Source organism: Ligilactobacillus sp. ESL1201, assembly GCF_058503265.1.
Genome location: NZ_CP196362.1, coordinates 1,671,253 through 1,786,595, shown reverse-complemented (window position 1 = coordinate 1,786,595; position 115,343 = coordinate 1,671,253). Strand labels below are relative to the sequence as shown.

The following is a 115,343-nucleotide window of genomic DNA, read 5'->3' as shown; positions in this document are numbered from 1 at the left end:
TCACTGATTAAGCTTTCCATGTTGTGCTCCTTTGGTTAATAAATTCATGCTTGCAATGTTACTGGGATAAATTATAATATAAATGTAAAAGTAAGTCACTATTTTAGTTATTTTGATGATTGTTTTTTTCATAAAAGAAAGGAGATGAGGTAGTAGTGCAATGTGTGCTCGGCATAGACATCGGTACTACTAGCACTAAAGCCGTGTTGTACGAACAACGAGGACGGATCATTGCCCAAACGAGTCAGGGTTACCCGATGGAACGAGACGCTAGTGGCAAGGCTCAGGAAGATCAGGAACTGATTTTGACGGCCGTAGTCGCGGTGTTAAAAGAAATGATGACTAAAGTTGCTCCCAGTGAGTTACAGTGTGTTTCTTTTTCCAGCGCTAATCAGAGTTTGATAGCGCTGGACCGAAATTATCATCCACTGACTAAGGTGTTGACCTGGGCCGATACGCGGGCTGTAGATGTTGCCGCCGCTTTAAAACGGACAGCAAGAGGCCATGAAATTTACGCTAAAACGGGGACTCCGTTGCACCCGATGTCGTTACTGTGTAAGATCTTATGGCTCAAAAAGAAACGTCCGGCGATCTACCGGCAGGCTGCTTATTATTGCGGCATCAAAGAGTATGTTTGTTACCGCTTATTTGGCAAGTGGCAGATGGATGTTTCGGTTGCCAGTGGAACCGGGTTATACAATATCTTCGATTTACGGTGGGACCCGGAATTATTGCAATTAGCGGGAATTAGCGCCGAACAGTTACCCCCAGTTGTCGATGCATACACGCAGTTTAGCGGGTTAAAAGAGCAGTACGTGCGAGAAACAGGCTGTCCAGCGACGATGACATTTGTTCAGGGGGCCTTTGATGGTGCACTGGCCAATGTCGGTGTGGCGGCGCTGGAAAAAACGACGGTTGCAGTCACGATCGGAACTTCGGGTGCCGTGCGGGTAATGACGACTCAGCCGGTGATCGATCCGGCGGAACGCATCTTTTGTTATGCGCTTGATTACCACCATTTTGTGGTCGGAGCTCCGGTCAATAACGGCGGCGTGGTGCTAAAGTGGGCGCGCGATAATTTATTGGAATCCGAGAAAAGTACCGCTAAATTACTGCAAGTCGATCCTTACGAATTATTGACTCGGATCGCGGCAACCGTGCCGGCTGGTGCCGCCGGATTGATATTTCATCCCTACTTGGGTGGTGAAAGGGCGCCACTATGGGATGCAAACGCGCGTGGTTCGTTTTTTGGACTGACGCAGTTGCATACTAGAGCACACATGGTGCGCGCGGTTCTCGAAGGGATCGTTTATAATTTAGCGGCGGTCTTAACGGCACTAGAACAGGTAGTTGGTACTCCGGAAAAAATTATGGCGGCCGGCGGTTTTGCGCGTTCGCAATTTTGGTGCCAGCTGTTGGCAGATATTTTCGCTAAGCCCGTCATGATCCCCCAGGCTTTTGAAGCCTCTTGTTTGGGTGCGGCAGTTGTGGGGATGAAGGCCGTGGAAATGAGTGCGGATTTGAACGTTGCGTGCGAATTACTGGGCCCGACGCAAAATTATCAACCACACCCCCAAAGCGTGGCAGTTTACCAAGAATTACTGCCCCTATACAATAGTTTGACACAACAATTAGCACCGGAATACGAAAAAATCGCGCGTTTTCAGCACGAACACGCGCAGTTAACTCAGAAAGGTGAATGATAAAAATGCAATTAGGCTTAATTGGTTTAGGTAAAATGGGAATTAATTTATTGCAAAATATGTTAGATCACAACGTTGAAGTGACGGCATTTGACGTTAATGAAGAAGCACGCAAAAAGGCCGCAGCTGTCGGTGCTAAAACCGCTGCAGACCTGGCACAGTTAGTAGCTGCTTTGCCACAGCCGCGTTTGTTGTGGGTGATGGTACCAGCAGGAGACCCAACCGATTCGACGATCACTGCGTTGGCCGATTTGCTGGCAGCAGATGACATCGTGATCGACGGCGGCAATTCTTACTACCGTGATTCGTTACGGCACTCCGCTAAATTAACGGCTAAAAAAATCAATTTCTTAGATTCCGGCACATCGGGTGGCATGTCTGGTGCTCGTAACGGCGGTAATTTTATGATCGGCGGCCCTAAAGAAGTATTTGCTAAAGTCGAACCGCTATTTCAAAAGATTGCGGCGCCGGACGGCTATTTGTATACCGGAGAAGTTGGCTCGGGTCACTTTTTGAAAATGGTACATAACGGGATCGAATACGGCATGATGCAAGCAATTGGCGAGGGCTTTGAAGTTTTGCAAAAAAGCCAGTTTGATTACAATAACGAAGCGGTCGCTAAGGTGTGGAATCACGGCTCGGTAGTGCGGGGCTGGTTGATGGAATTAGCACAGGCTGCTTTTAGTAAGGACGCCAATTTGGACGAGGTCAAGGGTGTGATGCATTCTTCCGGCGAGGGTGCTTGGACGGTAGAAGAAGCAATCAAATTGCACGTGCCGACGCCGGTGATCAGCAGTGCATTGATGATGCGTTACCGTTCGGAAGAAGACGACACGATGACGGGTAAGGTAGTATCCGAATTACGTAACGGTTTTGGCGGCCACGCGATGGACCCGAAAAAATAAAGATGCGAAAAACAAACTGCGGAACAGACCGGTTAGTAGGTGAGCACTAACCTAGCTGCAAATAAAACCTGAACTTGGTTTTACTTTGAAGCGTAGTTAGGCACAACCTGCTGCTTGGTGGAGCGCAATTATGAAAGCTGTGGAAGCTGGTGATTAGTCGCTGAGGATTAACCTAGCAAGACGGCCGAGTTGAACTGGACTTGGTTGGATTGCGTAGTTAAACGTAAGCGGCTGCGTAACCAAGCTTGACGAACGCGATTAAATCTATTATTTACGGAAAATAAAAAAAGGACTGGAACAATTTTTGTTCCAGTCCTTTTGCTATTCTCTGATGGGTGGCCAGGGGTTCGAACCCTGGACCCACGGATTAAGAGTCCGTTGCTCTGCCAGCTGAGCTAGCCACCCGTAACACTAACGATAAATATCATAGCAGTAATTAACTCAAAGTGCAAGTTTTTTTTAAAGAAAAATTTGTTATTCGGTTTGTATCGATCTGTCTGGTTATTTTTTGCAAAATTATGTATAAAAATTCGATTTATCTGTTGATTAATGCAATAAAATGCATTATGATAAGTTCATTAAAAATATTAGAGAGAAGGCTAATGATGATCAAAACGAAAAAATTATTAGCGTGGCTGGCTACGACGGGAACGCTGATCGTGCCGGGACAAACGTTTGGCGTGGAGCATGCGTTTAGGATGGGCCATGCTTTTGAAGAACAAAGGTTGCACCAAGATCTTGAATTATTGGCACAGTTCGCTCAGCAACTGAGTTAGTTATTAATGAAAGGAAGTCTTACAATGCTTAAAAATAAAAAATCACTGTTTGGAATAGCGTTAGTCGCACTGTTGATGTTAGTCATGACGGGTTGTGCTCATAAGGATACTGACAATAGTGTTACCAAGATTCAAGATAAAAAAACGTTGGTACTGGGAACTTCCGCCGATTATCCCCCGTTTGAATTTCCGATCGTTCAAAACGGTAAAAAGCAGATCGTAGGTTTCGATATTTTACTGGCACATAAAATTGCGGATAAGTTAGGGGTGAAGTTAAAGGTAGTCAACATCGAATTCCCGTCACTAATTTCAGAACTGAAAAATAATAAAGTCGATATGGTAATGGCAGGAATGGTTTCGACCACACAAAGAAAAAAAGTGGTACGTTTTTCCGCGCCATACTATGAAAATAAAAGTCAACTATTAGTGAATAAGGTTAACGAAAATAAGTACACTACCAAAGAAGCACTAAAAGGGCAAACCGTCGGTGCGCAGCAGTCTACCAGTCAAGAGACGGTCGCTAAAGCGCAACTGCCAGGGACTCATTTAGTCAGTGAGTCCGTGGAGACGGGACTAACGACGGAATTAAAGGAAGGCAAGATCGCTGGCGTCGTGATGGATAAAGAGGTAGCTCGTAATTACGTCCATAAGCAGCCACAAAATTACGCAATCTCACCGATCAAATTGCAGACACCTAAGAGTGAAGGGGACGTTAACGTTGCGTTTCGGCCCGCCGATAAAAAATTGGCAGCTAAAGTCGATCAGGTGATCAAACAACTGCAAAAGAGTGGCGAAATGGATAAATTGTTACAACAAGCACGGCAGTTGCAAGATCAAAGCAACTAACTGTAAGGAGGCAACGGAATGTTTGGTTTTATGAAGCACTATTACGGCTTGTTTTTACAGGGGACCGGACTAACGATCATCATCTCTATTGTCGGTATTTTATTAGGGGTAATTTTAGGACTGGTGATCGTGTTGCTGGAACGTTCCAAAGTGCGGGTCTTGCATTATTTGGGAAAAATCTACGTGTCGGTGGTGAGAGGCACACCGTCGATGATCCAAGTCATGCTGATCTACTACGCTTTATCTAAGGGACTGCAGCTTCCCCAGATCCAGGTTTTAGGCTCTGGGTTAGACCGGATCATTCCCGGGTCGCTTGCTTTAGGACTCAATTCCGCGGCCTACACGTCGGAAATTTTTCGGGCGGGAATCGATTCGGTCGCTGTGGGACAAACAGAAGCAGGACTATCGTTAGGATTGAGTAGTCATCAGACCTTGTTTTTGATCGTCTTACCCCAGGCGGTGCGCAATATTTTGCCGGCACTCGGAAACGAATTTGTAACGCTGATCAAGGAGTCGTCGGTGCTATTTTACATCGGAGTCCAAGAAGTGACGGCACAAGCACTAGGAGTCGGCGGCACGCTGTATAACTTTATTCCACCGCTGCTGGTGGCCGCGGTGATCTACTGGGTGTTAACGACGATCATTGCCAATCTGTTACATTTGGTGGAGTTAAATTTCAATAAGGCAGGGCAGCGTAGTTAGGATGGAGGAAAAGATCAATGTTAGCTAAAAAATGGCAGCACCCAGCGCGTAACTTGATGGCAGAAATTGGGCGGAGTGCGGCGCTGATGAATAATATAGTCGATTTGTCGTTGGGGGACCCGGACGTGGCGACCCCGCAACCGGTGATCGACGCGGCAATCGCTGCGTTACAGGCGCACAAAACGCATTACACGGCCTCTGACGGCCAACCAGAATTTTTGCAGGCGGTCGTTGACTTACACGAATCCGTTTTTCACCAACACTACCAGCTGGCAAACGTGCGTGCGACAGTCGGGGCCAGTCACGCGCTGTATTTAGCGCTAGGAGTTTTGCTGGATCCAGGAGACGAGGTCATAGTGTTAGCACCGTATTTTTCGCCGTATCCCGACCAAGTGGAAGCGCTGGGCGGTAAACCAGTGATAGTTGCTTGCCGTGCAGAACATGATTTTCAACCGCAAAAAGAAGACCTAATAAAAGCAATCACTCCTAAAACCAAGGCGATCATCGTCAATAGTCCCAATAACCCAACGGGCGCGGTCTATGATCTCAGCGTGTTACGGGAGCTCGTGGAATTGGCGCGGGAAAACGACTTGTATCTACTGGCGGATGAAGTTTACTGGCCGTATGTGTTTGGCGCTCACGATTTTATTTCGCTGGCGAGTTTGGCACCGGAACGAACGCTAGTCGTCGGTTCGTTATCTAAAATTTTAGCGATGACCGGAGCGCGGTGTGGTTATTTGTTAGGACCAAAAGAAGTCATCGCGGCGGCGGGATTATTTAACGAAAGTGTCTGTTACACGGCACCGACGATCGCGCAGTGGGCGGGAGTTTACGGGCTAAAACATTTAAACGAGCTGACCCCTGCCTTACAGCAAACCTTTGCGGCGCGGCTGGATTATTTAGCTAGTGAGCTAGGAAAGATCTCGTGGCTTAAAATGATGCCCGTTTATGGTAGTTTTTATCTCTTTGCCGACATTACTCAGACCGGCATGGATGATGTGGCATTTAGCGAATACTTATTACAACAAAAACGGATCTTGGTGATCCCCGGCCAGGCGTTTGGTACGGCAGGCAAGGGTTTTATCCGCATCGCGGCTACTCAACCATTGGCACAATTAAAGTTAGCAGTTCAAGGTTTGCAGACATTACAGATAGGAGTAAACAATGACTAAATTATTACTATATAATATTATGGACGACGAGCAACCAGTCGTTACGGCATGGCAAAAAAGTCATTCCGACGTGCAGTTAACAACCAATCAAGAAGAGTTAACGCCGACTAGCGTCCAACAAGCGGCGGGCTACGATGGCATTTTATTACAACAAGATGATCCGCTCGCGCCAGCAGTCTATCCGCGTTTGCACGAACTAGGGATCAAGCAGATCTCTTTACGGACGACGGGCTATGATATTATTGATTTTGACTTAGCTCGTAAAAACGAGTTGACGATTACCAACGTGCCCGCTTACTCGCCGCGTTCGGTCGCAGAATTAGTTTTAGCCCACACGATGTGGCTGTTGCGTCATTTAAACAAGACGGCGATTCGGGAAAAACGAGGAGATTTTAGCTGGACGGGGCTGCAAGCCCGCGAAATTCACCAGTTGACGGTGGGAATCATTGGAGCCGGCAAAATTGGCAGCGAAGTGGCTCGGGTCTTTCACGCGTTAGGTGCGCGGATAATTGCTGCCGATCTCGTGTATCGTCCGGAGCTAAATAGTGTTTTAACTTACGCTGACCACCAGACGGTTTACCAACAAGCAGACATTATTACGGTGCACACACCATTATTGGAAACGACTAGACATTTGATAAACGCCGCGGCTTTTGCTCAAATGAAAAGCAGTGCGATTTTTATCAACGCTGCTCGCGGGGCGGTCGTCGATACGCCGGCCTTACTGACTGCGTTGCGGACTCACCAGATCGCTGCTGCAGGGATCGATACGGTAGAAGGCGAGGCGGGCATTTTTAGTAAAAATTATACTGGCAAGAAGCAGCCTAATAAATATATTGAACAGCTATTGGCATTAGATAATGTGACTTTAAGTCCTCATATTGGTTTTGATACCGACGTGGCCGTGAAAAATATGGTTGAGATCGCACTGACCGACGCGTTAAAGGTGATTGCTGGTCAAAGGAGCGGTCACGAGGTTGAGAAGTTGGGTTAGTTTTCCCAACTTCTTTTTTAATGAAGAAATTAATTTAAAAATTCGCTTACATTAGCCGATAGTATAAATGGAAGGGAGGTGATTAACATGCTTAACGGAATTTCAAATTACAGTAGTGTGCCACCAGTAACGCCTAGTACTAAAACTATTGCTGCGCAAAAGGAAGTAAAGCAAGTCGCTGCGGCTAAGCCAGACCAACAGGTAGAAACGACGAACACGCCGGACTTTGACAAAATTTTTGCGAATTTTCATCATCCAGACACAGTGAAAGTTTTAGAAAAACAGGCGTTAAGTATAGCTGATAAGTATGGTTTTAAGTTTAAAAAAAATGCTGACTCATTGACACCTGAAATGGTAACAATGAATGAAACGGAAGGCCATGGTCATGGTGCTTTTCTTTCGATATATGAAGTCGATCAAATTTTTCAATTCGACCAAAACACACAAGATCCGCTATTAACAATGTTAAAAAATGGAGAATTAAATGATTTTAATTTTGCAGATATGGGGACTATGAGGAACTTTTTAGCTGATAAGTATGGAATTAAATACGACACCAATCAAGAATTAGCAGCTTTGAAAAATATTTATGATGATGCTGTGTCTGGCGATAATACTGATAAAAAGTTAGAGGTTTATGATTTTGCGGCTTCCACGGCTGATGATATATTATCGCATGATAATATATTTTCTGAAGACAGTGATCAATTAGGAATTGAGACTGCGCAAAAATTTACATCGGTAGGTACGATTTTCAATGAAGGGTTAAAGCAAAACGGATTTTTTAAGGATATGGGTCAGGATTTAGCCCAGCAGTTACAGGATTCAATTCAAAAAATAGCCGATAGTGTGGACGAAGCTCGGAATAATTTGGTGACGATCGAGTTTAACCATCAGTCACACGACGCGCTTCAAACCGAATATGATTCAAGCGTGGCGGCATTGCAGTATTTACGCGATAATTTGGTGCCCAAAGATAAGCAAAAGTCTTTTGATGACGTGTTTGACCAGTACCAACAAATGTTGGGTCAGCGGGTGTACTATTATCGCAACTACGAAGAAGGCGCAGGTCAGTTACTGTATCAGATCAACAAGTCTGGGGCTAATTTTCACCCGTATGATCCGACAGAGTCTAAGTTTTTGGATCACATGGATAATATTAACAAGCTGGATACTTTGCCACACACGACTGAACAAACGAAGTCCTATCGTGACGTAGTCAAAGACATTTTCAGTAGGTTACAAAAAACTGACACAAGTGTGTTGCAGTTGTTTGATGAGCTCAATAAGGAGCAAGAGAAGTACTATACCAATAACAGCAAAGATAAATCATTTCTTGACCTGTACGAACAGACCAAGGTCGGTAATTTTAAGCAGATGGAAAGCTACTGGACGAATTTGAAGACTGTGGTGGAACAAGTAAATGATAAAACAGAAAAGGCTGAATAATTTACCGTCTAGCTTACCAAGAACGTCAGTATACAGGCTGGTAAAACCGGTTCAAAATAGTTACACAAAAAAAGGCTGGGACAAAATTCATTTTGCCTCAGGCCTTTTTGGTATTTCCGTAAGTCATAGTATTAATCGCATTCGTCTAAACAGCAGTTTGTGCTTAGCTACTAATTGTTACTTTGCCACAAAAACTGCCCGATCGCCCGGTCGACTTGCTTATTTTCGTGCAACTGACTGTGCTGTCCTTTTTTGCCGTTGATCTGGAGTTCCTGATAGCTACGGTAACGGCCGTGCAGTAAAAAGCGCAGTGAACGTGCCGAAACGGTGGTGACATCTCCGTCGGAATTCGTCCCGTTATGCAAGTTGCCGTAAATATTAAGGACCGCAACACCTGCGGGATAGTTATTTTTGTGGGCCAGTAGGTAACGGTAGTCGCTGTCTTGATATTTCGGTTGGCCGGAAGCTAGCAGGTAATTATGATTTGGGCGGTCGTCGATGCCCACGATTCCGTCAAAGTGCCCGGCGATATTGACTTGTTTGTTTAGTTGGGGCAGTTTTTGGTTGGAACCGTATTTAACTTGATAATACATAGTAGTTAAATTACCCATTGAATGGGAAACGGTGTTATAACGTTTGATATGGTAACGCTGTTGTAGCAGGACGATCAGGTTGTAATACCAGTGGCTAGTCGTTTGAAAGTTGTTGTTTTTATTGGCGCTAAATAAGACTTGGATCAGCGGGTGTTGTGCGCCCTTAGGCCAGTGTCCGTGTAAGGTGACTTGGCCTTTAGGTGATACCCGGGCTATCAAAACCTTGGTAGCGTGCTGGTGCTTGACGGCGTAAGCAATCATGCCGTCGGCGGAGCGGTACCCGGCGCCATAACCGTGTAAGTATAGGGTAGGAATACTGGCGGAACGATCGGCATGTTGGGGAAGCCGGCGAATGGCTAGGAGCCCTGCTAGTAAGACGACGATTACTACAATTATTGGCCAAAATTTAAAATGGTGTGAAGATTTGATTTGTTCCATCTGATTTTCCTTCTTTACTATGCGCCAACGGTTAAAATGTTTCATAGTCATGCTACCACTTAAAGTGAGGTCGAAGTCAAATTACTTTAAGCGCGCCCTTTAATAAAAGCAATTTCTACCGATATATTAATCAAAGACTAAATTGTGAGGTGGTAACATGAATCCAATCAGAGAAACGCGGGGCTTTTATTTGAACCAAGTCATGCAAAAAACGTTGACGGCAAGTACGGATGCAGCCGTTAAGAAGCAACGAACAGCCAGCAATTGGCGCGCTGATCGTCGTGCGGCGGAAAAAAGAAAAGAAGTCCAGACGCAAAATGCGGGTATGGGCGTAATGCTTGATCCTAAAATGAATCACAACTACCACTATAATAGTGAGCAAGTTCCGGTCAATGCGATCGAAGAGGCCGGTAAAAAGGTAGAAAATCAAGCCGAGTACCAAAAACAATTACGGGCCCAACAAGAACAGCAACAACTGCTGTTGGGGCAGGTACCGACGGATTATTACGCGTAGGGTTAATTTAAGTGAATAAGTAAGAGGGAGCCAGTGCAAAATTACTTTTGTTCCGCTCTCTTTTTTTGATTTAGTGTTGTCCAATTTTGGGGATTGAGGTCGTCTTTATCATTGGCTTGCAGCTCTTCTTCGTAAAGTTTTTTCTTGCTAGCTAAATAATCAACGCGTGTTTGTGCTTGTTGCAATTGTTGGACGGCCTTTTTTTGTTGCTTCAATATTAATTGGTAGCGTTGAGGTAAGGTACTTTTTCCTGCTAAACATAGATTGACGTATTTTTTGACATCTTTGATACTCATTCCCGTTAAGCGTAGGTAGTGGCAGCCTAAAAGCCAGTTTAAGGCACTCTTGTCAAAACGACGGTGGTTGTTGTGGTCACGTTTAACGGTGGGGACTAACCCTTGATCGGCGTAATAGCGCACGGTGTGTTCTGAAAGATTGAGTTTTTGTGCAGTTTGCTTGACGGTCAGCATTTAAAATTCCTCCCAAATTAGCTTGACTTCGTGTTACTCGCAGGTCTTAAACTAAGTATATGCTAACTATTTGAGGAGGTAAAGATGATGATCGCTAATGTTACGTTGAACAATGGAGTTGAAATGCCTCAAGAGGGCTTCGGAGTTTATCAAATTGATGATTTGGCTACCTGCAAGCAGGCTGTCATGGATGCGCTGGAAGTTGGGTATCGTTCGTTAGATACGGCACAGGCTTATCATAACGAGGAAGCTGTAGGTCAAGCAATTGCAGAAAGTCCGGTCAAGCGGGAAGATATTTTTTTAACGACCAAAGTTTGGCTGACCAACTATGGTTACCAAAAAACGAAGGACTCGGTTATCGAGTCGCTGCGTAAATTGCAAACGGACTACTTGGATTTAGTTTTATTACATCAACCATTTAATGATTATTACGGTGCTTACCGGGCATTGGAAGATTTATATGATGAAGGTAAAGTGCGGGCAATCGGTGTGTCCAATTTTTATCCTGACCGCTACGTTGACTTGGTGAAATTTAACCGGATCGTGCCGGCAGTTAATCAAATGGAGACCCATGTGTTTAACCAGCGCCAAGAAGACCGCCAGTACCTGGCAAAATATGGCACCCAACTAGAATCGTGGGGGCCGTTTGCTGAAGGACGCAATGATTTTTTCACGAATCCCACGTTAAAGCAGATCGGTGTTGCTCACAATAAAACGACTGCGCAGGTGGCGTTACGTTACCTGGTTCAACAAGGAGTGGTGATCATTCCTAAATCAACGCATAAAGAACGGATGGCTGAAAACATTGCTATTTGGGATTTTGTACTTACAGAAGATGAATGTGCAGCAATCAAAAAATTAGACCAAAAGCAGAGTTTATTTTTTGATCATCGTGATCCAGCAGCAGTGGAATCCATTATTGGACTTGAATAATAATGAAGAAAATTTTTCTACCGAAATGGGAATTTCCAATAGTGTAGACACAAAAAACCGTGACGCTTGCCGCCACGGCTTTTTGTTATTTGTTGATGGGTGGCCAGGGGTTCGAACCCTGGACCCACGGATTAAGAGTCCGTTGCTCTGCCAGCTGAGCTAGCCACCCAAAAAACTAACAGTAATATTATGCCAGAAAATGCAGCCAAAAACAAGACTAAAAAAATAACACCTTGAAACCGAATTCTAAAAGTGCTATTTTAAAGCTAAATGAAAACCATTCTCAATTGAATTTAAGTTAATTCTTAACTGGAAGTGATGGAGCAATGTTTTTAATACAGGCAAAACGGCAGCAAAAATACGTGATCAAGCAAGTACATAGTGCCCACGAGACTACACTACACTTAGCAGAAATGGGTGTTAGTAAAGGAAAGCTCGTGACGATCGTGAGCGCTCAAGATAGTGGGGTAGTAGTTTATTTGCAGGGACAACGCCTGGCGATCAACGCGCAATTAGCCGCCCAAATCGAGGTATTGCCGTTGACAGGGACCGCACAGCAGGTGGCTTTGTCGCAGTTAGCACTCAAGAAAACTGGCATCGTGGTTAAAATCACGGGGCGCCCAGAGGTAAGACACAGGCTGATGGAAATGGGCCTGACGCGTAATACGGTAGTGCAGTTGTACCAGATGGCGCCGTTGGGCGATCCGCTAGAATTGCAGTTGCGCGGTTATAAGTTGAGCCTGAGAAAGGCGGATGCTGCGCAGGTTATGGTCCAAAAGGTGGAGTTATGAGTGTTGTAGCGCTGGCGGGAAATGCTAATAGTGGTAAAACAACACTTTTTAACGAACTGACGGGTGCAAAGCAGACCGTTGGTAACTGGCCGGGAGTGACAGTCGAACGTAAATCAGGGCGGTTGAAAAACAGTCAGGAGATCACTATTTTAGATTTACCCGGTATTTATTCCCTGTCTCCTTACACCCTAGAAGAGCGGGTCTCGCGCAAGTATTTGGTTGAACAGCGGCCGGATCTGGTCATTAACGTCTTAGACAGCACTAATTTAGAACGTAATTTATATTTGACGTTGCAATTGCTGGAGACGGGATTACCGCTGATCGTGGTGTTAAACATGCAAGACTTGTTATTAAAACAGGGGCGCAAAGTCAATTTGGCTAAGTTGTCGTATCTTTTAGGCGTGCCCGTGCTGGCCATTAGTGCCACGCAAAAGCAAACCGTTAAACAATTAGTCAAACAACTCCACAAAAGTGTGCAAGAACCACCAACTTACGCACCGCTCAAATACGACCCGCGCTTGGAAACGAGTTTGGAAATGATCGGCGATCAACTGGAAGGACAAGTTCAAGCGGCGCAGTTGCGTTTTTATGCCATCAAGTTGTTTGAAAAAGATCCGGAGATTCAAGAGCAGTTACAGCTGACGGCGGCCCAAGAAAAAGAAATTGCGGCGACCATTGCGACTAGCGAAAAAGTTTTTGCAGATCAAAGCGACAGCGTGGTGATCAACGCGCGTTACGAACAAATCGCCCGGATAATGGCGATGTGTGTGACTGACCGGGCCGATTTTCAGGCGAGCGTAAGTGATCGCATCGACCGGGTCGTGACTAATAAATGGCTGGCATTGCCTATTTTTGTCGTGGTGATGTGGGCGATCTATTACTTATCGATCCAAACGATTGGAACGCTCGGGACAGATTGGATCAACGACGTTTTGTTTGGTAAGTATTTACCCGCTGCGGCTAGTATGATCTTGAATTCTTGGCATGTCCTGCCATGGATGCAAGGACTGATCATCGACGGTATTATCGGTGGCGTAGGTTCGGTGCTGGGATTTTTGCCACAGATCATGATGCTTTTTTTATGCCTGGGGATCGTCGAAGATTGCGGCTACATGGCGCGGATCGCGTTTGTGATGGACCGGATCTTTCATAAGTTTAACCTCTCTGGTAAATCGTTTATCCCACTGCTGATCTCAACTGGTTGTGGGGTGCCGGGGATCATGGCGACGCGCACGATCGAGTCGCAAAAGGATCGTAAAATGACGATCATGCTAACGACTTTCATGCCCTGTTCCGCTAAATTAACGGTGATTGCGCTGATTTCGGGAACGTTTTTCCCTCACCACAGTTGGGTGGCCCCTTCTGCGTATTTTGTCGGGATGTTAGCGGTCGTAGGCTCGGGGATCTTTTTGAAAAAAACGAAGGTCTTTGCCGGCCCGCCACAGCCATTTGTAATGGAACTGCCAGCTTATCATTTTCCCCAAGCAAAAAATATCGTTCGTTACGTGTGGTCGCGGTGTCGCAGTTTTGTAAACAAGGCGGGGACGATTATTTTCGTTTCGTGCGTAGGCGTTTGGTTTTTGGCCAGTTTTAATTTACGCTTACAGCCGGTCACGCAAAATCACAGTATCTTAAAAATACTAGGAAGTCTGGTAGCGCCGGTATTTGCTCCGTTGGGATTTGGTGATTGGCGGGCATGTGTCGCTGTTTTGACGGGCTTGATCGCCAAGGAAAATTGCGTCAGCACACTTAAAATTGCTTTCGGCAATCCCAGTGCTCATGAATTTGTGCGGGTGTTAAACGCTGCTTACACTCCGATGGCGGGTTACGCTTTTTTAGTTTTCAACCTGTTGTGCGCGCCGTGTTTTGCCGCGATCGGAACGATGTATAAGGAATATGGTGACAAGAAGTGGACGTTACGTGCGTTAGGTTACCAGACGACTTTGGCGTACCTGGCGGCTTTGACCATTTACCAGTGTGCGTTACTGGTGAGCGGCACGTTTACGTTAGCGAATGTGCTAGCGGCGCTATTAGGGATAGCGCTGATGTTGTATGGTGTTTTGTTCAAACAAGATTACGCTAAACGTCACGTTTTGACGTAAGGAGGAGTTCAAATGATTGCGACTGTTATTTTAGGGATCATTATCTTTGGCTTTTTTGCGTGGGTAATTTACCGGCGTTTTATCAAGGGACACGGCGCGGCGGGTTGCCATTCGTGCGACGATGTGGGCTGTCCGTTAAAAAAGAAGCTGTGAAACAAGTAAGTTGCGGAACAAAGTGCTTAACAGTCGAGGACTAGCCTAGACCAACAATAAGTCGGGCTTGGACTTGTTGTTGGTCGTAGCTAGACACAGACTGTTGCTTTGTGGAGCACGATTATGCAAGTTGTGAAGTAAGGCGCTTAGCTATCCTGAGCTAACCTAGGCCAACAATAAGTCGGTTTAAGACTTTTGCTGGACGTAGTTAGATCAAGATAGCTGCCTTACGGAGCACGATTAATCACCTGTAAGTTAGACTGCTGACTTGTTGAGCGTAATTAAGAAAAAGCTACGGTTGAGGTCGTAAATTAAACATAATCTTAAGCAACCAAAAAGGAGAGCGCGATATTTGCCGCGTTCTCCTTTTTGGTTTTTTCCATATTAATAGTTTTAAAAATTAAGTTTAGTTTGTGCCGGCGTCGTTTCAACTAATACCTTACCGTGACGAATGTTGTAGAGCACGGGACGGTGTTCGTTTAGTATCTGGTAAAAATCAGTGCCGTCTAACAAGATGCAGTTAGCGGGTTTACCGACTTCGATGCCGTATTGCTCGCTTAGATGAAGTGTTTTAGCGCCGTTATAAGTGACGAAGTTAAACGAATCTTGTAGTTGCTGGTAGCCCATCAGCTGACCTGCGTAAACGCCCATCGTCAGTGGGTCAAGCATGTTGCCACAGCCTAGCGGATTCCACGGATCGGCGACGTCGTCTTCGCCAAAGGAAACGTTGATGCCCGCTTCGGTCAGTTCTTTGATCCGGGTCAGTCCGCGGCGTTTAGGATAGGTATCAAACCGCCCACCGAGGTGCATGTTGACCAACGGATTGGAAACGAAATTCAACTGGGAAAGTTGTAACAACCTCATTAATTTGTAGGCATAGGCGTCGTTATAAGAGCCCATCGCCGTGGTGTGACTGGCAGTCACGCGGTCGTTTAAGCCCGTCTCGTAGGCTTGAGTAGCCAACACTTCGAGATTGCGCGAATTAGGGTCGTCGATCTCATCGCAATGGACGTCTACTAATTTATCATACTTAACGGCGAGGTCGACTAAAAATTTGACCGACTCGGCACCGTATTCTTGGTTAAATTCGTAATGGGGCACGCCCCCGACGGCGTCCGCCCCTTCTTTAACGGCTTGTTCTAATAGCTCTTTGCCGTGGGGAAAAGAGAGGATCCCTTCTTGGGGGAAAGCGACCAGCTGTAAGTCAACGACATCGCGCAGCTCTTCTTTTAGCTCTAGTAAGGCCTGTAAAGCGATCAGGTGCGGGTCGGTGGTGTCGACGTGACTACGCACGAACTGGATGCCGTTTGCGACTTGCTTTAAGATCGTTTTTTGGGCGCGTTCCTTAACGTCTTTGATACTCAACGATTTCTTGCGTTCGGACCAGATCCGAATTCCGTCAAACAGAGTCCCACTTTCGTTCCATTCGGGTTGTCCCGCCGTCAGAGTAGTGTCTAGGTGAATGTGGGAATCGACAAATGGTGGTAACAAAACTTTGCCAGCGCCAGCGATGACTTTTTCACCGGGCTCGGGTGTCAGTTGGTCGGCGATGGCCGCAAACTTATGGTCCGTGATCCGGACATCTTGGGTTTGCTGGTCATTATTGATACGGACATTTTGCAGTAACATGAAAGTAGCCTCCTTTTTATTCGTATCTATTCTACACTAATTTTGCCAAAAGGAAATGATTAATTAAAATAAAGTAAAAAGACAATATTTCAAAATCAAAGTTCGTTATTTTATTTATTTAAATCTTAAAACAGGAAAAATATTCGGATTTTACCTTGAAGAAGAGCCGTGGGTTTGCTACAATAGGTGCGGCCGTTAGGGTTTAATAGCGGTAATCTAATAGTTGAGGTGAATCAAATGGCAGCGATAGTTGTTGTTGGTAGTCAATGGGGCGACGAAGGAAAAGGAAAGATCACTGACTTTTTAAGTCAAAAAGCAGATGTCATTGCGCGGTCACAAGGCGGAGATAATGCTGGACATACGATCGTATTTGAAGGACAAACGTACAAGTTACGCTTGATCCCTTCCGGCATTTTTTACAGCGATAAGTTGAATTTGATCGGCAATGGGGTAGTTGTTAACCCGAAGTCGTTGACCCAAGAGATCCAGGGATTAAAAGACCGCGGTATCTCAGTTACTAACCTGCGTATTTCTAATCGCGCACATTTGATTTTACCTTATCATATTATCCTAGACGGCTTACAAGAAAAAGCGAAAAAAGACGATAAGATCGGTACTACTAATCATGGGATCGGTCCGTGTTACATGGATAAAGCAGCGCGGGTCGGCATTCGGATGGCCGATTTGTTAGAAAAAGACACGTTCGCCACGAAATTACGCGAAAATTTGGACCAGAAAAATAAGATGTTTACCAAACTATATGACTATGATGGACCGGAATTGAATTTTGATGAGATCTTTAACGAATATTACCAGTACGGTCAAGAACTAAAACAGTACGTGGCAGATACTTCGGTGATTATTAATGATGCGTTAGACCAGGGCAAACACGTTTTATTTGAGGGCGCTCAGGGAGTAATGCTGGATATCGATCAGGGAACTTATCCGTTTGTGACCTCATCTAACCCGGCTGGCGGAGTGAGCGTCGGCAGTGGTGTGGGCCCGACTAAGATCAACAAGGTAGTTGGAATTTGTAAAGCCTACACTTCAAGGGTCGGCGATGGTCCGTTCCCAACCGAATTGTTTGATGAAATCGGCGATCGGATCAGGGAAACGGGCCATGAATACGGCACGGTCACAAAACGGCCACGGCGGATCGGGTGGTTTGATAGCGTGGTAATGCGTCATGCTAAACGAGTAGCAGGGTTGACCGACCTGTGCTTGAACTGTTTAGACGTTTTGACGGGGCTAAAGGAAGTTAAGATCTGTACTGCTTACGAATTAAACGGTGAGCGTATCGACCAGTACCCGGCAAGCTTGCAAGAATTAGCAGCATGCAAACCGATTTACGAAACCCTTCCGGGATGGCAAGAAGACATTACCGGTTGTACCACGTTGGCTGAATTACCCGAAAATGCGCGAAACTATCTCCTGCGGATCCAAGAATTAGTAGGCGTTAAGTTAGCGACCTTTGCGGTAGGTCCAGATCGACAACAGACACACGTGTTAAATCAGATCTGGTAATTAGAGATATACAAAAGGTGCTGGGACAAAACAATGAGTTTTGTCCCAGGCCTTTTTAGTTTCCATAAGTAATAGACTTAGTCGCTTTGCTGCACAACGTTTCTCCTTCAATTAATGAAAATAATTCACAATATATATTTTTTACCGTTGCTAAATTAATTAAAAATATTAATATTTCAACTTTTTTGTGTTAATATATATTTGTGATTTAAAATACAATATTTGAGAGGAGAGTTGTTTGTCATGCGTTATGATTTTGATGACAAAGTCGTTATTGTTACCGGTGGTGCTCAGGGAATTGGTAAGGAAGTTGTAAAGGGAGTTGTACAAGGCGGCGGCCGTGTCGCTTTACTAGATATCAACGATCAAACTGGCAATCAGACCGCAACGGAATTGGGAGATAAAGTTAAGTATTATCACGTAGATCAATCCGACCGGCAGGAAGTCGACCGGGTTTTTCAGCAAATTATTCGAGAATATCAGCGTGTCGACGTACTGATCAACGTCGCTGGTGTCATTAGTGCTAAGTCGTTTGACGAACTGAGTCCCGCAGAGTGGGACCGGACGATCAAAATTAATCTGACCGGGCCGTTTAATACCGTTAAGGCGATCTGGTCGCATTTTAAGAAAAATGGTGGCGGCCGGATCGTTAATGTTTCATCGGTTGCCGGTAAAATTGGTGGCGGGTTATTAGGGACCGCGGCGTATGCTTCATCTAAAGCGGGACTAAACGGCTTTACTAAAGCAATTGCTAAGGAAGGCGGACCGTTTGGAATTTACGCTAATGCAGTTGCACCTTCCTTTACCCATACACCGATGACCACGGCTTTATCTGAAGATCCGGTTAAAAATAAAAAAGTGATCGGGATCATTCCCTTAGGCCGGCGCGCCGAACCCGTAGAGATCGCCCAAATGATCTTATTTTTCGCTTCGGATGCTGCCAGCTTTATTACGGGTGAGATCGGAGACGTTGACGGTGGAGTAGTCATGGATGGTTAGGAGATCATACTATGTCAGCCAGTAAAAAACATTTTTCACTTCCCGGTGGGAATATTATTATCCCGATGTTTATCGGAGCAACCATTAACAGTTTTTGGCCCAGCTTATTAAAAATCGGTGGTTTTACGACCCCTTTGGCTACTGGATCTGGTGCTTTAGTCGGTGCGTTTTTATTTATCATCGGCGGGACGATCTCGTTTAAATCGACGCCTGCAGCCGTTAAACGTGGCGGCACGATTATTATTACTAAGGTAGCCGTAGCCGTTATCTTGGGACTGATTGTCGGTAAATTATTTAACGATGACTTTTTGGGATTAAGCGCGCTTTCCATTATTGGCGCCATGTCGGGAGCTAATAATGCGATGTATGCGGGGATCGTGCATGATTTTGGCGATGAGATCGATGAAGGCGCCGTGGGGATCACGATCTTAAGTGTCGGGCCTTACGTCACTATGATTGCTTTGGCCTCATCGGGCTTGGCTTCGTTTTCAATAGTAACGTTGATTGCGACGATCTTGCCGTTACTTGTAGGTATGATTTTGGCTAATATTTTTCCGGCAGTCCGTAAGACGTTAAAAGAGGGTGTGAATGCGTCGATCGTAGTCGTTGGTTTTGCTTTAGGCTGTTCCATGAACTTCAAGCAAATTTTTGTCGGCGGAGCTTCAGGGATTTTGTTAGGCGTTGTTGTCAGCTTGGTCGGCGGAGTGATCACGATGTGGACCGACCGCCTAACGGGAGGCTCTGGCGTTGCCGGTGCTGCTATTTCTAGTACGGCTGGTGCCGCAATGGCTACTCCTGCTGCTTTAGCTGCTGTCGATTCCTCTTACAAAGCAATCGCAGCGACGGCCACCGCGCAAATTACCGCGGCGGTTGTAGTCACTGCCATTTTAACCCCGTTATTTACGGCGTGGGTTGCTAAAAGAAATCAGAAAAGAAATGCTAAGAAAACTTCTTAGGCTGGTTAGTATTGCTGAAAAGATACAAACACCTAGATCAAATTGGTCTGGGTGTTTTTTTATGGTCAAATTTTGTTTGCAAAAATAAAATCTTTAAATTTAAATCAGTAAATATTATTAGGTATAACTAATAATATTAATTAGGCATATTGAACAATTTTGTGATTAATGTTATTGTTACCGTGTAAATAGGCTGGACAAGCTTTGTGCTGAAATGAAATAAGGTTCTCGGGTATTGAGACGCAACTGAACTTATTGGCTAAAAATTAACGAATTACCAAATGATACAGGTTTGTTTAGTTATTATTTTGGGAGGAAAAATATGGTGAGCGGTAATGCAATTAGACGAGGTGACCTGTAATGAAAAAAAAGTTAAGGCAAAGATGGGGAATAATTATTACGGTCTGTGCGGCGTGCGGGTTATTGGCTGCGGGAAGCATTTCAGGACAAGCGGACGCTAATCAGGGGAGTAGTCTGGCTGCAGGTCAGAATAGTAGTAAAACGCAAAAGTCAAATACGGATTTGGTTCAAACATTACTGGCCCCGCCACCGACTAAGGCACAGAATAATCCTCAGGTTGATACTCCTGCTCCTGAACAATTAGTGCGTGCTGGAAATGATTATGCTTTTCCGTTGGTTGAAAATGGTGGAGTAGCACGCTTTTCTGATGAAGACATTCCTGCCGCCAATACGGTGCACGTCAGCACATCAAAAGAATTTATTAACGCTGTCTATCAGTGTGATCAAGCTGTAGATGCGTACAATCAAGCACATCCTGCTGATCAGAAAACGAATGCGACATTAGATATTGGGGCTGAACCTGATTATAATCAAATTATTACTAGAACGGGAGGTATTTGGGGCGGACTTGGTGGTAGAATTGGCAAGCGTGATCAGACTTCGAAAATAGAAAAAATTGTACTAGATAAGGATATTAAAGTTGATGTAACTTATCTTTTTCCTAATGAGCATACTGGTAACGGTCATGGTGATGCTAGCCCTACTAAAGTATATGATAGTTATTATGATGTTGGGATGTTGGTACGTCACCTCAATAATAATTTAGTTATTGATGGTGGCTATCAAGATAGTAATGGTAAGCTGCAAAGACATACTTTAAATATGGGCGGGATGGCCATTGATGCTTTGGACAATAATAATGGTGCTACATGGCTGTTTAAAAACCTTAGAGTTTTAGGAACTAACTGGGTTGGTTCTCCGTTATGTGTAACTACTTGGATGCAAAATCAAGATGGGAAAGTAAACGGTCCTTCTAGTGGTGCTGGTGTAAATGTCAATGCAATTTACCAAGATGTCGATTTTTGGGGTTCTCAGATGTGCTATTCGTACGCCGATAGTAATATGCATGTTTTGATGGCTGGTAACAATCATATTCACGGTGTGCCTTATACGATTTATCCTGATAAAACTCTTGATGGAAAATCTTTTGATATGCACCCTACTCAAGGAACTAGTCGTGTCGATACGGCTTTTCTCAATCAAAATGGTGGTGGTTCTTGGGGCCAAGAATTAATGGAAGTTAATGACGTTCACTTTTTCAAGGGTACTAAAACGGCAATGGAAAACTGGAACGGTATTTGTATGAATATATTTTCCAATGACAATCTTGCTGGTGTTCAAGGAAACGAAGGATTACAAGTTGATGATGATGCACATATTTTATTAAGACCTCACGGTGATCAATCCGAAAACTCTAATGGCGGTGCTCCTAATAATGTTTCATCTGGAATCAGTATGTCTTTTAAAGGAGTATCAACTCATTTAGGTAATAATGCGCACATAACGATTTTATGTGATACCGATCCAGTTACGTTGAATGCTCCAATCGATCCTAATACAGCTGATGCTAATCCGTATTCTGGGGTTCCAAGTTCGTGGGATCAACACGTACCTACTGATTCGTCTGGTAAGTTGCAGTTTAGTTTTATGCCTGAAGCCAATAATGCTCCTAGCGATCCTAATCAATACACGGTTAATGATCCGACTAAAAAGAATAATGGTGTCACTTATTTGACTGATAAGTTTTCAATCACACCCACCTTTCATGGTAATAAAAAGGGTGCTAGCAACTATAAAGACTGGACTAAAGTGGAGCCGTGTATCGGTTTTCGCTCTGCCGACGATGCGATTTTAGATGTTAAAGATATTGATAGAAATATTAACGGGCACATAGTCAAAGTTCCTACGCATGGTTCGACTTTTAAGATTGAGAGTAAGGGTGGGCCTATCGTTTTAAATAAGCCATTAGTTGATCTTTCTGGTGCTAAGGCTTACCTGGGCGATAATAATTTTGAAGTTCACAGCCAGGACTTGGGCGATTATAGCGGCAACTTGATGGATCTAGGTTCGTCGGGGCTGATCGAAGTCGGTAAGGACATGAATAGTACCAAAGATGGGATGGCCGATTACGAAAGTGATGGAGAGGCTATCGACAAAAAGAAAAATAACCGCGAAGGGGTCTTTCGTATCTCTGGCGATGGCACTAATCAGAGTAAAAATCTGCTGCACATCGCTGGAAACTACAAGATCAATTTCGGTGGTGATGGTGATAAAGCGCAGCCGACTAATTCAGACAGTTTACCTAATATTATTTTGAATGACCCAAAATTGGTTGAATTGAATTTGACTAAGAAGGCAGATATTGCCCACTATAATACGGCGGATGATTTTGTTGCTGACCCCACCCAGGCGCAAAATAACGGAGTATTGGATCCTACGTCAACTCCAAAAGATGCAATCAATGATGCGAATACCCCGGATAAAGATTCTGTTGGTGACTCTGATCCTTATGCTGCAGGGCATATTGTTGCCGGCGATAACGGCGGCGTGCGGGTCATTGAGACGGGGATCAATGCCGAAGGTTGGGGTGCTAATCCGATCACTAATTGGAACCAAGATGCTGCTGTCTATGATCGTAGTAATCCGATCGTAGTCGGTAAGTTTGGAGAAGAACGTCACCCGGACGTAGTTAAGTTAGGCGATATCGGTTTTACCAAGTACGGCACGATTTATACGACCCATACGAACCTGCATACTTCACGCGAAGGAATTCAAGAAATTGTCGGTCAGATCGTTAAAATGGTGCCTAACCCGACCGCTAATATTACGAATCCTAACGTTGATAGTTCGTTACGTAACGCGGAAGAATTTAAGCACATGGTCTTTGAGGGTAATCATCCGGGACAATTACAGTTGGCCGAGGATAATAAAGAAGATATTACGCCGCTTAATCCGACGCTTAAAGGACAAATCTATGATGATGACGAAAGTGATGGTGTTTCTGATCACAGTAGCGTGATCGACTTGTCATCTAGCACGGGTGATGAAGCTATTAAAAACGCGTTGAATACTAGAAATGCGATCGATCCTCAGGAAAACAGGGTGCCTACTAATGGTGTAACTGGTGGTTTTCCGGTGATGTACGCGTTAGTCAACGCCGATAAGTCGTTACATTTTACGATGATCAATAATACGGTGGATTCCGCTGAAAAGGGTACTCCTTTAATGTATGTAGGCTTTCAACAAGACAATCGTACTAATCCCGGTGGTGGGTTAGTTTATGACTTTGTTCCTTTTAAGCCGGGAAATATTTATTCTAAGGTCGGCTCCGGCGATTTACCGGGAATGCCTGATTTGAGTAAATATCACGATGATGCCGGACATAATGTTAATGTTACCACTACCAGTTATTTTTACCCTGAAGATATTCCGGGTCATAGTAATTACTACGACCGGGTAAATGATAATAATAAGACCGACGGTAGTTTTGATAAGACGCTGACGGCTAAAGAAATGAACTATTTTGCCGACCCGAATGGTGGGGTCAATCAGATCCAAGTGACCGGCTACCATGACTATTTGGATACCAACACCCAATCGGTCAATGTGCGCCCGTTTGGCTTACAGTGGCACCCAACTGCTAGTGACAGTAATAAATACGAGCGCGATGCCGGCTTTGCGGACAGGGAAAAAGACTTTAAGTTACCACGACTAGATTTCCAAGATGTTGCTACGGGTTCTGCCGGGGCCAAGGCTACTTTATACGCTAAAAGAAACGGCGGTAGTCCGGTCGCACTGACCAAATTTACTATTGGTACCTCAGGCAAAGCAGATTACCTCGGGGGCGATCATGCCGCAGTGAATTTAACGGACGATCTGGTTAAACACGGTGGCAAGCAAGATTATGAAATTTACGCTAAAGACGCGCAGGGAAATGTTTCTAACTCGATTATTTTACACTTGGAACTAAACTACGTCGGGGGCTATAACCAAGAATTTAAACTTACCACTTCTCAAACGGACCTGTTACATGCTGGTAACAATCGAGTAGCTGAATGGCAACGCGATTCGGTTTATCCGGGAAGCTATTATGTGACTGAAAGATTTATCAATTCAGCCGCTAATACGACGGATATCGGCTACCTTTATACCCCGGGTAAAATCGGCAAGACAAACGGATCCGGTACGATAGTGGCGGATGATGATTTAATTAGCGACGATGTACAAGGAGTCCGTCTTTTTGATAAAGATGGAAACTGTATTAGTAATAAAGTAGTGACGGGACATTCAACGACGACTCCTTACAGTCCTACTGATTTTGGTATGGCTGATTTTAGCCAGGTCAAGGAATTTGATTTTATTCGCAAAGTCAAACTCTATAACGGCACGGGAAGAGATAGTGCGGGAAACTTATTGACCAATAAAATTACCATCGGAAAAGGAAACTTTAAGGTGATCAGCAGCGATAATCACCAATCCGCCGCGGTTGAAGGTGCTGATCTGACGCTTAACCGGCGTTTGATCACTAATCCGGATACTTCTACTACTAATAATAACGCTGAGATGCCGTTTATCCCGGCCGCCGCCGCTAATTTGTTGGGCGGAAACGGGGTGGACACAAATGGAAATGAGAATCCAAATCAAATTGGTACCAACGGACAGATGCAATTTGACTATGCTTCACCGTTTAATTTCACTCAAAAGCTAAACGATAGTTATGCGCCAATTGGTAGCTCTGCTAATACGCCTACCTTAGGTGTTTTGGCACAGACTTTCTCTTCACCGATGGAAGCGGGAAAGACGATTTTGCCCGACGGGTCGTTGTCGGCTACTAATGGCAGTACTCAGGGTAATAAAGACGTGAAGGCGCCTAACTTCGTCCAGTTTTCCGACGATAGTGACGTTACCAAAGAATGGACTTTGGCGGTAGAACAGGGTGGACAATTTAGCGAACAAGGTGGTACGCACCGGCTATTAGGAGCCCGGATGAGTCTGCACGATGAAGGTGCTAATTCTTCTGGCGGAAAGTTCAGGTTGGCAGATGATAATGACGAATTGCTCCTTGTTCCCTACGCACAGACTAATCTGGGAAGCGTGGTTTCCAGTGGTTCCGGTACCTGGCAGGTTTATTTTGGTAAATTAGGCAAGACGACCGGGCAGGCTGTGCGGCTGTATATTCCGGGTGGCGTTGGTGTCAAAAATAGGCTCTTTACAACGACGTTGACGTGGACGCTGGCTAATACGGTGGCAAATGACTAAGCTGCAAAACAAGCTGCGGAACAAGGCGTTCAGTACCTGAAAAATAGCATAGAATAGCAATCAGATAAGGCTGGGACAAGTCATTTTGTTCCGGCCTTTTTGTGCGCTTAATATTTAGTAAATCATTACATTAAATAAACATTAGAATAAATTTTATGTAAAAATAATCATTAGCTAACAATAAATAATTGCGTATTTAAAGTACTAATGCTATTATGTCAAAGTAATATCTAAATCATATTATATTTAATTTCATTGTAGTTAAATATCATTTTGTAAAAATTTTATATTAATGTTTAATAATACTGATAGTTATTAATTTTTTATTAAGAATTAATGGTAACAGCGCAAACTTGTGGTCAAGTTGGCGCTGGTTTTTAGCTTTTGGAGGAATAACAAGCAATGAAAAAGATACTGCCGAATAGTAAATTTAAGCGTAATGTGGGGATCATGATTTGTGCTGTAGGAATTTTACTAGCCGTTAGCGGCGTGCTTGTCCAAGCGGACCAACAGCTAAATTTAAGTCCGCCCACTCCTCCGACTAGTAAAGCAACGGGTGAAGATTTGACTAAGGTGTTGTTGGCGCCACCACCTATTGCAGACACACAAAATCCCCGGATTCAAACGAGTTCGACTTCTGCTTTGTTACGGGACGGAGATGATTCTTTTCCACTGGTGGAAACCAACGGCGTGCAACGTTATTCAGACGAAGATATTCCGGCCGCCAACACGGTTTATGTCAGCAATTCGGATGAATTTGTCAACGCGATTTACCAGTGCGATCAGGCTGTAGATGCGTATAATGCGGCTCATCCCGGTGCTAACAAAACGAATACGACTTTAGATATCGGGGCACAGTCGAACTATAATTCCCCGGTGTATGGTAGCGGTGGTTCGATCGGTCAAAGAGGACAGACTTCTAAGGTGGAAAAAATCGTTTTGACTAAGGACATTACCGTTGATAATCATTTTTTAGCAGCTAATAATCTAACGGGCAATGGCCACGGTGATGCTAGTCCGTCACCAGTCGTCGACACTTATTTTGATATCGGAGCCTACGTCAGACATGCAGGTGATCACCTGGTCATCGACGGTGGCTATACCGATGCTAACGGGCAAAAGCAACGACATACTTTGAACATGAGCGGTTATACCATGATCGACTTAAACGATGATGATACTTGGTTGTTTGAAAACTTGCGGGTATTAGGTACTAACTGGGTCGGGGTCCCGCTGGGAGCGACGAACTATGCCCAAAGTGCAGAACCTGGTAAAAATACTACGGCGATTTACCAAGATCTGGATTTTTGGGGCTCACAGATGTCTTATTCGTATTCTAATAGTAATTTTCACGTGGTCATGGCTGGCGATGATCACATTCATGGAGTCCCATATACAATTTATCCCGATCATAAATACGATGCTAGTAAACCTAATAATCAAGGCGATAGTTATGATATGCATCCGACCCAAGGGACTAGCCGAGTTGATACCGCGTTAACTGACCAGAATGGCGCGAAATTTTGGGGTCAGGAGTTAATGGAGGTCAACGACGTTCATTTTCTGAAGGGAACGCGTTCGGAAATGGAAAATTGGAGTGGTATTTGTATCAACTTGTTCACCAGTGGCGAAGGTTTGCGCTTTGATGATGATGCACACGTGTTATTACGCCCGCACGGCGATCAGTCCGAAAATTCCAATAATGGTGCGCCTAATGACTATGTTGCTTCTGGGATCAGTATGTCTTATTCGGGAGCCTCAACTTATCTGGGTAACAACGCTCACGTGACGATTTTGTGTGACACCGACCCGGTTACTTTAAACGCACCGATCGATCCCAGCGTTGACGCCAACCCGTATTCGGGGTATCCGAGTTCTTGGAGCCAGCACGTGACAACTAACAAAACGACTGGCAAGTTAGACTTTAGTTTTATGCCGCAAGCAAGTAGTGATCCGACTGACCCTAATCAGTATACGGTCAGTCAAGCGGGGCTGCCCAATACGGGTACTGCGTATTTAACCGATAAGTTTGCGATCACGCCGATCTACTATAACAACAAAAACGGGACCAATTCTTATTACGATTGGACTAAGGTGCAACCCTGTGTAGCCTTGCGTTCCGCTACCGGTGCGGTTTTAAACGTCAAAAACGATATCAATGGAAAAGCGACGCACGGGTCGACCTTTAAATTTGAAAGTAAGGGCGGACCGATCGTAGAAGACCGCCCGTTAGTCGATTTAGGTGGCGCGCAGGCTTATTTAGGTGATAATGATTTTGAGGTCCATTCGCAGGACCTGGGTAATTACGGGGGCAACCTGATGGACTTAGGCAGCGGTGGCTTGATCGAAGTGGGTAAGGATATGAACGCCACCCAAGACGATATGGCAGACGGAATCGATAAAAAGCAAAATAACCGGGAAGGGGTTTTCAGGATTTCTGGTGACGGAACTAACCCTAATAAAAACTTGCTGCATATCGCGGGCAATTACACCACCGATTTCACGGATGCAGCTCATCCGGCTAAAACAACGGTCAACCCGAATATCATTTTGAACGATTCTAAATTAGTCGAATTGAATCTGACGAATCACGCTGATATTAATCATTTTAATACGGCGGCGGATTTTGCCGATGATGCCGGTCAAGCGCAAAATTATAGCGCGACGCCGGACGCTGCTGTTGATGACGCGACTAAAGAAAAAAATGAGATCGATGACGCTAATACCCCGGACAGTGTGACGGCGGGGGCTGATCCTTACGCTAAAGGACACATCGTTTCCGGAACTTCTGGCGGCGTGCGGGCGATTGAAGTCGGGATCAACGCCGAAGGTTGGGGAGCTAAGCCGATCACTTCTTGGTCCCAGGACGCCGATGATCCGACTAAACCGATCGTCGTTGGTAAGTTTGGCAGCGATAAGTATCCGGACGTCGTTAAGTTAGCCGATATTGGTTTTACCGGTAACGGAACGATTTATACCACGCATACTAACCTGCATACTTCACGGGAAGGAATCGAAGAGATCGTCGGTCAGATCATTAAAATGGTGCCTAATCCTACGGCTGATACGGGTGGTTCCGGTAGTGAAAGCTCGCTGCGTAACGCGGTCGAATTTAAGCATTTAGTGTTTGAGGGTAATCATCCCGGTAAGGTGAAACTAGACCAAGATCCGACCGCAGAAATTACGCCCCTTAACCCGACGATCAAGGGGAAAGTTTACGACGACGATGAACCCGACGGCGTTTCCGATCATAGTACGGTAGTCGTGTTGTCGTCTAGTACGGGCGATGTAGCCGTTAAGGATGCGTTGAATAGTAAAGCGGCTAAGGATCCTAATGAAAGTAGTGTCCCGGTAGCTGGTCAAACCGGTGGTTTTCCTGAAATGTATGCCTTAGTCAATCGTAGTAAGGGAATGCTGATCAACAATAGCGTAGATCCAGGAATGAACGGGACGCCGATCATGTATAATGGCTTTCAACAGGATAATCCGACACCGGGCGGAGGCTTGGTCTATGATTTTGTACCCTTTAAACCTGGTGATATCTATGGTGTTTGGAACGGAATTGATCCGGGCACGCTTCCCGGCAAGGCCGATTTAAGCAAATATAAGGCGCCCGACGGAACGGGTGTCGATACTTCGACTGCCAGTTACTTTTACCCCGAAGACATTCCGGGACACGAAAAGTATTTTGACCGGGTCAATGATAGTGGCAATACCGGTGGAACCTTTAAGGAAACGCTCACGCCCGCAGAGTTGGACTTATTTACCGATACTAACGGTGGAGTCAACCAAATCCAAGTGACGGGGTATCATGATTACTTGGACACCGATACTAAAAGTGTTAACGTGCGTCCGTTTGGCTTACAGTGGAACACCGATGGTAAAAATAAGGGGCAAGACAGTCGCAGCCGAGAAGGGGAAACTAACAGGGAGATCCCGTTTGAATTACCTGAAATGGACGTGCAAGACGTGGCTAAACAGGATGCGGCGCACACCCAAGCGACGCTTTATGTCAAAAGAAACGGTGGCACGCCAGTCAGTTTAGGAAAATTCAGTGTGGGAACGACCGGCGGTAAGTATCATATTAATTCCGGGACGGCACACATGTTAAACGACGTGGCTTTAAGCGGAGCGCTAGTCAATCATGGTGGTAGCGATAATGACTTCGAGCTGTACGCTAAAGATTATCAGGGCAACGTTTCGAATTCGATCAAATTGCACTTAGATATTAAGTATACGGGAGGCTATAATGGCGACTTGCACCTCTTTACTGACGGGGGCAGTGAGTGGACCAGTGATTCGGTTTATCCGGGAGATTATCACGTGACGGAAAAATTTGTCGATGCCAGCACGAACGGCAACACGGATAAAAGCTTTACCTATCAGCGCGGGCAGCTAGGCAAGCTGAGTGCCGGTGTAATCACCGCCGATACTGACTTAGCACAATATACGGGAGATGCTACGTTATCTTTGCGTGATGCAAACGGTAATCAGGTCGGTCAGCCGTACGTGGCACCGCCCGGACAGCACCGTTACGTTCCTAGCGATTTTAGTTTGAGTACCCCAGATTTTAGTGGCGTGAAAGAAATCGATGCTGATAGTCCGGTTACCCTGTACAGTGGTAAGGACAGTGCTACTGAGTTGAACGCCGCGGATATCACCGTCGGCAAGGGCGACTTGAAGATCACGGATAGTGGCGATAAAGAATTTGCGGCTAAAGCTGAAAATAAAACGCTCAAACGCCGGTTATTGCTGAATCCTGATTCTTCACCGACCAACCATAATGGCGGAATGCCATTTATCCCGGATGATGCTAATTCTCAGTTAGGTGGAAATGGCAGCGGACAGTCGAGCACTGCTGGAGTAATGCAGTTTGACTACGTTTCTCCGTTTAATTTCACCCAGAAACTGAATAGTAAAAACCAACCGGTTGGCGGCAACAAGGTTTCTTACCCGAGTGTGGGACAGTTAGCGCAGAATTTTTCCGTACCGATGGAGCTGGGTAAGACGCTTGTCGACGGTAAATTATCGGCAACTAACGGCTACGATAATAGTAAGAATAAAAAAGCCAATGTTACCGTGAAGACGCCGAACTTTTTGCAGTTTTCCGATGATAGTGGTAAGAGTGGCGAATGGACTTTGACGGTCACTCAAGGACAGCAATTCACCGAGGTCGGAGGGACGCACCAACTGGACGGCGCGCAACTCAGTTTGCACGATGAAGGAGTCAATTCGGCGGGGAATAATCAATTCATTCCTAACGATGAAAGTGACATGAACATTTTACCGGAAAATCAGGGAACAACGACTGCGACTAAGTTAGGAAGTGTTGCTTCTGACGGCTACGGTACGTGGCAGATCTATTTTGGCAAACTGGGTAAGACAACGGGACAGGCTGTCCGGTTGTATATTCCGGGTGGTGTCGGCGTGAAAAACGCGACGTTTAAAACCGAGCTGACGTGGACGCTGTCAAATACGGTGGCAAATGATTAAGCTGTGAGACAAGCTGCGAAGTCAGCCGCTCAGCAACTGAGGACTAGCCTAGACCAGCAAAAAAGCCTGAACTTGGATTTTTTTGTTGGGCGTAGCTAGACACAAGTTGTTGGTTGACGGAGCGCAATTAAGCTAAGCTGCGGAAGCTGGCGGTTAGCAGGTAAAAATATAGGGGTAACGATGAAAGAGACTGGGACAAAACTTTGTTTTGTCCCAGCCTCTTTTTGCAGCTGCGTAAAATTGTTTAGTGGTGCAACTGTTATTTTGAGATGCTGCTTCCTTTTGTAAACGCTTATTAATATTTTTTGAAATATATTTTAATGGTAAATTATAAATACATGATAAATAAATTAAAGATAAAGCTTTGCTATATCAAACAAAATTTATGTTAATTAATCAGATTGGGTAATTTAACTAACTATTTATTAGTTTTATTTTCCTTGAAATATCAGCAAAAGACAACTTATTTAATTTAATATAGCCGATAATTAGTTTATTTTAATTAAAATAATAATGTTTGACGATAGGTATTTACTGGATATAGAATATAAACATATAAATAAAGTATCAATAGTTACATTAAAATATCTAATTACTAGCAAGCAACTTTGACGGTAATTTATTTCAATTATGCGAGGAGAAAATTAGATGAGTAAAAATAATGGAGACGCGAAGTTACATTACAAAATGTATAAATCAGGCAAGCACTGGGTCTTTGCTTCGTTGGCTGTGATGTCATTTGGCATCAGCACGTGGTTTAGCGAAAATGTGCACGCTGATACGACTAATACCGCTGAAGATACCGATCTTGAAACTCAGGACCAAAATAGTGCACAAGTTCAGCAGGGACAGTCCGGGTTGAAATTCACGACTGCAGATGAAGTTAACAATGCGCAACCGGCTGACACTACAAGTGCTGGGCAAGTTACTACGAAAGATACTGCGACTCAACCGGCTACTACTAGTCAGGATCAAGCTGGTAGCACACAGCCAGAAGCACCTGCAGCTACAACTGCTTTGCAGTCGACTGCGGCTTCAACGACACCGGAAAACGAAAATGACCAAACGCCAGCGCAGCCGGAAGCACCGGCTCAACTGACTACCGAGCAGACCACTGCGCCGGCACAGTTACCAAAGCAAGTAACGACTAGTCCGGCGGCTGATCCGGCAACCAAGCAGCAGGATGCGCCTAAGAATGCAGCACCAAGTAACGCTGCTGTCTTAGATGATTTGACAGAACACGATGCTACTTGGCTCAGTCAGACGACTAACGATACAGTTGCCGTTTATAATTGGGCGGAATACGTAGCGGCTCTGAAAAATTCACACATTCAAACGATCAATATCGCAAGTGATATTGCAAGCGATGGTGGCGAGATGGGCTTTTATATCGCAGATCGGGGGGCCAACACTAGGTTGACGATTCAGTCGAGTGCGGGAAAACGTCATAGCCTGAATTACAGCAATAGTGACGCCGCAATCAATTGGCCACAGGGAAGTAATGATTTTTATTTAACCTTTAAAGACCTAGATCTGTACAGTGTGTCGTGGTACGGAATGTTGAAAACCGATGGTGGTAATGACGCCTTAGTTAGAGATGTTACTTTTGAAAATGTGAACTACACCGGCTCACAAATGTTATACGCCGGGACTAACACTAAAGTGCATTTTAAGGGTAACAACACCGCTAATATTAAATTGACTTACAGCGTTAACGGTGAAACCTATACGACTCAAGATAACGGACGCCAGCAGATCTTTCAGTTTACGTCACCTAATTGTCAGTTGATTTTTGAGAGTGGTTCAACATTTACTGGAGCTTCTTATACCGGACACGTGATTGAAATGCAAGGTGATAATAACCAAGTGGTCGTTAAAAACGGCGCGACGGTTAATTTGAATCCGGGAGGCAACGCTGCTAGTAATTCAAGCGCCAATAATACCGAAGATTACGGTAAACCGGTGGGAATTTACGTTAGTGGTTCCGGCAGTGTGGAAGTCGACGGGGGCACGTTAAACATCAACGTGGGCCAAAATAGCACCACGCCCGACGGCGCCCAGGCGATGGCCGTGGCGTTGAGTGGCAGCAATTCAAGTATTTTAGTCCACAATGGTGGCCAGTTTAGGATCGTCACCAGCGGTGATATTAGTACGGCTGGTGGTAACGATGGTTATGCTAATACTTTAGTCTACGATGGTGGTTCGCTGACGATCGATGAAGGTTCCCAATTTACCGTTACTGGTGACCAGATGGGCGCTTATAGCGGCACTTTGGTAGTCATCAAAGGTAATGCTTCCATAACGGGTGGAACGTTTAAGATTCAATTAACGGGTGATGCTGGCAATGGCAACTCAACTTTACTGGACGTGGCCAGCAGCTCTAACGTGGAGATCGATAACCCGACGGACTTTTTATTGGATGTTGGTGCCAACAGTAACGCTAAAATCGTTTCTAATAATAACTTTACGATCAACCAGGTGCGGCTCAAACACCCAGACGGCTCGGAATCGGGCGCTTACCAAGAAATGCAATTTCACGGTAATAATGACGGGACGCTGACTTTGACTAACGTGGTTGCTGCCGCCCAACAAGATGAAACCGACGCTAAAGACCGCATCGACGGGCAACAAGTCGGACGTTTAGAGTTTTTGGCTGCTAATGCGGGGGGCTTTTTAAACATTGACCCGGCCGATTTACACGTCACGACTAACGCGGATGGCTCCAAAACGGTTACCGGCTATACTGACCAAGCCGATGCGTATATCGATGCCATTATCAATGGTCAAAATTACAACGACCAAGTTGTTGGTGGCGGCATTGACAGCCCGTATTGGCGTGACCGCGATGCTGGTAAGAAATACGCCGCTAAAGCTAGTCACACCGCATCTGCTAACGGGAAATACCAGTTTAGCTTTACGCTGCCAAGCGATTTGCTTATTCAAAATAATTGGGGACAAGGCACTCAAGTCGGTGTGACTCCGAATAAAAACTTCGTTGGACCCAAAGATCCTGCAGATTATCCGGTCAAAACGACTTTGATCGAAGACTTGCAACAAGCTCGTCAGCGTATCGAACAAGAAATCAATGCGGCCGCCCAAACTGCACTGGATCAATTAACGGATAGCAAAGTTTCCAATTATCAGGACTACTACGATGCGATCAACGCTGCAAAAGAACAGGCTTTGAGCGCTCTTGGTACGGCAACTACTCCTGATGATGCGGCACAAATCGAAACGAATGCCGTTAGTTCATTTAACGATGACGTGGCTAAATATAATGCCAGCGCAGCGATCGATCAGTTAGCTCAAAAAGCCCGGGATAACGGTGGGAGTGCCGCGATCGCTCAGGCTCAACAACAAGCGCTGGATGCAATCAAAAATGCTAGCGGTCAAGATGCGATCGCTACGGCTCAACAAAATGGTGCAGCTGCGATTTTGGCACAGTTTAAACAAGACGCTAAAACTAATGTTAATAATACCGCCGCTAGTGCTGACCAGACGATTGCTCAAAGTGCCATGAACGCGACGCAACAACAAGCTTACAAGCAACGAATTGACCAACAACGTAACGCCGCAACTGGCGCTCAAGGCACGCTTGACCAAGCAACAACGGTCGCCGAGGTGGTGTCTGCCATGCAAAATGCCAACCAGCAGTTAGCCGATACTAATGCGCGGGTTCAAGCAGCGGCGCAATTACAACAGTACCAAGATCAGGTCAGCGATCCGACCCACCCATTTCCGGGAATGGAAGATGTAAGTCAAACTTACCAAGATCAGCTCATGGATTCCAACACGCCGGTGAGTGATTTAGCGGGAATCGTAACTGCGGGCAAACAAGCACTCCAAAATAAGGTCGCCGAGTATAAAAAGCAGGCTAAAAAGCAAATCACGACGCAACTGGACCAGTTAAATACCCAGTTGGCTCAGTTGGGCTTGACTGAGCAACAATTGGCACAGTTAGGGGTGCCGAGTGCACAGCAACTCGAAAATGCAATCGACGCTACCAATAGTAAAAACACAGTTGACCAACAAGTGCAACAGTTTAAAAACCAGCTGACTGATTTGAACGCTCAGGTCAGTGCGGTTCAAAAATTACAGCAAGAAGCAGCAGATCAGAAAACCAAGTATCCGGATCAAGCTGCGGCTATCGACCAAGCGTTGGATACAGCAGTGAGCGCTGTTGTGCAGCAAACGAGTGCCACTGCAACGACTGACGCGCAAAGTGCAGGTTTGGTTGCGATCGACAAACCGGGCGCTAAACAAGAGCTCGCCCAAAAAGCGCAAGACGTTAAAAATCAGCTGGATAATTACCGGGCGCAAGGATTAAGTGCCCAACAGATCAGTGACTTGCAAAATGCGGCGGACCAATTATTGACGACAGCGACTACGGGTTACGATGACCAGATAGACGCTGCGACAACTGCAGGTGCGCTCACGAGTTTGGTGACTGACGGGAAAGCCGATTTACAAAAATTATTGGACCAAGCAGCACTACTGGCGGCTAAAAATACTGCTACTAATGACTTGCAACAAAGTGCGGCTAATGCGTTACAACAGATTGCTGCTCAGTTGGGCACGGGCTCTGCTGACGAGCAAAACTTGGCTGCGCAGTTGAGTCAACAGATCAATAGCGCGGTGCAACAGGCCGACCAAGATATTAATGATGCAACTGATCAAGCCGGGATAACTGCGGCAGCTGCTACGGCCCAAAAAGCAATTGCTGCGGCGCTACAACAGTCGCAAACGGGAGCTGACACTGCCGCATTACAACAGCAAAAAGACCAGGTCAACCAGGAAATTGCTGCAGGCGCACAGGCTGCAATTGCGCACATTAACGACTTACCGGCTGCGCAGTTGAGTGCGGCGGATAAACAAAAATACGTGCAACAGATCAACCAGCAAAAACAAAGTGCGTTAAATGATGTTGCTAATACTACGGGTGTTGCGGGTAGCTCAGAACTGACGGATGCGTTGGCCGGAATTGTAACGCAGGCTAAACAAGATTTTAACCAAACACAGGTGCAGGCTGACTTAGCGGCGGCTAAAGCGCAGGCGGTAGCTGATTTGAACCAAGAATACCAGTTAGATCAGCAAAAAATCGCCGCGTTAGATCCGCAACCGGATAACGCCGCAGATTTAAACGACCAGCTAGCTAGTTTGTATCAAACGAGCGTTGATAAGATCAATGCCGCTACTGACCTGACTGCTGCCAATAATGCGGAGCAAACGGGGAGCGCAGCGCTGGACCAAGTGGTAAATGAGGCTCAAAACGCAAGTGCTAACGTAGCGTTGACGCAGGCTAAAGACAGCGCACGAACTGATTTGACGGACCAAGCTAGTCGCATCAAAGAAAGTATCGCTAACGATAAAAACCTGTCACCGAGTCAAAAAGAAAAGTATCAAAATCAGGTAGATCAGGAATTGGAGCAGGCTGACTTAGCGATCGCAGGGGCTAAAGACGTCGATAAAGTAACGGCTGCTAACAACGCGGGCCGTGATCAACTCAACGCTATTCAAGGCGCTGCCGATTTACAAGATAGTAAAGAAGAAGCGCTCAAGGAATTGCAGGATGCAGCGGATCAGGCTGATCAGACGATCGACAATTTACCGGATACCAGTTTTAGCACGAACGATAAAGCTAGGTTGCGCAACCGGATCAAGCAAGAATACAATCAGGCTAAAGAGCAGGTCAACGCGGCTCAAACTAGCGACCAGATCGGCCAGCAACGCGATACGGGAATTACCAATATCCAAGCCGTGACGGCGTTTAGTGACCGGTTTAATTCGGCCAAACAAACGGCTAAAGATGAATTGGACCAAACGGCTCAGCAAACTAAAGACCGAATCGATCAGTCATCTTTGACTGCGGAACAAAAAGACGCCGCGAAAGCAAAAGTCGACACGGCGCTGGCTGCGGCTAAGGCAAACGTTGATAATGCCCAATTGCCAACCGATCAGACTGGAATTAATGATGCATTAAATAATATCAACACGATTAAAAAACAGGGCCAACAAGAGATCGCTAATGCCGGAGATCAGCATATTTTGGCGGATGAAAAAGCTAACGCGTTAGCTGAATTACAACAAACGGCCGCTGCGATTAACAAACAGCTCGCCGATTCTGATTTGACGGACGCTCAAAAACAGGCGGCTCAAAGTAAGGTTGATACTGAATTAAGTAATGCCAGCCAAAAAATTAACGCTGCCACAGACGAAGATGGGATCACCACCGCGCAAAAAGCCGGAGTTGATCAGATCAATAAAGTCGTGACAGACGCTAATTTACAACACGCTAAGGACACGGCTAAACAAGAACTACAAGAAGCGGCAACGGCTGCTGGTGAACAACTCAGCGCTGCGGGAGTGGACCCGAATAGTGCGGAATACCAACAGGCACTGGCTGCGATCACCAATTCGCTAGTCCCAGTGGCCAATGACCAGATAGATAGTGCTACAAACACGCAAGACGTTACTGCGCTAAAAGATCAAGCGCGCACGGATATTGCTAATGCCATTAAAAACGCACAGAGCACGGCGTTAAATAATGCTAAAAGTGCTGCAATCGACAGTTTAGATGAAGAATTAACTAGTGTGCTACAAACGATTGCTAAAACACCGGGACTGACGACCCAACAAGTAACGGATGCTCAGCAACAAGCACAAAAGCAACACGATAATGCAGTCGCCCAAATCAACGGGGCAACTGCGGTGACGGCTATTTCGCCGCTAGAATTAGCGGGTAAAACGGCGATAGCTGATGCTTTAAGCGCCGCTAATTTGCAGGCTGCTAAAAATGTTGCGCAACAACAACTGACGGATGCAGCGGCTAAAGCCAAAGACGCGGTCCAAAAATTGTTAGCTGACGGAAAAATTGCTAAGCAAACCGCCGATTATGTCTTAGCAGAAATCACTAGTGCCGCTGCAGATGCGCAAACGGCAGTTGCTGCTGCTACCACGACTGCGGCTGTGACTCAGGCTAAAAATGACGGCTTAAATGCGCTCGCTAATTTACAAAATACGGCGACAAGCGCTGCCGTGACGCACCAGCAACAACAGGCAAAAGAAAAATTGGCCGCTGCGGGGCAGAAACTGAAAGACCAAATCGCGCAAGACGTTAAGGACGGTCAGTTGGATACCACCGTTCAAGATCAGCTTGACGCACAAATTGATCAGTTAGTGGCTGCGGCTCAAAATAAAATCGACCAGGTTAAATTACCGCAAGATCCGACACAGCTGGATAGCGTGCTGGAACAAATCGACCAGTTGGAACAAAACGGTGAGGCAACGCTGGGGACAGTTGACAGTTCGCGGGAACTGGAAATAACGCGTAACCGTGATTTGCAAGAGTTACAAGACGCAGCTGATGAAGCTAAAACTGCCATTGATCAGTTAGACGAGATCGCGCCCGCACAAAAAGAACAAATGAAAGACCAAATCGAATCTCAGCGCAGTCAGGCGGCTCAAAAAATCACCGGTGCCGCTAATGCGACAACGATGAACCAGGCTAAAGACGCTGGTAAAGATGCCATCTCTCATTTAGGGGCACAGTTTGCGGCTAAACAACAGGCAATTTCACAGTTAAAAGGTGTAGCACAAACGGCCAAGGAAGGTTTACAAGACTTAGACTTAGCTGGTAATCAATTACAAGCAGGCAATAGCGCCATTGATGCTGCGCTTCAAACTGCTATTAACCAGGTTTACGCAACCACCGACCAGGCAGGACTCGACCTGATCGTGCACAGCGACCAGCAACTAAGCGGCACGGGAGTGGATGCAATCAACAATGCGGCGTTAGCTAGCCAGCTGCAAGCCCAGCAAAATCAACAGGTTAAAGCGCTCAATGCGACAGCCGCTGACGCGATAACGGCAATCGACAGTAATGATTTGTTATCCGCTGCGGAAAAACAAGAACTCAAAGACCAGGTTGAATCGCAACGCCAACAGGCGATCAAAAACATCAACGGCGTTACTTTGCCGGCAAATGCGACGCCAGCACAACTAGCGAGTGCTACTACCCAGGTAAGTCAGGCAAACCAGGCTGGTACAACAGCAATCAACCAGATTTTAAGTGCGGCTAAAGACCAAGCCTTAGCTAAATATAAAATCGCTGCAGTCGGTGCGTTAAATACGTTATCTCAGACCGTCAAAGATGAGTTAGGGAAGTTTGCGGGGTTGAATGGTCAACAACAAGCAGCTTACCAACAACAAATCGACCAGTTGGTAACTAGCTGGACCACGCAGATCATGAATGCCGCTTCTGCAAGCGACGTTGACCAGGATTTGAGTACGGCTAATGCTCAGTTCAATGATTTACTGGGCGATAGCGAACTGACGGGGCAAAAAGGCCAGGCGTTGGATCGATTACTGGACAAATACAACAAAGTCGTTGCAGTGCTCAACGACTCGTATCTACCAAATGATGTTAAACAACAAGCCTTGGCGGCGGCACAGAATACGTATGATGCAGGTCAACAGGCGATCGAAAATGCGACCGAAGATCCTGCTAGAATTGCCGCAGCTGCTGGTGATTTGATCGACCGGGTAATACAAGATCAGACCGAACCTGCGACTGGCAAAGACTTCTTTACCGCCGAGCAGACGCAGTTAGCCGAATTGCTGAATCAGGCTCAGCAGCAAGCTCAAAATGAGTTAAATGAAGCAACTGACCTGACGGAACAGCAAAAAGAAGAATTTGCCACACAGTTAAGTGATGCGCAACAAAAACTCGCAAGTAAGTTGGCTGACGGTACTATTACTGATATTTCTGCTTTAGATGCGGCTTACCGTGAGGCTTTAAGTGCAATTACTAAGACGGGTTCTCAAGTAACCGTGCAAAATCAGGCCAATCGGGTCAAACAGCAGATCGCAGCCTTGCCTAATGTGGCTGACGCGGCTAAACAGCAAGCTCAACAACAAATTGACCAGCAAGTCCAAGAGACTAACGGACAACTGGAATGGAACGTGTTGCCAGCAGCTGACACTACTGGTGAAACATTCCAGCAAATCGCCAACGACGGCATCGCTAAGATCAACCAGCAACTGGCACAGCTGCAACAGGAAGCCCAAAATGCGGTAACGCAGGCTAAACAACAGGCGCAAGACCAGTTGGCAGACTTTTACCAAACGGCTAAACAGCAGTTGCAAGGGCAGTTTGGTGCAACGCAAACCGCACAGTTGGATGCGGCTTATCAAAAGGCACAGCAACAAATTGAGCAGTTAACTGATACTGCCAGCGTGACGGACGTGGCAGCTGAGCAATTAGCCGGGTTGAAACAACTCGCACAAGCAACGGTGCAGGATGCTACCAGTGCGGTAAATACGCAGATCGACCAGGCCGTTGCGGCTGGTAAGTATGAACCAGCAGTCGGGGATGTTTTACACGACTTAGTTACACAGTTGAGCACTGCTGCACTATCAACTGACGGGGCATTAGCTCATAGCCAAGATGGTGCTGGTGTAACGACGGCTAAAGACGCAGCACTGGAACAGTTGATGAGCGTGATCGCACCGGATAATGTCGCTAACGTGCAACAACAATTAAAAGGCCAGCAAGCACAAAAAGATTTGCAGGTTGCTAAGGACCAAGCACTAAAAGATTTGGAAAGTAAGCACCAGCTAGCATTAGCTTCCTATTCTGCTTTGAATATGAGTGGCATGGATCCGGAGACGTTGGCCGAGTTGCTAAGAGACATTAACGACAAATATGATGCTGCTAAACAGCAGATCAATTCGGCCACCACGCAAAACGATGTTGCCAGCGCTAAAAATCAGGGCGAAAAAGATTTAACTACCCTAACTACTAAGGGCAACTCACTGACTGCGCTGCAAGATTCTTATAACGAAACGGTCACGGGGATCAACGGGGCTGACCTGAGCGCTGAGCAAAAAGAAGTGCTGAAAAATAAAGCCCAAGACCTGTTAAATAGCGGTAAGAAACAGCTCGCAGGAATTGATGCGCAGGATCCTCAAGCAGATACTGCGTTAACTGCCGCCGCAGATCTAGGCAGCAGTCGGCTAGCTGCACTGCAAGAATTGCAGGATAAAGCGCAAGAAGTGCGTGGCAAAATTAACGCCAACACTGATTTGACACCGCAGCAACGCCAGGATTTTGACGGACAGTTGCAACGAGTCTTGACTGATGCGTTAGGACAGGTCGCAGCCGCAACGACCACGCAACAAGTTACGACTGCTAAGGAACAAGGCAAACAAAAACTAGCTGCGCTCTTGCAACAAAGTATCGCGACTGGTAACGCTAATCACAATACGACTAGTGAAACCCCGGTCACCCCAGCAACTGGTGGTGACACGACTGGCGAGCAAGTACCGCAGTTGCCGGCAGACACGCAACCTAGTGTCGTTGATCCGGATGACGGTACTGAAAAAGTAGATCCGCAGCCACCAGTTTTGTCAGTTCCGACTCCTAACCAAGCTGATAACACGCAAGTAACACCAGCTGTTTCGCCTAATGCGCAAGGCGATCCAGACGATGCACAAGCGGCTAAATTACCGGTTACGAGTGCGAGTGTCTTGCCGCAAACTGGTGAACGGCAAACGCCATTTAGTGTGTTACTCGGTTTATTACTGACGATCTTTTCTCTTGGATTATTACGTAAGAAAAAAGAAATAACTGAAAAACGCGATTAAGTCCATTGCTTACGGAAATTAAAAAGCGGGACCGGGACAAATTTTGTCTCGGTCCCGTTTTTTAGTTATTGTCATCAGGCTACTAAAAAATACCATTGGTAGTATAATGAAAGCAAAAATTAGGAGGATAGGTATGACGACTAAAGCAAACGAAAAACGAATTCAAATTAAAGTAGATGCCAATTTGAAAGCTGATGTTGATCAAATACTAGACTCTTTAGGACTGAATCAGACGACATTGATCACTGCTTTATATAAACGAGTTGCAGCTTCAGGTGGGATTCCCTTTGATTTACAGTTAACTAAACGCGAGCGGGCAACTAATCGCTTGTTAGCAGCTACTAGTCAATTGCCAGTGCTTGATTTAACCACTGACGATGAAGCGTTAGAACGGTGGCTGAATGAAGAATGACTCAGTTAAAGCCTAATGATATTATCCTTGCGTTCGTAACATTTGTTGAGGGAACGGGAGGAAAAACTCGTCCGGTACTGATTCAAACTACTACTAAAACGATGTAACAACTTAAAACTCTTGCATTCAAAACGACCCGCACTTCCGTCTAAGAAGTGCGGGTTGTTTTTTACTCTGCGAGTGATACGATTTCGTAACTGAAACATGGATATTAAAAAAACGACTATAATTGCATAATTTGACACTAAGTCAGCCACGTTATAGAATTAGAATTGATTGTGGATTTAAAAATACCACGATGACAGTGATTAACATTTGTTGGTATATTAATGAAAATTATTGTAGTTAATGATTTTAATTTGGAGATAATTCGAGGAGGATATACATGAAACGTAATGATGGGGACGCAAAATTACATTATAAAATGTATAAAGCAGGCAAACGCTGGGTATTTGCTTCCATTGCGCTAGTTTCTTTTGGTATTAGTGGGTGGTTCAGCCAAACGGTTCACGCCGACACGACAACCGATGGTGACGAGACTGATGCTAATAATGATAACGAGACGAGTGCGCAAATTACACAAGCGCAGTCTGGCCTTCGCTTCGAACAAGCAGGAACTCAACAAGAAGAGCAAGTAAACACGCCGGCAGCCGACACGACTGCGCAGGACCAACAGGTGACAACACGTGAGGCGCCGGTGGCTGCAGCTGACCAGACAGCGCAAGGACAGCAAGACGCTGCACCAGCTGCCACGACTGACGAGAAACAAGATGAAACTGCACAGCAACCGACTGACTCTGTCACCAACACGAGCCAGCAATCAAATAACGGTCAGCAAAATCATAGCTATATAACTAACGCTAATGAGACGGTCCCAAGCCAGCATGATAACGGCGAACTGCCGGTAAACAATAACGACCAGCAGTTAGCTAATGAGCAGGTCAGCCGCCCGCAACTGGCTAATTTTGGCAATCAGTTCGTCAATTCGGAGCAACAAGAAGATGAACAGGTCGCAGAACCGAATAATGATCAGGAACAAAATAATGTGATTGGACCGCAAATAGAACACGATGTTAATTGGATCAATGCGACAACTGATACGACAGTTGATGTTTATACGTGGGATGAATACGTAGCGGCCTTAAAGAATGGTAACATTACGACAATTAATATTGCTGCAGATATCGATAGCGGTACGAATGGCCAGATGAGATTTAAAATTGCTGATCGCGGGGGGACTGCGATGTTGACCATTCAAACTAAGCCGGGAGATGTGCGGCATATTTTAGCTTATTCTGTTAGTGACGCATATATTTACTGGCCCCAAACGAACAATGATTTTCACTTAACTTACAGCAATTTAAATTTGTACGGATCATCCTTTTATGGAATGATCAGTACCGATGGTGGCTGGAATACCAATCCTACTAAAGATATTACCTTTGATAATGTGGACTATGTAGGTTCTCAGATGGTATATGCCGGTGCTAATACTATTGTGCACATCAAGGGTAATGTGACGGCTAATACCAAGTTAACTTATACTTTGAACGGCCATTCTTATACTACTCAGGACAATGGTAAACAACAGATTTTTCAGTTTACTCAAGCGGGCTGTCAGTTAATCTTTGAAACGGGTGCGAATTTTACTGGTTCGTCATACACCGGGCACGTGGTTGAAATGACTGGTGGTAATAATAAGTTTACGGTTCAAACTGGTGCAACGGTTAATTTAAATCCAGCCGGGAATGCTGCCGCTAATGCAAGTGCTAATAATACAGAAAATTATGGTAAACCCGTTGGTATTTACGTTAATGGTTCTGGTGAAGTTGATGTGTCTGGCATCCTGAATATTAATGTTGGTCAAAATAGAACCAGTCCGGATGGTGCACAGGCGATGGCAATCAGCTTAGGCAATGCTAATTCTACCATTAACATTCATAAAAATGGTCAATTAAATATTAAAACTAGCGGTAATATTAGTACAGCAAGCGCTAGTGGGGTGGCTAATGAGTTAGTTTACGATGGTGGTTCTTTAAATATTGACGATGGTGGTAAATTCGACGTTACTGGGACCAACATGGGTACCTATAGCGGTACTTTAGTAATTATCAAAGGCAAGGCTAGTGTTGAAGGCGGTACTTTTAAGATTCAACTAACTGGAGATAACACTGCAAGTGGTGCTGGTACTGGTGCAATGACATTACTTGATGTACAAAATCAGGCTGCTGGGGCAGTTGATATTGAAAATCCGCGTGAATTTTTACTGGATGTTGGCAATAACGCCACTGCTCAAATTGTGTCTAATAATAAATTTACGCTACATGGTGTCAAAATTAGACATAATGGTACTGAAACGGATCCTTACCGTGATTTGACTTTTCACAGTAATGCTGATGGTTCATTAAAACTCGATACAGTCTATGGGATGACCGAAGCTGCTGAAACTTATGTTACTGCTACATTTGTTAATGGTAATAAAATTTCTAAGCTAGATTTTATTTCTGCTAACCCAGACGGATTTGTAGAGATTGATAGTGATTTAACTGTTACTCATAGTTCTAACGGCTATACAATAACAGGCTACACTAATCAAGCTGATGAATATATTAGTGCTGTAATTAATGGTCATGACTATAATGATAAAGTTACCGGTGGGGGAGTTAACAGCCCATATTGGCGTGAACTTCGTGATGGGAAAAAATATGCAGCTAAATCAGCTAGTTCACCAAGCGCTAACGGGAAGTACCAATTTACGTTTACGATCCCTAATAATGCATTTATAGCTGGCGATGACGCGCCAGGGACACAAATTGGTCTAACTCCTAATAAAAATTTTGTTGGTCCTAAAGATCCCAGTGAGTATCCTAAAGAATTTCAGTTAATCAAAAGTTTAAGCGAAGCTAAGACGGATGCTAAGAATGCAATTGATGCTTTAGCACAAAAAGCACTGCTTAACAATCCATATGTAAGCGGTGATCCCAATTATCAACCTTATATAAATGCGATTAATAATGCTGCGTCTAACGCAAAAAGTGTAATTGACGCTGCAAATGATCAAGCTGGTATTGATACTGCTCAACAAACAGGTGAAAGCAATATTCTAGCCGAATTTAAACAAGCGGTGAAAACTAAAATTCAGAGTGATGTTACTTCTGAAAAGGGCGCAATTAATGGAATGCACCTTTCTAGTGATAGTGAGGGGAATGATAATTTTCCTGATGGAGAACAACAGTACTATAGGAATCAGTTAGATACTGTTTCCGGTGCTGTAACTGGTAATAATAGTGATTTGATGATGGCTGGCGATTTAGACAGTGCAATTGCTGCTGCAACTACTGGCAAAAATAAGGTACAAAGAGTCGTAGACCAAGCCCAGAAGACTGCTGATTTAAGAGGTTATAAAAATACTCAGAGAGGAACTGCTAAATTTCCTAATTTGGATAGTGAAATTACTACGGCTTCTGCTGAGTGGGAAAATCAAATTAAAATTGCAGGAAGTGACATTGATCTTAATACGCTCGAAAATTCAGGCAAGACAGCAATTGATAATGTGATTAAGAATTATAAAGACGATGTAAAAACACCACTAACAAGTGCGATAAGTGATGCTCAAAACAAGTTAAGTACGGTAACTGGATTAACTGATAATCAGAAAAATACTTTACAAACTATTTTGAATCAGGCGACAACGAATGTTAATGCTATTACTAGCGCTAACAGTAATAGTGATGTTACAAGTAAGAAGGATGCTGCTCAACAAAAAATTGACTTGGTCAATGCACAGATTGCTGCCATTAAAGCAGTGCAAAAAGAAGCTGCTGATCAAAAATCATCGCTACCTAGCAGCGTCACGGATACTTCTACGATTGACACGGCTTTGAATACGGCGATTACTAATATTACTGCTACTACTACTACGAGTGTAACTGATGTTACTACGCAAGAAACTGATGGCTTGGTAGCAATTGACAAGGCTGCCGCTAAACTTTCGTTAACGCAAAAGGCTAAGGATATCAAAGACCAGCTGGAAGATTATTTAAATGAAAATAATCCCGATGGTACTTTGACGGCACCGCAGATCGAGGAGCTAAAAGGTGAAGCTGACCAAATTTTAAATGGTGATGGTACTAATCCAGGATTTTTAGATAATATCGATACTGCTACGACTCAAGAAGGAGTTTCACAGCTCGCTACTACTGGGCGCCAGCAACTGCAAGATTTGCTGGATCAGGCAGCTTTGCAGGCGGCTAAAAACAAGGCTATCAGTGATTTGCAAGGTGATGCTAATACTGCAATTGGTAAGATTGATGATCAATTAAATCATGGTTTGTCTCAAGATGACCATGATCACTTAGTGCAGCAGATCAATGATGCTGTCAATCAGGCTAACCAAGATATTCAGGATGCTAATGACCAAGATGATATTGATACCGCCAAGCAAAAGGCAGAAAACGTGATCAATGCTGCGGTTACTACAGCTACGGACAATGCTACAGCTGCTACTGCTTTGCAAAATGCGAAGAATACTGCGATTGATATTTTAAAGCAAAAAGAACAAGCTGCCATTACTCATATTAGTAATATTCCAGACTCGCAGCTCAGTGTGGCTGAAAAAGAGCAGTATAAAAATCAACTCAAGCAACAAGAACAAGACGCTGAGACGGCAATCAATGCTGTAACGGGTACTATTGGTGGAACTCCTAATGATCCGGTTCAACAAGCTATTGATGCTGCCGTAACGGCTGGTGAAAATAATTTTGACCAAACTAAAGCACAGGCCGATTTAGCTGCGGCCAAAGCGGATGCACTGCAGAAATTGCAGACTGCGCGAGATAATGATAAAGGTGCAATTGATAACATTCCATCGGGATTAACTGCTGCTGAAAAGCAGGCATACAAAGATCGCATCGACAGTCTTTACAACACTGCTGCGGGTAATATCAGTGATGCTACTACGATCTCCGGTGCTAATAGTGCTTCTCAAACCGGTGTCACTGCTATGGATGGGGTCGTTACAGAAGCAACACAAACTGCTAGTGGTCACGTAGATAATGTAAACCGAGCTAAAACTGCTGCACAAACAGCTTTGAATAACCAGGCTGCTAAGATTAAAGAAAATATCGCCAACGACCCGAACTTAACGCCGGGAGAAAAAGAAGATTATCGTAATCAGGTCGATCAGACGTTGGCACAAGCAACGGCTGCAATCAATGCTGCTGTTAATACTGATGCAGTAGATGATGCTCAAAATTCCGGGCGCGATGATTTGAACGCGATTCAGTCAGCTGCTGATTTACAATCCGCTAAGGATGCTGCTATCAAGCAGTTGACTACCGCGGAAACGACGGCTAATAATGCGATCGATAATTTACCAGCTACTAATTTCAGTGCTGCTGATAAGGAAGCCTTAAAAGCTCGGGTACGTCAGCATTACAATGATGCTAAAAATAAGATCACTAATGATACCGATGCGACGACAATCAACGCAGACCGCGACGCTGGTATCAAAGAAATCGAAAAAGTGGTGACTGCAGCCGGTGACTGGAGCGCTGCTAAAGACACGGCGAAGGCTGGCTTGGAACAGACGGCTGAGGAAACTAGGAATCGGATCAATCAGTCTACTACTATGGGCGATAGTGATAAAGCTAATGCGCTAGCTGCGGTGGATACTGCTTTGAATACTGCTTTGGCTAATGTTGATGATCCTAGTATTGAACCAGCTAATTCGAGCGATGTTGACGCCGCCATCGATCGTTTAAATAGTGTCGAGACGACTGGCAAGAAAAATATTGCTGAAGCTGGAAACCAAGGCATTCTGACAGGAGCAATCAATAACGCAACTACGGCTTTAGACAATTATGCGACTGCTGCTAAAGGTAAGTTGGATGGTAGTATGTCTACTGCTGATCGGAATGCTGCAGAAGCGAAAATCGATCAGGCACGCGATGCCGCTAAAGCTGCTGTTGCCAATGCCAGTTCTTTAAGTGAAGTTGATCAGATCGTGACTGCCACCGGTGGGTTAACCGGTAGTACGTCTGCTGATCAGATGCATGGCACGGGAATTGCAGCGATGGACGATGTCGTTAATGCAGCTAATTTGCAAAACGCTAAGGATAAAGCTAAACAGGCAATTGATAATGCAGTTAGTGGAATCAATTGGACAGGAGTTAATTCTGGCGATAAGAATGCAGCTGAACAGTTGATCACTAGCATTGTTGAAACTTATAAAGACCAGATTGATCATGATACTAATCGGGGAAGTGTTAATTCCGATAGGGATGAAGCGATCACCGAAATCAATAATGTGGTTACTAATGCTGCTAACAACACGTTAAATGCCAATAAAAACTCTGCTATCACTGAGTTAGGCGCTGAAAAGACTCGTCTTGATAACGCGATTGATGCTTTGAATACTCCAGATGGCAAAGGACTTACTCAAGAGCAAGTTGCTGCTTACAAACAACAAGTTCAAAATGCGTATAACGACGCAGTTGCAAACGTCAATAGTGCTAGCGGCCAAGAGGAGATAAATTCTGCCAAAAATAGCGGTATCATTGACATGGATAACGTGTTGACAGCTGCTCAGCTACAAGCAGACAAAAATAAGGCTGATAAAGAGTTAGATGAATATGCCGCTGACGCTGTTGATGATGTTCAGGGCATGGTTGGCACAGGGGCTAATAAGATTTCTCAGCATGATGCCGATAATATCATCACGATGATTAATGATGCCCGCGACACGGCCAAGAATCGAGTTAATAGTGCTAATTCACCAGCTAAAGTAACAACTGCTGAGACTAATGGTAAAGCTGCTATTGATGCCGCTAAGCAGGTGGCAACGGACACTGCAGCTAACCATACGTTGCAAGTGGGGTTAAGCCAGGCTAAACAACAGGCTAATGGTAAGTTGGATACTGCTGCGCAGAAACTAAAGGATCAGATGGATCAAGACGTTGCTGCGGGCAATATGAGTCAGGCTAAACAAGAAGAATTAAGTGACCAGATCGATCAGTTAGTTGCTACTGCTAAAGAAAAAATCAACGGGGTAACTTTACCAACTCCACCTGCTACACCTGGGCCAGATGATTTGACTGCGGCGGTTAATAAAATCAACGGTTACGAGCAGGCCGGCGAGAACGCCTTAGGCCAAGTGCAAAACGACCGCGATTTGGAAGTTAACCGCAACAAAGACTTAGCGGTACTCCAAGCTGCGGCGGATGCGGCTAATAATACAATTGATCATTTAAACTCAGCAACAGATGAACAAAGACAGGCAAGAAAAAATCAGGTAGAAGCAGAGCGTAAAAAAGCTGCTGATAAGATTAATGGCGCAAGCGATGCAGCGACGATGAATCAGGCTAAAAATGATGGGATTAGTGCAATCGATGCAATTGCCACTGCTTCTCAGACCTTGTCTGATGCTAAGGACACTGCAATTTTAGCGTTGAAGCAAAAAGCAGATGCCGCTAAGCAGGAATTAAGTAATTTGCCTAATTTAGGACCAGATGAAATAGGAGCAGGTAATGCCGCGGTTGATACTGCGCTGGCAGATGCGATTTCCAAGGTCAATGCTGCTAATAATACGGGCGATGTAACTAATTTAGAAACTGCTGGTGAAACGGCAATTGAAAATTCGATTTTACCAAGCAAATTGCAGTCGATTAAGAATGAACAGGTCAAAGAAATTAATGATTATGCTAGTCAGCAGAGCCACTTAATTGATACTGATACGTCTTTTGGTAGTTTGTCGAGTGATCAAAAGAAAGCTTTGAAAGAGCAAATCGAGCAAAAACGGCAAAATACTGTTAATAAAATCAATAATGACGATGACACCAAATTGCCAGCTAATGCGACTGCTAGTGATTTAGCTAATGTAGAAGATGCAGTTAAAAATAAGGTTAAAGATACGACTGTTAATCCTAATACCGGTGGTGAACCTGAGATTGATGCAATTGTTAATGCAGGTAGGGATCAAGCTTTGTTGCTTAATAAGCAGCAAGGAATTGAAAGATTAAAACAGCAGGCACAGGCTGCTAAGGATCAGATTACAGCTATTCCTGGGTTATCTGGTACGGATAAGGAAGCTTATAACAAACAAATTGATGATGCTGTTGATAGTTTTACGGATCAGATTATGGGCGCAGCTAATGTCACTGACGTCGATACTTTATTAGGTACCGGTAATACTGGCAGTCAAACGAAATTTAATAATATTGTTGCTAGTGCAACGGCTGAGGGAAATAGGACAGCTGCTTTAAATGATTTGATGAGCACATACAATACGGCTAACGATATGATCAATGCTTCTCAAATGTCGGGCACTGACAAGCAAGGGGCGTTGACTGTGGTGCAGACAGCTTATGATGACGGTAAAACAGATATCAACGATCCTACGAATGCAAATAATCTTTCTGGCGTAACTCAAGCTGCCCAAGCTAACATTATGAATGTGGTAACCAAGGGGCAAACTGGCACTTACTTTGGAATTGAGAGTACAGCAATTACTAACTTGTTAGATACTGCTAAGACTGATGCTGATAATGCTATTGATGGTTTAACTAGTTTAGACGCCACTCAAAAGGCTGGCTATAAGAATGATATTCTGGCTGCTTACAGTAGTGTTCAATCGTCAATTAGTAATCTTGGTGCTAATGCAACCATCAAGGATTTAGATGCAATTTACAGCGACGTCAAAGATAAGATCAGCAAACTTAAGGCTCAGGCCAAGTTGCAAAATGCGGCTGAAGCGGCTAATTATACTATCGATCATTCAAATGAATTATCTGATGAAATCAAACAAGCAGCTAAGAAGAAGATCAAAGATCAATTTGACTTAACTAGCACCGCGATCGATAATTTGATCGAGCCGGAAAACGACGTGGCGGCTAAAGACGAACTGATCGATAGTACTGAAGATCAGGGAGCTGTCGCATTTAACAACATCGTGGAACAAGCTAAGAGGGATTCTGCTACTGAGTTACAAAATAAGAAGACTGCCGCTAAGCAAGAGATTGACGCCGCTTATAACTCCGCTAAGCATAAGTTAGAGGAGCAATTTAACCATGGCGACCCACTTGCGGCTAATCAGCTGACGGAGCTGGACAATGCTAAAACTGCTGCTGAAAATGCCATTGATAGTGCTATTAATACCGATAATTTGAAGACGGCGCAGTTGCAAGCCGAAAAAACTCTTGCTAAGGGTGCCGTCGACAACGCCGCTACGTTAGCCAAAGACCAGATCGATGCCGGAAATTACTCGGCTGCACAAAAGACAAATCTGAAAAATCAGATCGACGCTGCGGCAGCGGTCGCTAATACGACTACTACCGGCACGATCGACTCGGCTACTAACGAAACGGGTGTTACTAACGCGCGGGATACGGCTATTGCTAATATCGGTAAGGTCGTAACCGACGCTGCGGCAGCGGCACATAATAGTGCGACAGAGCTAGATAATCACCGCCACAGCGCACAACAGGATGCCATCAATGAAGCTAATAAGATCAAGGGTGAGATCGATGCCGCGGTTCAAGCCGGCAAGTACGACCAGGCTGTCGGTGATATTTTGAAAGGACAGGTTGATAGCGCGCTGCAGACCGGTACTAATAACAATAATAGTGGAAGTATTGACCGCGCCGGGACTGATGGAGCAATCGATCAGGCCAAAAACGAAACGATTGCTGCGATCGATAACGTGATCAGCCCAGCTAACGTCGATCAGGTGCTGAACCGAGGCTCGCTGCAGGCGGCTAAGGATGCTGCTTTGCAGGAATTGGAGAATAAGCATAACGCGGCAGTGGCTGCTTATCACCGCCTAGGATTTAGCGGGATGGATGCTAACTTTATCGCCGGGTTGTTAGGTCAGATGAATAGTTCTTACGAGGACGCTAAAGCAAAGATCACTGCTGCTACCAGCGTCGGTCAGGTCAACACCGCTAAGGACGCGGGCGTCGCGCAGCAAAATACGCTGGCCAATAAGAGTGACGCGCTGACGACTTTGCAAAATTCGTATAACGCAACGATTGCTGGCATTGACAGTGCAAATTTGACGCCGGAACAAAAGACCGAGTTGAAAAATAAGGCCAAAGAATCGCTAGAAAATGGCAAGAAAAAGATCATGGATATTCCGCTGGGAAGTCCGGATGCGGCGGCAGCTACCGACGCAACGATCAGCGCTGCCGGTGATTTGAGCACGGCTTGGCAAGCTGCCTTACAGGCTTTACAGGCTAAGGCCCAAGAAGTGCGCAACAGAGTCGATCAGGATCCTAACTTGACTCCGGCACAAAAAGCAGTCTTCGATCAGCGCATCCAGGCGATTTTAGGCGACGCCACCGGTAAGATCATCGGTGGGCAAAGTCTGACTGACGTTAGCCGAGAAGAACAAGTGGGCGAACAAGATCTGGAAGATTTACTCCGGGCAGTCGGAGCGGTCGATGAAGTTCATAACGATCCTAAGTTACCTGCCAATCAAAAAGATGAATTGACTAATGACATCGTGAATAACTTAGATAATCCCGCTATGTTGCACGCGGTGGCTAGCATGTACGCTGATTATACAGACGCGCTGAACAAGATCAAGGGCGCTGTAAACGAGCCGCAGTTACAACAAATGTTAAGCGACGCGTTCAATCAGGCGCTGGCTGCACTCTTCGCCAATGGCGATCCGGCTGCTATCCGGGCTCAGGTTGACGCGCAGTTCGACAGTATTGTGGCTCAAGCGATCTGGCCTGTTGGCAGTGGCGCTGCCGGTGCTGCAGGTACCGGAAACAACGGTGCTGGGTCGTTTGAGCCGAATGCAGCGGGCCGTCAAGGAGTTGACCGGGCAGGCATGGGTAGTTTACCGCAGACTGGTGAAAAGCAAACACCGGCTGCTGGCGTACTCGGTTTGTTGCTGACGCTGTTTTCGTTTGGAATGTTAGGCAAAAAGAAACGTGACTACGAAGACACCACTAAATAAAATTTAAATAAAAGCAGTCGTTCCGTCATCACGGGGCGACTGCTTTTGGTGTGGGGAGTTATTGAATAGTAAAAGAGAACCGGCAACAAAATTGCGCCGGTCCTCTTTTTAAATGAAAATATTGTTGTTAACGGTTAATTGAAGTTGAGATCCTCAATAAAAAATCGCTTTATGCGGAGGAGGCACAAGGCGATTAAAATGAAATCAAAGTGTTCTGAATAACACTCTGTTGAGCAACAATTAAGTTGCCGCTTTCATTGAAGATAATTTCTTAACTTCGATTTTATTTTACTGCTATTTTTTTTGTTAGTCAATAAAAAAACTGCCAAAAAAATTTAAAGGATATATTAAGGCGACGATGAGTTGGTGCTTGAAATGGTTAAATGTAAGGCAACTTACGGCTAAGTAATAATTGTAATTATTAGTCGTTATTAATTGTCCAGCTAGTGTTATTTTAAATCAAACCAGTGTATAATGAACGTTGATGATAATATAAAAGGAGGTTACTATTAATGAATATCGTCAACTTAGCACGTTTTCAGTTTGGAATGACGACCATTTTCCATTTCTTCTTTGTGCCGTTTACCATCGGAACCGGGTTAGCAGTTGCAATTATGGAAACTATGTATGTGCGCACTAAAGATAAAATGTACTTAAAGATGACTAAATTCTGGGGCAATATCTTTTTGCTCAGTTTTGCCGTCGGGGTCGTGACCGGGATCATTCAGGAATTCCAGTTTGGGATGAACTGGTCTGATTACTCTCGCTTTATGGGAGATATTTTTGGTGCACCACTGGCTATCGAAGCCTTACTGGCATTCTTCATGGAATCGACGTTCATTGGTTTATGGATGTTTACTTGGAGGATGGTCAAGCCGGCGTTACACGCAACCTTTATCTGGCTGACGACGCTGGCATCGATGCTGTCTGCTTTTTGGATCTTGACTGCCAATAGTTTTATGCAGCATCCTACCGGTTACGTGATCCGTCACGGCCGCGCCGAGATGGTTAGTTTTGCCCAACTGATTTCTAACCCACAGGTGTGGTATGAATTTACCCACGTGATCGCGGGTGCCATTACCATGGGTGGCTTTTTGATCGCCGGGATGGCTGGCTTTAAGTTACTTAATAAGAAGTTAGTAGAGAAGGATTTCTTTAAGAAGTCCGTCAAATTAGGCTTAACGATCGGACTGATCGGTTCGGTTGCAGTCTTTTTGGCCGGCGACTTGCAGATGGAGGCTTTGATCAAAGAGCAGCCGATGAAGTTTGCCGCTACCGAAGGTGAAAAGGTCAATACGCCGAGTCCGGCACCGTGGAAACTAGTTTCTGTGATGGATACTAAGACTCACGAGGACAAGTTTAGTATTAAAATTCCGTACGCTTTGAGTATTTTAGCTTACCATAAGCCATCGGGTTCGATCGAAGGCATGGACGAAGCTAATAAGAAACTCGAAGCTAAATACGGCGACCAAAATAATTATTACCCACCGGTTAACTCCGTCTTTTGGTCCTTCCATTTGATGGCTTTATTTGGAGTGGCAATGTTTGGTGTTGCCGTACTAGGACTGTTCTTTGCCCGCAAGAGCAAGGGGACGTTATTTAAACATAAGTGGATGTTATGGATCCTCGGGCTCTTTACTTTCGTGCCGTTTATCACCAATACGACTGGTTGGTTGGTAACTGAGCTAGGGCGTTATCCGTGGACCGTTTATGGGTTATTTACCATCAAACAAAGTGTTTCGCCTAACGTTTCGGTCGGTTCGCTACTGACGTCTAACATCATTTATTTCTTGTTATTTACTACGTTGGCAGCCGTGATGGTCGGCTTGACCGTTAAAGAGCTGAAAAAAGGCCCTGGCGATGTCTTAGCTGAAATCGAAAATACGCCAGAACACTTTACTGATCCATTCAATAAGGAGGCGTTTGAATAATGTCCATACTTCAATTTTTATGGTTCGCTGTCATTGGGATTTTATTCGCCGGTTTCTTCTTCTTAGAAGGCTTTGATTATGGGGTCGGCATGTCGGTCAAAACGTTGGCGCGTAACGCGGACGAACGCGACCAGTTAGTCGACACGATCGGGCCGATTTGGGATGGTAACGAGGTTTGGCTGATCACGGCTGGCGGGGCGATGTTCGCTTCGTTTCCGTACTGGTATTCGGCTTTATTTTCCGGCTACTACCTCGTATTGTTCATCATTTTGTTCGGACTGATCATCCGGGGCGTTTCCTTCGAATTTCGCGCTAAAACAGACTTGGCTAAAAAAGGAATCTGGGATTGGACTTTAGCTATCGGTAGTTTCCTCGTGCCATTTATGTTCGGGATGCTGTTCATCAGTATGATCCAAGGAATGCCGATCGACGCGCACGGTAACGTTTGGGGTCACTTTACTTCGTACGTTAACCTATTCTCACTAGTTGGTGGAGTAGCATTGGTCTTACTGACTTACTTGCACGGCTTAAACTACATCGGCTTAAAGACCAATGGGGCGTTAAGACAACGGGCTAAGCAGTACGGCCAGATCTTATACCCGGTTTTGTACGTTGGTTTAGTACTCTTTGCCGTCTTGATGTTTTTCGAAACGGACTTCTTCCGAGTACATCTCATCGGCACGTTGTCCTTGTTGGTAGTGATCGTTTTACTAACGGTGATCGCCCACATCGGCGTGCTCAAGAGCAAGGAAGGCTTGTCGTTTTTCATGAGCGGTTTTTCGCTAGTTGCCTTAGTTGCCTTGTTATTCCAAGGCTTATTCCCACGCTTGATGATCAGTACTCGGGGAGCTAAGTACGACTTGTTGATCACGAACTCTTCATCATCACCGTACACGTTAAAGGTAATGACGATCGTGACCTGCATCTTTTTGCCGATCGCATTACTCTACATTGCATGGACCTATTACATCTTTAGAAGAAGAGTAACTTCTGCACGTAAGGGTAATTAATTTAAAATTAAACTAAATGGAGTTGGGACAAATACTATTTTGTCTCAACTCTTTTTTTGGTGATGAAGACAACTGGTTTGAAAAAGTCTTACTATTTTGGTAACATTTATTTTGAAGACAGGGGGTGAAGGGCATCGAAATTAGGTATAAGAATAAGCAAATTAAAAAGCAGTGTACGGATTTAAAAAAAGCACAGAAAAAGTATGGCAAACAAACTGCTGAAAATTTGTTTGCTTTACGTAATTTGCTTGAAAGTGCCCTTTGTCTTCAAGATGTTAATGCATTGCTGATCTATAATTTGCATAAATTAATTGGAGATAAAAATGGGCTGTATGCATTGGACATCGACGGCAGAAAGAATAGTTACCGGTTAATTATTTCACCGTTATCTGAAGATGGCGAAACTGTAACTAATTCCACTGTGGATCTCATTTTGTTTTACCGTAGTATTACTATTGTCAGGATCGAGGAGGTATCTAAGCATTATGAATAAATTAAGTAATGAGATGACGGTAGCTTTTCATCCAGGATATTATGTCAAGAAATATTTAAATCATCAGGGAATGAAGCAAAGCGAACTAGCTGAAAGACTTAATACCACCGAAAAAAATGTTAGCAATTTGGTCAATGGCAAATTGCAGTTAACGGATAGTTTGATAGACGGATTATCTTTGGTGTTGGGAACTTCTAAAAAGTTATGGGAAAATTTAAATGATCATTATTTGAAGAGTAAGCGACAAATTGAAAAAGAAAATGAGCTTAGTAGGGAAAAAGACATTTTAGCGCAGATGGATTATTCATTTTGGAGTAAAAATGGTTTTGTTACGGAGAAAAAAAACAGCGCAGATAGAATTGATCAGTTAAAAAATTTTTTGCGAATATCTTCGTTAGAGGTACTGAAAAAGAGGGATTTTTTAGTACAGTATAAAACGGCTGTTACTACTGTGCAGGAAAAAAATATTATTAATTCAAACGCTTGGGTGCAAACGGCTTTAAATGTGGCTAATCAGCAAAGTGTGGGCAGAATAGATCTAAAATTACTAAGGAAAAAACTGCCTCAAGTTAAGCAAATGACAGTTTTGTCTCCGTCGGAATTTTTACCTCAATTGAAAGCCATTTTAGCAGAATCTGGAGTGGCACTGGTAATAATCCCCAATTTAAAAAATTGTGGAGTCAATGGTGCCGTTAAATGGCTAGGCGAGCAAAAAGTGATGTTAGCTATCAATGACCGTAGAAAATATTCTGATGTTTTTTGGTTTGCTTTTTTTCACGAAATTGAGCATATCTTTCAAAAAAAAAGGGGACATATTATTGTTTCTACTAAAAATGATGCTGCTTTGACTAGCCCATTAAATATTTCTGCTTTAGAAGCTGATGCAGATCGCTTTTCGCGAGACTATTTAATTGCTCCTAAGGACTATCAAAAATTTGTTGCTGGCAATAATTTTAGTTATCAAACCGTGGTTTCTTTTGCCCAACAACTAGGAATTCAACCCGGAATTATAGTTGGAAGATTGCAAAAAGAGCACTTAATTAATTTTAATCAATTAAATAACCTTAAGCAAAGGTATGAAATTGCGTAAATACCAAAAAAAGGAACTAGAACAAAACGAATTTTGTCCCAGTTCCTTTTTTGGTTTTGCCTACTTCGCCGTTTCTAGCTCTTTTTGAAATTTGGCTTTGTACTGTGCCGGCGTGCTGCCCGTGACTTTTTTGAAAGTCTGGGATAAATGGCTGGTACTGTTGAAGCCGAGAAAAGAAGTAATGTATTTTAAAGTATAATTAGTGGTAGTTAATAATTGCTGAGCAGCCTTGATTTTTTGTTGCAAGATATACTGCTTAAGTGTGATGTTGTAACGTTCCTTGAACAGCTTGCCTAAGTAACGCTCCGAACATTCGAAGTAATCGGCTAATGCCTGCAAACTCATCTTGTCGCAGATGTGCTCGTTAACGTAATGCATGCACCGCTCCTCTAAGGGCAGTGAGTGCAGCTGCAAGTAGTCGGTCATTTCGGTGTAATAAAAATTGGTGACCGTAGTCAGCCACGTTTGGAACGGTACGACTGTCTGCTGGACTTCGATCTTGCCGATGATCTGGTCTAAGGTATAATAGGCACGATCGGGAGCGAAGCCGGTGGCGATCGCCACTTGATTTAAGCAAGCGACGTAGGCGATCAGCACGTTTTTTTCACCCCGCAGCTGGTTTTTTTGCTCGAAACGCATGCCGACTAACTTGAAGTGCATTTCTTTGTTGAGCTGCTCTTTGAGTTTTTTGGTGTCCTGATTTTTGAAGGCTTCGAACAAGTCCCTCATATTCCCATAAAAAGCTTCAGAGGCGACTTCGAGGTCCATTATTTCTTTGATGTTACTCGGATCTTCCTCGTCGTAAAAAATGGAGTTAAAATCCGTCTTTTCCGCTTCACGGTGAGTATAAAGTTGGTAAGTTAGCTGACAAATATTCTTGGCTTGTCCCAAAAAACTGATGAATGCTAAACTGTGCTCTTTAGAATGGGACGGTGGCACGGCGGGCTCCAAAACTAAAAATTCGTCTTTACCTAGTGTGATCACCAGATAAAAGCCGCTACTGTAATTAACGATGTTAAAAGCATGTCCGGCACACCGTTTCAGAATTTGCGTGTTTTTAAGTCCCTTGCTGGGATATAAATTAACGATTTTTTCGTGTGAGTTTTTTTCGTAGTGCTCAATATTCATTTCTAAAGATTCGGCTAATAGTTTGAGATTATCCACATTCTGACCTCCCCAATGCCAAATTTTGATGCAATTATGATTTTTTAGTTATTAAAATTTCTACCTATATATGATATTATAAATTTTTATGGCATTTTCGTCAACGTCGGTGCCAGTAGCTTAGGCCTTTGAAGTGTTAACTTGTTGCTGTGGAGCCCGACTGTGATTACGTTTGTACTGAATAGTCGTAGTGCCACTGATTTTCTTAAAGGTCTGTGCTAAGTGACTGGCGCTGGTAAAGCCGAGCTGTTTGGTGATCTCATCTAAGTTATAGTTGGTAGTGTCCAGCAAAAACTTAGCGGCGTCGATCTTCTTTTGTAAAATATACTGTTTGATCGTAATGTTATAGCGGCGTTTAAATAAGCGTCCGAGGTAGCGTTCCGAGCAGTTAAAGGTTTCGCCTAAATGAGCTAGGCTTAGTTTTTGTTCGTACAGGCGGTTATCGATGTAGAGTTTACACTGCTCTTCTAACGGGATCTTGTGTGAATTAAAGTACAACATAAATTCGTTATAGTAGTATTCGGTGGCCATCTTGACCCAAGAGTTAAAGGGACCGACGGCTTCGACGGTTTCGATGCGGTCGACGATGGCTTCGAATGCCTTATGAGCTTTGGCGTACGGGAAACCTCCCTGACAAGCAGAGAAGTTGAGGATCGCAGCGTAAGCGATCAGCGCGTCTTGTTCGCCGCGCAAGAATTTGCGTTTTTCCAACGCCTGACCGATGCTTTGTAATTTTTCTAATTCACGTAAAGCCGTTTTTAAGCTGTCTGCATCTCGTTTGCCAAAAGCGTCGATGACGGGCTTGATTATGTTGGTAAAACGGTTGGCGTTGAGCACGCTTCTTTTTTCCGCGGCAGCATCGATGGTTTGCCGGTCAAAAAAGATCAAGTTTAAGTCTAAGTCGGGGCTCGGATTTTTGGTAAACAACTGGAACGTTAGCCGACAAAGGGCCTTAGCCGGCGCCAATAATTTGGTAAATCCTAAATTATGACTGCGTAAGTCGCGCTGAGCTAACGAAGGTTCGAAGACTAGGTATTCGTCTTGTTGAAAACCAATTACTACACAGTAACCTAGGTTATAGCGAATTAAGTTATAGGAATGAGCGGGACATTTTTTTAAAATCTCCATCATTTGTTGGGTATTGTGCGTGTGAAATGATTTTTCGATATTTTTGTGTTCCTGTCCGTCGTAATAATCTAGGTTTAATCCTAATGAACGGGCTAATAGTTGTAAGTTTATCATTAAAATCTCCCCCATTATCTAATAAGATAAAAGTAAACTAATAGATCAAATATAATTCGGAAACATTTATATAATAAAGTTTACTTTTTTGATTATCTGGTACTAGTATAACACGAAATGTTAACCGGTTTAAGGCTTTTGCTTAAATAAATGTTACTTTTTTGATATGTAATCGTTTACTCAATAACTAATATTATTTGAAATGTAATAATAGCGCTTGCTTTTTAGTAAAGAGAAGTTTACTATAATAATGAAATTGAATAGCGATTTCTTCGGGGCAGGGTGTAATTCCCGACCGACGGTGACAAATGCGAGTTTGAAGTCCGTGAGCTGCATGGCAGTTGACTCAGTGTGATTCTGGGACCGACAGTGAAAGTCTGGATGGGAGAAGAAGATAAGAATATTAAACTCGCGTCCAGTGACTCAAACAATGAGCTAGCTTGCGAGAAATCTTATTTAATTAATCTACTAACGACCTCGTTGAATAAACGGGGTCGTTTTTTTTAGGGAGTGATCAAGTGACAGCTTACATGCAAATGGCGGTAGCCGAGGCCCAAAAAGCGCAGGGAATGACGTGGACTAACCCGTTAGTTGGTGCGGTAATCGTTAAGGATGGCCAGGTCTTAGCGACGGGTTATCACCACCAGTACGGCCACGAACACGCCGAGATCAACGCGTTATCTCATTTACGAGACATTAAGCTTGCTCAGGGTGCGACGTTATACGTGACGCTGGAGCCGTGTAGTCATTACGGCAAACAGCCGCCGTGTTGTCAACGAGTAGCAGCGGTCGGCATCAAAAAAGTTGTGATCGGTCAGGTCGATCCGCACAAAGTTGTCGGTGGCAAGGGTGTCGAGTATTTAAAAGAGCACGGCGTGGCAGTTGAAGTCAGCGGTGGCGTGGAGCAGTTGTATGACGCGTATAATTTTTATTACCGCCATGAGCGCCCACAGGTCACGGTTAAATACGCGATGTCTTTGGATGGTAAGATCAACGCGGCTGGTAGCGAGCGGACTTATTTGACCGGGCAAGAGGCGCAACAAGACGCACAGGAATTAAGGTGCGCTAACCAAGCGATACTGGTAGGGGCGCAAACGGTGCGGATCGATGACCCACAATTGACGGTCCGGATCAAAAGTTTACCGCGGCCACCGATCAGGATCGTGTTGACCAGCGACGTGAACAAGCTGGCACCTAACCTGCGTTTATTTGACAGTCCGGGGAAAATTTGGCTGCTTAGCCAGACCGAAGCTCACCGCCAACTACCGGCAAACGTAGCAGTTTTTACCGCGGAAAAGTGGACCCCGGCCAAAATTGCGCAGTTATTAGGAGAACACGAGATCCAGTCGTTGTTAGTAGAAGGCGGCAGTAACGTACAGGCTCAGTTTGTCGCGGCGGGACTGGCCGATAAAGTAGTTGTTTACGTGGCACCGCAAGTGTTGGGAGGCACGGCCTTACCGGCAGTGAGCGGCGTGGCGTTAAACGAACAGGCGACTTATCAGCTGGTTGCAACGCGCTTGTTGGGTGCGGATGTCAGGATAGAAGCGAGGAGGAAATAGATGTTTACGGGAATCATTCAGGGGACCGGCAAGTTGCGGCGTAAAGAAGTTACCGGCAATCACGCGTTGTTGACGTTAGAGCCACAGGGGCTGACGGAAAAAGACCTGCCGCTAGGAGCTAGTATTGCGGTCAACGGGATCTGTTTGACGGTGACGAAATGGCAGGCTGGTCAGTTTACGGTCGACGTGATGCCGGAAACGATGAAGCGCACTAATTTGGCGGACTTACAGCAGGATAGCGTGGTGAATTTGGAGCCTGCTTTGGAATTGGGCGGCAAGTTGGACGGTCATTTGGTGGCGGGACACGTGGATACGACGGCTAAGCTGGTAGCACGCACACCGGTGGAAAATGCGCTGGTCCTGAAATTTGCGGTGCCGCATAAGTATGCACCTTATATAGTAGAAAAGGGCTCGATCGCGATCGATGGCATCAGTTTGACGGTCACGCTGGCGCAAGACGACGAGTTTGGGGTCAGTTTGATCCCGTACACGTTGGAAAACACGACGCTGGGCCACTACCGGCTAGGAGAGCGGGTCAACATCGAGACGGATATGATAGGAAAATACGTGGTGAAACAATATAACAGAGCGCAGTGTGGCGATTAGAGGCGCGCAGTAGCGAAAGGTCAAGCCGAGTTGCGGGCTTGAAGCAACTGGGATTGACATGAGCTAGGGCACAGCCTCTGCCACACGGAGCTCGACTAAGAAAAAGGATGCGCAGTGAGACGGTTAGGAGTTGAGCACTAGCCTAGGCAGTGGTAAATTGCAGGGTTGGCAATTGCCAGTGACGTAGCTAGGCACAGACTCCTGTCTCACGTAGCTCGACTAAATCAGGCATATTATAAGAAAGAAGTGGCAAAAATGGACGAAGAATTAAACGCAAAAATGGAGCGGATCATTAAACACATGCAAAATGGCGGGTTAGTGATCGTGGCCGATTCGCCGCAACGTGAGGCCGAAGGAGATATGATCGGCCTAGCGGAAAGGGTGACCCCGCAGATGGTCAACACGATGGTCACGCACGCTCGCGGGTTGTTATGCGTACCGATGAGTAAGGAATACGCAGATAGGGTAAAATTAAGCCCAATCATTACGGATTCTAATGATAGTTTCGGCACGGCCTTCACCTTGAGTGTCGATGCGACGACGACTACCACGGGGATCTCGGCATTTGACCGTGCTAAAACAATCAAGAAGCTAGCCGACCCTAACAGCCAGTGGGACGATTTTTATCATCCGGGGCACGTTTTCCCGTTGGTTGGTAAAGCGGGCGGCGTGTTGGAACGAACGGGCCACACGGAAGCTGCCCTTGATTTGGCTAAATTAGCTGGTGTGGCACCAGTCGCATTTATCTGCGAAGTGTTGAAAAAAGACGGCACGATGGCGCGGCGTGATGACCTTAAAACGCTGGCTGAACAACTGGAACTTCCACTGTTGACGATCGAAGAGTTGATTGCTTATCGCAAACAGCAGGAAAAAAAAACTCCTAAAATAGAATCGTTTGCCAAGGTGGACTTTCCGACCAAGTACGGGCATTTCACGCTAGAAGCCTGGCAAGAGCAGCAAAATACGACCGACGAGCCCACGTTATTGGTGTCTCAAGGTGAGATCGATCCTGCGAAACCGTTGTTGTTGCGGCTACATAGTGAGTGCTTGACCGGCGATGTCTTCGGCTCTAAACGTTGTGATTGCGGTGCGCAGTTAGCGAGTGCACTGCAAAAGATCGCTGCGAATGGTGCCGGCGCAGTGTTGTATTTGCGTCAAGAGGGTCGCGGGATCGGATTAGCTAACAAATTACGTGCCTATCATCTGCAAGATCAGGGTTTGGACACGGTCGCGGCTAACCAACACCTAGGATTGCCGATCGACGCGCGCAATTATGCGCTGGCAGCGGCGATCCTACACGAAAAAGGAGTTACCAAGGTGCGTTTGATGACCAATAACCCGGATAAGATCAAACAGTTAGAAGACTACGGCATTGAAGTAGTAGAGCGGATCCCGTTGGAGGTCGGCTTGTCGGCAGAAAATAAGAAGTATTTAACGACGAAGAAACATCAGATGCAACATATCTTAAATGAGGTGGATTAAACTATGAAGGAAATTACGGGAATGTTAACGGGACAGGATAAGAAAATCGGGATCGTAGTGGCACAATTCAACGACGTGGTTACCGAAAAGCTATTAAACGGCGCGCTCTCGCAGCTAAAAAAGTCCGGCGTACCGACCGACAATATCACTGTTGTGCGCGTGCCGGGGGCATTTGAGATCGCCCGGACGGCTAATGTGATGGCTAAAAGCGGCAAGTTTGACGGGCTGATCGGACTAGGAGCAGTGGTTAAGGGAGAAACCGCGCACTTTGATTACGTCTGCCAGGGAACGACGGCGCAGTTAGCGGCAGTCTCTGTCAACGGGGACGTGCCTGTGATGTTTGGCGTGTTGATGACGGATACGATGGCGCAAGCAACGGATCGTGCCGGTGGTAAATCCGGTAATAAGGGTGCAGAATGTGCCACGGATATCCTAGAAGTGTTGAGTATCGAAGAGCAATTGAAGTAATTATTGACATAGCAAGTTAAAGGAGGCTGTGACAAAAGCCGGTTAGCAGTTGAGAACTAGCCTAGGCGGTGTCAAATTGCGCTCTTGGCAATTTAACAGCGACGTAGCTAGCCGCAGACTGCTGGCTTTTTGGAGCGCGACTAATCTATGCTTGCAAGGAAATAAAACACTAAAAATAGAGGGATTGGGACTGGGACAAAACTTCGTTTTGTTCCAGTCCCCTTTTTTGGTTTCGTAAGCAATAGACTTAATCGCGTTCGTCAAGCCAGCAGTCTAGGTCCTAAGGACACTGACAAACAAATCCAAGTACAGGATTTGTTTGTCAATGCCACTTAGTCTACGACCGCTAACCGGCTTGACTCACAACTTGTTTGATCGTGTTCCAAAAAGCAGCAGTTTGTGCCTAGCTACGTTTCAAAATAAAACCAAAGTGCGGGTTTTACTTTGAAACTAGGCTAGTGCTCGACTGCTAAACGCTTTTTTCCGCAACTCCTTTTTTGCTGGGCAAAAAGGGCTAAATGCGGTCTATGTGAAAGCCCGGTAGCAATCATAGAGATGTTTTGTACATATTTTTATGGAAAAGTATCCACTTAAATTCAAATAAATACATTTTTTGAAAAAAAGTAAACTTTTTTACTATGACAACCCGGTCACATATAAACGTTGATATATCAACCACTGAGATGATTAATTTGAAAAATTCAATATGCAAAACCGCTGAAAATGAATCGATACAACTGAATATTTTTCCACAAATATACATTTTTTATTCTGATTCTTGATGTAACAAAATGACAAAAACGCTTGTGAAAAAAACGTTCGGAATTTTGGTTGCCAACGACTTTATTTTTTGTGGATGTGTTAAGTAAACGATAAAACGCTGGTTTTACCCTGATTTTTTTGCAAAATTTTAAATCGTTTCAAAAATATCAAAAAACACGTAAATAAAGGGATTTAAATGTTATTTTTGTACACGAGGCTTGATATATCAACGTTTTTGCGGGGTGTAAAGTTGCTTTTTGAGGTTCCTTTTCCTATAATAATGTCCGAAAGTTAAAAAGTGAAATTAAGAGCAAAAAGGGTCTGTTACGCGTTGTCAGAAGTGAAAAAAGCACTAACAAAAAATAAGTAAATCAAAAATCCACCAACTTGATGCTTTAAGTTGCGCGCGACATTGTGCAAAAAGAGGGTAAAAAAATCTAAAAAAATACAAATTTTCAAGAATAAGTACTTTTTTGATGTGTTATTTAGATATGAAAGATGTATTATAGACATGTAAAGAGATGAGGGATTTCAAGAGAGGTTCTTCATCAAAGTTCCATAGTAGATAACAAGGTCAAATGAATTGGAGGAATTCATATTATGAAGAAGTTTAGTAAAGCAATCGTCGCAACATTGGCAGCTGCAGGCTTGTTCGCAGCAGGGGTTACAAATGCAAGTGCAGCATCAGCAGATTATGATACAAATGCTACTGTTAATTTTACTGGCATTACAGATCCTAGTGATACGAATGTTACTCACCCAAACGATCCTAAAAAGCCTAAGGTCCCTGATGATCCTAATCATCTTCCTGGTAATAACAGTCCATCCTCAACAGATAGTACAGGAAATTTGAGAATTCAATTTGTTTCTGATTTTGATTTTGGTTCTGTTGGTAATTCTAGCAGTGTTCTTAAGCCTTTGGCTCATGGTCAATGGTTTGAGGACAAAAATGGTCAGTATGGTACTTCAGCTCCTTTTGCACAGATAGTTGATAATCGTGGTACTAATGCAGGTTGGACATTTACCGTAAAACAAGATAATAAATTTGCTCAATCTGGTACTTCTAATGTGCTAAATTCAACGAAGATTCATATTCCTGGTGGAACTACAGGTGTTACATTTACTTCTGGTGGTACAGTTGCTCCTAGTGGTACTGGCGCTACAGCTTCTCCTGCAATTGATGTCCAACCTGATGGTACTGTTCAGAATGTTATGACTGCTGTAGCTAATACGGGTGCAGGAGTTACAACTGAACAATGGGGTTCCTCTGATAATTATAATGTTGGTGATGCTAGTGGCCTAGCTGATGCTAAGACTAAAACCGAACCGTTGTCCCGCTTAATGGATGATGCTCCAGCTGGAAGCGATGCTGTGTACTTAGAACTTCCTGCAGCTAATGGTGCTGGCGCTGTAGCAGGTGATTATTCAACAACGTTGACTTGGACTTTAAGTGATGTTGTTGGTAACTAATAAATACTGAATCTAAGGAATGAAGAAATGTTCAAAAAAATAAAGCAGCTAGTTGTACTGGCCTTTGTTACCACATTAGCAGTTGTTTTATTTCCGAGTTTAGCTCAGGCTTCTGAGCTAAACTTTTCTGTTAATCCGCAGATGCCGAGTAACCAAACTGACCCCAAGTTAGGTTATTATGACTTGTTGGTACAACCAGGACAGCAAGAAGATATCATTGCTCAGGTTAGCAATTCGACTAACCGCACCGTTAAGGTACGCGTAAAGATCAACCCCGCTTTTACTAATACCAATGGTGTCGTGCAGTATGATACTTTTATTAAGAAACTAGATCCAACCTTGAAGTACAATATCAGACATTACGTGCAATACCCCCACGTTGTTACTTTGACACCTAATAGTAAACAAGACTTACACATTCACGTTAAGTCTCCGGCACGTAAATTCAAGGGTTTGATTGCTGGTGGGATTTCCTTCAAGGAAATCAACGCACCGCAAAAGAATAAGGCTAGTAAAGGGGTTTCTATCAAGAACGAATTTTCTTACGTAGTAGCGTTGGTGATGCAACAAACACCCGATGCTGGGCATAAGACGAAACCTGATTTGAAGCTCCACAAGGTTTATCCCGATTTAGTCAATTACCGCAACACGATCAAAGTAAACTTGCAAAACCCCAAGCCGGTTTACTTAAACAACTTGCTGGTAAAGGCTAAGATTACCGCTAAACGTGGTTCTACTAGTTATACTGCTAAGAAAGTTAACATGCAGATGGCTCCTAATAGTAACTTTGATTTTCCGTTCGACCTTTCCGGGCAGCGGTTATCATCGGGTAGGTATCACTTACACCTAGTTGCTTACGGGCAGAAAACTCCGCAAGGTAAGTACGTGATTGGCGAACAAGAACGTTACTCCCGCAAGTGGGTTTTCGATAAGGACTTCCGGATCACGATGAAACAAGCGCGCTACGGTAACCAAAACGACATGCTTATTAAGTCGCAGAAGAGATCGATTTGGTTCTACGTTGCTTTGATCCTACTGTTACTCTTGTTATTGTTGATCATTATTGCGGTTATCATTTGGTTGTATAAACGCAATCAGAAGAAAAAAGCAGCAGCACAAGGTGAAAGTACGAACAGCCACGTTAAGAAATAACTAAATTAGCTGATTTATTGTTGAAACGTTTAAAAAATCTTAAAAATTACTCACTGTGAACCCGTTATCAGTGAGTAATTTTTGTGTCTAAATTAAAAATAGTACGATTTTAAGCAAAAAAATACTTTTTTGTTATTTTAATTGGGCGCAATTTAAATTAAGTTAAAAATGTCAAAAGGAAAACAACAACAATAAATCAACTAAATAAATTAGTTAATTTACAACTCAAATTAAGTGGGGGTGCTTATGATGAGAAAGTATAGTAAAGCAATTTTAACGATGGTAGCAGCAACTGGACTATTTGTTAGTGGGACCGTTACGATTAATGCGGAGGGGGCCGGTTCCTATAACACGACTGCTAGTGCTGAATTCACTGGCAAACCAGTTGATAGTAAAATTTTAGATCCTGGCGTTGACAACCCGGGACAAGACAACATGTTTCCGAATGATCCTAGTTATTTACCAGAGGGTAGCGAGCCTACAACGGCTGCTAACTCTAACGGCAACTTAACTATTGATTATATTTCTGACTTTTCCTTTAAGGGGATCGGTACTAGCAATAAGACTCAACGTTATAATGCCATGGCACAAAATTACAGCAAGAATGGCGACATGAATGCTAAGCTGCAAAAAGGTGCTAACTTTGCCCAAGTGACTGATTTGCGGGGACAAACCGGTCAGGGCTGGAGTTTAAGCGTTAAGCAACTGACTCCTTTTACGTCAGCTACTGGTAAACAGTTGAAGGGTTTAACTATCTTAGTTCCGAACGGGACAATTGCCGCTACTGCTGCTAAGAATCAGGTTGCTCAGGGCTCGCAAGTCCGGTTAATGCCGGTTTCCGAAGGCGGAACTGACTCTGTAGTGATGAGCGCTACTGGTGACGATGGTCAAGGTGCTACGATGGTAAAATGGGGTAAGTATTCTGCTAATAAAGGTGAACCTGTTAAGGGTAGTTCATCATTTATCCAGTTAGAAGTTCCTGGTGGCATGTCCGCTCAAGCTGGTTCTTATAGCTCAGAGTTACAATGGACTTTGCAAGAAACTCCTGGTAATCAGGTAGCTTAAGTTAGATAAACAAAGTCTTTATTAAGAAATTAATTAGCAACTTGCTCGTCAAGTTAATTAAATAAGTTAAGTTCTTTATCAACGTGGGGGTTGATGAAGGGCTTTTTTGTGCTTTAATTCCGATTTGTTACTTTTATCGCGAAAAAAGTACCTTTTTGTATAGATAATAATGGGTAGATGAGTTAAAGTAGACATGTATGATAGATGATTAGAACAGACAAAAGTTAATAATTAATTAAGTTTTAACCCGCAGGGAGGAAAAAGTTAATATGGTAAAACCAACAAGATTACTCATAACAACTTTAGCTGCGGCTGGAATATTGATGGGCACTGGTAGTAACGTCGGTGCCGTGGTAGTAGACCAAAATGGTGAGGTAATCCGAACTGCTACTGACGACCGGGATTCTTATTCAACGGAGGCAAGAATAGAATTTACCGGTAGTCGGACAGATTCTCCGGTTTTTGTCGTTGATCCTAACCGACCGGAGGCGGGTCCCGTAATTCCTAACAACGTAAACAATATTTCCGGTGGTGGTCGTGTACCAGATTCATCTCCTAATAATAGTGGCTCGGCTACTAGTGTTAATCGAGATGGAGACCTTAGTATTGATTATATTTCCCCGTTTATCTTTAAACAGATCAATAATTCCCCGGTCAGTCAGAACATCGTGGCTCAGGGATTAGGTTATAACGCGGCTGGAGAATATCCAACTACTAATTTGCCGTACCATCATTATGGCGCTAATATTGCTCAAGTCAGTGATTTGCGTGGGAGTGCGGATGGTTGGCACTTAAACGTCAAGATGAGTCAAGCCTTTACTCAAAGTGATGCCGCTGGTAATGTTTTGAAAAATCCGAAGGTGTTAAGGGGAGTCGGGATCAATATTCCGCGGACCCTAGTAACTTCTTATACTAATAATTTGTTAGCCGTTTCCGATAATGGCGGCATGGTTGACGGCGATCACCACGAGGTTTCCGTGATGTCGGCCGCCCAAGGTCAAGGCAGTGGGCTGACGGTTGCTAGTTGGGGAGTCGTTAACGCCCGTGGTGATGGCATGATGATCGCTAACGATAATAATTTGCTTTACAATCAACGAACCGGTGCGCCCGCCGCTAACCGCCCGAATGATTTGGGTGATGGCAATATTACTGATGCGCACACTAAGTCTGGCGCCGCGTTGGACGCTACGGGACAACAGGTGACCCTGCACGTTCCCGGTGGTAACGCTAACGGAATCACTGGGTTGGAACACTACGTCGCTACTTTGACGTGGACTTTGATCACCGGCCCGAATAATAGTTGATTAAGATAGTTATTTTTGGTCTAGTAAATGCTAATGGCACTTACTGGGCTATTTTTAATAGCTGACATTTTAATTTATATCTCATTTTTGGCGATTTTTTGATTTATTTTTTATTTGCTTAATTATTAATGTAAAAAATGCTGTTTTTTAGCTTTATATATAGTAAAATGGATTAAAAATTAAAAATGAGGTTAAATTATGGATAACTATAGAAGTTTAAGAATTTATTCCTATGAACATCCAGGAGAAAAAATTGACGATGAACTGGATAAAAGACTTCATGGCTATGGTACTATTAATTTTCCGCTAGTGATCAATCCAATAGATAAAAAAGAGCAAATTAGACTGTCTGCTAAATACTGGCTTTTTTTAGTACCTATACCTACTTATAACTCTTTGCTAAGTGCAGTTAGGGATAATTCTGCTAAAATTCAAAAAATAATTGCTGAATTACCGGGAATTGCTAGTGGGCAATTTTTTGCTCAATTGTTGAATAAGGAAATCAAGGGAACAAATGATATTGAAAATGTTTATTCAACGACTGAAGAAATCAATAATGCCATCGACAATGCTAATAATGTCAAAAAAAGTGTCAGATTTCAATCTTTTGCTAAAATGTATCTTTCGATTGGACAGCGAAAAGTTAATAAGATAGAATCTTTAGCAAATATTCGCGAGCTTTATGATTTTTTATTGCAAGGTGAAATATCCGAGAAAAAATTGCCTGACGGAAAATTCTTTAGAAATAGTTTGGTGAGAATAGGTAACAAAACAAAAACCGTTCATCTTCCTAAAGAAAGCGAAGAAGAAATTAGCGAACAGTTGGAGGCTTGGCTATCGTTTATTAATTGTCATGAATTCGATGCCATTTTAAAAGCCTGTGTTGCTCATTATTATTTTGAATATATTCATCCATTTTATGATGGTAATGGTAGGCTAGGTCGGTATATTTTTTGCAGTTATATTGCCAAAAAGGTTGATCCTTATACGGCAATTAGTTTGTCTTATCAAATCAACTTGAAAAAAAGCAGGTATTATAAAGAATTTGCAGAAGTTGAAAATCCTAAAAACTATGGCGAAATCACTTTTTTTGTAATTTCTTTACTAAAATACTTAGTTGCTGGGCAAAAGTATGTTTTAGAAAGGTTGCATTTATCTCAAAAAAGGTTTAATTTTTTGGAGAAACAATTGCAAAAATTAATACCAGAACGGACGGAACAGCAAATTTTATCCGTTTATTCTCAAGCATATTTATTTAATGATATAGACGGAAGCATTGCTGATGAATCACTGAAAAAATTGTTTAAAAAAAGGGATAATATTTCTGCCAATAGTGTTCGTAGTAATTTAGACCGGTTGGAAGAACGTGGTTGGATAAAAACAATTAAAAAAAGACCGCTAAAAAGAATTTTGACGGCTGAATTTTTGCAATTCATTGGAATAGAGCAATAAAATGTCTTGAGACTCCGGTTATTTCTTTGAATGATAATATGTAGTCTTTTCTAGGACGAAGATAGAGTTGCCAATTACTAAAAAAATACTTTTTTTAATAAAAAAGTACTTTTACACATGAAATTATCCAACGATTTAAGTTAAAATAAAGATGTTGAATAGTCATGATGGCGTAATAGGTAAAAATCTCATAATATAACTGGGGGGAGGTTTATAATGAGTAAATCATACAAAATAATTACGACTGCTGTAGCCGCAATTGGGTTATTTGCTAGTGGCGTCATGAACGCGACGGCTGATGATACGGCTACTTATACAACCAAACCCGGTGTTACTTTTAGTAATAATATCCAGCCTAATCAGATTATTAATCCCTGGTACCCGGACGAAGCGCACGTTATCCCTAATGATGCGGATCACCTAGAGGGTGCCACGGGAACGCCCGCGAGTGCGAATACGGATAAAACATTGACGCTTGATTTCGCTTCGAATTTTAACTTTGGCGACGTTGATAATAGTAGTTTGTCACAAAAGATTCCGGCGATGGGACAACTGATCAGAAGCAATGCAGTTACTGCTCCAGCAGGTGAGCCGCAGTGGTTTGGACTTCCTGCAGGTCAGCAGGACATGACTTTTGGTATGTATAGTTCGCCTTTTGTGCAGGTAACTGATCTCCGGGGCGGTAACCCGACGGGTTGGACGCTATCGGTCGAAGAAACCAAGGATTTTACTAAATTAGACGCCGCGGGTAATCTTACTAATAAGACTTTGGATGGACTGGTAATCGTGATTCCTCAAGGAGAAATTAGTTCATTTACGTCTACGGGAGTACAATCCCAGGAAAATGAAGCTAGCCTAGCTGAACCAGTTGAACAGGCTGACGGCACGGTTCAAACCTCTGCTACGGAGATTATGAGTGCGCCTGCTGCTGTTAATGCTTCTACCAATGGAATAGGTTCTACGATTATTTCGTGGGGGAATTCGTATTATAGTCAGCCTGCTGGTGAAAAAGATCCCCGTAAAGCTGCGGATTTTGACGTTGACCAGGTAGTCCACTTAAATGTTCCTGCTGGTAACTCCGTAGGAGCACAAAAGGGGCAATACCAAGCAACTTTGAATTGGATTCTTGCTAATACTCCTTAATTTTAATGAGGGTTAATAAAAATAAAGGAGTTGGGACAAAAAGCGCTTAGCAGTCGAGCACTAGCCTAGTTTCAAAGTAAAACCTGCACTTTGGTTTTATTTTGAAACGTAGCTAGGCGCAAACTGCTGCTTTTTGGAGCACGATCAGTCTATTACTTACGGAAAACAAAAAAGGGCTGGGACAAAACTTGGTTTTGTCCCAGCCCTTTTTGATATTTACGTTGTAATGACGCGACTTTAATCAAAATAAGTGACGGCCCAGTCTAGGGCATCGCGGGCCACAACTTGTCGAGCGCGTTCTTCTAATAAGGCAACGCCAAACGATACCGGCTGGCCGTATTCGTAAACGTAACCCAACAAGTCATTGATCTGCTGGGTGGAGATTTCGTTTTTGTCGAACACTAAGTCTAGATAATATTTATGCTCCAACAAATATAATGACGCAAAAAGATTAACATTTTGTTCAACCAAGGTGCGCGCTAAGCACAAAAAATCCTCGAAGTCGTTAAATAGCACTAAATGGTGTTCGATCACCGCGTGTGTATGCTGCGGTTTCGGTTGCGTAGCCGGCTTTTTAGGCGTTGCTTTAGTGCGGTGCTGATTTAAGTTGTCCTTAATATAAGCAGCGACATCATCGTTGAGACCGAATTTGTTAGTATTCAACTGATCCAAGGTTTTTTTGATCTCAGCGGGAGTGGCGCTATCGTGCGGCGTGTTAGCTGCCAACGAGCCGTCTGCATTTTCATCATTGACTTTAGAAATGAAAAGCTCTAAGCCATTGCGGCTAGGCAGTACTTGGAAAGTGATCGCATCGATATCGCGAAATTCATGATCGACGTCGACCTCGTCTAAAATGCTGTAAAAAAAGCTCTCGATCTCGTCTTGACTGCCTAATAAATCTAAGACGGTGATCCCGCGATCTGCTAGATCTTGGTTTTCAAGTAAAACACGAATCGTATTATCATTAATTTTTTCCATCTTCATCTATGAGCGCCTCCGTTGCAGAATACACTGCAGTACTACCCCGATTAGGTTGATTGTAGCACCAATAATGGCAGAATTCTAGTAGTAATCACGTTTGTCTAGCGCAACAAAAAAGGACCTGAGACAAATATCTCGTCTCAAGCCCTCCTTTCGTGGGGCCTTGCTGCTTAGAACCCAGCTAAAGCCTGTGCTCTTTTTAAATTCTGGAGTTCCATTGCCCGTACTTCACGCGGCAAGAACCGCCGGATCTCGTCTTCGTTATAGCCGACTTGCAGGCGTTTTTCGTCCATAATGATCGGACGCCGTAAGAGACCGGGATTATCTTGGATCAGTTTAAACAAATCACGTAAAGGTAATTCGTCTAAGTCGATGTTCAAATCGCGGTATACTTTGGAACGCTTGGAGATGATCTCTTCGGTTCCATCTTCGGTCATTTGTAAAATGCTTTTAATTTCATTCACACTTAATGGCTCTGAAAAAATATTACGCTCTGTAAAGGGAATATCATGTTCAGTTAACCAGGCGCGAGCTTTACGACAAGAAGTACAACTTGGTGATGTATATAATGTAACCATCTCAACACTTCCTTAATAGTTAAGCCATTGCAATACATTTTCTACATTTTTAATTATACACTTTTTTTAAATAAATGAAACCTTTTTTCAAATGTTTTTTCAGAAAATTTAGTGTAAAGTTCACCATTATTTGTACTAATGGTTGTTAAATAGCTGTTTAAGCTGTTTGGAATTACATGAAAATTTCAAACTATTATTAGTTTTTGTTAATATAAAAATAAAGCTAAAATTTATATATTGCGCAACATATAAATTTATTTTGGTCCAGTAAGGAGCCAAAATTTTTGCGGCTAAAATAATGTCCGGGATTTTAACAGTAAAATGAGAAAGACACTCATTTAATTGCTGGTATTTTTTAATATTACCGCTTTATCATGAATAAAGTTGCTATATTTAGTGTAATAATTCGTCTTTTGCCACAATAAACTACAATTTCTGCGTAATAGTTCATTTTTTAATTTAGAGAAAATGGTGTAAAATAAAAAAATAATAGTAGAGAAAGAAGGATCAATATGAAAGGAAAAAAGTTGCCGCGTCTTTCTTTAGGCTGGCAGATCATGATCGGTTTAGCTTTAGGGATCATTTTGGGAGTGATTTTTTACCAAAATAAAATGGCGATCACGGCGATGCAAAATATCGGGACGATGTTTATCAGCCTGATTCAAATGATCGTTTTGCCGATCGTGGTTTCTTGTTTAACGGTCGGGATCGCTAATATCGGTGATATGAGAAAACTAGGGCGAGTGGGGATCAAGACGATCGTTTACTTTGAGGTCATGACGACGATCGCGATTTTGTTAGGGATGTTAGTAGCTAACGTTTTTCACCCCGGGACCCTGATCAATATCCACGCTTTACATAGTTCTGATATTAGTCAGTACATGCAAACGGCTAAGAATTCGCAGAGTAATAATAGCATTTGGGGCATTATCATGGGCATTATCCCGACCAACTTCTTCAAGGCTTTGGGAACCGGCGATATGTTACCGGTGATCTTTTTTTCGGTCTTCTTTGGCTTAGGAGTAGCTGCGATCGGCAAACAAGGACAGATCATTATCGACTTTTTGCAGGCCGTGTCTGAAGTCATGTTTAAGGTCACCAACTGGGTAATGAACACCGCACCGATCGGAGTTTGTGCGTTGATCGGGGCGACGATCGCACAGATGGGCCTTTCTGCTTTGGCTCCTCTAGGTTACTTTATCGTCCTAGTTTACGCGACGATGATCTTTTTTGTGTTGGTGGTCATGGGTTTAGTGGCGAAGTTATTTAAGATCAACTTCGGTCATTTACTAAAACTGATCAAAGACGAGATCGTGCTGGCATTTTCGACTTCGAGTTCTGAAGCGACCTTGCCGCGGATCATCGACAAGATGGGAAAATACGGCGTGTCACAGGGGATCGTTTCTTTCGTGATCCCGACTGGCTATACTTTTAACCTAGATGGTTCTGCGATCTACCAGTCGCTAGCGGCGTTATTTTTGGCGCAGGCTTATCACATTCACATGGGGATCGGCCAACAGCTAACGTTGCTATTGGTGTTGATGATCACGTCCAAGGGAATGGCCGGGGTTTCTGGCGCTTCTTTTGTGGTCTTGCTCGCAACGATGTCGACGATCGGCGTCCCGGTTTCGGGTTTGACGTTTATCGCGGGCATCGACCGGTTGGTAGATATGTGTCGGACGGCGGTCAACGTGGTTGGCAATTCGTTAGCGACCCTGATCGTGGGTAAGTCGGAAAATGAGTTCGACGAACAGCAATCACAAAAATACTACGACAGTTTAAAATAGTGGTGGTAAAAGACGTGAAATAGCAGTACGCTTGAGACGAGGAAGTGATCAAGGTGAAGACGTTGAACCTTTATTTGGTGCGTCACGGACAGACTTACTATAATATTTTCAATAAATTGCAGGGGTGGAGTAATTCACCGTTGACCGAAGCGGGGATCGCCGACGCTAAACAAGCCGGCGTGCGGTTGGCCCAAGTTAAATTTGCCGCTGCCTTTTGTTCGGATACGACTAGGGCACAAAATACGGCTGAGCTGATTTTAGCGGCTAATCAAGTGTCGTCGATCAAACAGGCTCAAGCCACCTCCGCGTTACGTGAAGAGTTTTACGGCTACTATGAGGGCACTGACATGGCGCAGGCATGGTATTTGGCAGGCGCTCCTCACGGGGCCAAGACTTTTGCGCAGATCGTCAGCCAGCATTCGGTGGCGACGGCTAAAGACTGGCTAAAAGAAGCTGATCCCTTCCATTTGGCGGAAAATAATGAAGAGTACTGGCAGCGCGTCGACCAGGGATTTGCGTTGATCGCCGCTACGCCGCAGTTACAAGATGGCGATAACGTGTTGGTGATCTCGCACGGCAATACCCTGTTGAGTTTAATGGAACGTTTTGCACCGGGAAAATACGATCTGAGCGAGCGGCCGGCCAACGGCAGTTTAACGCGCCTGCAGCTGACGGATGGTAAGATTAAGGTAGTTAGCTACAACGAGGCTGCGAGTCAAGCCGATTAAGTCTATGACTTACGGAAACTAAAAAAGGAGATCGGAACAAAAATGACTTTTGTCCCAATCTCCTCTTTTTAAGTGAAGCCGTTTGCCGGATTTGAACCGGCGACCCCCACCTTACCACGGTGATGCTCTACCTACTGAGCTAAAACGGCATGTCTTTTAAGCACCTAAACATTATATTATACCTATGATGGATTTGCAAGGGATTAATTTTTAAGCGCTGCTATTTTGGAGTCTGACATTTGGCGGGCTTTGTGTTATGGTTAGAAAAACGGGGAACAAACGCGCAGGAGGTTTTAAATGAGTACTGAACGACAAGCGGAACAAAAACGTGTTACTAATGTGATCAAGCAAATCGAACAAAAAACATTGGTGACCGAAAAGGAATACCAGCGGGCCCACGCCGAAACTTCTTCGGTGGAAAAAAATTACGGGCAAAACGCGAAGATCAATACCTTTGAAGTCGACGACCGCATCGAAACTAACGCCGAAGTTCAACAGCAAAAGCAATTAGTCGCCAAGAATGTACAGACCGAAAATATTTTGGCTAAGCAACTGGAAACGCTCAAGGACTTAAAAGATTCGCCGTACTTTGGCCGCATTGATATTCACGAACGCGGCGAAGCGGATAACGAAACGCTGTATATCGGTACTGCTTCTTTGACGGACGAGCAGCAAAATTTTTTGATCTATGATTGGCGGGCCCCGATCTCTTCTATTTACTATAACGGCACCTTAGGCCAAGTCGCTTACGACACTCCGGGCGGCCAGCAGCAAGCCGAGTTACTGAAGAAGCGTCAGTTTAAAATCAGCCACGGTCAGATCAAAAACATGTTCGACACGAACGAAACGGTGGGCGATGAGCTGTTGCAAAGTGTGCTTAACGAGCACAGCGATGAGTATATGAAAAATATCGTAGCGACGATCCAGCAGGAACAAAACGACATTATTCGTAATACAACTAGCGACTTATTGCTGGTTCAGGGCGTAGCGGGCAGCGGTAAAACGTCGGCTATCTTACAGCGGATCGCATTTTTGCTCTACCATAGCCGCAGCGAACTGGTTGCCGATCAGATCGTGTTGTTTTCGCCCAACTTGTTATTTAGTCACTACATTTCGGACGTTTTGCCCAGTTTAGGCGAGCGTAATATGCGCCAAGTAACTTTGAGTGAGTTTTTTACCCGCCGGCTGGAAGGACTGCACGTCGAGACCTTATTTGAACGCTACGAAAGTCAAATGACTCCTGCGCAAAAAAAGGTGAGTCAGGCAAAACAAACGACGGATTTTATGCATGCAATCGAGGATTACGCCGCGTCCCTTAGTGCTCAGCAGCTCTGCTTTACCGACGTTTCTCTTTCTGGTGAGGTGATCTTTAGTGCAGAGCAGATGCGCCAATTTTACGCGCAGTTACCCGTAGCGATGGCTCCCGCGCAACGTTTTGCGGCCCTCAAAAAGCAGTTGTTCAAGTGGTTACAACACAAGATCGACCAACAGGCTACTAGCGATGAGATCCAAGACGAGCTCGACAACCTGGCACCTGACAAATACGTAGTATTAGAAGCTAAGTTGCCCCAAAAGCCTTTTAGTTCTGACGATCAGTTACGTTTGGCGTTGGGGAAGCTCCTGGCTAAAAAACGCTACGCCGTGATCGCAGACGCGCTGACCAACAATTATTTCTTCGATAGCTACCAGCAATACGAGCACTTTTTACAGCAGGTATTACCCAAAAGTGCGCCGGAGTTTGCCACTGAATTAGAGTACCATAAGATCGCGTGGGATGATTGTGCGCCGTTGTTGTATTTACGCGATTTGTTGACGGGCAGCGGGCAAAATCATGCGATCGCTTATTTGTTTATCGACGAGATGCAAGACTATACTTTAGCCCAGCTGTTTTACCTAAAATTTGTCTTTTGTAACGCCAAACTGACGTTATTGGGTGATAGCGAGCAGGCACTGTACTTTGCTCCCAGTCGCCCGCAGGAGTTGCTGCAAGATTTGGCGACGGCATTAAATATGCGCAAACAAAAACTGGTCGCGTTGACCAAGAGTTATCGCGCCACCTTACAGATCACTAATTTTATGAAGGCGTTGTTGCCTAAGGGAGAACAAATTCAGGCCTTTAATCGCCCCGGTCCCGTGCCGCTGTTATGTTTAACTAACGCACAACAAGCACTGTCTGTGCTGGAACGCCATTTAAAAAAGGAACTCGAACACTACGACAGCGTGGCGTTGATCACGCAGAATATGGCGGAAAGTAAACGACTTTACGCCCAGTTACGGCACCGTTTGCCCGTGACTTTGCTGGCAGACAGCGACCGGGCTTTGCCTCAGGGGGTGGCCTTGTTGCCGATCTATTTGGCGAAGGGGTTAGAATTTGACAGCGTGGTAGTTAGCGATGTTTCCGCGCAAAAATACCCGAACGCAGATATGCGTGGTATTTTGTACACGATCTGTTCCCGGGCGATGCACCACTTGATATTAGTAAGTGTCGGGGAGCCTACGCCGCTGCTGCAACAGGTAGACCCGCAATTATACGCACTGGAAACTCAGTTGGTGCGCTGATTCGTTGTGGTCGCAAGCCCGATTTTGGGGTAAGCTTAATAGTAGAGATGACAGAAAGGAATTTTTCAGATGACAAAAGACGTAATTTTAACAGCCGATCGCCCGACCGGCAAGCTACATATCGGGCATTACATTGGTTCCCTCAAAAACCGGGTGGAACTCCAGGAAACGGGAAAATACGAAACGTTTATCATGATCGCCGACCAGCAGGCACTGACTGATAATGCGCGTGACCCGCAAAAGATCAGGAATTCTGTCGGCCAGGTGGCACTAGACTACTTGGCGGTAGGCCTTGATCCGGCTAAATCACATATTTTTATTCAGTCACAGATCCCGGCGTTGGCCGAACTAAATTTGTACTACTTAAACTTGGTGACCGTTTCTCGTTTGGAGCGTAACCCGACGGTCAAAGCCGAAATTCAGCAGAAAAATTTTGAACGCTCGTTACCAGCGGGCTTTTTCACTTATCCCGTTAGTCAAACAGCTGATATCACGGCTTTTAAGGCTAATTTGGTACCGGTGGGCGACGACCAAGAACCGATGCTCGAACAGGCGCGTGAGATCGTGCGTTCGTTTAATTCGATCTACGGCAAAGAAGTATTAGTCGAGCCGCAAGGAGTTTTCCCGCAGAAGGGTTCGGGGAGGCTTCCTGGGTTAGATGGGAACGCCAAGATGAGTAAGTCGTTAAATAATGCGATTTACCTGGCGGATGACGCGGATACCCTACGGCAAAAAGTGATGTCGATGTACACCGACCCAGAGCACATTCACGTAGAAGACCCGGGAAAAATTGAGGGCAACACGGTCTTTACTTATTTGGACGTTTTTGCGCCGGATCAAGGCGAAGTAGCGCGGCTAAAGGAACAGTACCAACACGGCGGCTTGGGTGACGTTAAGCTCAAACAGTACTTGGTGACCGTCTTAGAGGACCTGCTGGGACCGATCAGAAAACGGCGTGAGAATTATGCCAAAGACATGCCTGCAGTTTATCAGATGCTCAAGAAGGGCAGTCAGGCGGCTAACGAGGTGGCCAACCAAACGCTGGCGGAAGTTCGTGCGGCGATCGGCGTGAATTATTTTGATTGATGAAGATAGGAAAAAAGCGGTTAGCAGTTGGGCACTAGCCTAGGCACAAAGTAAAACCCGTACTTTGGTTTTATTTTGAAACGTAGCTAGGCACAAACTGCTCAGTCTATTATTTACGGAAACTAAAAATGGGACCGGAACAAAACTCTGTTTTGTTCCGGCCTTTTTTGTTTTAGGATAGTCCTCTTGTTGCGCAGTTGGTTTAATTGCGCTCCAGCTGGCAGCCGCCTACGTTTAACTACGCTAAAAAACCAAGCCTAAGTGCAGGCTTTATTTTCTAGCTAGGTTAATCCTCGGTGGCTAAGCGCCAGCTTCCGCAGCTTGTTATAATTGCGCTCCGCAAAGCAACAGTTTTGATCTAGCTACGTCCAACGAAAAGTCAAGTCCAGACTTTTTCGTTGGCCTAGGCTAGCTCGCAACTGCTATTCGCTTTGCTCCGCAGCTTGATTAATTTTTCCTTGCACTGTCCTTGCAAACAAATTAAGATAGCAATAGTTAGTATTAATTAACTCAGAATCCTTTTAGTTTGTTTCCTAAATCTAAAGACGAGGTAAAAACTGTGCAAACTTTGGTGATCTTAGACCTAGGCTCTAATTCGACACGAATGGCGATCAATCAACTCGATGATACGGGTTCGTTTACCGAAATCAAACGCTGTAAGGAGACTACCCGCCTGTCTGCGGGAATGCGCCAACCCGACGGTCGCCAAATTTTACAAGAAGAAGCCATGCAAAAAACGTTGGCCGCTTTAGCTCGTTTCAAAACCGAATACAGCCAGTTAAAGCATCCTGTATTGCGCGGGATCGCCACGGCCGCCGTGCGTAATGCACAAAATAGCGCCGATTTTTTGGCCCGCGTTAAAAAGTTGACCGGTGTTGACGTCGAAGTCCTTTCGGGCAGTGCCGAAGCTTACTACGATTATTTGGGCGTGATGCAGTCTTTTAGTCTGCGCGACTGCTTGATCTGTGACATGGGTGGCGGCAGTTGTGAGCTCGTGTTAGTTCAGAAGCGTCAGGCCGTAAATTTGATCAGCATTCCCTATGGTGCGGTGACTTTGAGCGAAAAATTTCACGCACATGACAAGATCAGTACGCAGGATTTTTTTGCGCTGCAACGTTTTATCTGGTACAAATTTTCCCAGCTGCCGTGGCTACAAGAGGGGACTGGTTACCCGCTGGTTTTGTTGGGTGGTGCTAACCGCACGGTGGCGCGCGTCAGTTTTAGCGACCAACAGCTCCACGGACTAAAAATGTCTGCCTATGATTTTGTGACGGTTTTTGCGCGCTGGTTAGGACAGGACCAAAAAACGCGTGCGGCTCAACTTAAAGAAGAACCGGAACGCGCTGATATCATTATTGGCGGCCTCACTCCGATCGTGATGTTGATCGAACAGTACCGCGTGGCGGAAGTTTATTTTTCTGCCACCGGGGTCCGCGAAGGGCTGTTAGTTTCCATGTTGCAGGATAAGTGATCACTGTTTGGTGATGTCTTTACCAAAGTAGTGCTGTGACAACAAACCTAATTTGCCGTTAGCCGTGAGGGCGTCGAGTGCGTTGTTGACTTGTTTAGCTAATTTAGCGTGACTTGCGACCGCGACGATTTCTTGGTTAGTGATCAGCGGGTCACTGATTTGTTTTAATACCTGGGATTTTTGCTGCGGGTCGTTTGGGTCTTTGGCCTGCACTAGCTCCGGTTTGTTTTTGGTGTAGCTAGCGTACTGGTAATCCGTTAAAATGACGGCTTTGACTTGTTTGGCAGCTAATGCCGCTAATAAAGCAGAGATCGTCGGGTAGCGGCGGGGCTTTTCTTGGAGTTGGGCTAGTAGCGCGTGTTGGCGGCCGTCTTGTAGCATCCCTACCTTTTTGTTGACGAGTTTGTCTAACGAATTGGAAGAGCCGTTTTCTTGGCGTAACAGCATGTTGGGGACGTAAAAATACGGCTGCGAGGTATGGTAAGTAGTTGGTAGCTGGTGTTGTTCAAATTGTCCCAGTGCTAAGTCGATTTGGTGAGAACGAAGCCGGTGCAATAGTTGTTTTTGGCTGGTGGCAGTTGTTAGTTTGAGCGGACGCTTGAGTTGGACACTCAAGTCGCGGGCTAACTGAACTTCGGCGCCCGCCGGGTGTTTTTGTTGCGTACTAAAGGGCGGGTTATTTTGCAAAACGCCGACCGTCAAACTGTGAGCGCTAACCTGTGGCCGTGTTACCAGAAAAAACGTGAGGACAGAAAATAGTAACAGGAATAATTGTTTTTTTTTCACGGTAAAATTTCCTTTCATCAAGCGGGGCCAAAAACTGGTTCGGTTTAGTTTCGCCCCATTTTTCCTTATTATATAATAGAGAATAAAAAATAATCCAGAAGTGGGGATCAGGATGCAAGGCTTTACTAAATTTTACCGTAAATCATGGGCGCAACGGCTAGCGATACTGGAAGATCAGGGTAAGCTGACCGCGTCTCAAAGTGAATTGCTACGCCAAAATGCGCTCACACCGTCCTTGGGAGAAACGCAGATCGAAAATTTTATTACCCAGTATCAACTGCCAGAAGGCCTGATGTTAAACCTGGTAGTCAATCAACGGGAATACTTGGTTCCACTGGTGACCGAAGAGCCCTCGGTGATCGCGGCCGCTAGTCACGGCGCCAAACTCGTACAACAGGCGGGAGGATTTAGCGCGCAGGCGACTTCGCGGTTGATGCGCGGGCAAGTCGTGTTGGAAAATGTGACCGCAGCTACTAAGCTACAAGAACAGATCACGCAGCTGGCACCAACGTTATTACAAGTAGCGCGTCAGGCCTACCCGACGATCGTCAAACGCGGGGGCGGTCCGCGGCAGATCACGGCGCGGGTCTTGGCACCGGACCTGGTGAGTGTCGATTTGTTGGTCGATACCAAAGAGGCGATGGGCGCTAACATGCTGAATACCATGTTAGAGGCAGTGGGAAAAACGCTGCAGGAAAAATTACAGCAAGACGTTTTATTTAGCATTTTATCTAACCTAGCAACCGAATGTCTCGCAACGACGACCTGCAAGTTACCGGTCACAATGCTGGCTAAAGCTGGCCTTTCTGGCGTACAGGTCGCACGTAAGATCGCACAGGCTAGTCGGGTGGCGCAGTTGGACGTTTACCGGGCCGCGACTCACAATAAGGGGATCATGAACGGTGTGGATGCGGCCGTTTTAGCCAGTGGTAATGATTGGCGTGCCGTTGAGGCCGGAGCCCACGCATACGCAGCGCGTAACGGTCAGTACCAAGGCTTAGCGCAGTGGCAAACAGACGGCCGGTTTTTAACGGGTAAATTAACGCTGCCGCTACCCTTAGGGACCGTCGGCGGCTCGATCGGTATCGTTCCTTTAGTCGCGCTCAACCAGCAGTTACGCCGGACCAAAGACGCGCGTGAATTAGAACAGGTCGTAGTCAGCGTGGGTCTGGCCCAAAATTTAGCGGCATTACTGGCGCTCGTGACCGAGGGCATTCAAAGAGGGCACATGAACTTACAGTTAAAGTCGCTAGTCAAAACGGCGGGGGCTAATGCGAGCGAAAGTCCGGTTTTACTAACGCGCTTGCGCCATCACGACCACCCGAATTTAACGGTGGCCCGACAAATTTTACAAGAAATACGGGAGGAAAAACAGTGATCAAATTAAAAGCAGCAGTTGAAGACCTGAAAAAACAGGCGGAAGAAAAAACGGGTAAGCCGATCAAACTGACTTACCAAGACCAAGAAAGCGGCTGGCTGTCTAGCGAGCAAGCACAGATCAATGAGCGCGCTGACGCTATCGAATTGGTGATCAGCGACCTGACTTCGCCTGATTATACCGTCGCCCACGAGTTGTTACACCTGTTAACTCGGTTCACGGCGGTGCCGCAGTTGAGTTTTAACCTGACGACGGGTAAAAAGCAAGACGATGAGCAGCTAATGGGGCTGGGCGTGGAATTATACGACACGGTTTTACACCGCCAAATCTACGAGCAGCAAAGAAGTTTAGGTTTACTGACCGAAAACGACGAAGAATTATGCTTTAAGGGTGTTTTGGCCCAATTGAAGCCGGAGGAAAAACCCGACGGCTGGTCTTTGTTGCGAATCGTGAAGATCTTGGATCTACTGGTCTTATTGACGACTAAACAAACGGCGGTGCAAGAAAAGTTGGCACAACTATACCCGTTTTCCTACCGGGTAGCCCAGAGTTTGTACGAGGAATTGCTGGTCGTGAAATTGACCGGCCCGCAAAAGATCAGAGCGGCGATCGTTAAGCTATGGCGCAATTTTGACGCACAGATCAAGCCGTTTTTCCCATTAGGCTTTAACGAGTTTATCAGCCTGTCTCCGGTATTGAGTAAACGACAGTTGCGCTTGCAATTGTCACAGGTGTTTGAGATCTACCATACGAATTTTAAGGCGCGGACTAATTCGGAATACATAGTGCGCTACCAGGCCGATGCACAGAATTCATTTGTGATGCCGGTAGTTCACCGTAATCAAGAAATCGCATTTAAAAAATTCTACGCGCTGACCGTTAAGCAGGCGCTAGATCTTTTGAATGTTTCCTATGTTTTACGCTAACGTGAAGAATGGAGGAGCGAAATGACAGAACTAAATGATTTGTTAAATGCGGCTGGCCAGATCGTCTTTATGACGGGTGCCGGAGTGTCGACGGCCTCGGGGATCCCGGATTACCGTTCTAAAAACGGCTTATATGCGGGCCAAGAATCGCCGGAGTACTTGTTGAGCCATACTTGTTTGCAAAAAGAACCGGAAAAACAATACGAATTCGTTAAGAATAGTATGTTGTATCCGGACGCCAAGCCTAACGTGATCCACGAAAAGATGGCGGAGTTCACCCAGAAGAAAAATGCGGTGATCATCACCCAAAATATCGACGGGTTGCACGGTCAGGCGGGAGCCAAACCGGCCAATTTGATCGAATTTCACGGTAATTTATATGACTTTTACTGCCAAAAATGCGGCCAGCCGGTAACACTTGCGGACTACCAGCAAAGTTTGTATCACCAAGATTGCGGCGGTACTTTGCGCAGCAGGATCGTGTTATACGAAGAACCGATCGACGAGTCGCGCTTGAAGCGTTCTGTTTTAGCCGTCAGTCAGGCCGATTTGATCGTAGTCGTTGGGACTTCGTTTGTTGTTTACCCGTTTGCTGGGCTGATCTCGTATGCCAAACCGCAGGCTCATTTGGTGGCGGTCAATAAGGAAAAAATCAGTTTGCCGGCTAACGGCACGATGATCTTAAACGACGCGGTCAAGGAATTCGAACAGGTCACGATTGCTTAGCACTACGCAGCTTTTCGTAATCGCGCTGCGCAAGGCAGCAGTTTTGGTCTAGGCTAGCTTGCAACTGCTACAGCTTGATTAATTCTGCTTCGCTATGTTATCATCTTATATTAGTTAAAATCTAATTAAATGTGATAATTATCATTTTAGGAGGCGGGGGCATGGAAACGCAGGCTGCTGCGGTGGCTCGCAGGCGCGCCTTAGGACACAAGGCGCTTAATTTATACCAAGTCGAGATGACTGCGCTGCACCAACATTCGATGCTGGTCACGCATTTACCACAACCGTTACCCCCAGTAGGGGAAAGCCACGCACATATCGAGGTGCGCAATGAAAATTTGTTATACCGGATCCAGCAATTTGCCGCCGACCAAAGAGTCGGGGTCATGAACTTTGCTAGTCCGGTCGAACCGGGAGGCCGGTTTCAAGACGGGGTCGATGCCCAAGAGGAATGCATTTGTCGTAATTCTTTTTTGTATCCCGAATTATTAAAATTTAAAACGACGTATTACCACAAAAACCGCCAGAATAATAATGGTTACTACTATAGCCGTTCACTGATCTATTCTAGTCACGTTAAAATTTTGCGTGACCAGCACGAGTCGGGACTGGCTAATCATTATAAATACGTGGACGTAGTTTCGGTGGCGGCGCCCAACGTGACCCGGATGAAAATGGCAGGCTTGCCGGTGAGTCGCAGTCACTTAGAAATTGATATCGCCGATAAAATTTTACGGACACTGCGCTTGTTTAAGGCCGAAGGAGTGGATAACTTAATTTTAGGGGCATTTGGCTGTGGGGTGTTTGGCAACGATCCGCGGTTGGTCGCTAGTTTGTTTGCTAAAATTTTGGCACTGCCGGAATTTTTGGGGGCGTTTGACCAGATTTATTTTGATATCTTGGAAAACGAACCGGTCCAAAGGATTTTCGCGCAAGAATTATTATGTAAAAAAGAAAGTGTAGGTTAGGGCGCGGCGCTGATCGCACTAAAAACGGCACTAAAAAAAGAGGCCTCAGACGATTGGTCTTAGTCCCTTTTTTCGGTGAGCTGAAGCTGACTAACTCAAACGTTTAGCTGCTTCATCGAGTTTAGCGAAGCCTGATTCTTTGGAATCCTTCGGGTGTTTAGCTCGGTCTTCCATCGCTTTACGTGCCATCGCTTTGCGTTCCTCTTTGCTTAATTTCTTACCCATAATCCTTCGCCTCTTTTCTCACAAACGTGGTCAGGGAGTAACCATTTACTCCTTAACTTAATTATAGTTTTTTAAAATTTAATTTCAATCAGAAATCGGTTACTAATTTGAGCTTAAGGAAGTGTTGGCGGTGTTAACGATCAAAACTACTAAGGACCTGTCTTCTACTATTTACCAAGACGCGTTACAGCTCCGGCAAACGGTTTTTATTCAAGAACAAGGTGTCGCCGTTGCAGATGAAGTGGTAAACGAAGACGGCCCGTTGTATTTTGTAGCTTATTTAAACGAAAAACCAGTGGCTACGGCGCGAGTTATTGAGGAAACTCCCGGCGTTTGGCACGTCCAACGTGTTGCAGTTTTAAAAGAGCAGCGCGGAAATAAGCTGGGCGCGCGCCTGTTACAAGAAATTGAAAAACAAGCGCCTGATTATCAGATCACTAAATTAACCTTAGGAGCACAAGACCAGGCACAGGGCTTTTATTTAAAACAGGGCTACCAAGTTGTCGGTCCCGGATTTTTAGATGCGGGGATCAAACACCACCGGATGGATAAAAAACTCTAACTTGCAATTTTACCGCCGGGTGGTTTATGATAAAGAGGTGCGATGAGTCGAGTTTGACCAGGCAACTTAGTTGTTGTGCTGTTGCACTTAATGGTCAGCTTTGCGGGACACGATGACTGCCGGAATTGCAGTGTGTCTAAAGTGAGTTTATGTGAAGAATTTACTTTTTACTTATGTGAATAAGTACCGTGTAAAGTCGGGCAATTGCCCGGCTTTTTTTCTTGATTTTAATTACCGCTAGCGCCGCGCTTTGATCCTTGCTGTGGTGTTTATGGTATAATTTGCGGTGATTAAATGAGACTAGGAAAATTCTGCTTTTAAATAACGTAAGAGACAGGAAATTAGTTTGATAACAACTCTTTTGTTCTAACTTCGCGAAGGGAAGATCAATTAATGAAGATGCAATTAGCCGAAATTGCCCGAGCTTTACAACTCGAAGTTCAACCAGGCTGGGAGAAGATCACGATCACAAGTGTGAGCTTTGATTCGCGTCAGGTTCAACAAGGAGCACTTTTTATTCCCCTGCTGGGAACTAACGATGGTCATGATTACGTTCAAGCCGCCCGGGCTAACGGTGCTTTAGCGACTTTGTGGCAGGAAGATCATCCCGTGACTGTCACCGCTATGCCCTGTTTAGTCGTCCCGGATACGTTAGTGGCACTGCAACGTTTAGGTAATTACTATTTAGTCAAAATCAATCCTAAAGTAGTGGCGATCACGGGTAGCAACGGCAAAACTACCACTAAAGACATGGTGGCCGCTATTTTAAGCACTCAGTTTCGGGTACATAAAACCCCCGCTAATTTTAATAACGAAATTGGGGTCCCCCTGACGTGTTTGACGATGGAGCCTAATACGGAAATTTTGGTGGTCGAACTGGGAATGGATCATTTTGGGCAGCTGGATCATTTATCTAAATTAGTCCAGCCAGACGTCGCGGTGATCACGATGATCGGTGAGGCGCACATCGAGTTTTTCAAGACCAGAGATAAGATCGCGGATGCCAAAATGGAGATCACTCACGGCGTTAAAGAAGATGGCTTCTTGTTGTATAACGGCGATGAGCCGCTGTTGCGTGAGCGGGTCCAAGACATCGAGTTAAACCAAGTAACTTTCGGGTTACAGTCAGGGGCCGATTTGGTGGCTGAAAATATTGTGGGACAAGCGACTAAAACAACCTTTGAGGTCCCAGCTTTTCCTGCAGTGACGTTTGAGATCCCCCTGATCGGCACCTACAACGTTACTAACGCGTTAGCCGCTTTGAGTGTGGGAAGGATTTTTGAATTGCCTGCTGCTCAGATGGCTCAGGCACTTAAAGACGTGGAACTGACCGCCAACCGGACGCAGTGGCTGACTGGCAAGAAAGGCGAACGAATTTTAAGTGACGTTTATAATTCTAACCCGACTGCCGCGCACAAGGTACTGGCCGCTTTTAGTGAAGTCAAAACTCAGGGAAAACGGATCGTTGTTTTAGGAGACATGCTGGAATTAGGGGCAGCGGGCGCCCAAATGCACGCCGTTTTGAGCAGTGACATCGACCCGCAAAAAATCGCGGCCGTTTATTTATGCGGTCCGCTGATGGCGCATTTAGCTCAGGCGTTGACCGCTAAGTTTGCTCCCGCACAGATTCATTTATATACGCAAGAACAACTGCCGCAGCTAAGTGCGGACTTGAGCGCAGCCGTGACGGCTGAGGACTTAGTATTATTGAAAGGCAGCCACGGGATCCACTTGGAAAAAGTGTTGGCGGAATTGTAATATTTGCTTTAATAATTTAAAGGTGATAGCATTTTAAGGATACTGATTGCTTTGCAAGGTGGCAAAATTCCGACTGGGCTCGGTGGTGAATGCCAAATTGCAAACCGAAACCAGCCTAGGAGGAAGATATTTGAAATTTAGTGAACTTGGCTTAGATGAAGCCATTTTAAAGGCAATTAAACGTAGCGGCTTTGAGGAAGCGACTCCGATCCAAGAACAGACGATTCCCTTGGTATTAGCGGGAAACGATGTGATCGGTCAGGCGCAAACAGGAACGGGTAAAACCGCTGCTTTTGGTTTGCCAGTAATTCAAGAAATCGATGCGACTAAACGTGAGATCCAGGCCGTCGTGATTTCGCCGACCCGTGAATTAGCGATCCAAACGCAAGAAGAATTATTTCGGTTAAGTAAAGATAAGCGCGGTAAAGTGCAGGTTGTTTACGGTGGTGCCGACATTCGGCGTCAGATCCAAAATCTGAAAAATCCGCCGCAAATTTTGGTGGGAACGCCTGGTCGTTTGTTGGACCACGTTCGTCGGCGTACCGTGGATCTCAGTCACGTTAAGACTTTGGTGTTAGACGAGGCCGATGAAATGTTAGACATGGGCTTTTTAGACGATATCGAAGCCATTATTAACGCAGTTCCTGACAAACGCCAGACCCTGTTATTCTCAGCTACGATCCCGGCGCCGATCTTAAAAATTGGCGAACGGTTTATGACCGAACCGCAGATCGTGAAGATCAAGTCCAAGGAATTAACGACTGACCTAGTAGATCAATACTACGTTCGGGCCCGTGAATTCGAAAAATTTGATACGATGACCCGGATCATCGACGTGCAAGCTCCCGACCTGACGATCATTTTTGGGCGGACCAAGCGCCGGGTAGACGAACTGTCGAAGGGATTGGAAGCCCGGGGCTACAATGCTGCTGGGATCCACGGTGACTTGACGCAGCAACGTCGGATGGCGATCATGAATAAGTTTAAGGCCGGCAAGCTGGATATTTTAGTAGCGACCGACGTGGCCGCCCGTGGTTTGGATATTTCCGGGGTCACTCACGTTTATAACTATGATATTCCGCAGGATCCGGAAAGTTACGTTCACCGGATCGGGCGAACGGGACGTGCCGGTCATCACGGCGTTTCCGTCACTTTTGTAACGCCAAACGAGATGGATTACTTGCGGGTGATCGAACGTTTGACCAAAAAACGGATGGCACCGCTCAAGCCGCCGACCGAGCAAGAAGCATTTATCGGTCAGGTTTCTGCCGCTTTTGCTTCCGTTAAGGATCTGGTAGAAGACGCTGATGCCGCTAAATACGAACAACAGGCTGAAGAATTGTTAACTAAGTATACGCCCGAACAGATTGCGGCTGCTTTGCTTAATGAGTTAACTAAAGACGACGCCAGCAACGTGCCGGTCAAGATCACGCCGGAACGGCCGTTGCCACATAAAAAAGGCCGGGGTCGCGGTGGTAATTATCACGGCAACCGGCGGCGTGGCAGTTATGGCGGTGGTAACCACCGTTATGGCAACAAAAAGGGTGGTTATAGCCACAACAAACAACGTGGTCATAATGATAAACGCCGTAAATACACGATTCGCGGCCACGTTTAAGCATGATAGGATTGAACAGAAAATAAATCAGGGGGCTGGGACAAAACTTTGTTTTGTTCCAGTCCCTTTTTGTTTTCCGTAAGCAATAGATTGATCGTGCTCTAAAAAGCTAGCCTAGTTTCAAAATAAAACCCAAGTGCGGGTTTTACTTTGAAACTAGGCTAGTGCTCGACTGCTAAACGCCGCTTTCCGCAGCTTGGTTTAATTGCGCTCCGCAAAGCAACAGTTTTGATCTAGCTACGTCCAACGAAAAGTCAAGTCCAGACTTTTTCGTTGGCCTAGGCTAGCTCGCAACTGCTATGCGCTTTGCTCTGCAGCTTGGTTTAATTACGCTCGACAAGCCAGCAGTCTAGGGCCCTAAGCACACGACAAAACAAATCCAAGTACAGGATTTATTCCGTCGTGCCCTTAGTCCACGACTGCTAACCGGCTAGCCTCGCAGCTTGAAAATAAAAAACTTTGCTTAATACTAAACAAAAATTAATATTTTTGTTAAAATAAGCATATTGATGGAGGCGAAATATGATCTTAGGCTTAGGAATCGACTTGGCTGAATTGCCAAGGATCAAACGCGCACAAGACAAGAATCCACACTTTGCGCAGCGAGTTTTGACTGCACAGGAATTTGCTGTTTTCTCACAACTGAAAAATCACCGCCAAATTGAATTTTTAGGTGGACGTTACGCGGCTAAAGAAGCATACAGCAAAGCTTACGGCACGGGGATTGGCAAGGCCTTAGGACTGCAAGACATCGAAGTGTTGGATGAGGAGTCTGGTCGTCCCCAGGTGACCAAGCATCCATTGAGCAAAACCGCTCGGGCCCACATTTCGCTTTCGCATACTCGTGAATTGGTGATGGCTGAAGTAATTTTAGAGGATGATCGTGATGGTAAAAGGTAATCTGCGTGAAACTGCAGTGATCGTCGATTTAGCTGCAATCGCTGCTAACGTTAAAAGTGCAATCGCTCACTTAAAGGCAGGACAAGAATTATTTGCCGTTGTTAAAGCCGATGCTTACGGGCACGGCTTAATACCGGTGGCGCAAACGGCGTTGCACGCGGGTGCGACTGGTTTTTGTGTCGCCTTGATCGACGAGGGGTTGGCCTTGCGCCAAGCAGGGCTTACGGCTCCAATTTTGGTGTTGGGGGTTAATCCCGTTAAAACCGCTTTAGTTTGTGCGCAAAATAATTTGGCGTTGACCGTTGATACACTGGATTTTTTGCGTTCCGCCCAGGAGATCTTGGCCACGCATAATCAGCGTTTGTCCGTCCACTTGGCGTTAGATACAGGGATGGGACGGATCGGGTTTCGGACCGCTGCAAAGCTCAAAGAAGCGGCGGACTTTTTGGCGGCTTATCCGCGAGAGTTTGATTTTGCCGGGATCTTTACGCATTTCGCTACGGCCGATTCCCCGCAGACCGAGTATTTTGACTATCAGTTAACTAAGTTTAACGAGTTACTAACTGCTTTGCCCCAGCGTCCGCGTTACGTCCACGTTGCTAACACCGCTACTACTTTATGGCACGGGGGGACCGGTAATTTAGTTCGCTACGGTGTCGGTATGTACGGGATGAACCCGTCGGGCGGACAAATCGAGTTACCGTTTGAGTTGCAACCGGCGTTGAGTCTAGTCAGTGAACTGGTGGCTGTCAAACAAGTTAGTGCCGGCAGCGGGATCGGTTACGGTAAAACGTATACCGCTAAACAAGCTGAATGGATCGGGACCGTACCGATCGGATATGCCGATGGTTGGTTGCGCAGAATGCAAGGCTTCAAGGTCTTAGTTGCGGGACAATGGTGTGAGATCGTTGGCCGCGTTTGCATGGATCAGATCATGATCCGTTTACCGCACGAATTTAGTGTCGGCACGCAGGTAGTATTGATCGGTCAAAGTCAAGACCAGCGGATCTCAGTGCAAGATGTGGCCGATTACGCGCACACGATCCACTATGAGATCACGTGCAATTTAGGAGAAAGAATACCACGCAGGTATATCCGGCGCGTTTAATTTAAAGAATGGGGGAGTCGTCATGCAGGTGGAAAAAATGCCAGATCAAAGTTGGTTGAAAATTTATTGTGATTACTATGCGATCGATCCGCAAACGGTGTCGGATGATCCGCTGGCTTTGAATTATATCGAGGAAAACGAACAAACTTTGCAAGAGCTGGTGACCGGTTATTGTGAAATGGCGAGTCTAAACAAACAGATCTGCCAAGAATTTCTACCTTGTGATGGTGATTGTGATTGTCAGTTTGGTTCCGTGAATCAATAATTTACTAAAAAAGAGAAAGGAGGGAGTTAATGGGTGAAAAAGAAGTTAAGCGCGGAGACATTTATTATGCGGATCTTTCGCCGGTAGTGGGCTCCGAGCAGGGCGGAATGCGCCCGGTATTGATCATCCAAAATAATATTGGTAATCGTTTCAGTCCGACCGTGATCATCGCGGCGATCACTTCTAAGATCGTTAAGCCTAAGATGCCGACTCATGTTAGTCTGAAGCATGCTAAAAATGGGCTAGAGCGTGATTCGGTGGTTTTATTAGAACAGATCAGAACGATCGATAAGCAGCGTTTACAAGAAAAAATCATGCATTTAGACCAACAGAATATGGAATTGATCAACCATGCATTGCAGGTTAGCGTAGGTCTAGCTGTTATACATAATAAGCGTAAAAAGAAAAATTAAGTGAGGCAGAGGAGAAAAGAGGCATTCGGCTGGTAAACTAACAGAGAGAAAAATTGAAAAGAGGAGTTAAGACAAAAAACAGTTAGCTTTTTGTCCCAACTCCTCTTTTATTATATTTATTAGGCTTGTAAGTCCTCGATTTCTGGCACCTTAAAATTCTTGCGTTCTAAGTTAGCGACGATTTTTTGCAGTTTTTCGTGCGAGACATCTGCCGGGAGGGTAAACATCGTGCGGTGGACCATGTCTTGCGTTCTAACGTCTAGTGTGATACAACTAGAAATTGCCGTATACTTGGTGATGATCCTGGACATTTCGACCAGATCACCGCGTTCCGAACCGGAAACGACGGTCAGCACGTAACTGCCGATATTAACGTTCCAAGACTGCGAGAGCATTTCTAACAGCCGGTTATGTGTTAAGATCCCGTAGAAACGGTTATTTTCGTCAAGTACCGTGATATAAGGCAGGTCGCGGATCGTGAAGAAGACGCTGAAAAACGCGGAGTCGATCGAGATAAACTTCGTGGCGTTTTTTAACAGGTGGGTAACTGGAAGTTGCATGTCGCCGCCCCGCGATTTATGACGGTAAATATGCATCTTATAAATGTTACCGCGAAAAATCTGGCCGGTCTTATCGAGGATCGGTACGCAACGGTAGCCGGAAGATTCTAGGATCTGCAACGCCTCTTCCAAAGTAGCGTCTTCATCGATCGTAGTCAGTTCACTTTTAGGTTTGATCAAACTTTTTAATAACATAATATTTCATCCTTACTTCAGTCTACTAATAATTTAATCATACCATATCATTGATTCTAATGTTAGTTTTATGCTGTAAATTGGGGATGAATTTAAAAAAGCTACCCCCGATCCGTGCCCGGAGATAGCTTAATTTTAATGTTATTTTAACTTAATTTATTTTTGACTAGCTGCGAAATCGGCGAAAGCTTTATCTAAAATTTCTTTCAGCGTCTTAGCAGAGTTTGTCATTTGTGCGTTTTCTTCGTCGTTTAACGGAATTTCCATGACTTGCTTGATCCCGTTGCTGTTAACGACGGCAGGAGCACCGATGTAAATATCATGCAGTCCATACTGTCCGTCCATGTAAGTGGAAACGGGTAAGATCGTATCTTCATCACGCAAAATAGCGCGTGAGATCCGGGTCAACGCACTAGCAACACCGTAGTAGGTAGCACCTTTTTTGTCGATAATGTTGTAAGCTTTATGTTTAACCTCTTCTTGGATCTGTTTTAGGTCGGCCATCGTTACGTTGTGTTCTTTAGCCCAGTCCATTAACGGCACCCCACCTAGTGTGGTAGCTGAGAAGGCTGCAAATTCGGAGTCACCGTGTTCGCCCATGATATAAGCATGCATTGAACGGGGATCCTTGATACCGGTCATGTCGGCTAAAGCGACCCGCAAACGAGAAGTATCCAACGAAGTCCCACTACCTAAGACGCGTTCCTTAGGAAAACCGGAGAATTTCCAGGTAGCATATGTTAAAATATCTACGGGGTTAGCTGCTACTAAAAAGATTCCCTGGAAACCAGAGGCGATGATCGGCTTAACGATCGTTGAAAGGATCTTCAGGTTTTTGTTAACGAGGTCTAAGCGAGTTTCGCCGGGTTTTTGCGGGGCACCAGCGGTGATGACAACTAGATCGGCGTCGCCACAGTCGGAATAGTTCGTGGAATAAATCCTTTTAGGATAGGTATAACCAGTAGCGTCGATCAAATCGAGAGCGTCGCCTTCGGTCCGTTCTTGAACAACGTCGATGATCCCAAACTCTTCTGCCATTTCTTGGAGGGCCATAGCGTAAGCATAACTGGAACCTACGGCACCATCACCGACTAAGATAACTTTTTGTGACTTTTTGGTAGACATACTAAATTCTCTTCCTTTCTTAAAACATGCCATATTTACTACATCACATAGTATAGCATCTTTTTAAGAAAATGGCATGCTATTTTTTCATTTAAAATTGTATGTTGGGTAACAAAGTTAGTGATTGTTGCTTATTAAATTGGCTGATAAAATAAAATAAATGCTTATATATCAATGTAAATTATTGGAATTCAAGTTTCACAATTTGTGAAAAAATAAATTGTTAGCTTAGATAAAGTGTTTTCAAAATAAATTTTATTCTCATTAAAAATAGTAAAGGAAGTCACAATAGATGAAAATGATCGTTGGTTTAGGTAACATTGGTACTAAATATGACCGTACTCGCCATAATGTCGGTTTTATGGTAGTCGATCAGTTAGCGCAACAAGCGGGAGTTGACTTTAGCACCAGCAAATTTTCCGCACTGGTGGCCACTACGAGAAGTAACGATGAAAAGATTTTGTTGGTTAAACCGACCACTTTTATGAATGATTCTGGGCTAGCCGTGCGGCCGTTGTTAGACTACTACCAGTTACAGTTGTCTGATTTGTTGGTGATCCATGACGATTTGGATTTACAATTAGGTAAGATTCGCTTACGGCCTAAGGGTTCGGCTGGAGGACATAATGGCATCAGGAGTATTATCGCGCAGTTAAATACTCAGGAGTTCAGTCGGATCAAACTGGGAGTTGGTCACCCGACTAAAATGTCCGTTGTTTCGTGGGTCCTGGGTCGCTTTAGTGCGCAAGAACAGCCACTGATCGCCCAGGCAATAGACCGGGCTTGTCAAGCGGCTAGCGATTGGAGCACTGGTATTAGTATTACTCAATTGATGAATTCGTATAATTAGGGGGAAATTGAGTTCATGAGGATTACGGAAATATTCGGTCAGATCCCGCAGTATCACAAATGGCAGTCTGATCTCAAAGCCGGCAGACACCTGCTGACCGGCTTATTTGGCTCCGCTAAAACCGTGATGTTAGCGCAGTTGTTTAACGAACAGCAGCACACCGAACTGATCGTGACTGACGATTTATTTCACGCGCAGCGTTTAGTGGACGATTTGACTAATTTGGTGGCCGAATCGCAGGTGTTTTTATTTCCGGCCGAAGAGTTGGTGGCCGAGGAGTTGGCGACTAGTTCACCGGACTTTGGTAAACAGCGAGTCTTGGCCTTGAATGCTTTGATCCAAGAAAAACCGGCGCTTGTAGTCACCAGCGTCTCGGGTTTGACCCGTTTACTACCTGCCGTTAGCGACTGGCGCAAACAACAATTTTTATTACAGGTCGACCAGGAATTGGACCTGCAACAAACGGCGCAACAACTGGTCACGATGGGGTATACCAGACAAAAAATGGTAGAGCGCCCGGGTGATTTTGCGATCAGGGGTTCGATTCTAGATATTTACGCGTTAAATACAGATTTTCCCGTTCGCTGTGACTTGTTCGACACGACGATCGACTCGCTGCGTTTCTTTAACGTGGCCGACCAGCGCAGTGTGGAAAACCTAACGCAAGTCGAAATCTTGCCGGCGACGGATTTTATCGCTACCGCAAAGCAAATTCAAACTGCGGCTAAAAAGTTACGCGCGCAATACGCGGATGTTGACGAAGAAAAAAGCCGGATCGGTGCGCTTTTAGACCAGTTGACTAAGGGAGAATTGCCTAGTGACGCGCGCATTTTTGCCAGTGAGATTTACCCGCAAAAAAGTAGCATCATTGATTATTTAGCTGCCGATGGTTATTTGATCTTCGACGATTACGCTAAAATTTTGGAGCAAGAAACTGAGATTCAAACGCAAAATGCCAACTGGCTGGTGGAGCAACACCAAATTTTGCCCCAGACGCAGTTGGTTAACGAGATCCGGGTACTGGAAAAAAAGACGCGACACGTACAAATTTTCCTCGCGCTTTTTCAACGCGGAATGGGTAATTTGCGTTTCGTTCAGACCTTAGACCTCAAAGCACGCAGTGTGCAGCAATTTTTCAGCCAAATGCCACTGTTAAAAGTAGAAGCCGACCGTTGGCAAAAGCAGCAAGCAACGGTCGTATTGCTGATCAACGATAGTCAGCGCCTCGAGAAAGTTTCCCAAACGCTGGACGATTTTGCCATCAAAAGTATCATCACTAAAGCCGATAATTTGCAGGCTAAGACTACTCAGGTAGTTGCGGGAACGTTGAGCGGCGGGTTTGAATTGCCTCAGGTTGGACTAGTCGTGTTGACCGAACACGAATTATTCGCTAAGGCGTCTAAAAAACAGTCCAAGCGCCAAACGATGAACAACACCGAACGCCTCAAGAGTTATACCGATCTGAAAAAAGGCGACTACGTGGTCCACGTCAATCACGGGATCGGTCGTTACATGGGGTTGAAGACACTTGAAGTCGGTGGCAAGCACCAAGACTACTTAATGCTGGATTACCAAGATGACGCTAACCTCTTTATTCCGGTAACGCAATTAGACCGGGTCCAAAAATACGTTTCGGCGGAAGGCAAGGCTCCGCGGATCAATAAGTTGGGTGGCAGCGAATGGGTCAAGACGAAAAAACGGGTCGCGGGTAAGATCGAAGACATCGCCGACGACTTGGTCGAGCTGTACGCCCAGCGTGAAGCGCAGGAGGGTTTTGCCTTTTCACCCGATAACGCCTACCAACACGAGTTTGAAGACGCGTTTCCCTACAGCGAAACTCCCGATCAGATCCGCAGTGCTAAAGAGATCAAACGGGATATGGAAAAAAGTCGGCCGATGGACCGCTTGTTGATCGGAGATGTGGGTTACGGTAAGACCGAAGTGGCGATGCGCGCGGCATTTAAGGCCGTCCAAGACGGTAAACAGGTGGCGTTTTTAGCACCGACGACGGTCTTAGCCCAGCAACATTATGAAACTTTAACAGAACGTTTTCACGATTTTCCGGTAACGATCGGGATCCTTTCTCGTTTTTCGACTAAAAAGCAGTTAAAAGAAACGCTGAGCGACCTGAAAAATAAGATGTGTGACATCGTGGTGGGAACACACCGGCTGTTGTCAAATGACGTGCAGTTTGCCGATTTGGGTTTGTTAGTCGTAGACGAGGAGCAGCGTTTTGGCGTCAAGCATAAGGAAAAATTAAAACAGCTCAAGACCAACGTGGACGTTTTAACGCTAACTGCTACGCCGATCCCGCGGACATTAAACATGTCGATGTTAGGCGTGCGGGACTTGTCGGTGATCGAAACCGCACCACAAAATCGCTACCCGATCCAAACTTATGTCTTAGAACAAGATTACAGCGTGATCGTCGATGCCATCAGAAGGGAAATGGCGCGCGGCGGGCAAACTTTTTACCTGCATAACCGCGTTTTTGACATTGAAAAAGTGGCGTTTCAGTTGCAAGACTTACTGCCCGAAGCACGGGTCGCTTACATTCACGGGCAGATGAGCGAAGCCCAAATGGAACGGATCTTATACGACTTTATCAGCGGCGACTACGATGTTTTGGTGACAACGACGATCATCGAGACCGGCGTCGATATTCCCAACGCCAACACTTTGTTCGTAGAAAATGCCGATCGCATGGGACTGGCTCAGTTATACCAGTTGCGCGGTCGGGTCGGGCGGTCTAACCGCGTGGCGTACGCCTATTTTATGTACCAACACGACAAGGTTTTAAGTGAAGATAGCGAAAAACGTTTGGAAGCGATCAAGGATTTCACGGAATTAGGTTCGGGTTTTAAAATTGCGATGCGCGACCTGTCGATCAGGGGCGCGGGCAACATCTTAGGCAAACAGCAGCACGGCTTTATTGATTCGGTTGGCTACGACTTGTATACTCAGATGCTAAACGAAGCCGTCGCTAAAAAGCGGGGGCAAAAGGTGGCGCCTAAAACCGACGCGGAGATCAATTTGGAACTGGAGGCTTATTTGCCGGCGTCTTATATCGAAGATTCCCAACAAAAAATCGAGATCTATAAACGGATCAGGCAGTTTGAAAACGAAGAGCAGTTTCGTGAGGTACAAGCCGACTTACTCGATCGTTTTGGCGATTATCCGCCCGAGGTTTCTTCTTTGTTAGAGGTCGGTTTGCTGAAGATGTACGCCGATCAGGCCTTGGTGACAAAGATCAGCCAAAATGGAACTAGGATCACCGTGACTCTCAGCAAGCAAGCAACGCAGCAGTTGAGTGCTAAAGAACTGCTAAAGGCGGTAGCAACGACTAAGTTTGCGGTCACGTTAACTGAAAACGAACAGCAGACCAGTCTAGTTTTAGTGATCCAACCTAAGATGACTACTGAAGTGGTATTGGAGCAATTAAAGCACTTGTTACAGGCTTTAGCTCAAGAAATCAGCGAGCAGGCAAAATAATAATGAGGTGGCAAAAATCAACAAAGTGTTAAACGGCGCGTTAGTTTTGACGATTGCTTCATTAATAGCAAAAGTTCTCAGCGCTTTTTACCGGGTCCCGCTGCAAAATTTGGTGGGCAATACCGGCTTTTACGTTTACCAACAAGTATACCCAATTTACGGGATCTGCGTGACGCTGGCGTTAAACGGGCTACCGTTGTTTATTTCCAAGTTGATCGCCCAACAACACAGTGAAGCTGCAAAAGTGGCGGTGCGTTGGCAGTTATTCGAGCTGCTTTTCGGGCTAGCGCTTTTTACGTTCGTCGGATTGCGGCTTGGTGCTACGAAAATTGCTCTTTTGATGGGCGATGGCGGTTTGGCTTCGTTGCTCAAAAGCGTGACGTGGTTATTTTTACTGTTGCCCTACTTAGCGGTAATGCGGGGCTATTATCAAGGCGAATTTAACATGTTACCTACCGCCAGCTCACAAGTTGCCGAGCAGTTTGTCCGGGTGTTTATCATTATCGGGGCCGCGTGGTGGGGAGTGCAGGCTCACTGGTCGGTTTATCGCATTGGCAGTTACGCGATGCTGGGTTCGGTGGGCGGTGCGCTGGTTGCTAGTATACTGCTGACTTGTTACGGACGGTTGCGGCGCCCGTCGCCGGTTGCCAAAGTTAGTTACGCTAAATTACTGCGGGCGTTAGTTTGCCAGGGCGGGGTGATCTGTTTATTTTCTGCTTTGCTAGTTTTATTGCAACTCGTGGATTCTTTTACCGTTAAAAATGCGCTTCAGGTAAGCGGTATGTCTGCGGCTAATGCTAAGTACGTTAAGGGGATTTATGACCGCGCCCAACCGCTGGTTCAATTAGGGATGACGGTGGCTTTGAGTTTTGCGACCAGTCTGTTGCCTGCTTTAACTAAGGCTGTTGCTTTAAAGAAAAAGCAGGTATTTGCCCGCTTGGCCCGGATGATGTTGCACTTAGGAATGGCGGTGGCGGTCAGCGCGACTTGCGGCTTGGTTATTTTGCTGCCCCAGATCAACCTGTTGTTATTTGGCGATACTAAATTAAGCGGTGTACTGGGAGTTTACGTCGTTAGTGTGATCTTGATTTCGGCGTGCAGTATTTATAATGCGATCATGCAGAGTGCAGAACGGTTTAAACGCAGTTTGGGGGCGGTATTAGCGGCATTGGTAGTTAAAATTGTTGCTAATTACTGGACGGTGAGTCACCTAGGGATCATGGGCGGCGCGCTGGTGACCGTGCTTAGTTTGACCGTGGCTTTGTTGGTACTTGTCGGCGGTGTTTCGGTGCGGGCTTTAACACCGGCGTTTTTATTTAAATTAGCGTTTTGCAGTTTGGCGATGTGTCTGGTAGTTTGGGTGGTAGGAAATATTGTCGGCTATTTCTGGTTATTTACCCGTAAAAATATTATGATTAAGTTAAGTTTAGAGATCATCGCGGGGGTGGTGACTTTTGTGGCGCTCGCTAGCGCAACACGGTTGTTGACCGTGCGCGAATGGTTAGCCTTACCCGGTGGTGCTAAACTGCTGAAATTTACTAGGAGGTTGTCTCAATGAGGTTAGATAAGTTTTTAAAAGTAGCGCGGATCATCAAGCGGCGTCCAGTGGCCAAGCAGATTGCGGACCAAAAACGGGTAACGATCAACGGGCGGGTCGCTAAGTCTGCCAGTGAAGTTAATATCGGCGATCAGTTAGTGCTGAATTTTGGTAATAAAAAGCTGACGATCCGGGTGACTGATCTGAGGGATACCACTAAAAAAAATGAGGCTCAGGAGTTATACGAGGTGGTAGAAGAAGCCTACCAGGAACGTAGAAATTAATAATCACATTTGCTATAATAAAGTGGCTAACTGCTAGTTGAAGTCAGTTAAGGGAGGTGTGCTGATGCGTGCTAAAAATAATATCAAAGTGTTAAATCAAAAGTACTACCGTCAGCAGACCACTGCTTGGCAGGAACAAAAGACCGCCAAAAAAGCATGGCGGTATCACCGCTTACGCATGTATTTAATGCTTTTGGCGGTGTTTTTGCTAACTGCTTTGTGTGGGCAACATCTCTGGCATAACCAGCAACAGACACAACAGTTAGTATTACAAACCCATAAGGCGCAAAAGAGTTTGTCCGCACAAACTGCTCAAAATAAGGAACTCAAATTACAGGTGAAGCAGTTAAAAGACCCAACGTATTTGGATAAATACATCAGACAGCAGTATTCTTATTCTAAGAAAAATGAATTGATCTATAATTTACCCTATAATAAGAAAGAAAACTGATATCTACTTAGGACGCAACGTGGTATACTTAACTCAGCTTACATAGGAGGAACAAAAATTTTATATGTCAATTGAAGCAGGTTCAAAAGTGACTGGCAGGGTGACAGGAATTACGAATTTCGGTGCTTTTATCGATCTGGGAGAGCACAAGACAGGTTTGGTACATATTAGTGAGATCTCTGCTGGCTTCGTGAAGGATATTCACGATGTTTTAGCGGTGGGCGATGAGGTACTAGTTAAGGTCCTGGCAGTTTCGGCAGACGGTAAGATCTCACTTTCGATGAAACAAGCAAAAGAACAGCCGGCTGGGCACGGGGATAAGGAACATAATCATCCGCACAGCAATGGTAATAATAATGGGCACGCTAATAATCATTATCACCATAACAACGAACACCGTGGTGGCAATGCTGGCGGCGGCAAGCGCGGCGGTTTTACCGGGCATAAAAAAGCGGGCGGTAAAGAGGATTTTGATTCGCTGTTAGCCGGTTTTATGAAACAAAGCGACGAACGGTTGACTTCCCTGAAGAGAAATACTGAGGGCAAGCGCGGCGGTCGCGGTGGCCGGCGTAGCTAGGAACAGACTGCTATTTTGAAGGCACGATCAGACTATCATTATGGGCACACAAGTTGGGACTGAGGCAAACGGTGTTTTGTCCCAGTCCTTTGTTCATAGTTTCTTTTTAGCTAAACTTAGGAGTTAAAAATGGATTTAGAAGTACGATTCGCTCAACTCTGGCAGCAATTACACCTCGCGCAAAAGCAAGTTTTAGTGGCGGTTTCGACCGGAGTGGATTCAATGGTGTTATTAACTTTGTTGGAACGACTACCGGTAAAAAAGCGCCCGCGGATCAACGTCGCCTTTGTCGATCACTGCTTGAGAGCAGAAAGTAAACAGGAGGCGGCTTTTTTGACGAAATATTGCGCCGAGCACCGGTTGCCGTTATTTACTGCGACGTGGCAGCTTAAAGATCATCCTACGACCGGGATAGAGGAAGCCGCGCGTCAGTTTCGTTACGCTTTTTTTGCCCGTGTCTTGCAAGAACAGGGGATCGCTGATTTGTTGACGGCTCATCACGCTAACGATCAAGCGGAGACCTTCTTGATGAAATTGGTGCGGGGGGGCGAACTCTCCCAGCTCCAAGGCATCCGGCAAGTGCGCGAATTTGGAAGGGGGTCCCGGCTGATCCGGCCCTTGCTGCAATTTAGCAAACAAGAATTACTGACCTACGCGCGCAAACACGAGTTGGTCTTTTTTGAGGACCGCACTAATGCTGACGATGATATTTTACGCAACCGCCTGCGCCACCACGTTGTTCCGCTATTACAGGCGGAAAATCCGCGCTTTCTCATTCACCTGCAGGATTACCAGCAACAGTTAGGCACATTGTTACATTTTGCGGAGCACAGTTTAGCGCAGATCGTCGCGGAGTTAAAAGAACCTGCGGGCTATTGTTTGAGCAAGTGGCGGCAACTGCCGGTGGAAACGCGCCAGTTAGTCTTAAAACACCTCTTATGTACGGCTCGGCAAGAGTTGAATACCAGGCAGTTACAACAGGTAATGGCTTTATTATTAAATTCTGCTAAGCCGCAAGGACGGGTGATCCTGTCCCCCAAACAAGTGCTAGTAAAGGAGTACGATCATTTTAAAATCGTGCCCCAAAGAAAAGTTGTGCCAACAGACCAACGGGTATTCAAGTTACATTTAGGTGAGTGGGTCACGTTAAGTGCGACCGAAAAAATCGGCCTGTTTGCAACGCGTTCCACCGTTTTGCCCGGTGATGATGTTTATGAGTTGGCGGGGCAGTTACCGGAGTTATTTGTCAGGCACAGGCGTCCCGGCGACCGACTGGTAATGCAAGGCGGAGACCAGAAGATCAAAAAAATTATGATCGACCATAAAATCGTGCAGTCCAAGCGGGAGAATATGTGGTTATTAAGCACGGGTACTGGTCAAGTTTTATGGGTAATTGGTTTGAAGAAATCTAATTTGTCACGCGTGGCAGTAAATGCTAAAATTCATTACATAGTAATTGATAGAAAATTTGGTGGAGAAAAGAGGTTGCTACATGAACGACGACATTGAAAAGGTGTTGTATAGCGAACAAGATATTCACAACGTAGCACAAAAATTAGGTAAACAGATCACTGCAGATTATTTGGATAAAGACCCCTTGGTAGTTTGTATCTTACGCGGGGCCGTTTTATTTATGGCTGATATCGTGCGCGAGATCAAGACGTATTGTGAGCTGGACTTTATGTCCGTTTCTAGTTATGGCAACGAGAAGGTCTCTTCTGGTAACGTTAAGATCTTAAAGGATTTAGACCGCGATGTTGCCGGACGCCACGTTTTATTAGTGGAAGACATCGTCGACACGGGTCGGACTTTGAAAACTTTATTTGACCTGTTTGAACAGCGGCATGTTGCTTCCGTTAAGATCTGTACCTTATTAGATAAGCCGGAACGCAGGGTCGAAGACGTTAAGCCCGATTACGTCGGCTTTCAGGTCCCCAATGAATTTGTCGTCGGTTACGGCCTAGATTACGTTGGACACTACCGCAATTTGCCCTATGTCGGTGTTTTAAAGCCTAAAATTTATACTGAAAATTAAATAGTCAATGATAGTCAAAAAAAACTAACTGTGCTATGATGGTCGCAGTGGTTTATTTTTGTTTTAAATAGCAGGCTTAAGGAGGAAAACTATGAAGAACAACAAAAATGGACTATTAAAAAATAGTCTATTTTATATTGTGCTTTTCCTTGGAATTGTGGGTGTGATGTATTACTTTTTCGGTGGGAAGTCGAATAGCAGCACACAACAGATCCAATCTAGTCAATTTGTTAGCGAACTTAGAAAAGACAATGTCAAAGAATTCACGATGCAGCCGTCCGGCAGTACCTATAAGATTACCGGGACGTACAAAAAAGCGCATAAATCTGCACCGCAAGGTAATAAATTAGTTGGGTTAGGAAACGGCGCACAAACGAGTGTTAAGTCGTTTACTACCAACGTGTTGACCAATGATTCGACGGTCAGCCAGATCCAAAAGAGTGCGCAAAAAAATAAAATTAAGTTTAACGCTAAAGAAGAAGAGTCTAGCAGCGTCTGGATCCAACTGATCGTTTACTTATTACCGATCGTTTTCATGATCTTTTTCTTCTACATGATGTTAGGTCAGGCCGGTCAAGGCGGGGGCGGCGGCAAAGTAATGAGCTTTGGCAAGTCCAAGGCTAAACCCGTTGATAAAAAGAACAACAAGGTCCGTTTTTCCGACGTTGCTGGTGCCGAAGAAGAGAAGCAAGAATTGGTGGAAGTCGTCGAGTTTTTGCGTGATCCACGTAAGTTCATTTCTTTAGGTGCGCGGATCCCGTCCGGCGTTTTGCTAGAGGGGCCACCAGGAACAGGTAAAACTTTGCTAGCTAAAGCCGTAGCCGGTGAAGCTGGAGTACCGTTCTTTTCTATTTCCGGTTCCGATTTTGTCGAGATGTTTGTCGGTGTCGGTGCTAGCCGGGTACGTGATTTATTTGAAAATGCTAAGAAAAATGCACCCGCCATCATCTTTATCGATGAAATTGATGCTGTCGGCCGGCAACGTGGCAGCGGCATGGGCGGCGGTCACGACGAACGTGAACAAACGTTAAACCAGTTATTGGTAGAAATGGATGGTTTTGCGGGTGATGAAGGCGTGATCGTGATGGCGGCAACCAACCGTTCCGACGTGTTGGATCCGGCGTTATTACGTCCTGGTCGTTTTGACCGTAAGATTTTGGTCGGCCGTCCGGATGTTAAGGGACGTGAGGCTATTTTACGGGTCCACGCCAAGAATAAGCCGCTGGCTAAAGACGTTGACTTAAAGATGATCGCCAAACAAACTCCGGGATTTGTGGGGGCCGATTTGGAAAACCTGCTCAATGAAGCTGCGTTGTTGGCGGCGCGCCGCAATAAAAAGGCCCTCGATGCTTCTGATTTGGATGAAGCCGAAGACCGGGTGATCGCGGGTCCTGCTAAACGTGACCGGGTGATCAGCGAAAAAGAACGTAATACCGTGGCTTATCATGAAGCCGGGCATACGATCATTGGTTTGGTATTAAACGACGCGCGGGTCGTGCATAAAGTAACGATCGTGCCGCGGGGTCGCGCCGGTGGTTATGCGATCATGTTGCCGCGTGACGATCAGATGTTGTTGTCTAAAAAAGACATGCAAGACCAGATCGCCGGGTTAATGGGTGGTCGTGCTGCCGAGCAGATCATCTTTAACACGCAGTCGTCCGGAGCTTCTAATGACTTCCAGCAGGCCACTCAGTTGGCTCGTTCGATGGTCACTGAATACGGGATGAGTGATAAATTAGGTCCGGTACAATATGAGGGTCAAAGCTCGATGTATGCCGGTCAAATGGCGGGACAACCTGCCTATTCGGGACAAACGGCTAATATTATTGATGAAGAAGTTATCCGCCTGTCAAACGAAGGAATGGAAACTGCTAAACGGATCATTCAAGAGCACAGAAAACAGCATAAGATCATCGCGGAAGCTTTGTTACAGTACGAAACTTTGAACGAAAAACAGATCTTGAGCTTATTTAAAACCGGTAAGATGCCTAACGAAGGGCAAGACGAATTTCCGAGTGAAAAGGCCGCTACTTTTGAAGAGACTAAAAAGGCGTTGGAACGCAAAGAAGCCGCTAAAAAAGGAGCACAGCAAGAAGATGCTCCTGCGCAACCAACAGTCGTCTTTTATCCGGATGGTTCGCATCAACCTTTGTCTTAATTAGGTTTACTAGGGCGAGTTGCCCGCTAATTTACGGATTCACGAAGGAGGCTGGGACAAAAGTTTTGTCTCGGCTCCTTTTATTTACCCGGATAAACGCAGAAAGAAGTGAATGTAATGGCAGATTATTTAACTAAGAGTTTGGTAGCTAACGGGCAGTTACGGGCGTACGTTGTGACTGCTACTGATTTGGTGGCAACATCTCAGCAGCTCCATGATACTAAAGGAGAGGCTGCCGCTGCTTTGGGGCGGACGTTGGTAGGTACTGTACTGCTGAGTTGTGCTCGTTTGAGTGGCGACGATCAGTTGACGGTCAGGATCCAAGGTGACGGTCCTTTAGGATTAGTGGTCGCAGACGGCAATGCTTACGGTGACGTTAAGGGTTACGTGCAAAATCCGCACGTGCAACTGACGACGGGACTTAAGCGTCAATTAGACGTCGCTCGCGCCGTGGGGACGAACGGAATTTTAGCGGTCACTAAAGACCAGCACCTAAAGGAACCATTTACGGGGCAAGTCCCGCTAGTTTCTGGTGAAATTGGAGAAGACCTGACCTATTATTTGGCTAAATCAGAACAGATCCCGGCTACGGTCGGAGTTACGACGGTGGTGGGGGCCGACAACACGATCATCAGTGCGGGGGGCTTTTTACTGGAAGCATTGCCCGGAGCGACTGAAGAAGTATTGACTAGCGTGGAAAATAATTTACGCCGGGCCCGCCCATTATCCACGCTGCTTAAAGAACGAATGACGCCGGCAGCGATTTTACGTGAACTGGTAGGCGATTTGCCCGTACAAGACTTGGAGACACTACCGGTGCAATATAAGTGTGATTGTAGTAAGGAACGCTTTGCCCGGGCATTAGCGACTTTGCCGGCTGCCGACTTAAAGCAGATGATCACGCAAGATCACGGGGCACAGACAGTTTGTCATTTTTGCCGGCGTAAGTATAAATTTAGCCAAGGAGAGTTAGCAGAACTGCTCGACTAGGGTAATTAGAACAATTGTAGTTAGTTAGCAATAAGGTGCATGTTAGGTTGCGCCTATTTTAATGAGGTGGAAATATGGAATGGAAAATTGGCGATATTACGATCCCCAATCAAGTAGTTGTGGCTCCCATGGCGGGAGTTACTAACGTTGCTTTTCGCATGATCTGCAAGGAATTTGGCGCAGGCTTAGTTGTTTGTGAGATGATCTCCGACAAGGGGATCCATTTTAGAAATAAGAAGACCTTGAAGATGATGTTCGTCGATCCGACGGAACATCCTGTCAGCGTGCAGATCTTTGGTGGTTCCAAGGAATCGTTGGTCGAAGCCGCGCAGTTTGTCGCTGAAAATACGACGACAGATATCGTGGACATCAACATGGGTTGCCCGGTCCCTAAAGTGACTAAAACGGATGCTGGTGCCCGCTGGCTGCTAGATCCCGACAAGGTTTACGACATGATTCACGCCGTAGCTAGTGCGCTGGATAAGCCGGTAACGGTCAAAATGCGCACGGGATGGGATGAAGATCATATTTATGCGGTCGAAAATGCCCTAGCCGCTCAAGAGGCTGGTGCCGCTGCCCTGGCAATGCACGGTCGGACGCGTAAGGGAATGTATACTGGGCATTCTGATTGGGGAATTTTAAAAGAAGTAGCGGATCATTTGACTACGATCCCGTTTATCGGTAACGGTGACGTGCGCACACCCCAAGAAGCTAAGAAAATGTTGACCGACGTTGGTGCCGACGCGGTGATGGTCGGTCGGGCTGCGTTAGGCAATCCGTGGGTCGTTAAGCAGATGACGACTTATTTAGACAGCGGTGAATTATTACCAGACCCGACGCCCCAAGAAAAGATCCGAGTTGCTAAGGATCACTTGCACCGCTTAGTAAAAGTGCGCGGTGAAGTTATCGGTCCCAAGGAATTTCGTTCCCAAGCTGCGTATTATTTAAAAGGCATCCCGCGTTCGGCACGGACTAAAGCTGCGCTCAATAGTGCCGGCAGTGAAGAAGAGATGCAAGAGATCTTTGACAATTTTTTGGAACAGACATTAGCGCGGCAAAAAGCCTAAATTTTCTTTATCTTTAAAAATGCGGTATGTTATACTTGAATTGTTTAACAGTGAAGGGAAGAGATGTTAATGGCTAATGAACAGGCGATGAATGACCAACTGCGGGTGCGCCGACAAAAATTGCAGGAGCTGCAAGACGAAGGAATTGCACCCTTTGGGCATCGTTTTGAGCGTGATTCATATAATCAAGAGCTGCACACTAAATATAATGACTTAACTAAAGAACAATTAAACGACCAGGGGGTTAAAGCAACGATTGCTGGCCGAATGGTTGCTAAACGTGGCAAGGGCAAGGTAGGCTTTGCTGACTTGCAGGATAAAACTGGTAAGATGCAGTTATACGTACGTAAGGACATTTTAGGCGAAGAGATGTATCACGTCTTCAAGCGTAGCGATCTAGGCGATTTTTTGGGTGTGACCGGTGAAGTGATCAAAACCGATATGGGTGAATTGACTTTGCGGGTAACTAAGCTTACTTTTTTGTCTAAGGCATTACGTCCTTTACCCGACAAGTATCACGGGTTACAAAACGTGGAGCAGATCTACCGGCAACGTTATTTAGATTTGATCACTAACCAGGAAAGTTATCAGCGCTTTGTTCACAGAAGTCAGATCATTACAGCCATTAGAAAATATTTAGACCACGAAGGATTTTTGGAAGTCGAAACGCCGGTTTTGCATAATCAAGCCGGTGGTGCTGCCGCACGTCCGTTTAAAACACATCACAATGCCTTAGACATTGAGTTGTATCTACGGATCGCGCTGGAGTTGCACTTAAAACGGCTAATAGTCGGCGGCATGGAACGCGTCTATGAAATCGGCCGTGTATTTCGGAATGAAGGGATCGATACCAAACACAATCCCGAATTTACGATGCTCGAGTCGTATGCCGCTTACTTTGATTTTACCGACGTGATGGATGAGACAGAAGGGATTTTCAAGGCGGCTTGTCGGGTAGTTTCGGATGATAATAAAGTCACTTTCCACGATCATCAAGTTGATTTTGGTAAGCCATTTAGGCGTGTGCATATGGTCGATATGATCAAGGAAACGACAGGGGTCGATTTTTGGCCAGAAATGTCAGTGGAGCAGGCGCGTACATTAGCAGACGAACACGGTGTTCACTACGAGTCTTACTGGCAAGTAGGCCATATTATCAACGAATTTTTTGAACAGTTCTGTGAAAGCCAGATCGTGGATCCAACCTTTATTTATGGTCATCCCGTGGAAATTTCACCGTTAGCCAAAAAGAACCCTAAGGATCCGCGTTTTACCGATCGTTTTGAGCTATTTATTTTGGGTAGTGAATATGCCAACGCATTTACCGAACTAAACGACCCGATCGACCAGCGGCAGCGTTTTGAAGCACAGGTGGCTGAACGTAAAGAAGGAAACGACGAAGCCGAAGGAATTGACGAAGACTATTTGGAGGCAATGGAATACGGGATGCCTCCTACTGGTGGCTTGGGGATCGGTATCGATCGCTTGGTAATGTTGATGACCGATGCTCCTTCGATCAGGGATGTTTTGTTGTTCCCAACTTTGCGACCAGAAGAGCAAAAATAATTGGGCAGTCATCGTTTGACTTAGCTTAAGTTATTAGAGATAATGAAGAGGATTGAGAGTGTAGTTTTATTCTCATTCCTCTTTTTGTGTCTATTAGTGGTAAATATTGTTTAGTATTTACGAGAATAGAAATGACAAAATTGCCGCAATAAAATATTTTTAGTCAAAGGTATTGACGGCAAGGACAGAAGCGTGTATATTATTAAATGCTCACCGCTACGAGGTGCTACGGCACAGAAAGTTAATTGAAATTAACAGTTGACTTGTTAGCGATGAGATGTTATAGTAATAAAGTTGTTGCTTGATAAGCAACAGAGTAGAACTTTGAAAACTGAACAAAGTTTCGTAAAAATGTGTGAGGTCGCTCGGAGCAATCCGGGTGCAAACATTTGCGAAGTCAATTTCGCTAGTAATCAAAAATGAGCTAAACAAACTGAGAGTTTGATCCTGGCTCAGGACGAACGCTGGCGGCGTGCCTAATACATGCAAGTCGAACGAGAATGTGTTGGGAGTGGTACTTGTATCACGAACAAGACAGGAAAGTGGCGAACGGGTGAGTAACACGTGGGCAACCTGCCCTTAAGTTGGGGATAACACTTGGAAACAGGTGCTAATACCGAATGAGCCCATAAAGCACATGCTTTATGGGGAAAAGATGGCGTCAGCTATTGCTTGAGGATGGGCCCGCGGCGTATTAACTAGTTGGTAGGGTAACGGCCTACCAAGGTGATGATACGTAGCCGAACTGAGAGGTTGATCGGCCACATTGGGACTGAGACACGGCCCAAACTCCTACGGGAGGCAGCAGTAGGGAATCTTCCACAATGGACGCAAGTCTGATGGAGCAACGCCGCGTGTGTGAAGAAGGTCTTCGGATCGTAAAACACTGTTGTCAGAGAAGAACGAGTTCTAGAGTAACTGCTAGAGCCATGACGGTATCTGACGAGGAAGTCACGGCTAACTACGTGCCAGCAGCCGCGGTAATACGTAGGTGGCAAGCGTTGTCCGGATTTATTGGGCGTAAAGGGAACGCAGGCGGTTTTTTAAGTCTGATGTGAAAGCCTTCGGCTTAACCGGAGTCGTGCATTGGAAACTGGAGAACTTGAGTGCAGAAGAGGAGAGTGGAACTCCATGTGTAGCGGTGAAATGCGTAGATATATGGAAGAACACCAGTGGCGAAAGCGGCTCTCTGGTCTGTAACTGACGCTGAGGTTCGAAAGCGTGGGGAGCGAACAGGATTAGATACCCTGGTAGTCCACGCTGTAAACGATGAATGCTAGGTGTTGGAGGGTTTCCGCCCTTCAGTGCCGCAGCAAACGCATTAAGCATTCCGCCTGGGGAGTACGACCGCAAGGTTGAAACTCAAAGGAATTGACGGGGGCCCGCACAAGCGGTGGAGCATGTGGTTTAATTCGAAGCAACGCGAAGAACCTTACCAGGTCTTGACATCTAGTGCCAACCTAAGAGATTAGGTGTTTCCTTCGGGAACACTAAGACAGGTGGTGCATGGCTGTCGTCAGCTCGTGTCGTGAGATGTTGGGTTAAGTCCCGCAACGAGCGCAACCCTTGTTGCCAGTTGCCAGCATTCAGTTGGGCACTCTGGCGAGACTGCCGGTGACAAACCGGAGGAAGGTGGGGATGACGTCAAGTCATCATGCCCCTTATGACCTGGGCTACACACGTGCTACAATGGACGGTACAACGAGTTGCGAGACCGCGAGGTCAAGCTAATCTCTAAAAGCCGTTCTCAGTTCGGATTGCAGGCTGCAACCCGCCTGCATGAAGTCGGAATCGCTAGTAATCGCGGATCAGCATGCCGCGGTGAATACGTTCCCGGGCCTTGTACACACCGCCCGTCACACCATGAGAGTTTGTAACACCCAAAGCCGGTGGGGTAACCGTAAGGAACCAGCCGTCTAAGGTGGGACAGATGATTGGGGTGAAGTCGTAACAAGGTAGCCGTAGGAGAACCTGCGGCTGGATCACCTCCTTTCTAAGGAAAATAACGGAAACTCACACAACGAAACTTTGTTTGGTTTTGAAAGCTCTACTTTTACAAATGGGCCTATAGCTCAGCTGGTTAGAGCGCACGCCTGATAAGCGTGAGGTCGATGGTTCGAGTCCATTTAGGCCCATTGCACCACTTTTTTAATATTTTGTTACGGGGCTTTAGCTCAGCTGGGAGAGCACCTGCTTTGCAAGCAGGAGGTCAACGGTTCGATCCCGTTAAGCTCCATTGACAGGCAACTGTCAAAGCATTGTTCATTGAAAACTGAATCATTTTTATTTCTTAATAATCAACCGAGAAAAACACTGCGTAAAAATTGACGAGAACAACGTCAACTCATAACCAATTTATCGTCAGATAAATTAAAGGTTAAGTTAGGAAGGGCGCATGGTGGATGCCTTGGCACTAGGAGTCGAAGAAGGACGCAACTAACAGCGAAATGCTGCGGTCAGCTGTAAGTAAGCAATGACCCGCAGATCTCCGAATGGGAAAACCCAATAACCGTGAGGTTATTATCGCTGACCGTTAAGGTCAGTTGAAGACAGACGTGGGGAACTGAAACATCTCAGTACCTGCAGGAAAAGAAAACAACAGTGATTCCCTGAGTAGCGGCGAGCGAACGGGGAACAGCCCAAACCGAAAGACTTGTCTTTCGGGGTTGTAGGACCGAACATAGACGGTGAGGAATGTAGCTGAATGATCTGGGAAGGTCAGCCATAGAAGGTGAGAGCCCTGTAAGTGAAACACGACGAACCGAGAATCGGGATCCTGAGTACGGCGGGACACGTGAAATCCCGTCGGAAGCTGGGAGGACCATCTCCCAAGGCTAAATACTACCTAGTGACCGATAGTGAACCAGTACCGTGAGGGAAAGGTGAAAAGCACCCCGGAAGGGGAGTGAAATAGTTCCTGAAACCATGTGCCTACAAGTAGTCAAAGCCCATTTAAGGGTAATGGCGTGCCTTTTGTAGAATGAACCGGCGAGTTACGTTAAGCTGCAAGGTTAAAGTGGAAAGACTGGAGCCGTAGCGAAAGCAAGTCTGAAGAGGGCGACAAAGTAGTTTGACGTAGACCCGAAACCAAGTGACCTACCCATGTCCAGGTTGAAAGTGCGGTAAAACGCACCGGAGGACCGCACCCGTGTATGTTGAAAAATGCTGGGATGAGGTGTGGGTAGCGGTGAAATTCCAAACGAACTTGGAGATAGCTGGTTCTCTCCGAAATAGCTTTAGGGCTAGCCTCGGTATGAATGATCGTGGAGGTAGAGCACTGTTTGAACTAGGGGTCCGTCTTGGGTTACTGAATTCAGATAAACTCCGAATGCCACAGATCAATGACCGGGAGTCAGACTGCGAGTGATAAGATCCGTAGTCGAAAGGGAAACAGCCCAGATCACCGATTAAGGTCCCAAAATATGTGTTAAGTGGAAAAGGATGTGGAATTGCACAGACAACTAGGATGTTGGCTCAGAAGCAGCCACCATTTAAAGAGTGCGTAATAGCTCACTAGTCGAGTGGTTCTGCGCCGAAAATGTAACGGGGCTAAACACATTACCGAAATCGTGGATCCAACCGCAGGTTGGATGGTAGGAGAGCGTTCTAAGGGCGGCGAAGCTAGACCGTAAGGACTGGTGGAGCGCTTAGAAGTGAGAATGCCGGTATGAGTAGCGCAAGGTCAGTGAGAATCTGACCCACCGAAAGACTAAGGTTTCCTGGGGAAGGCTCGTCCGCCCAGGGTAAGTCGGGACCTAAGCTGAGGCCGCAAGGCGTAGGCGATGGATAACAGGTGGAGATTCCTGTACTGATCAGATCTGATTGAACAATGGAGGGACGCAGGAGGCAAGCGAAGCGTGCGAATGGAAATGCACGTCCAAGCAGCGAGTGCGAGTGTGAGTTAAATGTTTGCATTCAAGCAACACGAGCTGTGATGGGGAGCGAAATCTAAGTAGCGAAGGGAAGCGAGTCACACTGCCGAGAAAAGCTTCTAGTAAGGATCTGGTCACCCGTACCGCAAACCGACACAGGTAGTCGAGGAGAGAATCCTCAGGTGAGCGAGAGAACTCTCGTTAAGGAACTCGGCAAAATGACCCCGTAACTTCGGGAGAAGGGGTGCTGATCTAACGATCAGCCGCAGTGAATAGGCCCAGGCGACTGTTTATCAAAAACACAGGTTTCTGCAAAATCGTAAGATGAAGTATAGGGGCTGACGCCTGCCCGGTGCTGGAAGGTTAAGCGGATGAGTTAGCGCAAGCGAAGCTCAAAAGTGAAGCCCCAGTAAACGGCGGCCGTAACTATAACGGTCCTAAGGTAGCGAAATTCCTTGTCGGGTAAGTTCCGACCCGCACGAAAGGCGTAACGATCTGGGCACTGTCTCAACGAGAGACTCGGTGAAATTATAATACCCGTGAAGATGCGGGTTACCCGCGACAGGACGGAAAGACCCCATGGAGCTTTACTGTAGCTTGATATTGGGTGTTCGTATAACTTGTACAGGATAGGTAGGAGCCATAGAAGGCGGAACGTCAGTTTCGCCCGAGGCGTTGGTGGGATACTACCCTCGTTGTATGAACACTCTAACCCACACCGGTTAACCCGGTGGGAGACAGTGTCTGGTAGGCAGTTTGACTGGGGCGGTCGCCTCCTAAAAGGTAACGGAGGCGCCCAAAGGTTCCCTCAAAATGGTTGGAAATCATTTGCAGAGTGTAAAGGCACAAGGGAGCTTGACTGCGAGACCTACAAGTCGAGCAGGGACGAAAGTCGGGCTTAGTGATCCGGTGGTTCCGTATGGAAGGGCCATCGCTCAACGGATAAAAGCTACCCTGGGGATAACAGGCTTATCTCCCCCAAGAGTTCACATCGACGGGGAGGTTTGGCACCTCGATGTCGGCTCATCGCATCCTGGGGCTGTAGTCGGTCCCAAGGGTTGGGCTGTTCGCCCATTAAAGCGGTACGCGAGCTGGGTTCAGAACGTCGTGAGACAGTTCGGTCCCTATCCGTCGCGGGCGTAGGAAATTTGCGAGGATCTGTCCTTAGTACGAGAGGACCGGGATGGACATACCGCTGGTGTACCAGTTGTCTTGCCCAAGGCAGCGCTGGGTAGCTAAGTATGGATGAGATAAACGCTGAAAGCATCTAAGTGCGAAACTCGCCTCCAGATGAGATTTCCCATTCAGAAATGAAGTAAGACCCCTGAGAGAATAACAGGTAGATAGGATGGAAGTGGAAGTGCCGTGAGGCATGGAGCGGACCATTACTAATCGGTCGAGGGCTTAACCAAGTAGCAAGCGCAGTGGAAGTCGGAAGACAGAAGAAATAAAGATGATTTAGTTTTGAGTGAGCAAAGCTCACGTGTGGTGATGATGGCACGAAGGCTACACCTGTTCCCATGCCGAACACAGCAGTTAAGCTTCGTCACGCCGAGAGTAGTTGGGGGATCGCCCCCTGCGAGGGTAGGTCGTCGCCACGCATTTATTCCGGCATAGCTCAGTTGGTAGAGCATCTGACTGTTAATCAGGG

75 protein-coding genes, 6 tRNA genes, 3 rRNA genes and 1 riboswitch (2 of these 85 only partly in view) are annotated in these 115,343 nt (G+C 45.3%); of the genes, 69 read left to right on the top strand and 15 right to left on the bottom strand.

The window, feature by feature from the left end:
- A protein-coding gene (locus tag ACSYSK_RS08705; protein ID WP_491714744.1) for a MurR/RpiR family transcriptional regulator crosses the window boundary here: on the bottom strand, positions 1-20 show its start. Its footprint begins 826 nt before the window's first position; only the first 20 of its 846 coding nucleotides appear in the window; the start codon lies at positions 18-20; its stop codon lies beyond the left edge, outside the window.
- A gap of 135 nt (positions 21-155) precedes the next feature.
- Between ACSYSK_RS08705 and ACSYSK_RS08700 the strand changes: the two genes are divergently transcribed.
- Together ACSYSK_RS08700 and gnd are read left to right on the top strand one after the other, a co-directional pair.
- Complete coding sequence (locus ACSYSK_RS08700; RefSeq protein WP_491714743.1) at positions 156-1,703, top strand: gluconokinase; 1,548 nt, start codon at positions 156-158, stop codon at positions 1,701-1,703.
- Between the two features lie 5 nt (positions 1,704-1,708).
- Positions 1,709-2,608, top strand: coding sequence for a phosphogluconate dehydrogenase (NAD(+)-dependent, decarboxylating) (gnd, locus tag ACSYSK_RS08695; protein ID WP_491714742.1), 900 nt, complete (start codon positions 1,709-1,711; stop codon positions 2,606-2,608).
- A gap of 332 nt (positions 2,609-2,940) precedes the next feature.
- Here the strand turns inward: gnd and ACSYSK_RS08690 are convergent.
- A tRNA-Lys gene (locus ACSYSK_RS08690) sits at positions 2,941-3,013 on the bottom strand.
- 197 nt (positions 3,014-3,210) lie between these two features.
- On the opposite strand from ACSYSK_RS08690, the gene ACSYSK_RS08685 reads away from it, so the two are divergent.
- The 6 genes from ACSYSK_RS08685 (at position 3,211) to ACSYSK_RS08660 (ending at position 8,547) form a co-directional block, all read left to right on the top strand.
- Entirely contained in the window at positions 3,211-3,384 is a 174-nt protein-coding gene (locus ACSYSK_RS08685; protein ID WP_491714741.1) for a hypothetical protein, read from the top strand.
- 24 nt (positions 3,385-3,408) lie between these two features.
- Complete coding sequence (locus ACSYSK_RS08680) at positions 3,409-4,230, top strand: transporter substrate-binding domain-containing protein (protein ID WP_491714740.1); 822 nt, start codon at positions 3,409-3,411, stop codon at positions 4,228-4,230.
- Between the two features lie 18 nt (positions 4,231-4,248).
- Positions 4,249-4,932 (top strand): amino acid ABC transporter permease, encoded by a 684-nt coding sequence (locus tag ACSYSK_RS08675; protein ID WP_491714739.1) that lies wholly within the window; start codon positions 4,249-4,251, stop codon positions 4,930-4,932.
- A 17-nt stretch (positions 4,933-4,949) separates the two neighbouring features.
- Positions 4,950-6,104: an aminotransferase class I/II-fold pyridoxal phosphate-dependent enzyme gene (locus ACSYSK_RS08670; protein ID WP_491714738.1), complete on the top strand. Its 1,155-nt coding sequence runs from the start codon at positions 4,950-4,952 to the stop codon at positions 6,102-6,104.
- Positions 6,097-7,098, top strand: a complete 1,002-nt coding sequence (locus tag ACSYSK_RS08665; protein ID WP_491714737.1) for a D-2-hydroxyacid dehydrogenase — start codon at positions 6,097-6,099, stop codon at positions 7,096-7,098. Before ACSYSK_RS08670 ends, ACSYSK_RS08665 begins: the two co-directional genes overlap by 8 nt.
- An 87-nt stretch (positions 7,099-7,185) precedes the next feature.
- Complete coding sequence (locus ACSYSK_RS08660; RefSeq protein ID WP_491714736.1) at positions 7,186-8,547, top strand: hypothetical protein; 1,362 nt, start codon at positions 7,186-7,188, stop codon at positions 8,545-8,547.
- A gap of 170 nt (positions 8,548-8,717) precedes the next feature.
- On the opposite strand, the gene ACSYSK_RS08655 is transcribed toward ACSYSK_RS08660, so the two are convergent.
- Positions 8,718-9,578, bottom strand: a complete 861-nt coding sequence (locus ACSYSK_RS08655) for an alpha/beta hydrolase (protein WP_491714735.1) — start codon at positions 9,576-9,578, stop codon at positions 8,718-8,720.
- Between the two features lie 157 nt (positions 9,579-9,735).
- Between ACSYSK_RS08655 and ACSYSK_RS08650 the strand changes: the two genes are divergently transcribed.
- The gene (locus ACSYSK_RS08650; protein ID WP_491714734.1) at positions 9,736-10,092 is read left to right on the top strand and encodes a hypothetical protein; all 357 of its coding nucleotides are present in this window, start codon (positions 9,736-9,738) and stop codon (positions 10,090-10,092) included.
- Between the two features lie 41 nt (positions 10,093-10,133).
- On the opposite strand, the gene ACSYSK_RS08645 is transcribed toward ACSYSK_RS08650, so the two are convergent.
- The gene (locus ACSYSK_RS08645; RefSeq protein ID WP_491714733.1) at positions 10,134-10,562 is read right to left on the bottom strand and encodes a MerR family transcriptional regulator; all 429 of its coding nucleotides are present in this window, start codon (positions 10,560-10,562) and stop codon (positions 10,134-10,136) included.
- Positions 10,563-10,652: 90 nt separating this feature from the next.
- Between ACSYSK_RS08645 and ACSYSK_RS08640 the strand changes: the two genes are divergently transcribed.
- Positions 10,653-11,495, top strand: a complete 843-nt coding sequence (locus ACSYSK_RS08640; protein ID WP_491715882.1) for an aldo/keto reductase — start codon at positions 10,653-10,655, stop codon at positions 11,493-11,495.
- 96 nt (positions 11,496-11,591) lie between these two features.
- Here the strand turns inward: ACSYSK_RS08640 and ACSYSK_RS08635 are convergent.
- A tRNA-Lys gene (locus ACSYSK_RS08635) sits at positions 11,592-11,664 on the bottom strand.
- 157 nt (positions 11,665-11,821) lie between these two features.
- Between ACSYSK_RS08635 and ACSYSK_RS08630 the strand changes: the two genes are divergently transcribed.
- Genes ACSYSK_RS08630 through ACSYSK_RS08620 form a run of 3 tightly spaced genes read left to right on the top strand, consistent with a single transcriptional unit; the run spans position 11,822 to position 14,541 of the window.
- Complete coding sequence (locus ACSYSK_RS08630) at positions 11,822-12,286, top strand: FeoA family protein (protein WP_491714732.1); 465 nt, start codon at positions 11,822-11,824, stop codon at positions 12,284-12,286.
- Complete coding sequence (gene feoB, locus ACSYSK_RS08625; RefSeq protein WP_491714731.1) at positions 12,283-14,388, top strand: ferrous iron transport protein B; 2,106 nt, start codon at positions 12,283-12,285, stop codon at positions 14,386-14,388. The genes ACSYSK_RS08630 and feoB overlap by 4 nt, the downstream gene beginning before the upstream one ends.
- Positions 14,389-14,400: 12 nt before the next feature.
- On the top strand, positions 14,401-14,541 hold the full coding sequence (locus tag ACSYSK_RS08620; protein WP_491714730.1) for a FeoB-associated Cys-rich membrane protein: 141 nt from the start codon (positions 14,401-14,403) through the stop codon (positions 14,539-14,541).
- A 393-nt stretch (positions 14,542-14,934) separates the two neighbouring features.
- Here the strand turns inward: ACSYSK_RS08620 and codA are convergent, their stop codons facing one another.
- Complete coding sequence (gene codA, locus ACSYSK_RS08615) at positions 14,935-16,170, bottom strand: cytosine deaminase (RefSeq protein ID WP_491714729.1); 1,236 nt, start codon at positions 16,168-16,170, stop codon at positions 14,935-14,937.
- A gap of 237 nt (positions 16,171-16,407) precedes the next feature.
- Between codA and ACSYSK_RS08610 the strand changes: the two genes are divergently transcribed.
- From ACSYSK_RS08610 to ACSYSK_RS08555, 12 genes are all read left to right on the top strand, one after another.
- Positions 16,408-17,694 (top strand): adenylosuccinate synthase, encoded by a 1,287-nt coding sequence (locus tag ACSYSK_RS08610; protein WP_491714728.1) that lies wholly within the window; start codon positions 16,408-16,410, stop codon positions 17,692-17,694.
- A gap of 243 nt (positions 17,695-17,937) precedes the next feature.
- A complete protein-coding gene (locus ACSYSK_RS08605; RefSeq protein ID WP_491714727.1) occupies positions 17,938-18,693 on the top strand; it encodes an SDR family NAD(P)-dependent oxidoreductase in 756 nt (251 codons plus the stop codon).
- Positions 18,694-18,704: 11 nt separating this feature from the next.
- Positions 18,705-19,649, top strand: a complete 945-nt coding sequence (locus ACSYSK_RS08600; protein ID WP_491714726.1) for a 2-keto-3-deoxygluconate permease — start codon at positions 18,705-18,707, stop codon at positions 19,647-19,649.
- 360 nt (positions 19,650-20,009) lie between these two features.
- The gene (locus tag ACSYSK_RS08595) at positions 20,010-25,208 is read left to right on the top strand and encodes a WxL domain-containing protein (RefSeq protein WP_491714725.1); all 5,199 of its coding nucleotides are present in this window, start codon (positions 20,010-20,012) and stop codon (positions 25,206-25,208) included.
- A gap of 402 nt (positions 25,209-25,610) precedes the next feature.
- Entirely contained in the window at positions 25,611-30,701 is a 5,091-nt protein-coding gene (locus tag ACSYSK_RS08590) for a WxL domain-containing protein (protein WP_491714724.1), read from the top strand.
- 648 nt (positions 30,702-31,349) lie between these two features.
- On the top strand, positions 31,350-41,345 hold the full coding sequence (locus tag ACSYSK_RS08585) for a DUF1542 domain-containing protein (protein ID WP_491714723.1): 9,996 nt from the start codon (positions 31,350-31,352) through the stop codon (positions 41,343-41,345).
- 133 nt (positions 41,346-41,478) lie between these two features.
- A complete protein-coding gene (locus ACSYSK_RS08580; protein WP_491714722.1) occupies positions 41,479-41,757 on the top strand; it encodes a type II toxin-antitoxin system RelB/DinJ family antitoxin in 279 nt (92 codons plus the stop codon).
- 385 nt (positions 41,758-42,142) lie between these two features.
- Positions 42,143-52,717 carry a DUF1542 domain-containing protein gene (locus ACSYSK_RS08575; RefSeq protein ID WP_491714721.1) on the top strand — a complete coding sequence of 3,525 codons (10,575 nt, stop codon included), beginning with the start codon at positions 42,143-42,145 and terminating at the stop codon, positions 52,715-52,717.
- A 512-nt stretch (positions 52,718-53,229) separates the two neighbouring features.
- The gene (locus tag ACSYSK_RS08570; RefSeq protein WP_491714720.1) at positions 53,230-54,648 is read left to right on the top strand and encodes a cytochrome ubiquinol oxidase subunit I; all 1,419 of its coding nucleotides are present in this window, start codon (positions 53,230-53,232) and stop codon (positions 54,646-54,648) included.
- Entirely contained in the window at positions 54,648-55,658 is a 1,011-nt protein-coding gene (cydB, locus tag ACSYSK_RS08565) for a cytochrome d ubiquinol oxidase subunit II (protein WP_491714719.1), read from the top strand. Before ACSYSK_RS08570 ends, cydB begins: the two co-directional genes overlap by 1 nt.
- A gap of 124 nt (positions 55,659-55,782) precedes the next feature.
- Entirely contained in the window at positions 55,783-56,151 is a 369-nt protein-coding gene (locus tag ACSYSK_RS08560; protein ID WP_491714718.1) for a type II toxin-antitoxin system RelE/ParE family toxin, read from the top strand.
- Positions 56,144-57,241 carry a helix-turn-helix transcriptional regulator gene (locus ACSYSK_RS08555; RefSeq protein ID WP_491714717.1) on the top strand — a complete coding sequence of 366 codons (1,098 nt, stop codon included), beginning with the start codon at positions 56,144-56,146 and terminating at the stop codon, positions 57,239-57,241. The genes ACSYSK_RS08560 and ACSYSK_RS08555 overlap by 8 nt, the downstream gene beginning before the upstream one ends.
- Before the next feature lie 60 nt (positions 57,242-57,301).
- On the opposite strand, the gene ACSYSK_RS08550 is transcribed toward ACSYSK_RS08555, so the two are convergent.
- Positions 57,302-58,405 (bottom strand): helix-turn-helix domain-containing protein, encoded by a 1,104-nt coding sequence (locus ACSYSK_RS08550; RefSeq protein ID WP_491714716.1) that lies wholly within the window; start codon positions 58,403-58,405, stop codon positions 57,302-57,304.
- A gap of 120 nt (positions 58,406-58,525) precedes the next feature.
- Positions 58,526-59,647, bottom strand: coding sequence for a helix-turn-helix domain-containing protein (locus ACSYSK_RS08545; RefSeq protein ID WP_491714715.1), 1,122 nt, complete (start codon positions 59,645-59,647; stop codon positions 58,526-58,528).
- Positions 59,648-59,911: 264 nt separating this feature from the next.
- A riboswitch (FMN riboswitch) is annotated at positions 59,912-60,044 on the top strand.
- A gap of 121 nt (positions 60,045-60,165) precedes the next feature.
- Between ACSYSK_RS08545 and ribD the strand changes: the two genes are divergently transcribed.
- From ribD to ACSYSK_RS08495, 10 genes are all read left to right on the top strand, one after another.
- On the top strand, positions 60,166-61,206 hold the full coding sequence (ribD, locus tag ACSYSK_RS08540) for a bifunctional diaminohydroxyphosphoribosylaminopyrimidine deaminase/5-amino-6-(5-phosphoribosylamino)uracil reductase RibD (RefSeq protein WP_491714714.1): 1,041 nt from the start codon (positions 60,166-60,168) through the stop codon (positions 61,204-61,206).
- On the top strand, positions 61,207-61,812 hold the full coding sequence (ribE, locus tag ACSYSK_RS08535; RefSeq protein WP_491714713.1) for a riboflavin synthase: 606 nt from the start codon (positions 61,207-61,209) through the stop codon (positions 61,810-61,812).
- Positions 61,813-62,067: 255 nt separating this feature from the next.
- Complete coding sequence (gene ribA / locus ACSYSK_RS08530; RefSeq protein WP_491714712.1) at positions 62,068-63,294, top strand: GTP cyclohydrolase II; 1,227 nt, start codon at positions 62,068-62,070, stop codon at positions 63,292-63,294.
- Positions 63,295-63,297: 3 nt separating this feature from the next.
- Positions 63,298-63,762: a 6,7-dimethyl-8-ribityllumazine synthase gene (ribH, locus tag ACSYSK_RS08525; protein WP_491714711.1), complete on the top strand. Its 465-nt coding sequence runs from the start codon at positions 63,298-63,300 to the stop codon at positions 63,760-63,762.
- Positions 63,763-65,124: 1,362 nt separating this feature from the next.
- The gene (locus tag ACSYSK_RS08520) at positions 65,125-65,994 is read left to right on the top strand and encodes a WxL domain-containing protein (protein ID WP_491714710.1); all 870 of its coding nucleotides are present in this window, start codon (positions 65,125-65,127) and stop codon (positions 65,992-65,994) included.
- A 27-nt stretch (positions 65,995-66,021) separates the two neighbouring features.
- Entirely contained in the window at positions 66,022-67,146 is a 1,125-nt protein-coding gene (locus ACSYSK_RS08515) for a WxLIP family cell surface protein (RefSeq protein ID WP_491714709.1), read from the top strand.
- A 246-nt stretch (positions 67,147-67,392) separates the two neighbouring features.
- Positions 67,393-68,211, top strand: a complete 819-nt coding sequence (locus ACSYSK_RS08510; RefSeq protein ID WP_491714708.1) for a WxL domain-containing protein — start codon at positions 67,393-67,395, stop codon at positions 68,209-68,211.
- Positions 68,212-68,480: 269 nt separating this feature from the next.
- Positions 68,481-69,515: a WxL domain-containing protein gene (locus tag ACSYSK_RS08505; protein ID WP_491714707.1), complete on the top strand. Its 1,035-nt coding sequence runs from the start codon at positions 68,481-68,483 to the stop codon at positions 69,513-69,515.
- Positions 69,516-69,713: 198 nt separating this feature from the next.
- Entirely contained in the window at positions 69,714-70,967 is a 1,254-nt protein-coding gene (locus ACSYSK_RS08500; RefSeq protein WP_491714706.1) for a Fic family protein, read from the top strand.
- 216 nt (positions 70,968-71,183) lie between these two features.
- A complete protein-coding gene (locus ACSYSK_RS08495; RefSeq protein WP_491714705.1) occupies positions 71,184-72,110 on the top strand; it encodes a WxL domain-containing protein in 927 nt (308 codons plus the stop codon).
- A gap of 237 nt (positions 72,111-72,347) precedes the next feature.
- Here the strand turns inward: ACSYSK_RS08495 and ACSYSK_RS08490 are convergent, their stop codons facing one another.
- Together ACSYSK_RS08490 and spxA are read right to left on the bottom strand one after the other, a co-directional pair.
- Positions 72,348-73,094: an adaptor protein MecA gene (locus ACSYSK_RS08490; RefSeq protein WP_491714704.1), complete on the bottom strand. Its 747-nt coding sequence runs from the start codon at positions 73,092-73,094 to the stop codon at positions 72,348-72,350.
- 167 nt (positions 73,095-73,261) lie between these two features.
- A complete protein-coding gene (gene spxA / locus ACSYSK_RS08485; protein WP_491714703.1) occupies positions 73,262-73,669 on the bottom strand; it encodes a transcriptional regulator SpxA in 408 nt (135 codons plus the stop codon).
- A gap of 512 nt (positions 73,670-74,181) precedes the next feature.
- Between spxA and ACSYSK_RS08480 the strand changes: the two genes are divergently transcribed.
- Positions 74,182-75,456: a cation:dicarboxylate symporter family transporter gene (locus tag ACSYSK_RS08480; RefSeq protein WP_491714702.1), complete on the top strand. Its 1,275-nt coding sequence runs from the start codon at positions 74,182-74,184 to the stop codon at positions 75,454-75,456.
- A 53-nt stretch (positions 75,457-75,509) separates the two neighbouring features.
- Positions 75,510-76,184 (top strand): histidine phosphatase family protein, encoded by a 675-nt coding sequence (locus ACSYSK_RS08475; RefSeq protein WP_491714701.1) that lies wholly within the window; start codon positions 75,510-75,512, stop codon positions 76,182-76,184.
- Positions 76,185-76,260: 76 nt separating this feature from the next.
- Here the strand turns inward: ACSYSK_RS08475 and ACSYSK_RS08470 are convergent.
- Positions 76,261-76,333, bottom strand: a tRNA-Thr gene (locus ACSYSK_RS08470).
- A 148-nt stretch (positions 76,334-76,481) separates the two neighbouring features.
- Here ACSYSK_RS08470 and helD point away from each other — a divergent pair.
- From helD to ACSYSK_RS08455, 3 genes are all read left to right on the top strand, one after another.
- Positions 76,482-78,743 carry an RNA polymerase recycling motor HelD gene (gene helD, locus ACSYSK_RS08465; protein WP_491714700.1) on the top strand — a complete coding sequence of 754 codons (2,262 nt, stop codon included), beginning with the start codon at positions 76,482-76,484 and terminating at the stop codon, positions 78,741-78,743.
- A 69-nt stretch (positions 78,744-78,812) separates the two neighbouring features.
- A complete protein-coding gene (gene trpS, locus ACSYSK_RS08460) occupies positions 78,813-79,829 on the top strand; it encodes a tryptophan--tRNA ligase (protein ID WP_491714699.1) in 1,017 nt (338 codons plus the stop codon).
- A 559-nt stretch (positions 79,830-80,388) separates the two neighbouring features.
- Complete coding sequence (locus ACSYSK_RS08455; protein ID WP_491714698.1) at positions 80,389-81,300, top strand: Ppx/GppA phosphatase family protein; 912 nt, start codon at positions 80,389-80,391, stop codon at positions 81,298-81,300.
- On the opposite strand, the gene ACSYSK_RS08450 is transcribed toward ACSYSK_RS08455, so the two are convergent.
- Positions 81,301-82,086 carry a substrate-binding periplasmic protein gene (locus tag ACSYSK_RS08450; RefSeq protein WP_491714697.1) on the bottom strand — a complete coding sequence of 262 codons (786 nt, stop codon included), beginning with the start codon at positions 82,084-82,086 and terminating at the stop codon, positions 81,301-81,303.
- Positions 82,087-82,198: 112 nt separating this feature from the next.
- On the opposite strand from ACSYSK_RS08450, the gene ACSYSK_RS08445 reads away from it, so the two are divergent.
- From ACSYSK_RS08445 to ACSYSK_RS08430, 4 genes are all read left to right on the top strand, one after another.
- Positions 82,199-83,464: a hydroxymethylglutaryl-CoA reductase, degradative gene (locus ACSYSK_RS08445; protein WP_491714696.1), complete on the top strand. Its 1,266-nt coding sequence runs from the start codon at positions 82,199-82,201 to the stop codon at positions 83,462-83,464.
- Positions 83,461-84,390, top strand: a complete 930-nt coding sequence (locus ACSYSK_RS08440) for an IpaB/EvcA family protein (RefSeq protein WP_491714695.1) — start codon at positions 83,461-83,463, stop codon at positions 84,388-84,390. The genes ACSYSK_RS08445 and ACSYSK_RS08440 overlap by 4 nt, the downstream gene beginning before the upstream one ends.
- A 21-nt stretch (positions 84,391-84,411) precedes the next feature.
- Positions 84,412-85,116: an NAD-dependent protein deacylase gene (locus tag ACSYSK_RS08435; RefSeq protein WP_491714694.1), complete on the top strand. Its 705-nt coding sequence runs from the start codon at positions 84,412-84,414 to the stop codon at positions 85,114-85,116.
- Positions 85,117-85,277: 161 nt separating this feature from the next.
- On the top strand, positions 85,278-86,084 hold the full coding sequence (locus tag ACSYSK_RS08430) for a TIGR02452 family protein (RefSeq protein WP_491714693.1): 807 nt from the start codon (positions 85,278-85,280) through the stop codon (positions 86,082-86,084).
- A 90-nt stretch (positions 86,085-86,174) separates the two neighbouring features.
- Here ACSYSK_RS08430 and ACSYSK_RS08425 read toward each other — a convergent pair whose 3' ends face one another.
- The gene (locus tag ACSYSK_RS08425; protein WP_491714692.1) at positions 86,175-86,309 is read right to left on the bottom strand and encodes a hypothetical protein; all 135 of its coding nucleotides are present in this window, start codon (positions 86,307-86,309) and stop codon (positions 86,175-86,177) included.
- 130 nt (positions 86,310-86,439) lie between these two features.
- Here ACSYSK_RS08425 and ACSYSK_RS08420 point away from each other — a divergent pair, with 130 nt between their 5' ends.
- The 7 genes from ACSYSK_RS08420 to ACSYSK_RS08390 all read left to right on the top strand — a co-directional run bounded on the left by ACSYSK_RS08420 (position 86,440) and on the right by ACSYSK_RS08390 (position 92,933).
- Positions 86,440-86,871, top strand: coding sequence for a GNAT family N-acetyltransferase (locus ACSYSK_RS08420; protein ID WP_491714691.1), 432 nt, complete (start codon positions 86,440-86,442; stop codon positions 86,869-86,871).
- A 393-nt stretch (positions 86,872-87,264) separates the two neighbouring features.
- Complete coding sequence (locus ACSYSK_RS08415; RefSeq protein ID WP_491714690.1) at positions 87,265-88,629, top strand: UDP-N-acetylmuramoyl-tripeptide--D-alanyl-D-alanine ligase; 1,365 nt, start codon at positions 87,265-87,267, stop codon at positions 88,627-88,629.
- A gap of 130 nt (positions 88,630-88,759) precedes the next feature.
- Positions 88,760-90,247, top strand: coding sequence for a degradosome RNA helicase CshA (gene cshA, locus ACSYSK_RS08410; protein ID WP_491714689.1), 1,488 nt, complete (start codon positions 88,760-88,762; stop codon positions 90,245-90,247).
- Positions 90,248-90,769: 522 nt separating this feature from the next.
- Positions 90,770-91,147 carry a holo-ACP synthase gene (gene acpS, locus ACSYSK_RS08405; RefSeq protein WP_491714688.1) on the top strand — a complete coding sequence of 126 codons (378 nt, stop codon included), beginning with the start codon at positions 90,770-90,772 and terminating at the stop codon, positions 91,145-91,147.
- Positions 91,134-92,255, top strand: a complete 1,122-nt coding sequence (gene alr, locus ACSYSK_RS08400; RefSeq protein ID WP_491714687.1) for an alanine racemase — start codon at positions 91,134-91,136, stop codon at positions 92,253-92,255. The genes acpS and alr overlap by 14 nt, the downstream gene beginning before the upstream one ends.
- A gap of 22 nt (positions 92,256-92,277) precedes the next feature.
- On the top strand, positions 92,278-92,520 hold the full coding sequence (locus tag ACSYSK_RS08395; protein ID WP_491714686.1) for a hypothetical protein: 243 nt from the start codon (positions 92,278-92,280) through the stop codon (positions 92,518-92,520).
- Between the two features lie 29 nt (positions 92,521-92,549).
- Positions 92,550-92,933, top strand: coding sequence for a type II toxin-antitoxin system PemK/MazF family toxin (locus ACSYSK_RS08390; protein WP_491714685.1), 384 nt, complete (start codon positions 92,550-92,552; stop codon positions 92,931-92,933).
- Positions 92,934-93,052: 119 nt separating this feature from the next.
- On the opposite strand, the gene cbpA is transcribed toward ACSYSK_RS08390, so the two are convergent.
- Positions 93,053-93,688, bottom strand: a complete 636-nt coding sequence (gene cbpA, locus ACSYSK_RS08385; protein ID WP_491714684.1) for a cyclic di-AMP binding protein CbpA — start codon at positions 93,686-93,688, stop codon at positions 93,053-93,055.
- 156 nt (positions 93,689-93,844) lie between these two features.
- The gene (locus ACSYSK_RS08380; protein ID WP_491714683.1) at positions 93,845-94,813 is read right to left on the bottom strand and encodes an L-lactate dehydrogenase; all 969 of its coding nucleotides are present in this window, start codon (positions 94,811-94,813) and stop codon (positions 93,845-93,847) included.
- A gap of 292 nt (positions 94,814-95,105) precedes the next feature.
- On the opposite strand from ACSYSK_RS08380, the gene pth reads away from it, so the two are divergent.
- From pth to ACSYSK_RS08290, 18 genes are all read left to right on the top strand, one after another.
- Positions 95,106-95,663: an aminoacyl-tRNA hydrolase gene (gene pth / locus ACSYSK_RS08375; RefSeq protein ID WP_491714682.1), complete on the top strand. Its 558-nt coding sequence runs from the start codon at positions 95,106-95,108 to the stop codon at positions 95,661-95,663.
- A gap of 15 nt (positions 95,664-95,678) precedes the next feature.
- The gene (gene mfd, locus ACSYSK_RS08370) at positions 95,679-99,155 is read left to right on the top strand and encodes a transcription-repair coupling factor (protein ID WP_491714681.1); all 3,477 of its coding nucleotides are present in this window, start codon (positions 95,679-95,681) and stop codon (positions 99,153-99,155) included.
- A 7-nt stretch (positions 99,156-99,162) separates the two neighbouring features.
- Entirely contained in the window at positions 99,163-100,713 is a 1,551-nt protein-coding gene (locus ACSYSK_RS08365) for a putative polysaccharide biosynthesis protein (RefSeq protein ID WP_491714680.1), read from the top strand.
- Positions 100,710-100,976, top strand: coding sequence for an RNA-binding S4 domain-containing protein (locus ACSYSK_RS08360; RefSeq protein ID WP_491714679.1), 267 nt, complete (start codon positions 100,710-100,712; stop codon positions 100,974-100,976). Before ACSYSK_RS08365 ends, ACSYSK_RS08360 begins: the two co-directional genes overlap by 4 nt.
- Positions 100,977-101,040: 64 nt before the next feature.
- Entirely contained in the window at positions 101,041-101,427 is a 387-nt protein-coding gene (locus tag ACSYSK_RS08355) for an FtsB family cell division protein (protein ID WP_491714678.1), read from the top strand.
- 64 nt (positions 101,428-101,491) lie between these two features.
- Positions 101,492-102,004: a S1 domain-containing RNA-binding protein gene (locus ACSYSK_RS08350; RefSeq protein ID WP_491714677.1), complete on the top strand. Its 513-nt coding sequence runs from the start codon at positions 101,492-101,494 to the stop codon at positions 102,002-102,004.
- 129 nt (positions 102,005-102,133) lie between these two features.
- The gene (tilS, locus tag ACSYSK_RS08345) at positions 102,134-103,513 is read left to right on the top strand and encodes a tRNA lysidine(34) synthetase TilS (RefSeq protein ID WP_491714676.1); all 1,380 of its coding nucleotides are present in this window, start codon (positions 102,134-102,136) and stop codon (positions 103,511-103,513) included.
- Positions 103,497-104,039 carry a hypoxanthine phosphoribosyltransferase gene (gene hpt / locus ACSYSK_RS08340; protein ID WP_491714675.1) on the top strand — a complete coding sequence of 181 codons (543 nt, stop codon included), beginning with the start codon at positions 103,497-103,499 and terminating at the stop codon, positions 104,037-104,039. Before tilS ends, hpt begins: the two co-directional genes overlap by 17 nt.
- A 91-nt stretch (positions 104,040-104,130) precedes the next feature.
- Complete coding sequence (gene ftsH / locus ACSYSK_RS08335; protein WP_491714674.1) at positions 104,131-106,197, top strand: ATP-dependent zinc metalloprotease FtsH; 2,067 nt, start codon at positions 104,131-104,133, stop codon at positions 106,195-106,197.
- A gap of 117 nt (positions 106,198-106,314) precedes the next feature.
- Entirely contained in the window at positions 106,315-107,187 is an 873-nt protein-coding gene (gene hslO / locus ACSYSK_RS08330) for an Hsp33 family molecular chaperone HslO (RefSeq protein WP_491714673.1), read from the top strand.
- Positions 107,188-107,261: 74 nt separating this feature from the next.
- Positions 107,262-108,254, top strand: coding sequence for a tRNA dihydrouridine synthase DusB (dusB, locus tag ACSYSK_RS08325; protein WP_491714672.1), 993 nt, complete (start codon positions 107,262-107,264; stop codon positions 108,252-108,254).
- A gap of 69 nt (positions 108,255-108,323) precedes the next feature.
- A complete protein-coding gene (gene lysS, locus ACSYSK_RS08320; RefSeq protein WP_491714671.1) occupies positions 108,324-109,820 on the top strand; it encodes a lysine--tRNA ligase in 1,497 nt (498 codons plus the stop codon).
- 429 nt (positions 109,821-110,249) lie between these two features.
- Positions 110,250-111,813, top strand: a 16S ribosomal RNA gene (locus ACSYSK_RS08315).
- Positions 111,814-111,881: 68 nt separating this feature from the next.
- A tRNA-Ile gene (locus ACSYSK_RS08310) sits at positions 111,882-111,955 on the top strand.
- A 28-nt stretch (positions 111,956-111,983) separates the two neighbouring features.
- A tRNA-Ala gene (locus ACSYSK_RS08305) sits at positions 111,984-112,056 on the top strand.
- A gap of 139 nt (positions 112,057-112,195) precedes the next feature.
- Positions 112,196-115,104, top strand: a 23S ribosomal RNA gene (locus tag ACSYSK_RS08300).
- Positions 115,105-115,176: 72 nt separating this feature from the next.
- Positions 115,177-115,293, top strand: a 5S ribosomal RNA gene (rrf, locus tag ACSYSK_RS08295).
- Together the 16S, 23S and 5S rRNA genes with 3 tRNA genes alongside form the textbook arrangement of a ribosomal RNA operon.
- A 6-nt stretch (positions 115,294-115,299) precedes the next feature.
- A tRNA-Asn gene (locus ACSYSK_RS08290) sits at positions 115,300-115,343 on the top strand (it continues 29 nt past the right edge of the window).

Coding starts and splice junctions, on each gene's coding strand:
- gnd (WP_491714742.1), top strand. CDS start 1,709: ATGCAATTAGGCTTAATTGGTTTAGGTAAAATGGGAATTAATTTATTG.
- ACSYSK_RS08685 (WP_491714741.1), top strand. CDS start 3,211: ATGATGATCAAAACGAAAAAATTATTAGCGTGGCTGGCTACGACGGGA.
- ACSYSK_RS08680 (WP_491714740.1), top strand. CDS start 3,409: ATGCTTAAAAATAAAAAATCACTGTTTGGAATAGCGTTAGTCGCACTG.
- ACSYSK_RS08675 (WP_491714739.1), top strand. CDS start 4,249: ATGTTTGGTTTTATGAAGCACTATTACGGCTTGTTTTTACAGGGGACC.
- ACSYSK_RS08670 (WP_491714738.1), top strand. CDS start 4,950: ATGTTAGCTAAAAAATGGCAGCACCCAGCGCGTAACTTGATGGCAGAA.
- ACSYSK_RS08665 (WP_491714737.1), top strand. CDS start 6,097: ATGACTAAATTATTACTATATAATATTATGGACGACGAGCAACCAGTC.
- ACSYSK_RS08660 (WP_491714736.1), top strand. CDS start 7,186: ATGCTTAACGGAATTTCAAATTACAGTAGTGTGCCACCAGTAACGCCT.
- ACSYSK_RS08655 (WP_491714735.1), bottom strand. CDS start 9,578: ATGGAACAAATCAAATCTTCACACCATTTTAAATTTTGGCCAATAATT.
- ACSYSK_RS08650 (WP_491714734.1), top strand. CDS start 9,736: ATGAATCCAATCAGAGAAACGCGGGGCTTTTATTTGAACCAAGTCATG.
- ACSYSK_RS08645 (WP_491714733.1), bottom strand. CDS start 10,562: ATGCTGACCGTCAAGCAAACTGCACAAAAACTCAATCTTTCAGAACAC.
- ACSYSK_RS08630 (WP_491714732.1), top strand. CDS start 11,822: ATGTTTTTAATACAGGCAAAACGGCAGCAAAAATACGTGATCAAGCAA.
- feoB (WP_491714731.1), top strand. CDS start 12,283: ATGAGTGTTGTAGCGCTGGCGGGAAATGCTAATAGTGGTAAAACAACA.
- ACSYSK_RS08620 (WP_491714730.1), top strand. CDS start 14,401: ATGATTGCGACTGTTATTTTAGGGATCATTATCTTTGGCTTTTTTGCG.
- codA (WP_491714729.1), bottom strand. CDS start 16,170: ATGTTACTGCAAAATGTCCGTATCAATAATGACCAGCAAACCCAAGAT.
- ACSYSK_RS08610 (WP_491714728.1), top strand. CDS start 16,408: ATGGCAGCGATAGTTGTTGTTGGTAGTCAATGGGGCGACGAAGGAAAA.
- ACSYSK_RS08605 (WP_491714727.1), top strand. CDS start 17,938: ATGCGTTATGATTTTGATGACAAAGTCGTTATTGTTACCGGTGGTGCT.
- ACSYSK_RS08600 (WP_491714726.1), top strand. CDS start 18,705: ATGTCAGCCAGTAAAAAACATTTTTCACTTCCCGGTGGGAATATTATT.
- ACSYSK_RS08595 (WP_491714725.1), top strand. CDS start 20,010: ATGAAAAAAAAGTTAAGGCAAAGATGGGGAATAATTATTACGGTCTGT.
- ACSYSK_RS08590 (WP_491714724.1), top strand. CDS start 25,611: ATGAAAAAGATACTGCCGAATAGTAAATTTAAGCGTAATGTGGGGATC.
- ACSYSK_RS08585 (WP_491714723.1), top strand. CDS start 31,350: ATGAGTAAAAATAATGGAGACGCGAAGTTACATTACAAAATGTATAAA.
- ACSYSK_RS08580 (WP_491714722.1), top strand. CDS start 41,479: ATGACGACTAAAGCAAACGAAAAACGAATTCAAATTAAAGTAGATGCC.
- ACSYSK_RS08575 (WP_491714721.1), top strand. CDS start 42,143: ATGAAACGTAATGATGGGGACGCAAAATTACATTATAAAATGTATAAA.
- ACSYSK_RS08570 (WP_491714720.1), top strand. CDS start 53,230: ATGAATATCGTCAACTTAGCACGTTTTCAGTTTGGAATGACGACCATT.
- cydB (WP_491714719.1), top strand. CDS start 54,648: ATGTCCATACTTCAATTTTTATGGTTCGCTGTCATTGGGATTTTATTC.
- ACSYSK_RS08555 (WP_491714717.1), top strand. CDS start 56,144: ATGAATAAATTAAGTAATGAGATGACGGTAGCTTTTCATCCAGGATAT.
- ACSYSK_RS08545 (WP_491714715.1), bottom strand. CDS start 59,647: ATGATAAACTTACAACTATTAGCCCGTTCATTAGGATTAAACCTAGAT.
- ribE (WP_491714713.1), top strand. CDS start 61,207: ATGTTTACGGGAATCATTCAGGGGACCGGCAAGTTGCGGCGTAAAGAA.
- ribA (WP_491714712.1), top strand. CDS start 62,068: ATGGACGAAGAATTAAACGCAAAAATGGAGCGGATCATTAAACACATG.
- ribH (WP_491714711.1), top strand. CDS start 63,298: ATGAAGGAAATTACGGGAATGTTAACGGGACAGGATAAGAAAATCGGG.
- ACSYSK_RS08520 (WP_491714710.1), top strand. CDS start 65,125: ATGAAGAAGTTTAGTAAAGCAATCGTCGCAACATTGGCAGCTGCAGGC.
- ACSYSK_RS08515 (WP_491714709.1), top strand. CDS start 66,022: ATGTTCAAAAAAATAAAGCAGCTAGTTGTACTGGCCTTTGTTACCACA.
- ACSYSK_RS08510 (WP_491714708.1), top strand. CDS start 67,393: ATGATGAGAAAGTATAGTAAAGCAATTTTAACGATGGTAGCAGCAACT.
- ACSYSK_RS08505 (WP_491714707.1), top strand. CDS start 68,481: ATGGTAAAACCAACAAGATTACTCATAACAACTTTAGCTGCGGCTGGA.
- ACSYSK_RS08500 (WP_491714706.1), top strand. CDS start 69,714: ATGGATAACTATAGAAGTTTAAGAATTTATTCCTATGAACATCCAGGA.
- ACSYSK_RS08495 (WP_491714705.1), top strand. CDS start 71,184: ATGAGTAAATCATACAAAATAATTACGACTGCTGTAGCCGCAATTGGG.
- ACSYSK_RS08490 (WP_491714704.1), bottom strand. CDS start 73,094: ATGAAGATGGAAAAAATTAATGATAATACGATTCGTGTTTTACTTGAA.
- spxA (WP_491714703.1), bottom strand. CDS start 73,669: ATGGTTACATTATATACATCACCAAGTTGTACTTCTTGTCGTAAAGCT.
- ACSYSK_RS08480 (WP_491714702.1), top strand. CDS start 74,182: ATGAAAGGAAAAAAGTTGCCGCGTCTTTCTTTAGGCTGGCAGATCATG.
- helD (WP_491714700.1), top strand. CDS start 76,482: ATGAGTACTGAACGACAAGCGGAACAAAAACGTGTTACTAATGTGATC.
- trpS (WP_491714699.1), top strand. CDS start 78,813: ATGACAAAAGACGTAATTTTAACAGCCGATCGCCCGACCGGCAAGCTA.
- ACSYSK_RS08445 (WP_491714696.1), top strand. CDS start 82,199: ATGCAAGGCTTTACTAAATTTTACCGTAAATCATGGGCGCAACGGCTA.
- ACSYSK_RS08435 (WP_491714694.1), top strand. CDS start 84,412: ATGACAGAACTAAATGATTTGTTAAATGCGGCTGGCCAGATCGTCTTT.
- ACSYSK_RS08430 (WP_491714693.1), top strand. CDS start 85,278: ATGGAAACGCAGGCTGCTGCGGTGGCTCGCAGGCGCGCCTTAGGACAC.
- ACSYSK_RS08425 (WP_491714692.1), bottom strand. CDS start 86,309: ATGGGTAAGAAATTAAGCAAAGAGGAACGCAAAGCGATGGCACGTAAA.
- ACSYSK_RS08415 (WP_491714690.1), top strand. CDS start 87,265: ATGAAGATGCAATTAGCCGAAATTGCCCGAGCTTTACAACTCGAAGTT.
- acpS (WP_491714688.1), top strand. CDS start 90,770: ATGATCTTAGGCTTAGGAATCGACTTGGCTGAATTGCCAAGGATCAAA.
- alr (WP_491714687.1), top strand. CDS start 91,134: ATGGTAAAAGGTAATCTGCGTGAAACTGCAGTGATCGTCGATTTAGCT.
- ACSYSK_RS08395 (WP_491714686.1), top strand. CDS start 92,278: ATGCAGGTGGAAAAAATGCCAGATCAAAGTTGGTTGAAAATTTATTGT.
- ACSYSK_RS08390 (WP_491714685.1), top strand. CDS start 92,550: ATGGGTGAAAAAGAAGTTAAGCGCGGAGACATTTATTATGCGGATCTT.
- cbpA (WP_491714684.1), bottom strand. CDS start 93,688: ATGTTATTAAAAAGTTTGATCAAACCTAAAAGTGAACTGACTACGATC.
- ACSYSK_RS08380 (WP_491714683.1), bottom strand. CDS start 94,813: ATGTCTACCAAAAAGTCACAAAAAGTTATCTTAGTCGGTGATGGTGCC.
- pth (WP_491714682.1), top strand. CDS start 95,106: ATGAAAATGATCGTTGGTTTAGGTAACATTGGTACTAAATATGACCGT.
- mfd (WP_491714681.1), top strand. CDS start 95,679: ATGAGGATTACGGAAATATTCGGTCAGATCCCGCAGTATCACAAATGG.
- ACSYSK_RS08360 (WP_491714679.1), top strand. CDS start 100,710: ATGAGGTTAGATAAGTTTTTAAAAGTAGCGCGGATCATCAAGCGGCGT.
- ACSYSK_RS08355 (WP_491714678.1), top strand. CDS start 101,041: ATGCGTGCTAAAAATAATATCAAAGTGTTAAATCAAAAGTACTACCGT.
- ACSYSK_RS08350 (WP_491714677.1), top strand. CDS start 101,492: ATGTCAATTGAAGCAGGTTCAAAAGTGACTGGCAGGGTGACAGGAATT.
- tilS (WP_491714676.1), top strand. CDS start 102,134: ATGGATTTAGAAGTACGATTCGCTCAACTCTGGCAGCAATTACACCTC.
- hpt (WP_491714675.1), top strand. CDS start 103,497: ATGAACGACGACATTGAAAAGGTGTTGTATAGCGAACAAGATATTCAC.
- ftsH (WP_491714674.1), top strand. CDS start 104,131: ATGAAGAACAACAAAAATGGACTATTAAAAAATAGTCTATTTTATATT.
- hslO (WP_491714673.1), top strand. CDS start 106,315: ATGGCAGATTATTTAACTAAGAGTTTGGTAGCTAACGGGCAGTTACGG.
- dusB (WP_491714672.1), top strand. CDS start 107,262: ATGGAATGGAAAATTGGCGATATTACGATCCCCAATCAAGTAGTTGTG.
- lysS (WP_491714671.1), top strand. CDS start 108,324: ATGGCTAATGAACAGGCGATGAATGACCAACTGCGGGTGCGCCGACAA.